The following is a 114,287-nucleotide window of genomic DNA, read 5'->3' as shown; positions in this document are numbered from 1 at the left end:
AAGAGGTCACCTCGGGCCCGCGATAAGAAAGAAATCTGGGTTTCGCTGAGGCGCACGCTGAAAGGCTCAGCGTTGCCATCGCGCCCATTCCAAATGCTCGACGATCCATAGTTTTCACTGCCTGATGCTCTTTTTTGCCAATTATTATGCCAGATTTGCGCGAAACTTAAATCACTTTTTGATGTACGACTGTTCCGTCAGGCGGCGTTCAATCGACTCGAGCCTTTCAAGAACCTCGTCACGATAGGCGTCTGTTTTGACCTCATCCTCGGCATGGTGGGCATCCTGCATCGAGTTCACGATCAGACCAACCAGAAGGTTAACCACCGCAAAGGTGGTCACCATGATGAAGGGAACAAAGAATAGCCAGGCGTAGGGATAGACCTCCATCACCGGGCGGACGATCCCCATGGACCAACTTTCCAGCGTCATGATCTGGAACAGCGTATAGGCAGACATGCCCAGATCACCGAACCAATCCGGAAAGCTGTATGAGAACAGTTTGGTCGAGATCACCGCGCCGATATAGAACAAGATCGCCATCAGCAGGAACACGCTGGCCATGCCCGGCAGCGCCGAGATGAAGCCTTCGACTACTCGGCGCAGGCGCGGCGCAACGGAGATGACGCGCAATACCCGCAAGATACGCAGCGCCCGAAGAACAGAAAGCGCCCCCGCGCTGGGGACAAGGGCGACACCCACAATCACAAAGTCAAAAATGTTCCAGCCGCTTGTGAAGAACCGACGCCCGGTCGCGATCAGTTTCACCACGATTTCGATGACGAAGATGGTGAGGCACAGTTTATCAAGCGTCACGATCAGCGGGCCTGCCGCCTCCATCAGCGTGGGTGATGTCTCCATCCCCAACAGGACCGCATTGAACAGGATCACGCCGGTGATGAACTTCCCGAAAGTCGGCGCTTCGATGATGGGCAGCAGTCGTTGGGCGATCACCATGCGGGTGGTCCTTATCTCAGGGTTAATTGTTCAAAATGAACCGAGCGGCAAGTTCGGTGTGTGACGACCATCGAAATTGGTCAACCACCTGCACCCATTCAAGGGTATATCCGGCGTTAACCAATATTTTTGCATCGCGGGCAAAGGTCACTGGATTGCATGAGACATATGCGAGCACTGGACGCTGGGCCTGCGCTAACTCGGTCACCTGCGCCTCGGCCCCTGCGCGCGGCGGGTCTAGCACGACAGCATCGAATTTCTTGAGCTCATCGGGCATGAGCGGGCGGCGAAACAGGTCTCGGGCCTCGGTTGTGACCTGTTTCAGGCCTTGCGCCTTGCGCCATCCCTGATCCAAGGCCTTCGTCATTTCGGCCTCGCCCTCGACCGCATGCACCTCGGCTGTCTGTGCCAGCGGTAGTGAGAAAGTTCCGCATCCCGCGAAAAGATCGACGATCCGCTTGGCCCCCAGCGTCGCATCGGAAACGGCCTGTAATAGAGCCTGTTCTCCATCCTTGGTGGCTTGCAAAAACGCTCCGGGCGGTGGGGTGACGCCAGCGTTTCCAAAGCGTTGGATCGGAGGCTCACGCATGGCGATAACTTCATCATCCCAACTGAGCCGGGCAAGGCCGTGGTGCTCGGTCGCTTGCGCGAGCGCCAGTTCCAATGGTCCATCCAGCGGTTTGCCGCCTTTAATCGCCACATCCAGACCGCCTTCGGACAGGGTCAGCATTACGGCCAACACGCCTTTGCGGCTGCCACCCAACACGGCCAAGGCCTCGGCCACCGGAATGGCGTCGATCAAGGTGGGATGCAGCAGGCGACAGTCCGGAATTTCGGTGATCGTTTCCGAAGCGCGTCCGTGGAACCCAGCCAGAGTACCCTTTTTGGTGCGCCGAACGGCGATGGTCGCACGGCGGCGCGATCGTTCGGGCGAGGTGTGAATGGGCCGCATCGGGGCATCGAGCCCCTGCGCGGCGAGCGCGTTGCGGACCACGTCGACCTTCCAGTTGGCGACAAAGTCGTCAGCTGCGTGCTGCAGCTGGCAACCCCCACAGGCCTTGTAATGACGGCATGGTGCTTTGACCCGCTGATCCGAGGGCGTTTCGACACGGATGTCACCCAGGAACTGCCCCAGCAGCGTGCCGCTGACCACCTCACCCGGCAGGGTGCGTGGCGCATAGATCGGACCATCGGCGATCCCGTCGCCCTGATGACCAAGGCGGTTTATGGTATAGTGCTGCGTCATGGGGGCCTGATACCGGGGGTTTGCGACCAACAAAACCCTTATTCTGCCGCTTCCGCCTGAATGAACCCACCCGACTGACGGTGCCAGAACCGGGCATAAAGCCCGCCACGTTCCAATAGCGCCTCATGTGTTCCGCTCTCGACGATATGCCCATGATCCAGAACGATGATCCGATCCATCTCGCTGAGCGTGGAGAGGCGGTGCGCGATCGCCAGAACGGTCTTGCCCTGCATAACGCGATGTAGCGCGGCCTGAATCGAAGCCTCGACTTCGGAATCCAGCGCCGAGGTCGCCTCGTCCAGAACCAATATTGGAGCGTCTTTCAGGATTGCACGAGCCAAAGCGATCCTCTGCCGTTGTCCGCCACTGAGTTTCACACCCCGCTCACCGAGATGCGCATCATAGCCCTTACGCCCCTGCGCATCCTCAAGCCCCAGGATGAATTCATGCGCCTCGGCCTTAGTCGCGGCCTCAATCATTTCAGCCTCGGGCGCGTCAGGACGGCCATAGAGGATGTTCTCGCGCGCCGAGCGGTTGAACATCGCAGTTTCCTGCGTGACCATCCCGATCTGTTGACGCAGACTGTCCTGTGTCACCTGAGAGACATCCTGCCCGTCAATTGAAATGACGCCATTTTCCCCGTCATAGAGCCTAAGCAGCAGTGAAACCAAAGTGGATTTCCCCGCACCCGAGGCCCCGACAATGCCCAGCTTCTCACCCGGAGCTGCGGTGAAATGCAGGTCAGACACGCCGCCCACATCGCGGCCATAGGCAAAACTGACATGGTCAAAGGCGATCTCACCTTCCGAGACCACTAGCGGAGTCGCATTCAGGGCATCTTCGACCCGGTCGCGCTTGGTCAGGGTATGCATCCCGTTCTCGATCTCGCCAACATTGGCGTATAGACCCATCAACGTGAAACTGACCCAGCCGGTCATTTGTGAGATACGGATCGCCACGGCACCAGCCGCTACAATATCCCCGGCAGACGCGCCGCCCACCCGCCAAAGCCACAGCGTCGCACCGATCAGCAGGACTGGCAGAACCCCGGCTAGCGTCATCAGGATGAACCGGAAACTGGCCGACAACTTGCCGAATTCCAGCGACCGTTCTCGCAGGTCGACCATAGAGTTGCGCGCAGCGTGGTCTTCGAATTCCGAATGAGCGAACAGTTTGACCGTTTTGATATTTGTAATCGTGTCGACCACTTGCCCCGACACCATCGCCCGTGCTCCAGCACGCGCGGCAGAGCGCACACGAATGCGTGGAAGATACCAGCGCACCAGCAGGAAGTAGACAACCAACCAAGCGGCGAACGGGACCATCACAAGCGGATGAATAGACCCTAACAACAGCAATGACCCCGCAAGCGAGGCCAAGGCGAACACAATCGCGCTGATGGTTTCGGACACCACCTGCGTCATCGCATTTGAGGTTTGCATCTGTTTTTGGGCAATCCGCCCGGCGAAATCATCGTCGAAATAGGTCACCGATTGACCCAGCGTCCAGCGGTTCAGCTTGGCTAATACCAGTGGTGTGATGTTGGGCATTACGATGTAGTTATTCGCTATCGATGACAGCCCAAACAGCGCGGGACGCAACAGCATGAAGAATGCGACAGCACCCAAAATGATCGCAAGATTGCCGCCGGTCAAAAACGCGTCGGGCCCGCTGGTTGTAGTCAGATCGATAACCCGCCCCAAGACCCAGGCGGTGCCGGCCTCCATAGCGCCTGCGATTGCCGAGAACGCAGCAGCGACGAATAGCATCGGCCAGGCGCCGGACAGGCTCCAGCGAATGAACGCCCCCAGCGTTTGCGGCGGGGGCGTTTCGATGTCTTTGAACGGTTGGATGAGGTCGGCAATCCTCATTCAGCGGCCTCCGGGTTCAGGAAGCCCCCAGATTGCCGCGCCCAGAACTGGGCGTAAAGCCCTCGTTGCGCCAGCAATTCGGAATGGCCGCCCTGTTCGACGATGCGACCACCATCCATCACCAGAATGCGATCCATCTGAGCAATCGTGCTGAGCCGGTGCGCGATGGCGATCACGGTCTTGCCTTGCATCATGCCGTAGAGTGTTTCCTGTATCGAGGCTTCGACTTCGGAATCTAGGGCAGATGTCGCCTCGTCCAATAGCAAAATCGGCGCGTCTTTCAGGATCACCCGCGCCAGCGTTACACGCTGCCGCTGACCGCCCGACAGTTTCACGCCCCGCTCGCCCACATGCGCATCATAGCCAGTGCGGCCCTCCGGGTCTTGCAGATCGAGGATGAACTCATGCGCTTCGGCCTGTTTGGCAGCGGCCACCATCTGCTCTTCGGTTGCATCAGGTCGGCCATACAGGATGTTGGCACGAACAGAGCGGTGCAACAGAGCGCTGTCTTGCTGGACCATCCCGATATGGCTGCGCAGGCTGTCCTGCGTAACCTTCGAGATGTCTTGACCATCGATCAGGATCGCGCCTTTCTCGACGTCGTAAAACCGCAGAAGTAGCTTTACTAGAGTCGATTTTCCGGCCCCCGACCGCCCGATCAGGCCAATCTTTTCGCCTGGCCGGATGGTCAGATTGACGTGATCTAAACCACCAGTTTCGCGCCCATAATGATGCGACAAGTCGCGGATTTCGATCTGGCCATTGCCCAGCCGCAAGGATTTCGCATCAGGCTCATCCAACAAGTCGATGGGCTGTGCAATGGTCTGCATCCCTTCGGCAACGATGCCCAGTTCCCGGAAGAAGCTGGTCAACGCCCACATGATCCATCCGGTCATGGCATTCAGCCGCAGCGTCAACGCAGTGGCTGCGGCCACCACACCAACCGTAGCGCTACCTTGCGCCCAAAGCAGGATCGCCCAACCGACGACTCCCACGATCAGCACACCGTTCAACGCAACCAGTGCGGCATCCATGATGGTGAAAATCCGCATCTCGATCTGGAATGTGCGGCGGGTTTCTGCAATCGCCTCGCGCGCATAATCCTGTTCCTGCGTGTCATGGGCAAACATCTTGATGGAGTGAATGTTGGTATAGCTGTCCACCACGCGCCCCGTTACGGTCGAACGCGCATCAGACGCGGCTTGCGACGCGGGTCCGACCCGCTTGACGGTCCACCGAACCAAAGCGCCATAAAACACCAGCCAAATCAATAAAGGCAGCAACAGGCGCGGATCAGCCGCCATCAGCAGAATGGCCGCGCCGATCATGTAGGCAATCGAGAAAGAGATCGCGTCAAAGACCTGAAACACAACCTCGCCCGCAGCGGGCGGGGTCTGAACAACCCGGTTGGCGATGCGGCCGGCAAAGTCATTCTCGAACCAACCCACCGATTGTCGCAGAACATGTTTGTGCGCCCGCCAACGGATCAGCGTGCCAAAGTTCGGCAGGATCGTGTTGTTGAGCAACAAGACGTCAACCAGCTGCAGAATGGGACGAATGAACAGAATCAGCGCGGCGACCACGATCAGCTCTGTCCCATGCGCCTGCCAAAATTCAGCGGGTGAACTTCCCAGCAGATCCACAACGCGGCCCATATAAAAGATCAGTCCGACCTCGACCGCAGCAACCATCACGGACATCAGTGCGGCCAGCACGAAAACGCGTTTGAAAGGCTGCGAATAGCCCAACATGAAAGGCCACAGCCGCGCAGGTGGGGTATCTACCTGTTCATAGGCGACAAAAGGGTCAATGAGGTTTTCGAAGTAGCGAAACATAGAGAGTGCTCCGATTGAGCAAAAAATAGGTCATGCGAAGAAAGATGGCGCCAGAACACCACCCCTACGGGTCAAAGTGTTCCGGGCTTTAGCCGAACCAGATCCCGTAATACATTCGCATTCCTCCCTCCATATGAGTCAGGCGCACCCTGCCAAATCAAATCGGGTTTGTCATCCCCTTTTGAGACTTCAATTTATTCCGCCAGCAATTCTTCGCGGCTGAGCGTAAAATCCGACGCGATCCACCGCGCCTCAAGCTCGGCCAGTTTTTTGCCCAGCGCGGGACCCGAGAAGGCTGGGATCAAATCCGACGCCTTAATCGGGAAACTGGCTGCGGCCCCATGTTGCAAGGCTTGGCTCAGGTCTTCTGACCATGGCTGTTCAAGAAATGCGTGGCGCAAAAGCGTCTCGTGCAAACCGCCTTCCGAGCCATAGCGGTAACCCAGTTCCGCGACGCTGGTCATCGCCATCGCTTCGTCGCGCATCCGGGTCAGTCTTTGCAGTTGCGCACGGCTGAGGCGCAGGGTTTTTGCGACTTCAGGCGGTGCAATTGCAGCCAAACGGCGAATCGCTTCGGACGCGGCGTGGGCGTCTTGTTCCAACTTGATAAGGATCGCCAAAGCCCGGTCATCCGCACCGGGTAGAAGCTGCGCCAGAACACCTGTGCTGCGCATGGCGGCAACCGACGGAGCGGGGTCAGGCGCAGCGAGAAGCTTCAGCATCTCGGCCCCAACCCTTTCGCGGGAAAGTGTCTCTAACCCGTCCAAATTCGCAGCAATCGCATCCAGCGCATCGGGGTCGAAGCCCTGGTCTGCATCACCGTACCAAGCGTGAAAGCGGAAGTATCTGAGCGATCGCAGGTAGTCTTCGCGGATGCGATCACTGGCCTCCCCGATGAACCGCACGCGACGCGCCTGTAGATCCGGCAAACCGTTCAGCGGATCAAGGATCGTGCCGTCAGGTTTGGCGTAAAGCGCGTTCATAGTGAAATCACGACGCGCAGCGTCTTCTTCGACCCTGTTGGAAAAGGCCACAACCGCACGTCGACCATCCGTTTCGACATCACGGCGGTACGTCGTGACTTCATGAGGAATACCCTTGCTGACGACGGTCACCGTGCCATGTTCGATCCCAGTCGGTATTGGTTTCAGCCCAGCCTTCTGCGCCAGTTCCATAATCCGCTCGGGCTTTGCATCCGTGGCAATATCGATGTCTGAAACCGGTGCGCACAGCAGAGCATTGCGCACACAACCACCGACGAACAGCGCCTGCGCCCCGCCGTTGGTCAAAGCAGTGCACACATCCTGTGTGGCTTGTTCGGTTAACCAGTCTTCGGTGATCCGCTTCATTCACTCATCCGCGCTGCCAGTCCCCGCAGCATCCGCGCCGTTGCACCCCAGATGTAATAGGGGCCATAGGGCACGGCATAGTAATACCGTCTTTGGCCACGCCAGCGGCGAGACTCGACGACATAATTCTCCGGGTTCAGGACATGCGCAAGCGGAACTGAGAAGACCTCATCCACTTCACCGGGTTCGGCGACAGTCTCGAAGCTGGTTTCAAGGATCGCAACAACGGGCGTGACCGAAAAAGAAGTCACGGTTTCATGAATGGGCAGATGGCCCAAAATGCGTGGCAATTCGGGTGGAAGGCCGATTTCTTCCCGCGCTTCACGTAGGGCGGTGGCCGCGACATCCGCGTCACCTTCATCTTGTTTTCCACCCGGAAAAGCGATTTGGCCTGGATGGTGTTTTAGCGCCGACGAGCGTTTTGTCAGGATCAGGCGCGGGACATCTTCGACCACAGAAACAGGCACTAACACACCCGCAGGACGCAATTTGCGCCCCGCAGGCAGAACAGTTTCCGGGTTCAGATCAAAGTCACTGGAGCCCGCGCCATCGCGGCCAAGCGCCACCGTCAGGTCTGTGATCAGATCACGCGCCATCCGGGCCTTCGGCCTCGAACCCGACGGTCGTTGGGTCCAGCACGTAATGCGCACCGCAGAATTGACAGTCTGCTGTGACGGTGCCTTCGTCCGTGGTCATTGTCGCAATATCCTGCGCCGAATAGATGGACAGGCTTTGGCGCACGCGATCTTCGGAACAGGTGCAGCCGAATTTTACCTGCTGCGCATCATAGACGCGAGGCTGTTCCTCATGAAACAGGCGCACCAGAAGGTCGGTTGGCGCAACGGACGGCCCGATCATCTCCAGATCATCTACAGTGTCGAGCAGGATGTTAACGCGATCCCAGTTCTCGCCCTCTTCACCATCCACCAGATCCGAGGCGGTCAGAATCTCTCCGCTGCCTTCCCCGGATGCGGCAAAGGGCGAAGCCTTGGGCATGTGCTGCAACATAATCCCGCCTGCGCGCCAGTGTTCCCCGACACCGGGCTCGGTCGATTTGCCGAAGCTCAGTGAAAACCTGGTTGGCAGCTGTTCAGACTGTGCAAAGTAAGCCTCGGCACAGGCGCTCAGCGATCCACCGGCCAATGGCGTGATGCCTTGATAGGGCTGCGTGCCTTCGCCCTGATCGATCATGATGGCGAAATAGCCCTCACCCACCTGGTCGAAGGGGGCGGCATCAGTCAGCCGGTCACGATCAAAGCTGGCATAGGCACGGATCTGCGCGGGCTCACCTTCTTGCTGCGGTGCGTAATAGTCTGTTGCGATCATCCGCACAGCACCCTTGGACTGCACCTGTAGGGACAGCTTCCAGCGCAGCGATACTGTCTGCCCGATCAATGCGGTCAGCAGGGCCATCTCGGCCACCAGCGCCTCAACCACCTCAGGGTAGTCGTGCTGTTTCAGGATGCCGTCCAACACACCGTCCAGCCGCGCCACGCGGCCACGCATGTCCGATACATCGAGTTGAAAGGGCAGGACCGTGTCGTCCCACGCGATTTTTGTTCCAATAGACATGGGGTTTCCTTAAGCGCCACAGGTTGGCATACCGCCACCATATAGGTTGAACAGTTTTGGTTGAAAGGGGCCTTACATGATCAGACGGTTCGGTGAAAGCCCCGAGGCCGGTCGTACCTATAAACGCCGCGTTGGTGTCTATGCCCTGCTACCACAGGGTAACCGTTTGTTGCTGACCTGTCAGCTGGAACCCGGCCCCGATCTTCAGCTGCCAGGCGGCGGCATCGATCCGGGGGAATCACCCATTACAGCGCTTCACCGTGAGGTTTACGAAGAAACCGGTTGGCTGATCGCCGCACCCCGGCGTATGGGTGCATTTCGTCGATACACCTACATGCCGGAATACGACCTGTGGGCCGAGAAAGTCTGCCTGATCTACCGCGCCCACCCCGTCCGTCGCTTAGGCCCTCCGACCGAAGACATTCACGAGGCCATTTGGATGGAGACCGCAGATGCCGTTCATCTGTTAGGCAATGAGGGCGACGCCCATTTCGCCCAGCGCCACCTGCATGGGCTCTAAGGTCCGTTATATTCGAAAAACACGGCAGAGACGTCATCGATCATGCCGCTGTCTGGCGACATCACCTGACTGAGTCGCCAGAACATATCCTCAAGGAATTCCGGCCCTCCGTTATCTTCAGCGCACTCGACAGCCATTGACCTAAGCCCGTCTTCGTCCAGCAAACTGCCATCGGCGAGTTGACATTCCGTAAACCCGTCTGAGTGCAACAGCAGCTTGTCGCCCGGCAGCATATAGGTTTCTGTTTGTTGAAACTGTGCATCCGGCAGCAGACCGATTGGCAACCCGCCTTCGCCCAGAAACTCGGTTTGGCCATCATGGCGCATCAGCAGCGGATGCGGGTGACCTGCCTGCACCATTTTCAGATGTCCGTTGCGAAGATCAACGATGGCATAAACCATCGTAAAATACTCTTCGATCCCGGTGTCGGCGATCAGACGGGAGTTGAGCAGAGACGCGACCTCTTCGGGCGGTAGCAAGGCGTAGAATTTGTTGAACCGGCGTTCCATCGCGATGTTCTGGTTGAAATGCGTGCTGGATAAATACCCGCCAAGTCGGGCCGTCATCATCGCAGAGGTGATCCCGTGGCCCGAGACATCAATACTATAGAACCCCAGCCGATTAACACCGGGTGAGAACATTCCAACAAGATCGCCGCCGATATGCCCACAGGGTTTCAAAAGCAGGCTGACCTGAGATTTACCGAAGGTTCCCTTCAACTCTGGCACCAGCGATTCCTGAATCTTTCGCGCCTGTATCAGGTCATTATCGATCGCGTCATGGGCGAGCTTCAGCTCGTTCAGCGCGGTTTCGATCAGCTGGTTTTTGCGCGACAGCTCGCGCTGCATGTCCAGAATACGCGCACCAGCCGAGATGCGCGCACGCAGTTCATCCGCCTCAAGAGGTTTGATCAGGAAATCGTCTGCGCCTGCGTCTAGCCCTTTTGCGACCTCCTGCTTTTCGCTTTTTGAGGTCAGAAGGATGAAATAGCTATATTGATCACTATCCAGCTCTCGGAAGGCGCGACAGAACTCCAGCCCGCCCATGCCGGGCATAACCCAATCGCTAAGCACCAGATCGGGTGTATCGGCTGCGCAATACTCAATCGCAGCCTCGCCGCTATCGGCCTCAAGAACCTCGAACCCCCACTTCTTCAGCGAGGCCACCAGAATGCGCCGCTGCAGACGGCTATCGTCTACAACAAGAACCTTACGGATCGCGCCAAAATCCAGCTCGACCCGGATCTCAACATGACTGGCATCCGGCACCATGAAGTCCCTGTACTTGCTCAACTCTCCAGTTGACAAAACGCTAAGGGCGTCAGCTTAACATCCGATGAAAGATCGAGCAGCCAAAGTTTAACTCCGCATTTACCCGCAGCAGGATACCAATATGCAACCGCAAGAGGTTGGCATGATTCAGTGGTCCAGAGTCAGACAGTTACGTGATGAAGTCGGCGCAGAAGAGTTCGATGAGGTTGTCGATATCTTTCTGGACGAGGTTCAGGAGTTCATCAAGAAGCTGCGCAATGATACGGCCCGGATTGAGATCGAGCAAAACCTGCATTTCCTGAAAGGCAGCGCATTAAGTCTTGGGTTCGACAGCTTCTCGAAGCTATGTCAGGACGGCGAGCGACGGGCCGCTGCCGGCGACGGCGCTGCAGTCGATCTGGGTGAAATCTGTACGGCTTATGACGCATCGAAAGCCTTGTTTCAGGCGGGTCTCGCCGAAAACCTGCTCTAAATTACAAACTGCGCCAGGGTCTCGTCCTCAGTGATATCTGTATACGTGAACCCTGCGTCATCCAGATGCGCGAACAGACGCATAAAATTCTCGGGTTTGCGGGTCTCTATTCCGATCAGAACAGAACCAAAGTTGCGCGCCGATTTTTTCATGTATTCAAATCGTGCAATATCGTCCTCTGGGCCAAGGATACCCAAGAACTCTTTCAACGCACCTGGACGCTGCGGCAGTCGTAGGATGAAGTATTTCTTCACGCCTGAATAGCGCTGCGCGCGCTCTTTCACTTCAGGCAGGCGCTCGAAATCAAAATTGCCTCCAGAAGTCACGCAGACCACTGTCTTGCCACGGATAAAGCTCTGGACATCGGCAACCGCCTCAATCGCCAAGGCACCAGCTGGCTCCAAAACGATGCCTTCGACATTCAGCATCTCGATCATGGTGGTACAAATCCGATCCTCGGACAGAACCAGAACATCTGACAAATGACGATCCTTCAGCAGCTCAAAGGGTTTCGCGCCAATTTTTCCGACCGCTGCGCCGTCTACAAAATTGTCCACGTGATCCAACGCCACCGGATGCCCTGCCGCCATTGCCGCATGCAAGCACGCGCCGCCCTTTGGCTCCACAAATAAACAATGTGTCCGGCCCCCAAACCACGTCGCGACCCCCGAAGACATTCCGCCACCGCCAACAGGCAGGATCACGTGATCAGGCACGCCGCCCAATTGCGCTTCGATCTCAACCGCCAGAGAGGCCTGTCCCTCGATCACATCCGCATCGTCGAACGGAGATAAGAAATGCCCACCCTGCTCTGCACACCAGGATTGAGCGGCGGACAGAGTATCGTCGAAATAGTCACCGGTCAGATGTATCTCGATATTGTCACCACCAAAGATACGGGTTTTCTGTATCTTCTGCTGCGGCGTTGTCACCGGCATGAAGATCACGCCCTTCACGCCCAGATGCTTGCACATATAGGCCACGCCCTGCGCGTGATTGCCTGCGCTGGCACAAACGAATAGCTCCTGCCCCTGCTGCTTGCGCATCGCATTGAATGCGCCGCGGATCTTGTAGGACCGCACCGGGCTGAGGTCTTCGCGCTTGAGCCAGATATCCGCGCCATAACGGTCGGACAGATGGGCATTCCGCTGTAGAGGCGTTGCTGGAAAAACAGAGCGCATCGCCTGTTCGGCAGCACGGGCACGGGTCATGAAATTGGTCATGTCGATTTCCCTGCCCGATCACCGCTAAAAGGGCAAGGAATACATATGTGTACGGGCTCAGGACAACTCGCGTTTCTCGATGAACACACCATAGATCGTCGTCAGGATGCTAACATTGATCAATGGGACGATCAGCATGCTCGCAAACAAGACAATGAAGATACCGATGATCGGGACGAACAGCAGCAGTGACGCTAGTAGCTGAAGCAACAATTGGAAGAGGATGGACAAGACGACCAGAAGTGCGATTGCTCCGCTTGCGCCAGAGGTCGCCTGCCAAGCCTCAGACAGCTTTAGGGGTTTTCCGATCGCTGCGGCGGGCAAAATCGGGGAGGCCCGATAGAATCCGATGGTGAGAAAGATAATCAAACCCAGCCAAACCAGAATTCCCAGCACTGCAGAGGCTTGCGCCATCATACTCATGATCAACGTCCCCGGTATCATGATGATAATAGCGATTAGGCCGAGCATCAGGAGACGCCCGAAATAGGCGAGAACACGGTCGAACCTGAAAGGCGGAACCAAACCGCTTGGATATTCCTCAAGAAGAACAAAGCGGTGCCACGACACGACAATCCAAAGCATGACCCCAAAGATAACGGCCATAAAGCAGAGCAGAAATCCGGTGAAGGATGCCGCCGTTACACCGTCAGGAAAGCCAGTGGTTTCACTGTTAAATTCTTCAAAAGGGATGCCGAACAGAAAGAACAAGCCGATTGCTAGGAAACCGCCAATCAACGCTGGTACAACAGAAATCTGCAATGCCTGTGTCAGATTCCTAAGAACCATTCTCACCGAATGCACGAATATCTCTAATCCCAGCATAAAAACCGCCCTCTCAACTATTCCTTGTTCTCTAACGGACCGTTTCACCTCAATTCCCGCCCTGCGTCAATCCACACAGCTTGCCCCCGCGTCCAAAACCCGCTAGGGGCCAGTCGTTCTACGCATAAAGGGAAGTCAGATGTCCGCGCCCAAGAAAGTTGTTCTGGCCTATTCCGGTGGCCTTGATACCTCAATCATTCTGAAATGGCTGCAGACCGAGTATGGCTGTGAGGTCGTGACCTTCACCGCCGACCTGGGTCAGGGTGAAGAGCTTGAGCCTGCCCGCAAAAAGGCAGAGTTGCTTGGGATCAAGCCCGAGAACATCTATATCGAGGACATCCGCGAAGAATTCGTCCGCGATTTCGTCTTCCCCATGTTCCGCGCCAACGCGGTTTATGAAGGTCTATACCTGCTCGGTACGTCCATCGCGCGACCTCTGATCTCGAAACGTCTGGTTGAGATTGCTGAGGCGACCGGTGCTGATGCCGTCGCCCATGGCGCGACCGGCAAGGGCAACGATCAGGTGCGGTTCGAACTGGCGGCTTACGCGCTGAACCCCGACATCAAGGTGATTGCCCCCTGGCGCGAGTGGGACCTGACCAGCCGCACCCGTCTGCTGGAATTTGCTGAGGCGAACCAGATCCCGATTGCCAAAGACAAGCGCGGCGAAGCGCCGTTTTCGGTCGACGCCAACCTGCTGCACACCTCGTCCGAAGGCAAGGTTCTGGAAGACCCCGCCGATATGGCCCCCGATTACGTCTACCAGCGCACCGTCCACCCCGAGGACGCGCCTAATGAGCCCGAGTTTATCGAGATCGGCTTTGAAAATGGTGACGCGGTCAGTATCAATGGTGAGGCGATGAGCCCCGCAACCATCCTGACCAAGCTGAACGAATATGGCGGCAAGCACGGTATTGGCCGTCTCGATCTGGTCGAAGGACGCTTCGTTGGCATGAAATCGCGCGGCATCTACGAAACTCCCGGTGGCACCATACTGTTGGAAGCGCACCGTGGCATCGAATCCATCACCATGGATCGCGGTGCGATGCATCTGAAAGACCAGTTGATGCCGCAATATGCTGAGCTGATCTATAACGGTTTTTGGTACAGCCCCGAGCGTGAGATGCTGCAGGCGGCCATCGACAAATCACAAGAGTACGTTACTGGCACCGTCCGCGTGAAACTGTACAAAGGTTTGGCCTCGACCGTGGGCCGCTGGTCGGATCATTCGCTCTATTCCGAAGCACACGTGACCTTTGAGGAAGACGCCGGCGCATACGATCAGAAAGACGCAGCAGGCTTCATCCAGCTGAACGCACTGCGCCTGAAACTCTTGGCGGCGCGTGACAAACGACTGAACAAGTAAGCAATCTGAATTCGAAAAACGGCCCCGGTGTCCGATAAGGCGCCGGGGTTTTTCTTTGCACGGTTCCCGTCAGGTCAGGCTTGCCCGGATCAGGCGTTTGTCTTTACGCATACGTCAACCAAAGAAGGACGGATCATGCTGCAAGACATCGCCGACGGAATTCAGAAAGGTCTGAATGGCAAGGGCTTTGACGGATCACTGAAATTCGATTGCGGTGAGGATGGCGTGATTGTCCTGGCCGACAACACTGCCTCAACCAAAGATCGCGAGACCGATTGCACCATCCGTATCTCGCGCGATAACCTGACCAAACTGCTGACCGGTAAGCTGAACCCGATGACCGGGGTGGCGCTGGGCAAGCTCAAGATCTCGGGCAATATGAATGTGGCGATGAAGCTGGGGCAGTTGCTGGGCTGATAAACTCGTCTCACCAGCGCGTGACAAATCATGTCAGCACATTGCACAAGCGCAATCCAGCGGGCAGCTTGGTTTCGGAAGGAGACCTGCCATGACCCGGACCACTTACCTTGATTGCCTGAAACCTTCGCTTCTGTTTGTGCTGATCCTGTTGGTCGCAATGCTGCGCGCCTTGCCAGCCCTTGCGGCGGGGACAGAAACGCTGACCGTAGCCGGGGGTTGTTTCTGGTGTGTCGAATCCGATTTCGAATCAGTGCCCGGGGTAATAGGTGCAGTTTCGGGTTATACGGGCGGTACGACCGAGAACCCAACCTATGATCAGGTCTCAAAAGGCGGAAGCGGGCATTACGAGGCGGTGCAGATCACCTTCGATCCCGCCCGCGTTTCCCGTGAAACCTTGCTGAACATGTTCTTCCGTTCGGTCGATCCAACGGACGCGGGAGGTCAGTTCTGCGATCGTGGTGAGAGTTATCGGACCGCCATTTTCGTCTCTAACACAGGGGAAAAGGCGTTGGCGCAGCAGGCCAAGAGCAGCGCGCAAAACGCGTTGGGTCAAACGGTGGTCACACCGATCCTGCAGGCCGGCACGTTTTATCCGGCGGAAGCCTATCATCAGGATTATTACAAGGGCGACAAGCTGGTCCTGACCCGGTTTGGCCCCAAGCGCCAAAAGAACGCGTACAAAGCATACCGCAAAGCCTGCGGTCGCGATGCGCGCGTCAAGCAATTGTGGGGAAGCGAAGCACCCTTTGCCGGTTCCTAATCCAGCTGCGCTTCGCGTAACTCTTTTAGATCAGGAATAACATCGGCTGTCCCGTGCCGCGTGACCATCAGGGCCGCGGCACGGTTTGCTTGTGCAATTGCCTGCTCCATTGGCATGCCCCGATCCATGCCCGCCAGCACATAGCCGGTAAAAGTGTCACCAGCACCCGTGGTATCCACGGCGTTGACCTTATGCGCCCGAAACGCTTGTGGTTTATGACCCCGCTGATAATATCGCGAACCTTTTGAGCCAAAGGTGACGATAACATGCTCGACCTGCAGGTCTGACGGGGCCAGGCCCGTTGCATCCTGCAATTGCTCAGCTTCGACTTCGTTGAGGATCAAAAAGTCCAGATACGGCAGAACCGCCTGTACCGCCTCGGCTTGAAATGGAGCGGCCGCATAGCACACGGTCAGCCCCATTTCGCAACCCAGTTTGGCGGCCTCAATTTGAGCATTGGTTTCGTTCTGCATCACCAGCAGGTCACCCGAAACGGCCGAGGACAACGCCTGTCCAAGTTGGTCGTTCGAAATGGCATGGTTTGCACCCTGAAACAAAACAATCAGGTTTTCGCCCTGCGCATCCACCGCAATGATAGCGTGACCCGTGGGTACTTCCACCTCAGCAATATGCCGCGTGTCCACGCCATATTCGGTCAGCCTGTCTCGCGCCCAAAGGCCATCTGACCCGACCGCGCCGATATGCGAAACCCGTGACCCTGCGCGGGCCGCAGCCACCGACATGTTGGCGCCCTTGCCGCCTAGAAACCTCTGCAACCCGCTGGCCGCAAGTGTCTCACCCGCTGCGGGCAAATGCGGCAGGGCGTAGACCATATCCGCGTTGATTGAGCCGAGGTTCCATATCGTCATGATTTACCCAATATCGCAGGAGGCCAGAATGGCCATGTTCAGAATGTCATTCGCGGTCGAAACTGTCGAACAGATCTGGATCGGCTTGTCGACTCCGGACAGGATTGGGCCGATCACGGTAGCTCCACCCATTTCCTGCATCAGCTTGGTCGAGATCGAGGCCGAGTGCCGCGCGGGAACAATCAGGATATTCGCTGGTCCGGTCAGGCGCTGGAACGGATAAGCTTCCTGCTGATCCACATTCAGGGCCACATCAACCGTCATCTCCCCTTCGTACTCGAAATCGACGCCGCGCTCGTCCAGCACTACCGGAGCACGGTGCATCTTCTCAGCACGTTCAGACACCGGGTAACCGAAGGTCGAGAAACTGACAAAGGCCACCCGAGGTTCCAGCCCCATATGACGCGCGACCGCAACCGCGCGTTCAGCGATATTGGCCAGATCATTCTCATCCGGCCATTCATGCACCAGCGTATCGCCAATCAGAACGATCCGCCCCTTGTGCAACAAGGCGGTAACCCCCGCCGCGCCATGGGCGGCATCGGCGTCAAACACATGGTTGATGCGGTCCAGAACATGCGCCGACTTGCGCGTTGCGCCGGTCACCAGGCCATCCGCATGACCATGCGCCAGCATCAGAGACGAAAAGACGTGTCGGTCCCGCGCAGCGAGGCGGTGAATGTCCTTGTGGTCAAACCCTTTGCGCTGCAGCCGTTGATAGAGAAAATCCTTATAGGCCTCGAGATGTAAGGTATTGGCCGCGTTCACCACCTCAATCTCGCGCACCGCGTCCCCAAGACCAGCGGCTTCGAGCTTTTCTTTGACATCGTCCGGTCGTCCTACAACCAGCGCCTTCCCAAAGCCCGAGCGTTGGTACATGACGGCTGCGCGCAACACGCGCGGATCGTCGCCCTCGGCAAAAATCATCCGGCTTTGCGCCTGACGCGCACGTGCGTTCAGGCCACGCAAGATGCTCGCCGTCGGGTCCATGCGGGATTTCAGGCTCAGCTCATAAGCGTCCATATCGATGATCGGACGTCGCGCCGCGCCGGTATCCATACCAGCCTTGGCAACCGCAGGCGGGATACGGTGGATCAGTCGCGGATCAAACGGGGTCGGGATGATGTAGTCGCGCCCAAAAGTAAGCGACTTGCCGTAGGCCATTGCTACTTCATCCGGCACATCTTCACGTGCCAATCGTGCCAGCGCATGGGCGCACGCAATTTTCATCTCGTCATTGATCGCACGGGCATGAATATCCAACGCGCCGCGGAATAGATAAGGAAAGCCCAGAACGTTATTCACCTGGTTCGGATAGTCGCTACGGCCCGTCGCAACGATCGCATCAACGCGGACCTCATGCGCCTCTTCCGGTGTGATTTCGGGATCGGGGTTCGCCATCGCAAAGATGACCGGATTGTCGGCCATGCTGGCCACCATATCCTGCGTCACAGCCCCTTTGACCGACACGCCAAGGAAGACATCCGCGCCCTTCATGGCATCTTCCAGAGTGCGTAGATCGGTCGAGATCGCGTGGGCTGATTTCCACTGGTTCATGCCCTCGGTCCGGCCCTGATAGATCACGCCCTTGGTATCGCAGACAATGCAGTTCTCATGCCGCGCGCCCATTGCCTTAAGCAGTTCGATACAGGCGATCCCAGCAGCACCTGCCCCGTTCAGTACAATTTTCACATCTTCAATCTTTTTGCCTGAGATGTGCAGTGCGTTCAGCAGGCCCGCTGCACAGATCACCGCTGTTCCGTGCTGGTCATCGTGGAAGACTGGGATATCCATCTCTTCCTTCAGGCGCTGTTCGATGATGAAACATTCAGGCGCTTTGATGTCCTCAAGGTTAATACCGCCGAAGGTCGGCCCCATCAGACGCACCGCGCGGCAGAATTCATCAGGGTCTTCGGTATCCAGTTCGATATCGATCGAGTTCACATCAGCGAACCGCTTGAACAGGACCGATTTGCCTTCCATCACCGGTTTTGAGCCCAGCGCGCCAAGATTCCCAAGGCCCAGAACGGCGGTGCCATTCGAGATCACAGCAACCAAATTGCCCTTGTTTGTATAATCATAGGCGGTCTCGGGCGCTTCAGCGATGGCTTCACATGGAACCGCAACGCCAGGGCTGTAGGCCAGCGACAGATCGCGCTGCGTGGTCATGGGAACGGTGGCCTGCACCTCCCACTTGCCAGGGGTCGGGTCGAGGTGAAAGGCCAACGCCTCTTCTTTGGTGATCTTCGCTTTGGGCATCTTACAGGTCGTTTCCATGACTTAAGGGCTTTTGCCTCATAGCGCAGGCAGAGCCGCGCCTCAACGGGAATGAGTTTTCGGCTTTTACAGAAGATGCGGGATTTGTAAGGTCGCGCCGGAACACGCAAGAAGGGGGCCGCCTTTGTCCACAGTCACGCCGATGATGGCGCAATATCTTGAGATCAAAGAGGCCCATCTAGACGCCCTGTTGTTTTATCGCATGGGCGACTTCTATGAGATGTTCTTTGAAGATGCCGTCAACGCGGCCGAAGCGCTGGACATCGCCTTAACCAAGCGCGGAAAGCATAACGGAACCGACATTCCGATGTGCGGCGTGCCAGTGCATTCTGCTGAAGGGTATCTTCTGACCTTGATCCGCAAGGGCTTTCGTGTTGCGGTCTGTGAGCAGATGGAAAGCCCAGCGGAGGCGAAGAAAAGAGGCTCTAAATCAGTTGTAAAGCGCGATGTTGTGCGCTTGGTTACTCCGGGAACACTGACCGAAGACGCGCTTCTGGAGGCGCGGCGTCATAACTTTCTGGCCGCCTACTCCCAGGTACGGGATGAGGCCGCGCTGGCGTGGGCTGATATTTCCACGGGTGCGTTTCATGTAATGCCATTGACCTCCGTACGCCTCAGCCCCGAACTGGCGCGGCTTGCCCCGTCCGAGTTAATCGTGGCCGACGGGACAGAACAGATGTTGCAAGAACCGGTGCGCGATCTGGGCATTTCGTTAACCCCGGTGGGACGTGCCAGCTTTGACAGCACTGCTGCTGAAAAGCGCATCTGCGGCTTGTTTCACGTCGGCGCGCTGGATGCATTCGGCAATTTTGGACGCGCCGAAATTTCGGCTATGGGCGCGCTGATCGACTATTTGGAGATCACGCAGAAAGGAAAACTACCCCTTCTGCAAACTCCACTGAAAGAGTCCGAGGACCGGGTAGTGCAAATAGATGCGGCCACACGTCGTAATCTTGAACTGACCCGATCCTTGTCCGGTGGTCGCTCGGGCTCTTTGCTTTCGGTGGTTGATCGTACAGTTACACCAGGTGGCGCGCGATTGCTGGAACAGCGCCTATCCAGTCCTTCGCGCAATCTGGACGTCATTAACGCCCGGTTGGACGCCGTGAGTTTCGCAGCCGAAGACAGTCTAATTGCTTCGGAACTACGCGAAGCCCTACGTAAAACACCAGATCTGGACCGCGCCCTTTCTCGTCTGTCACTGGAACGCGGTGGTCCCCGTGACCTGGCTGCCATTCGTAACGGGCTGACTCAGGCTGCTGCGATTGCCGGAATTTGCGAGGGCCAGGATCTGCCAATCCTGCTGGCAACCGCTCTGCAGAACCTCGTTGGATTCGATGACCTACTGAACCTACTCGACGAGGCATTGATTGCTGAACCACCCCTCCTGGCGCGCGACGGTGGATTTATCGCTCCGGGTTTTGACGCCGAGCTGGACGAGGCCCGCACGCTGCGCGATGAAGGCCGTTCTGTTATTGCGGGGTTTCAGCAGAAATATGCGAAACACACTGGCATCACTTCGTTGAAGATCAAGCACAACAACGTGCTGGGCTATTTCATCGAAACCACGGCCACCCATGCCGAGAAGATGCTGAGCCCTCAATTCTCTGAGACTTATATCCACCGCCAGACCACCGCCAATCAGGTGCGATTCACAACCGTGGAACTGTCCGAGATCGAAACCCGCATCCTGAACGCTGGAAATCTGGCGTTGGAGATTGAAAAGCGGCTCTATCAAAGGCTTTCTGACGAAATTCTGGACTGTGCCGTCCGACTGAATCAAGCGGCTCGAGGCCTGGCAGAACTAGATCTGACCACTTCTTTGGCTGATCTAGCGCGTGGGGAAAGCTGGTGTCGTCCGCAGGTCGACAGCTCGCGCAGCTTTGAGGTGGAAGGTGGACGTCATCCGGTTGTTGAACACGCGTTGCGCCAGCAAGGCGGCGATGCTTTCGTTGCGAATGACTGCGATCTTAGCGCTGTAGATGGCGCCGCCATCTGGTTGCTGACCGGGCCGAACATGGCCGGTAAGTCGACCTTCTTGAGGCAGAACGCGCTGATTGCCTTGCTTGCTCAGATGGGCAGTTATGTCCCTGCTGAGCAAGCGCATATCGGGGTGGTCAGCCAGCTCTTCAGCCGCGTCGGCGCCTCAGATGATCTTGCGCGCGGTCGATCAACTTTCATGGTCGAAATGGTTGAAACCGCAGCCATCCTCAACCAGGCCGACGACCGCGCGCTGGTCATTCTTGATGAAATCGGCCGTGGCACTGCCACCTATGATGGACTTTCGATCGCCTGGGCCACGCTGGAACACCTACACGCCGCCAATCAATGCCGCGCTCTTTTTGCAACGCATTACCATGAATTGGCGGCTCTAGCAGGAAGTCTGGAGGGCGTAGACAACGCCACAGTAGCCGTCAAGGAATGGGAGGGAGAGGTGATCTTCCTTCACGAGGTTCATAAAGGTGCCGCCGACCGATCCTATGGCGTCCAGGTTGCTCAACTTGCTGGCCTGCCCGCCTCAGTTGTCGAACGCGCGCGTGTTGTTCTGGACCAGTTGGAAAAAACTGAGCGCGAAGGAGGCAAGCAAAAAGCCTTGATCGACGATCTGCCCTTGTTTTCAGCCGCTCCACCGCCGCCACCTCCCGCCCCCAAGGCCACACCCGTTACGGATATACTCGACGAAATCCTGCCGGACGAATTGACCCCGCGCGAAGCCCTTGACCTGATATACAAACTAAAAGAGGCGGCCAAATCCTGACCCCCCCCCTTCATCTTTTCAAAAATACTCTCGCCGAAGGCTTGGCTTCTTTGAAGCCAATCAGCCCGCAGGCATCGACGAAACACCTACCTGCGCCGGGCGCAACAGACGGTCGTGTAGCATGAAACCTTCTGCCGAAACCTGAATGATGTCGCCTGCTTTGGTGCCAGGAACCGGTGCCTCAAACATCGCTTCATGAACGTTCGGATCAAACCGGTCGCCCACCTCAGGTGTAATTACTTCGATACCGTGCTTCTGGAAAACGTCCTTCAGCGCACGCATGGTGAGTTCGACGCCTTCCAACAAGCCGGCAGCAAGCTCTTTTTGCTCATCGGTTGCGGCCTCGAGCGCCCGCTTCATGTTGTCATAGACCGGCAACATGTCACGCGCCAGCTTGGATCCACCGTACTGCTCGGCATCCCGACGTGCCTTATCGCCACGCTTACGGGCGTTTTCAGCGTCGGCAAGCGCACGCATGAATTTGTCTTTGTAGTCGTCGCGCTCTGCGCGCAATTCGTCCAACTCCAGAGCTTCATCGCTGATCTCAGCAAATTCCTCGGCCAGCTCTTCTGCTTCTGCGGACATGATGTCGTCCAGAAAATCTTCGTTCTTGGGCTCTGCCATCTCTTACCCTCTAGCTCCGGTCGGAAATCAACTTCCCAACCAGTTGCGCCGTATAATCCACGATCGGCACGATCCGTCCGTAATTCAGACGTGTGGGCCCGATGACCCCAACCGCACCGATTATCTTACGATCAGCGTTCATATATGGAGACACCACCAAAGAGGAACCCGAAAGTGAGAAAAGTTTGTTCTCAGAGCCAATAAAAATGCGCACACCCTCACCTTCCTCGGTCAATTCCAGGAATTCAGCGATGTCACGTTTGCGCTCAAGGTCATCAAACAGGGTGCGGATTCGATCCAGCTCCTCAGCCTGACCCGGTTCATTCAGTAGATTCGCGCGTCCGCGTACGATCAATCGAGCCGAGTCGCTGCCATCCCCGTCCCATGCAGCAATGCCGCTTTCGACCATCTCACGCGCCAAAATATCGATTTCCTGCTTCCGCGCATCTATCTGCGACAGCATCTGGCGACGCACTTCGCTAAGCGTACGCCCTTCGATCAGCGCATTGAGGAAGTTCGCAGCCTCACGCATCGAACTTGGTGTTTGCCCGGGCGGAGGTGTGAACAGCCGGTTTTCGACCTGCCCGTCCGAGAAGACCAGAACCACCAAAGCGCGATCATGACCGAGCGAGACAAATTCAATATGCTTGATCTCAGCCTCATGTTTGGGTGTCAGAACCAGCGAAGCGCCTTGTGTCACGTGTGACAATGCCGATCCCACACGATCTAACATTCCGCCAACATCGCCCGCGTTAGAGCCTAATGTTTCGTCCAGCTTCTGCCGATCATCCGCGCCCAGATCGCCCATTTCAAGCAATCCGTCGACGAACATCCGCAGCCCCTGCTGCGTCGGAATCCGACCAGCACTGACATGCGGGCTGTCCAGCAGGCCCAGGAATTCCAGATCCTGCATCACGTTACGCACGGTCGCCGCGCTGACTTTTTCCGAAAGCGTGCGTGTCAGGGTGCGGCTGCCGACCGGCTCACCGCTGTCCAGATAGCTTTCGACGATCAGCCGGAACACCTCACGTGACCGGTCGTTCATCTCGCTCAGAATTTTGCTCGCTTCGCTCATCGGCAATCCTCTGCTGGATCGTCATTAAATAGCAGGCACAAGAAAGGTCAATCGGGGTTGCATCGTAACGCTGCAGAGCGGTATCCCCAACCCAGCAAACAAAGGATTTTCCATGCGACCCTCAGGACGTGATCTAAACGAAATGCGCGCCGTTTCAATTGAAACCGGCTTTACCAAACATGCCGAAGGTTCCTGCCTGATCAAGATGGGTGACACCCATGTACTGTGCACCGCCACGATCGAGGACCGCGTTCCACCATTTATAAAAGGCTCGGGCCTGGGTTGGGTCACCGCCGAATACGGCATGCTGCCCCGCGCGACGAATACGCGGATGCGGCGTGAAGCGGCAAGCGGCAAGCAAGGTGGCCGCACCGTAGAGATTCAACGCCTGATCGGCCGTGCTCTGCGTGCCGGTGTAGACCGAGTTGCATTGGGTGAACGCCAGATCACTGTCGACTGCGATGTAATTCAGGCCGATGGCGGCACACGTTGTGCATCGATCACTGGCGGTTGGGTGGCGTTGCGTCTGGCAGTGAATAAGCTGATGAAAACAGGCGATGTTATTTCGGATCCTTTGGTTGATCCCGTCGCCGCCGTGTCCTGCGGAATCTACGCGGGTCAGCCAGTTTTGGACCTCGACTATCCCGAGGACAGCGAGGCCGGCGTCGATGGCAACTTTATCATGACCGGCTCTAACAAACTAATCGAAGTGCAAATGAGTGCCGAGGGATCCGTCTTTAGCCGCGCACAGATGGACCAATTGATGGATCTGGCGGAAAAGGGCGTGGCTGAACTGGCTGCCGCACAGAAAGCCGCCACCGCATGACTCGTAAGTTCAACGGGGACAAGCTGCTTGTCGCCACACACAACAAAGGCAAGCTTGAGGAGATGGCACATCTCCTCGAACCCTTTGGTGTTGCCGTCGTGGGTGCTGGTGAATTGGCCCTGCCTGAACCAGAAGAGACAGAGGATACCTTCGTCGGCAACGCACGGATTAAGGCCCACGCCGCCACGCAAGCCACCGGCCTGCCCGCCCTGTCGGACGATTCCGGAATCACAATTGACGCGCTGGATGGCGCGCCAGGCGTCTACACCGCCGATTGGGCAGAAACCGGCAATGGCCGTGATTTCCTGATGGCGATGACCCGCGCACATAACGAGCTGGAAGCGAAGAACGCTGCCCACCCTCGCACAGCGCAATTCCGCTGTACGCTGGTTCTGGCCTGGCCTGACGGGCATGACGAAGTGTTCGAAGGCGTGGCCCCAGGCCATTTGACCTGGCCAATTCGTGGCAAGGATGGTTTTGGCTATGACCCTATGTTTGTCCCCGAAGGACACGACATTACATTTGCCGAGATGGATCGTTGGGAAAAGAACAAGATCAGCCATCGCGGCCGCGCGGTGGAAATGTTCGTGAAAGGCTGCTTTGGCGGATGATTGGCGCAACGGGGGCTTTGGCCTGTATGTGCATTGGCCCTTTTGCGAGGCCAAGTGTCCTTATTGTGACTTCAACAGCCATGTTTCCAGGAGTATTGATCAAAAACAGTGGCTTAATAGCTATCTGAATGAGCTAAAGCGCGCAGCCAGTGAAACGCAAGGTCGGGTACTTAACACGATCTTTTTTGGCGGTGGCACGCCTTCGCTGATGGCGCCAGACACCATCTCTGCCATCATCGACGAGGCCCGCACCCTTTGGCGCCCCGCCAACGATATGGAGATCACACTTGAAGCCAACCCCGGCTCGGTCGAGGCTGGTCGCTTTGCAGCCTATCGCGATGCAGGTGTGAACCGTATTTCAATGGGTGTGCAGGCCCTCAACGACGATGACCTGCGCCGCCTGGGTCGTATTCACACTGTGGCTGAAGCCCGCGCCGCTTTTGATATTGCCCGTAGCTGCTTTGACCGTATCAGTTTTGATCTGATCTATGCCCGACAACATCAAACTCTGGACGCGTGGCGCGCTGAGTTGGCTGAGGCCCTGTCGATGGCGATCGATCACCTGTCGCTTTATCAACTCACCATCGAAGAGGGTACGGCGTTCGGAGATCGCTATGCAGTTGGTAAGCTCCGCGGTCTGCCCGAGGATGACAGCGCGGCGGAGATGTATCTGGCCACGCAAGAGATATGCGAGGCCCATGGTTTACCCGCCTATGAGGTCTCAAACCACGCCCGATCCGGAGCGGAGTCTCAGCACAACCTGATCTATTGGCGCTATGGTGATTACGTGGGTATCGGGCCAGGCGCACACGGGCGGATCACCCTTGATGGCCACAAATTTGCGACCGAGACCTTTCTTTCGCCAACCAAATGGCTGGCCGCCGTTGAAAATGGAAGTGGAGAAAGCAACCGGTTCCAACTAACACAGCGTGAACAAGCGTTTGAATACCTTATGATGTGCCTTAGGATTACAGAGGGCCTAAATATAGATAGATACAAGCAACTCTCGGGCGAAGACCTGCCGCAGGAAAAACTTGATACGCTGGCCGATCTGGGCATGTTGACCCTGGAAGACGACCAGCTTCGCGCCACATCTCAGGGCCGCGCCGTTCTCAATGCCGTTATCCGAGAGCTATTGGAGTAACAAATGCGATATCTCTGGGCTGGTTTGGGGTTGGTCTGCGTCGCGCTCGCCATGGTTGGAGTGGTCTTACCCTTGCTTCCAACAGTGCCGTTTCTTCTGCTCGCGGCATTTTTCTTTGCGCGCTCTTCATCAAGGCTACATAATTGGCTGCTAACCCATCAGACCTTTGGTCCGCTAATTGTCGACTGGCAGAGCTCGGGCGTAATTAGGCCTGGCGCAAAAAAGGCGGCCACCCTGTCGGTTGCCGCCGTATTTGGCCTGTCGGTGTTGCTGTCCGTGCCTTCACACGTCCTGATCATTCAGGCCGTTGTGCTAAGCGGCGTCATGCTTTTTATCTGGACCCGCCCTAGCGGCTAAGCTTTGCGCAAAGATCATCCAGCTGATCAAGGTTTTCATAAGACAAAACCACCTGCCCCGTTTCTGATCCAGGTTTGTGGTTGATGGTGACCTTCATTGCCAGAATAGCTGACAAATCCTTTTCGAGGGCGCGCGTATCTGCATCTTTCCCAGCATTTAGATTTCTGGATTTCAGTGCTGGCTTATCCGGACCATCTTGTTGTTTTTTGACCAGCGCTTCAGTAGCCCGCACGGAAAGACCGTCACGCACTACTTGTTTGGCCAATTCCGAAGGATCTGCTGCTGTGATCAAGGCCCTTGCATGACCGGCAGACAATTTCCCCTCAATCACAAGTGTTTGCACATCCATTGGCAAAGACAGCAGACGCAACAGGTTGGCAATATGGCTTCGGCTTTTACCCAAAGCTTCGGCAAGTTTTTCCTGCGTGTGTCCAAAGCGATCCATCAACTGCTTGAATCCTGCCGCTTCCTCCACGGCATTCAGATCAGCACGCTGAATATTCTCGATAATCGCGACTTCGAGCACCTCGGTATCATCAAATTCGCGAATAATTACTGGAATATCATGGAGTTGCGCCATCTGAGCGGCGCGCCACCGGCGCTCACCGGCGACAATCTCATATTGGCCACCTGCTATACTTCGCACAATCAAAGGTTGAATAATGCCTTTTTCTTTGACTGATGCGGCAAGTTCATCCAGCTGCTCTTGCGCAAATCGACGTCTCGGCTGATCCGGGTTTGCCTGCAGCTTCTCAATCGGCACTGTAAGGTCGGGGCGGCGAGGTTCCGACGAGATACGACCATCTGCTTCTGGTGCAACATCAGCCATTAATGCCGACAATCCGCGACCTAGTCCTCGGGGTTTTCCTTTCCTGGCATTCATGTTGCCCTCCTGACGGCCACTTAGATGGCTACTTTGTTGTTCTTATACATGACTTCTCGCGCCAAATGCCGATATGCCATCGCCCCGAGTGAGCCCGAATCATATTGCAGTACTGGAAGCGCATATGATGGCGCCTCGCTGACCCGCACATTTCTTGGTATCTTGGTCTTAAATACCATCTGACCAAGATTGTCACGAGCGTCCTTTTCGACCTGACGGGACAAGTTGTTGCGGTTGTCATACATGGTCAACACAACACCTTCGATCCTGAGGTCAGGATTCGCGGTCTGACGTACTTCGCGGATAGTCAGCATCAACTGCGACAAGCCTTCGAGTGCAAAGAACTCGCTTTGCAAGGGCACAAGGACAGAATGAGCTGCTACCATGGCGTTTACAGTGAGCAAATTCAAAGATGGCGGACAATCGATCAGAACAAAATCCAGATCAAACGAGTCAATCGCCGTCTGGCGCAGCGCATCATGCAATAAATAGCTGCGTTTCTCATTCGAGATCAGCTCAATATCTGCTGAACTTAGGTCAACGGTGGCCGGAATTACAAAAAGATCTTTAATTTCTGTTTCCTGTACCACTGCTTCCAACGATGCGTCGTCCAATATTAGGTCATAGGTTGTCCAATCGCGATCTTCGACCCCCAATCCCGTTGAGGCATTGCCCTGGGGGTCAAGATCTACGACCAAAACCTTGCAACCTGCCTCGGCCAACCCAGCTGCCAGATTGATTGCAGTCGTGGTTTTCCCCACCCCGCCTTTTTGATTGGCAACCGCGATTATCCGAGGTCCGGCAGGACGAGACAGATCAACCACGCGCAACTCCTTTGATTTTCAGGATAACAGACTGAGGTTCTGTAAGACTTTTAATAGGATCGGCGTCGAAATTCCATTCCTTGCGTGCGTCTAAAAGCTCTTTTTTCCAGGTTGCGCCTTTTGGCAACAAAGCTACACCATTTTCACCTAAATGCCTGTCGCAAAAAGATAATAAGTTGGTCAAATCCGCCAATGCCCGAGCCGACAAGATATCCGCGCCCAAGGGATCAATTGCTTCGATTCTTCGTGCTAAGACCGTGCAATTCGCCCCGCATTCCCGGGCCACATTTCGAAGAAATGCGGATTTTCTCTGATCACTTTCAACCAACGTAAATCGGGTTTCTGGTGCGGACTCTAATGCCATAATAGCACAGACCATTCCGGGAAACCCGCCACCGCTGCCTAAATCAACCCAATGATCCACAGGCTTTGATGTTCTGAATACTTGAACTGAATCTTGAATATGACGAACCCAGATATCCTTCAGGCTGTTCCTTGAAACTAGATTGATTCTCGGATTCCAACGCTCAAGCAATGCAACATAGATCGCGAGACGTTCGAATGTTTCACGTGAAACATTCAGTTTCTCAGCGATGGCAACGCCTTGACCTTTCATGCGTTGCGAGCTTTCACGTCGCGCCGGAGCTTAGCCAGGACCAAAGTTAATGCAGCCGGGGTCACACCTTCAACGCGACCAGCTTGAGCAATATTGGCCGGTTTGGCTTGTGACAGCTTTTGCTTCATTTCCGACGATAATCCGTCCAGTCCAAAATAGTTGAAATCCCGAGGTATTTCATGGGTCTCGTCTCGCTTCATTGCTTCAACATCACGTTGCTGGCGCGCTATGTAGTTTGCATACAAGGCATCGCGTTCAACCTGACGGCGGATTTCCCTCTCTGTTCCTTCCAATTCAGGTTCAAGCAGGACAATATTTTCAAAAGACACGTCAGGAAAGGCGAGTACAGCCATCCCGTCGCGACGATTTCCATCCTGATTAACATTAATCCCAGCAGCCAAAATTTCTTTAGGAGTATACGTTCGCGCAGTTAGACTGGCCTTGGCAGCCGCTAGCTTTTCGAGCTTAGTCGCGAATAGGCCCCGGCGCTGCGCCCCAACACAGCCCAGTTCCTCCCCTATCGGGGTCAGTCTTTGATCTGCATTATCAGCACGGAGGGATAGCCGAAACTCAGCCCGTGACGTGAACATCCTATAAGGTTCAGCAACCCCGCGGGTGGTAAGATCATCAATCATCACCCCGATGTAGCTGTCTGAACGGGTAAAATAGAAGGGCGCTCGAGACTGCACCTCTAACGCAGCATTCAACCCGGCGACCAAGCCTTGTGCAGCCGCCTCCTCATATCCTGTAGTACCGTTGATCTGACCCGCAAGATATAGACCAGGCACATCAGGAACGGACAAAGACGCCGACAGGATACGCGGGTCAACATAATCGTATTCGATCGCATATCCTGGTTGCAGGATTTTTGCATGTTCTAGTCCAACAATCGATTGAACGTAGGCAGCCTGAACATCTTCCGGCAACGAGGTAGAAATACCATTTGGGTATACTGTATTATCCTGAACCCCTTCCGGTTCCAAGAATATCTGATGGGACTCCTTGTCCGCAAATCGAACGATCTTATCTTCAATGGACGGGCAATACCTTGGGCCGACACCATCGATATGCCCGCCATACATGGCAGAACGCGATATATTTTTTTCTATAATCTCATGCGTTTGTGCGTTCGTGTGAGTTATACCACATGCAATTTGTGGGGCTGTCACCGACCTAGACATGAATGAAAACAGGGTTGGCTCCGCGTCGCCATCCTGACGTTCTAATATATCCCAGTTTATGGTCCGGCCATCCAATCGGGGAGGCGTACCAGTCTTCAGGCGCGCCATGGGCAATGCAAACTCATCTAAGCGCTCTGCCAGCCGAATTGATGGGCGATCGCCCATACGACCTCCGGGACGAGACACGTCCCCAATATGGATTACTCCGCGTAAGAATGTTCCAGACGTCAAAATGACCGCCTGCGCCGGAACCTCAGATTCGTCTGCTAGCTTAACTCCGACAACACGATGACCGTCCATCAGGAATTCAATTACTTCTCCTGTGATAACCGATAAGTTGTATTGTTTCTCAGTTTCTTCTGCCATGGCAGCCCGGTAAAGGGCCCGGTCTGCTTGCGCCCTGGGGCCCTGAACAGCCGGGCCTTTGCGCCGGTTCAACAAACGAAACTGAATACCTGCACGATCCGCGACGCGCCCCATTACACCATCAAGTGCATCGATCTCTCGAACCAGATGTCCTTTACCTAGCCCTCCAATCGCCGGATTACACGACATGACGCCGATGTCCTGTTCAGACAGAGTCACCAAAGCAGTTTTAACGCCCATGCGCGCTGCTGCATGTGCGGCTTCGGTACCTGCGTGCCCGGCACCGATAACAAGGACATCAAATTTTGAATGTTTCACGTGAAACACTCCTCATTTACCTAAGCAGAAACTAGCGAAGATCTCATCCAGAAGGGTTTCGACATCTATTCGTCCAACCAGAGATTCAAGAGCGCGAATGGCTGTTCGCAGTTCCTCAGCTGCTATATCATACATATCTGGTCCCGATTCCAGAACTGTCTGTCCCGCAGCCAACGCTTCCGCTGCCTTTGTCATCGCAACCCGATGGCGCTCGCGGGTCGCAATACCATGGCTAGTAGCCCGATCACTTAAGATACACGATATATTGTCGATAAGGTAGTCAATTCCCTGCCCGGTTTTACCGGATATCCCACGCCCATCAGCTTCTCGTAAGTCAGATTTCGGCAAAACATGAATGTCATCTTCCTGCATCTGAATGCCTAAATCGTCAGGTGTATCCGTTAGGAATACACGCAAGTCAGCAGCATCGGCCCGTTTGCGGGCCAGCTCGATCCCTAGATTTTCGACATGATCTTCGGTTTCTCTCAAACCGGCTGTATCAAGCAGAGTAACTGGTAATCCTGCAAGATCCATACGAACTTCGATCACATCACGCGTTGTCCCGGCATATTCAGACGTAATAGCCGCCTCGCGTCCAGCTAAGGCATTCAACAAAGTCGATTTCCCCGCATTTGGAAGACCAACAATGGCAACTTCAAAGCCAGAGCGGATCCGCTCAGCGATGCGAACACCTTTCGCCTCTCGGGTCAGTTCGCCCATGACATCTGAAATCAATGTGCGGACTTCGGGCGTTACATCTGTGGGCACCTCTTCATCGGCAAAATCAATCACAGCCTCAAGCAAGGATGCCGCACGGATCAGATCGCGCCGCCACCCTTCAGCCAAGCTGCCCAAAGCACCTGCCAAAATTATTTGCGCCTGTTTCCGCTGCGCTTCGGTTTCTGCGTCAATCAGATCTGCAAGGCCTTCGACTTGCGCCAAATCCATCTTACTGTTTTCCAAAGCGCGCCGGGTAAACTCACCCGGCTCTGCCAGACGGAGATCATCCATATCCGACAAAGATGCCAATACGGCGTTAACCGAAGCCATGCTACCATGAATCTGAAGTTCGGCCACGTCCTCTCCCGTAAAGCTGGAGGGAGCCTTGAAGGTCAGGACCAAACCCTCATCCAACCGCGTCCCATCGGCGGCGCTAAGCGTCCGAACCGTCATCCCGCGTGATGGCAGGCCTCCACCGGCCAAAATGTTGGCCGCAGAATGCGCATGCGGGCCAGAGAGGCGGATGACCGCCACCCCTGCTTTGCCTTGCGCGCTGGCCAAGGCGAATATCGTATCCATTCGAAGGCCTCGCGTTGGTTAAGACCTGTGTCAGGTGTTCATCGAATCGAAGAACTCGCCGTTCGTCTTCGTCTGTTTCAACTTCGACAACAGGAACTCGATCGCATCGGTCGTACCCATCGGGTTAAGGATGCGGCGCAGAACGAAGGTCTTGGCCAAATCACCCTTATCGACCAGCAGGTCCTCTTTCCTTGTGCCGGACTTGAGGATGTCTATGGCCGGGAACACACGCTTGTCCGCGATCTTGCGATCCAGAACGATTTCCGAGTTGCCGGTGCCTTTGAATTCTTCAAAGATCACTTCGTCCATCCGGCTACCGGTATCGATCAGGGCGGTGGCGATGATGGTCAGCGAACCGCCCTCTTCGATATTCCGCGCCGCACCAAAGAATCGCTTAGGCCGTTGAAGGGCATTTGCGTCCACACCACCGGTCAGAACTTTACCCGAGGATGGCACCACGGTGTTAAACGCCCTACCAAGTCTTGTGATTGAATCGAGAAGAATAACAACATCTCGTTTATGTTCGACAAGACGCTTCGCTTTTTCGATCACCATCTCGGATACGGCCACGTGGCGCGTTGCAGGTTCATCGAAGGTCGAAGACACAACTTCCCCCTTCACCGAGCGCTGCATGTCGGTCACCTCTTCCGGGCGTTCGTCGATCAGCAGGACGATCAGATAACACTCCGGGTGGTTCTGCTCGATCGAATGCGCGATGTTCTGCAGGATCACCGTCTTACCGGTCCGCGGTGGCGCCACGATCAGCGAACGCTGACCTTTACCAATCGGTGAAACCAGATCGATCACGCGGGCCGATTTGTCCTTGATGGTCGGATCTTCGATTTCCATTTTCAGACGCTCATCTGGGTACAGAGGCGTCAGGTTGTCGAACAGGATCTTGTGCTTGGCTTTTTCCGGATTCTCAAAGTTGATCTTGGTGACGTTGGTCAGCGCAAAGTAACGCTCGTTTTCGTCAGGCGCTTTGATCTCACCTTCAACCGTATCTCCGGTGCGCAGCGAATGCTTACGGATCATGTCAGGCGAAACATAGATGTCATCTGGGCCCGGCAGGTAGTTCGCTTCAGGCGAGCGCAGGAAGCCAAAGCCGTCCTGCAGCACTTCCAGCACGCCATCGCCACCGATGGTCCATCCCTCATCCGCACGTTCGCGCAGAATCTGGAACATCATTTCGCCTTTGCGCATGGTCGAGGCGTTCTCGATCTCAAGCTCCTCGGCCATGGCGAGCAGGTCTTTGGGGCTTTTGGCCTTAAGGTCAGCCAGATTCAGGGATTCAGTTGTCATGATGATACGAACCTCGGCCGCTTGGACCGCGGCACCAGAGTGGAATTTCAGAACGGAAGATACCTCGCCCGGACGGGCGCGTTACGCGATAGATAAGCGCTTACTTAAGAAGAGTCAAACAGGCCCTTAGAACTTCAGAACGACCGCCAGAACGATCACAACCATCAGAATGGTCGGAACTTCATTCATCATGCGATACTGCCGCCCAGTGAGCTTATTTCGCCCCTCAGCAAGGTCCTTGCGCCGTGCAATCAACCAATGATGAAACCAGGTCATTCCGATCACAGCTGCACCTTTGACCCAAGGCCAGCTCCAATCCCATCCAACGATACCGGGCGTGAACACCATGATCAGCCCGCAGACCCAGGCAACGATCATTGCTGGACGCATGATCACGCGCATCAGCTTTTCTTCCATTTCGAAGAAAATTTCCTGCGCACCATTCACGGACTGCGCTTTTTCGACGTGATATACAAACAGTCTGGGCAAATAGAACAACCCGGCCATCCAAGAAATCACCGCCATGATGTGCAGTGATTTCACCCAAGGGTATATTTTAAAAAGAATGTCGGTCATTGGGCTTCCTGGATTTGCCTGAAACCCTCCTAATAAAAAAATATAGAAAGAAAAAGGAAGATGGTTTTGTAGGGAGATCAAATTCGGTGGATTACTTTTTTGTCCTGCATTTTTCCCCAGGTGGACAAAACAATTAGCTGCGCTGTAGAATCTATTGATATTTCTAAAAACAACATAATTACAGATACTTAATGTGATCACTTATAATATTATCTGTGGATAACCAATAGGGTATCTTGGGATAGCCTGCTTATCCGATCTTTTCGACTTATCCTTATCCCATCTGGACAGGATCCGGGCGACTCGGGGAAGTCTTGCTCCAAATTCCCGGGGTTGCGTGTCAACCGGAAAGCCATACAAACCGTTCAAGACTACTCAATGATTTGCACACGGGGTTTTCCACATGACTGTCCCCATAGTCCTTGCCTCGGGGTCCGAGATCCGCGCGCAGCTGCTAAAAAACGCAGGCGTCCCGTTTTCAGTTCAGATCGCGCGTGTGGATGAAGATACGGCCAAGCGTTCGCTATTGGCCGAGCGGGCATCGCCCCGCGATATCGCTGATGCACTGGCCGAGATGAAGGCGCGTAAAATTAGTGACAAGGTTCCGGGTGCCATGGTCGTGGGCTGTGATCAGGTTCTGGACTTCGATGGTCAGCTTCTGTCGAAACCGGAAACGCCGGAAGAAGCACTGGCGCAGCTAAAAGCAATGCGCGGCAAGCGGCATATGTTGCTGTCCGCCGCGGTGATCTATCAGGATGGTGAACCGATCTGGCGGCATGTCGGTCAGGTGCGCTTGCGGATGCGGGCCAGCTCGGATGCCTATCTGCGCGATTATGTGGCGCGCAACTGGGAAAGCATTCGTCATGCGGTGGGGGCCTATAAGCTGGAAGAAGAAGGTGCACGTCTGTTCGCTACCATTGACGGCGACTATTTTAACGTCTTGGGTATGCCCCTGTTGGAGCTGCTTAATTTGCTGGCCGTGAAGGGAGTGATCGATCAATGACGGACCATCGAATTCCTCTGGCCGGAGTGATTGGGCATCCGGTTGCGCATTCCCGGTCACCAAAGCTGCACGGTCATTGGCTGAAAACCTATGGGTTGGCAGGGCATTATATCCCGATGGATGTCGCGCCGGCCGATCTGGAAACTGTTCTGCACACGCTGCCCAAAGCCGGGTTTGTTGGGGCCAATGTGACTGTGCCGCACAAGGAAGCGGCTTTGCGTTTGGCAGATCACGTCTCGGACCGGGCCTCGGTCATCGGGGCGGCAAATACACTTGTATTTCGCGAGGATGGCTCGATTCATGCGGACAATACGGATGGGTACGGCTTCATGGCAAATCTGCGCGCGGGTGCGCCGGATTGGAACCCGGCGGATGGTCCGGCGGTTGTATTTGGTGCAGGTGGTGCCGCCCGTGCTGTTTTGCAGGCTTTGGCAGAGGCTGGCGTGCCAGAAATCTTGCTGACAAACCGCACGCGCACGCGCGCCGATCATTTGAAAGAAGAATTCGGCCAGCGGATCACAGTCGTGGATTGGGTGCAGGCAGGAAACGTGATCGAGAATGCCGAACTGGTCGTCAATACGACTTCGTTGGGTATGCAGGGGCAGCCGGAACTGCGCGTTCCGCTGGACGGATTGCAACCCGGCGCTGTTGTCACCGACCTGGTTTATGCACCGCTTCAAACGCGTCTCTTGCAACAGGCGGAAGAGGCGGGATGTACCACTGTCGACGGGTTGGGAATGCTACTGCATCAGGCTGTTCCCGGATTTGAACGCTGGTTCGGTGTCCGTCCTGAAGTTGATCCCGAAACGCGCGCGGCGGCCTTGGCATGAGTTTTGCACTCGGGCTCACCGGATCAATCGGGATGGGCAAAAGCACAACCGCTCAGATGTTCGCAGATGAAGGGTGCGCGCTTTGGGATGCGGATGCGGCGGTCCATCGGCTTTATGCAAAGGGTGGTTCTGCAGTTGAGCCCATGCGCAACGCGTTTCCATCTGCGATTGTGAAGGAAGCCGTTAGCCGCGAAGCTCTAAAAAAGATCATTTCGAATGATTCTAATGCATTGAAAATAATTGAGAATATCGTACACCCTTTGGTTGCCGAGGATCGCGCGGCGTTTCGTGCAGCGACCTCAGCCGATATCCTGGTGTTTGACATTCCATTGTTGTTTGAAACCGGCGGTGAAACTGTAATGGACGCCGTGGTCTGTGTCCGGGTTCCGGCTGATGAACAAAAACGACGCGTCATGGCGCGTGGTACGATGACTGAGGAACAGTTTGAGCAGATCCGTGCCAAACAGATGACTAATGACGAGAAATGTGCCCGGTCTGATTTTGTGATTGAAACGGATAGTCTGGACCATGCCCGCGTGCAGGTGCAGGATGTGATCAGGCAGATACGGGCGGGGATGGTAGATGCGTGAGATTGTACTCGATACCGAGACCACCGGGTTTGATCCTGAAAGCGGTGACCGGATTGTCGAGATCGGCGCAGTGGAGCTGTGGAACCACGTGGCCACGGGAGAGACCTATCATGTCTATATCAACCCGGAACGCTCAATGCCTGATGAGGCGTTCGGGATTCACGGAATCGGCCCCGACTTGCTGGAGAATCCACGCCCGCCGGAAAAAGGCGAAGTGACGCTTAAGGACAAGCCTGTCTTTGCCAAAGTTGGGCAAGGACTTCGCGATTTTGTGGGCGACGCCAAGCTGGTGATCCACAACGCCTCGTTCGACATGAAGTTTCTGAATGCCGAGTTGAGGTGGATGGGCGCGTCACTGATTCCCATGGATCAGGCAATCGACACACTGGCCATAGCGCGTAAACGGTTCCCGGGCTCGCCCGCCTCGCTGGATGCGTTGTGTCGTCGGTTTGGTATCGATAATTCGAACCGGGTGTTACACGGGGCGCTTCTGGACTCGGAGATCCTTGCCGAAGTGTATCTGGAGCTGATCGGAGGACGTCAGCCTGATTTCGGCCTGTCGGCAACTACAACCGCGATGGCCGGAGGCGGAGAAGAATGGCGCCCAACGGCACGACCCAATGCATTGCCACCCCGGATTACCGAGGATGAACGCGCAGCACATCAGGAATTTGTGGAAAAACTGGGCGACAATGCCCTGTGGACCCGCGCCTGACCATAGCCAGCCGCGGGTCAATGTCTTAAGCGTCGGTTTTTTGCGCTTGTGCGGCCTGACGGCGTGCCAGTTCGTTGCGATAAAGTGCCACGAAATCAATGTTATCCAGATTGACCGGTGGGAACCCACCGTCGCGGGTGATATCGCTGACGATGCGACGCAGGAAGGGGAACAGCATGCGAGGGCATTCGATCATAAGGAACGGATGCACCTGATCCTCGGGCACGCCCTCCACGTGGAACAACCCGCAATAGTCGATCTCACACAGGAACAATACGTCTTCCAGGCCTTTGGCTTTAGAAGTCAGCTTCAGCTTGATCGAAACTTCGAATTGATGCTCGGTCGGGCGCTTCTTGGCATCCAGATTCACCTGAACCGAAATCTCTGGCTGTACATCGCCTGAGACGCCTTTCTGCGCCATCACGTTCTCAAAAGACATATCACGAATGAATTGCCCCAGGACGCGCATTTGAACCTGTGGTGCGGCTTGTGCCGCTGTGTTTTCTTTGGCGTCTTCTTCGGCCATTTACTTACTCCGGAATTGAAATTCGACACTGCTTATCAATTTGGGCGCGGTACCTCAATGCTGGTGCGGACCTTCCACCCATTTAGAGGGCTTTCCGGGTTCGTTACGCGGCCGGACTTCAGTGAATTCACCATCAATCACGTCGTCCTGATTGAACGGGTCAGGACCTGTTCGAAACTGCGCGCCGGTGCCCATTTGGAATTGGGTGATGGTCGCCTTGGATTTCAGATAGCGGAACACAGCAACGCGGATGCCCGGAACCAGCAATGCAAAACCAACCGCATCGGTGAAAAATCCGGGGGTCAACAACAATACACCCGACAAAAGGATCATAGCCCCATGTGCAAGCGGTTCGGTCGGGTCGTCCAATTCGGCAAAGGATCGCTGTAGATTGGCCAATGCCGTGCGACCTTGTGTCCGGACCAATACAGTGCCCAGAACGGCAGTCAGGACTACGATCGCAAGCGTTGGCCATAGTCCGATCAGCCCGCCAACTTGTATGAACAGGGCGATCTCAATGATCGGAACTAATAAAAAAGCCAAGAACAGGTACATTTGCGGTATCCTTTAGCATGTGCCGGGCTGTGGACTTGCGCCCAACTGTCACCTACATAGTGGCTTGAGGCCGGGTTCACAAAGTCCTGGCGCTGAAAAGAGTATGAAATGAGCGACAACCCTATGATCCAGTTGCTGGTCCTGGCCGGAATTGCCGTTTTCCTGATCCTGCGTCTGAAAAGCGTATTGGGCACACGCGAAGGGTTTGAAAAACCACCCCTTCAACAACAGCCAGATACCAATGGTACGCGCCGTGATTTCGAGGTCATCGATGGCGGGCCGGATCACGATATTACCGACCACGTAGCCGAAGACAGTGAGCAAGCGCAAACTCTTGCCGCGATGAAGCGGGTTGAGCCCAGTTTTTCCGTAAGCGAATTTGTTCAGGGTGCACGCGGTGCCTATGAAATGATCGTGATGGGGTTCGAAAAAGGCAATCTGGACGAGATTCAACCTTTCTTGTCCGAAGAGGTTTTTGACAGTTTTGTCTCGGTGGTCGCTGATCGTGAAGACAAGGGCCTGACCATCGAAGCCGAATTTGTCGGCGTACGTGAAACTACTCTGGCAGATGTTTCGTTCGACAAGGACAGCAATCAGGCCGAGATCACCATGCGCTTTATCGGTGAGCTGACCTCGGTCGTGCGTGATCGCGGAGGGGATATCATCGAAGGCAACCCCAATACGGTTAAACGCCAAAAGGACAGCTGGACCTTTGCTCGTGTAATGGGCGCGGACGATCCGAACTGGCTACTTGTTGCCACGGACGCATGATTGCAGCGATTCGGTCGCTTTTACTGGGGGTCGTCATGACCACTGCCAGCGCCGCCGGAGCCGAGGCGACGCGATCCATCCTGTCATTTGATGACCTTGATGGATGGGCTGCCGACGATCACGGGGCAGCCCTTTCAGTTTTTCTGAACACCTGCGGCGATCTGAAGGATCCGGATTGGCAGGCACTGTGTAGCGTTGCTCGGACCTATGAACCTCAGGCCGCACGGTCGTTTTTTGAGCTGTTTTTCCGACCGGTTTTGGTTGAAGACGGCGATGACGCGTTGTTCACAGGGTATTTTGAGCCCGAACTGGACGGCTCTAAATATCCAACCAGCAAATACCGCTATCCGCTCTACCGGATGCCTCCCGAGGCGCGAGGCGCTGATCGGTGGCTTAGTCGCCGCGAATTGCTGACCGGAGACGCGATGACGGGCCGCGGGCTTGAGATCGCATGGGTCGATGACCCGGTCGAGTTGTTCTTTCTGCAAATTCAGGGTTCCGGTCGTATTCGCTTGCCCGATGGCAGCGCGCTACGCGTGGGATATGGCGGAGCGAACGGGCACCCTTATCGTTCAATCGGAGCCGAATTGATCCGACGTGGCGCGCTGGGCGCGCACGAGGTCAGTGCGCAGATGATCCGGGCCTGGGTGCGCAAGAACCCCGAAGCCGGTGCCGAGTTGTTGTTTCACAACCCCTCTTATGTGTTCTTTCGTGAAGTGAACCGAGTTGCCCCAGAACTCGGACCTCTGGGGGCCATGAATCGCTCGGTCACCACGATGCGTAGCATCGCAGCGGACCCGGCATATACGCCCCTCGGGGCACCGGTTTGGGTTGAGAAGGATGGCAAGACCCCGTTACGGCGATTAATGATCGCGCAGGATACCGGTTCAGCCATTAAGGGTGCCCAGCGGGCGGACATTTTCTTTGGTACTGGGGATGAGGCGGGGCAAGCTGCTGGCCGTCTGAAAGACCCTGGCCGTATGGTCGTGCTTTTGCCGATTCAGCGAGCCTATGCCCTGTTACCGGATGAATTCTGATGGCACGGCGCAAACTGACGTCAGAAGAGATCGAGCTGTGGCGCAAGGTCACCAAACAAGCTGAACGATTGCACCCCGAAATACCGCAGACCATCCACCCCACGACGTTGCCAAAACCCAAACCGACCAAGACCCCAAAGGCGCGCATCGAAGCGTTTGAGTTGGGCCAGACAGCGCAATCCAAACCCACGCGGAATAATCTCAAACCCTCAATCACCGAAGGATTGCGGGCAAATCCTGTACAAATGGATACTAAGGCATTTGCGCGCATGAAACGTGGCAAGCTAAAGCCTGAGGGCAAGCTGGACCTGCATGGGATGCGTATGAGCGCGGCCCATCCTACTTTGGTGCGTTTTATCCTGACGGCGCAGGCGCAAGGCAAGCGGTTGGTGCTGGTTATCACTGGCAAGGGAAAGGATCGCGACGAGCCCGGGCCAATTCCGACCCCGCGCGGTGTTTTGCGCAATCAAGTGCCACACTGGCTTTCTATTCCACCCTTAACGCAGGCGGTGATGCAGGTGACGCCCGCACATATCAGTCACGGTGGCGATGGGGCTTACTACGTGTACCTCAGGCGGGTTCGCTAACCCGATTGAAGTGCGCGGGCTATGCCGATCCGAACCAAGCCGCAGACGCACAAGAAGAATGCTGCGATCCAGAAGAATTGAGTGTTCAGTGAAACGCCTTTATCGATCAACATACCGGTCAAAGCCGGTCCGATTGCTGAACCCAGAACCATCACTGCAGCGGCCATGGCCTTGATTGCTCCTATGTGGCGCGTGCCATAGAACTCGGCCCAAAAGGCGCTGGGCAATGGATTATGCGCACCAGCTGTCAGGGCGAGGAAAACCATTCCAATCAATGCCCCGCCAATCGAAGTTGAGACCGACAGGATGGCAAATCCGACGGCCATCGGTAATTGATAGTAGGGCATCATCCGGGCCGTGCCCCATTTGTCCAACGCCCAGCCCGCTGCAAACATCGACAGGATCGAAACCCCTGTGAAGACCGGGAACAGAGCGACCAGTTGTATGTGGGACCAGCCTTTGATTTCGGCAATATGCACCTGATGAAAAAAGAAGGCGGTGATAAAGGCCGAAGGCGCAAGGATTGCGGGTGTCATAAACCAGAACAACGGGTTCAACAGTGCCTCGCGACGCGTCCATTGGCGACCCTGCATGCCGACAGACGAGGCCTTGGTCGCCAAGCTTTGCGGTGTTCGTTCCTGACGCAGCAACCGGATCAGTACGGGAATACCCAAAAGGGTTATGCAAGCTGCAAGCCCCCATAACCAGCGCCAATCCAGAAACGCCAGAGCGGCAACGAATGTCAGGGGCAAAAGCGCCTCTCCGATTGCATACCCCAATGTTGCGATCGACAAAGCCTTGCCTCGTGTCGCTGTAAACCAGCGCGCCATCGCGACGGCCGCAAGATGGCTGCTCATCCCCTGACCGAGAAGTCTGAGAAAGAAGACCACAACGGGCAACAGAATAAGCCAAATATTCAGTGCCATTGCCAACGCGGCCAATGCCAGGCCGGTCAAAACCGCAGGGCCCAGCACACGTACGCGAAAGATATCAGTAAGACCTCCGGCCCAGATCATCACCAAAGCGGAAACGGTTGTGCCAAGCGAATAGAGCCCACCCCAGGCTCCGTGGCTTAGCTCAAATTCCGCCCGAATTTCTCCTGCGAAGATCGAGATGAAAAAGGTCTGTCCAAAGCTGGAGAGAAAGGTCAGCAGAACTCCCGCGCCCAGCCAGTTTGCATTCTGGATCAGAAAGCGACGAAGGCCGGATCGTGTCACGGGGTGCTGACCTGCGCCTGCCCGGTTTCGGTCAGAATGATTTCTGTCGCGCCATCCGTATTGCGTTCGCTGGGAGGGACGAGCACATCTATGCCGGGCCGGTCAGGACCGAATGTATTGCTGACCCTGCGGACCGAGCTGAGAATCGCCAGAAGTGCGGGCGAGGTTGCAGCCACGAAATGGGACGACCCTGCATCGCTGTTGAATGCGGTCGTGTCGATCACGTTTATCGGGTATTCGGCCAATGCGTCGGCCGAACTGATATTGCCCAGTCTCTTACTGTCCGCAGTACCGCGCAACCGCGCCGACAGGTTTAGGATCTTATCTTTCCTGGATACCATCACCACAAACGGATCTGGCGGGTTTTTGATACTGTTCATCTGTGACCTAAACAGATCGACATCCAGATCGGGCGAGATCAGGATAACCCCCTCCAGATTGCGGTTTGACCAGCCGGGTTCACGCAGTTCGGCTTGCCGCATCATTTCCATCGACAATGCACTGCCCATCGAATGCGCGATTAGGATAACCCGTTTGACGCCCATTGATTTGAGCAGCCGGATCGTCTGCTCCAACCCATCGCGGGCAAACAGCATACTGTCCAGATCATAGGCATATCCTGTTCCGCGTGCCTGGCTGGGCCAGGAATAGATCAGAGTAGTTCCGGGAATACCGATATCATGGCTTAGCTGGGCTGCACGAAAGGCAGTTTCGGTTTGCGTTGCGTTATAGCCGTGGACAAAGATCACCACGTCATCCACACCACGCAACCGGGTCATCAGATCTTGCGGACCTGAAAACTCGGTAACATCCGCTACAACAAATTGTTTGTTCGGATTCGGGTTCGCGTAGGAGAAATTTAGGTCACCCGGCGTGTGCGACGGCGGGATCGAGACAGTCATCTCAAGATACCGCAAAGCCTCGGCGCGTTTTGCGCCATAACTACCATCCATGTCGCGCGCGCGGGTTGTTGCTGCAAAGACCGTTGCAGGGGTACCGACCTTCAGCGCTTCGGGCGTGATCTCGGTTATCGAGCGGTCCGCGCAGGCGGCCAGCAGGCACAGGTTCGCGATGATGATCAAATAGCGCAGCACGGTCTGTCCCTACACGGTTACAGCACTACGCTATCGCATTCCCACCGCGCGTCTAGACCGAGGGCACGAGCAACAGGCAAAAACCGGCTCGCTGCTGTTACAAAACGTAACGGCTGAGGTCGGTCGATTTTGTCAGTTCACCTAGATTGGCGTCCACAAACCCCGCATCAACCGTAATCTCAGCACCTGCCTGATCTGGCGCGGTGAATGAAAGCTCTTCGAACACGCGCTCCATCACTGTGTACAACCGCCTCGCACCGATATTTTCAATGCTCTGATTCACATCAGCGGCGATCCGGGCCAAGGCTGCGATTCCGTCTTCGGTGAAGCTGACCGTGACCTCTTCGGTACCCATCAGGGCGGTGTACTGGAGGGTCAGCGCATTATCGGTTTCGGTCAGAATGCGCACGAAGTCTTCTTCGGTCAGCGCTCGCAGTTCCACGCGGATCGGCAGTCGACCCTGAAGTTCCGGCAACAGGTCGGAAGGCTTGGCGATATGGAACGCGCCGGATGCAATGAACAGGATATGGTCGGTTTTCACCGGGCCATGTTTGGTGCTGACTGTGGTTCCTTCAATCAGCGGCAGCAGGTCGCGCTGAACCCCTTCCCGGCTGACATCGCCACCGCGCGCGTCCGAGCGGGCGCAGACCTTGTCGATCTCATCCAGAAACACGATGCCGTTCTGTTCGACGGACTCCAACGCCACGCGGGTGACGGTTTCGTCGTCCAGCAGCTTGTCGGCTTCTTCCCCGATCAGGGCATCGTAGCTTTCGGCGACGGTCATGCGCTTCTTGACCATGCGACCACCGAAGGCTTTGCCGAATATATCGCCCAGATTCATCATCCCCATCTGACTGCCGGGTTGGCCCGGAACGTCGAACATCGGCATCGGGCTTGAGGTATCGGACAGCTCCAATTCGATCTCGGTATCGTCAAGCTCGCCGGCCTTAAGCTTCTTGCGGAACATCTCACGCGTGGCTTCGCGGGCGTCGGTGCCTGCAATCGCTTCGATCACGCGATCTTCAGCCGCCTGATGGGCGCGGGCTTTGACATCTTCCCGCATGAATTCGCGGGTTTGCAGGATCGCAGCATCGGCCAGATCGCGCACGATCTGTTCAACATCACGACCGACATAGCCAACCTCGGTGAATTTGGTGGCTTCAACCTTAATAAACGGCGCGCGGGCCAGCTTGGCCAAACGGCGACTGATTTCTGTTTTGCCAACGCCGGTGGGACCGATCATCAGGATGTTTTTCGGATAGACCTCGTCGCGGATATCATCCGGCAACTGTTTGCGCCGCCAGCGGTTGCGCAGCGCCACGGCGACGGCGCGCTTTGCGTCTTTCTGCCCGATGATAAAGCGGTCCAGTTCCGAGACAATCTCGCGCGGGGTCAGGTCGGTCATAAGTGTTCTATCCGTATGTTTCGCTGCGGAACCTAATCATACGGCGCGAAAACACAAGCCGATCACGGAAAGATCACGGCAACTCACAGACAGCACACGGAAATTCGTGGCGATGTGAATCGTCAATCATGCGGCAACTGCGTCATAACCCTTTGCGACGAACGCCCCAGTTCGCATAATTTTACGGAGATACCTCATCATGATGACTCGTCGTTCACTTTTTGTGAAAGCTGCAGCTACAGGCGCGGCCCTGACCCTGGCCGGCACAACTTCTGCTCTGGCAGGTGGCGCCAAAAAGAAAGGCACATTCGAAGGTCGCTCGAACCACATCACCACCGGTTCGGTGAAGCTGGTCAAAGACGGTGAACGTTACATCGTTGAACTGGGTCAGGACTTTTCGCTGGATGGCGGCCCGGACCCACGCGTTGCATTTGGCAAAGACGGCACATACGCCCCCGACAGCAAGCTGGGCGCGCTGCTGCACCTGACCGGCAAGCAATCCTATGCCGTTCCGCCAACCATGGATGTCTCGGCCTATAACGAAGTCTACATCTGGTGCGAGGTTGCTGGTGTCCCGCTGGGCGTCGCTTCGCTGAAGTAATCACGACTGTCAGAGGTCGGAGTTTCCGGCCTCTGACACGCCGTTAGGTAACAGCGCGACAGTCTGTTACACTCGCCCCAAGATATTGGAACTGGGGGCGTTTTTATGACTAAGATTGCCAAGATTACCTTGCTGTTTGTGGTCTTTGTCGACCTGATCGGGCAAGGGCTGGTGTTTCCGATCATCAACTCTCTGATCATGGAAACAAAGTCGGGCTTTCTGCCGGAAAGCACGGCCATGGGCACAAGGCATTTCTATTATGGTCTGGTGATCGGCTGCTTCTTTCTGTCTTGGTTTCTGGGGGTGGTCTATGTCTCGAAAGTCTCAGATTCCATCGGGCGCAAGAATGCCCTTCTGGTTTGCCTGACCGGAGCGCTGGTCGGCTACGCCCTGACCATTGCTGCGCTTTATATGAACAGCTTGCTTTTACTGATCATTGGCCGGTCGATCACCGGATTTACCGCTGGCAATCAGCCGATTGCGCAGGCTGCAATGATTGACGGCAGCACGGATGCAGCTGACCGAGATCGCAACATGGGCTACATCGTGACCGGCGTCAGCTTTGGCCTTGTGGGTGGCCCGATTATCGGCGCGGTCCTGTCGGATGCCGCCTTGCTGGGCAGTGCAGCGACGTTAAAGACACCTTTCTACGGGGCGTTTGTTCTGGTCCTGATCGCGATCTTCCTCGTGACCACATTCTTCAAGGATACCAGGACCGAGCGCGAACCCTTTGTCTTCCGTCCCCGTGACATCACCGATAGTCTCATAGCTGTCCGTGAGCACCCGCTGGTTCTGAAAATCATGCCCGTCTATGCGCTGTTCATGGTTGCCAACGTCACTTTCTATGTGTTCGTCGACAACTTCTTGACCAGCGCGTGGGGCTATGGCGTGATCGGAGGTAGCATGGCGATGGTGGTGATTGGCGTTGCGCTAGCCTTCTCCAGCACCTTCCTTGTGAAGCCTGCACAGGAACGATTCAGCAAGCACCAGATCATCTATACGTCATTGGTGGTTATGGTGATCTGCGGCTTTGGCTTTGCCTTCAGCCCAAGCGGTGTGCTGAGCTTTATCCCGGTCTTCTTCTTCTATTTCTTCTTCGGTGTATCTTATCCGACGCTGCTGGGCTTGTTCTCATCCAGCGTTTCCGAAACGGATCAAGGCTGGGTTATGGGCGTAACCACAGCCGTGTTCTGCCTGGCAGGCGGCATCATGTCCCTGATCGGAGGCGGATTGATGAGCATCGACATCCGCGTGCCCTACTACATCGTCATCGTTACCGCGCTTATGGGCCTGATCGGGATGCATCTGAGGTGGAAGGGCAAAGAGATCAAAGCGCTGTTAGCCTGAGTCGTTTGCGTTTGATTTGAATCGAAATACGCAGCCTCTCCCTTCGGTCGAACGCGCATTTTGATCCATTGCTTCTGGTTAAAACGCAGAACGTCTTAAATTGTCTCAACCGTCAGATTGCCATTGGTATAGACGCAGATATCCGCAGCAATTGCCATGGCTTCACGCGCCACATCCTCGGCCGGTTTATCGCTGTCCATCATCGCACGGGCTGCTGCGAGGGCAAAATTGCCCCCTGATCCGATGGCGGCGACGTTGTGTTCGGGCTCAAGCACATCCCCTGCCCCTGTGATCACGAGCAGATCCTTACCATCGGTAACGATCAGCATCGCCTCTAGCTTTTGCAGGTATTTGTCGGTGCGCCAGTCCTTGGCCAGCTCGACCGAAGCGCGCGCCAGTTGGCCGGGTGTTGCCTCAAGCTTTGCTTCCAGCCGTTCCAAAAGAGTGAACGCATCCGCCGTAGATCCGGCAAACCCGGCGACCACTTCGAATCCGCCCGGTGTCAGGCGACGTACTTTTCGCGCGGTGCCCTTGATCACGGTTTGGCCCAGGCTGACCTGCCCGTCCCCGGCGATGACAACCTGCCCGCCCTTCTTGACGCCGATGATGGTCGTGCCGTGCCATCCGGGAAAATCGCTGTCTGCCATGAATGCCTCCGTTATCTGTGCTGCCATATATGGGCCGGGTACGGGTTCTGCGCAACCGGTTCTAAAACCGCCCAAAAGATATGCAGAAAATGCAAACCGGGACTGTTGAGTCAGCATTTGTGAGACTCAGCCGGTGACGTTACATGAGGCTCACAACCGACAACAGGTCGGCTGTTTCTGTTGAAAAGGACTACGCACATGGCAAACGCTGTCGCAAAAACCCATGCGCCGCTCGGAGCAGTCACCATCCTGCACGCAGTGGACGTATTCTCCCACTCATTCGAAAATGTTGTCGAATGGTATCAATCTCGCAAGACCCGCAATGAACTGGCGCGTCTGAGCGATGAGCAACTGGATGATATCGGCCTGAACCGTGCCGACATCGCCAAGTTCTGATCTAGGATCAGAATTAGACGTAAGATGAGCCGCTCAGACGAGCGGCTTTTTCTTTTTCAGCTTTTGACGAATTTACCCACCAGATCAGGCAGATATGCCTCAACCGCCGCGGTGGCGACTACATGAAGCGTGCCCGCCCCGGCGTCCTCGACATCCAGCCCGCCTTTGACGGCACGGACCGAAGCGCGCCCCCGCGGAAGATCAGATGCGACAAGATCACAATTAACCGCTTCGGGCCGCTGCACTCCAATCGTGACCTCAACGCGCATCTCTTCGTGGCTGATGCCCAGCTTAGAGAACAATGTGATTGACGAGTGGTGCAGTGCGTCCTGAACAGCGCGGCGCGCGGCCTTGGTATAGTCTTGACCATAAAGGTCATTGCCGGTTCCCATCTCCAGAATGATGCGTTTCTCGGTCATTGCGCGGGCTCCATGTCAAAAGACACAATGATCGCCGCATTGGCGATCACCGTGCGGCCTTCGATGTGGGGCTTTTCAATATCCAAGCCGCCTTGCGTTACCGTGATTATCGGTTGGCCGTATGGAAATACAGCTTTCAGCGGTTCGGTATCTACTTGGTCTGGTTGTTGGACGCCAATCTCGGCATCAATAATCATGGCTTCTTTCGGAAACCCGAACAGCTCTGCCATGTTCACCGAGTTATGCCAGAGTGCATCTTTGACGGCGCGCAACGCCGCCTCGGTATAGTCCTCACGCCGCAACGACGTGCCCATTCCGAATTCTACCAGAACTCGTGTTTTTGCCATTTCTTGTTCCCGTCAGATCAGCACATCCGTGCGGTCAAACAAAAAAGGCGTCCCGCATGAGACGCCTTTGATGCAATTGGTTCACACCGGCTCAGATCGACTCGTCGATCCAGCTTTGCAATGCCGCTTTGGGTGCAGCGCCCGCACGGTTTGAAACGACCTGCCCATCTTTGAAGATGAACAGCGCCGGGATGCCGCGTACGCCCATGGCAGCCGCCGCGTTCGGGTTGCTGTCAACGTCCACTTTGGCAATCTTCACCTTGCCGCCATATTCACTGGCTAGCTCTTCCAGAGCGGGGCCGATCTGCTTGCAGGGGCCGCACCACTCGGCCCAGAAATCCACCACAACGGGGATATCGGAATTCTTGACTTCGGCGTCAAAGGTATCGTCGGTTACGGCAACGGTCGACATGTCTGTCTCCTGAATGGGAATGCTTGGGCTGAGAACGTAGGTGCCGTTCGGGAGGAGGTCAAGATATAGCGCTACGCCTCAGGGCTTCTGTCACTATATCGTGTGGCAGCCACATGAGATGTGCAGTGCGGGTCCATAGTATTGCGGTGTGGATCTGGTGCTTGGGAAATATTTGCGACAGGGCATTTGCATAGGCCCCCATCTGGCGCAACAACCCCTCGGGGCAGGTTTCAGGGCTGTTCGGAACAGTCGCATTTGATTTGAAATCAATCACTTGAACTTCTGTATCGGTAACGATCAATCGGTCGATCACCCCATGCATTCGAGCGCCGTTCAAATCGGCGGTGACCGGTACCTCGGCCAGTGCATCCGGCGCAAATACCAGTTTCAGATGATCGGCGGCCAGAACGGCCTCGGCTTCGTTCAGCAACTCCTGGCGTTCCACATCCTGCATATCGGCCAACAGTCGTGTGCAAAGATGCGACCATTGCTCCTGAACAACAGCGGGTAGATGTTCCAGCAATAGGTGCAGCCGCGTTCCACGGAGTTTCGCCGCCTCTTCATCCTTCCCGGCATCTCCGGGCAAAGCCTTGGGACCCCCAAGATCGGAAGGGCTTAATGTTTCTACCGGCGTTGGTGCTGGCAGTGCTGACTGATCGAAAAATTCCGGCAGGTTTTGTTCGATATTCTGGACGCTGTCATTTTCAACAACAGGCAATGCGTCCCAGTCTCCATGCGCCAGCCGGAGTGTCTCGGAACCAGGTATCAGAGTGGCCCCTGCACGCGCCATCGCGGCCTCGACCATTTGATACCAGCTGCTGCCATCTTTACCCACATCTCCGGCTGCGGCGACTATCAACCACTTTTCCGCCCGTGTTAGAGCCACATACAGAAGACGCAGCCGTTCATTCTCCTCGCGTCTTCGAGCTTCTTCACGCGCCGTAGCAATCAGTGCGGGTGAGGTATCAGAGGGTACTTTCCACAAGGGAGTATCCCCTGCCATCATGATCTCGGCATCGCGCGGCGGCTGCCGTTTGCCAGTGTCTGGCAAAATCACGATCGGTGCTTCCAGCCCTTTCGAGCCATGAACGGTCATCACTCGGATCATGTTGCCGACACCGCTCATCTGGCGCTTGATCTCAAGGTCATCGGTTTGCATCCAGACCAGAAAGCCGGTGAGGCTGGGAATATCCGTCCGTTCATAGGCCAGCGCCTGTGACAGTAGTGCGTTGATACCGTCCTCGGCCTCGGCCCCTAGCCGACCCAGCAGTTTGCGACGCCCGTCATGACGCGTCAGAATACGCTCGATCAGGTCATAAGGGCGCAGAAAGTCGGTCTGCCCACGCAGATCGTTCAAAACGGCCAGCGTAGCCGGGAATTCTTCGGCCCGATTACGCAGAGCGGCCCAAAGATAGGGCTCTTCTCTTCGATGGGCCAGATCGAACAATTGCTGTTCGGACCAGCCGAACAATGGGGACTTAAGGACCGTGGCCAGTGACAAGCTGTCCTCGGGTGTGGCCAGAAAACTTAGCAACGCGGCGAGATCTTTGACCGCCAGCTCCGCGCCCACTTTTAAGCGGTCAGCGCCCGCAATGGGCAGATCAGCAGCTTTGCAGGCACGAATGATCTCGGCAAATAGGGCCGAACGGCGCTGGACCAGAATCAGAAAGTCGCCGGGCTGGACCTTGCGGCGAATATAGGTGCCTTGAGTTTCTCCATCGTCGGGAATTGTCGCGCCGCCATCGATCATGTTCCGGATCGACCGGGCCACCTGCTCTGCCAGAATAACCGTATGATGCCGTGCGCCAGGTCGGTCGACCGGGTCGGTCCAATCGGTATCCTTCTCCTCCTCGACCTTTTCGACCACAGGCCACAGGTCAACACGACCGGGTAGATCGGCCTTGAAGGCACGGTGCAGCGAGTCTTTGTGGAACCCGGCCTCGGCGCGGTTTTCGAACAGGATATCGACCAGTCCTAGGATCGCACTGGATGAACGGAACGAATATTCTAGCGTTGAATCCCACAATTTAGAGCCTGATTCTTGCAGCTTTCGCCCAAATTCGGCCTGCATCCGGTCAAAGGCCTGCGGGTCGGCACCCTGAAAGGAATAGATCGATTGCTTTTTGTCCCCGACAACAAAGATTGTGCGCTCGACACCGGAACGGGCCCCCTCCCCGCTGGTGAATTCCTGCGCCAGTTTCTCGATCACATCCCACTGATCTGGGCTGGTGTCCTGCGCCTCGTCCACCAGAATGTGATCGATGCCGCCATCAAGCCGGTACAGCACCCATTCCGCCACCGCCGGGTCGTTCAGTACTTGGCGCGCGCGTAGAATCAGATCATCAAAGTCCAGCCAACCCCGCAGCTGTTTTCGCCGATCGTATTCAGGCAGGAAAGCGGCAGCAAAACGATGTAAAACGTGGGTTTTCTGCGCAGCCATCAACGCCAGCCTCTGTTCCCGCGCGGCCTCTACCCGCAACATGAGGGCCTCAAGCTGGGGCATCCGGTCGGCCAACACCTCTTCGCGTAACGCCTTGGTGGGGAAACTGTTGATCTTAGCTGTAAACGGTTCTTTTGCGGCCTTACCTGTAAGCAATACGTTTTCCAGCACCGCTAGGTCGCTTAGCCGCGCATCGACAAAGCCCATAAGCTTCTCGGCAGCTTTGGCGTTGTTTCCGCCGCGCTCTTTCAGGGCAGGTAAGATGGACTGGATTAGATCAACTTCTCCACCCAGAAATACGCTTTGCAGCAAGGCTTTTTCATCAAATCCTTGTGGCAGATCATAACGTTGCAATAAGTCCGGCCAGTGCAGTACTTCCTCAAACTGGTTCCGCCTTTGCGCCACGGCGGCAGTTAGTTTGTCAAAGCCGGTATCTGTGACAAAGCGGGCAACATCCTCGATCAGTGCGGCCTGATGACCTTCGGCAAAATCCTCAATGATCTCTTCGCGCAGCAGGGCGGCGGCCCGATCTTCCATTTCGGCGAACTGCGGGCTGACCCCAGCCTCAAGCGGGAAGCGTCGAAGCAAAGAGGCGCAGAATGAGTGGATCGTTTGAATCTTCAAGCCGCCAGGTGTTTCGATGGCGCGGGCAAACAAGGTGCGCGCCTGCGCCAAACGGTTGGGATCGATCACACCCGGAACACCGAGTTCAACCAGTTCTTCCTGAAGGGCGCTGTTGCCCAGCATCGCCCATTTGCCAAGACGCTTGAACAACCGGTTCTGCATCTCACTTGCAGCGGCCTTGGTATAGGTCAGGCACAGGATATGCTGCGGCTGCACGCCATCCAGCAACAGCCGCGCCACCCGGTCGGTCAGCACCCGGGTCTTGCCCGAGCCCGCATTGGCCGCCAACCAGGTCGACGCGTCGGGGCGCGCGGCCTGAACTTGCCGTTCGGTGGCATCATTGCGGGCGCTCATGTCAGGTCCTCCGGGGCGGTTTCTGCCGACCGATCCCACTCTCCGAACCGGGCGAGATGATCATAATCTCCGACATCTGTGTCCTTGTGCAGCATTCGGCGTGACGAAAACCCCTGATCAGGCTCTAAATAGGCAGAAATGAGCTCTTTGAGTTCGGCCAGCACCTTTTCGGTCGGCTCTTTCTGCAAGGGCGCGAGTACCTCTTTGTAGGTGCCGCCCATACCGATGAAAATCGCCTGCGCAACGGGAAGCGGATCGAATCCTTCGATACCGCCTTGCTCGGCCATTGCGGCTTCGATCAGCAGTTGTTTGTCGAATTTTGCCTGCTGGCTTTCCGTTGGCGGGGTGCCGGTTTTGTAGTCGATGATCCGCAAAGTCCCTTGCCCGCTTCGATCGATCCGATCGGCGCGTCCGGCAATGGTGAAGTCCAACGGGGCCAGCGCTAGACGCATTCCAACTTCAAAGGCCACCGGCCCACCATCGGTGCGGCGGTGAATCTCGGCGGATAGAAAACTGTCGGTGATCCGCTCTAGCCGTGCCAACCACAGCTTTCGCGCTGTTGGCCATGCAACGTGTTGCAGCAGCAGGGCTTCGGCCCGTTTCAGGAAGTTTTCACGGCTCAGCAACGCCGGATCCAGAACACTGTCGCGCACGAACTTTTCCAGTACCTCGTGGATGACGATGCCACGTAACAGAGCGTCCGGGGCCTGCACTAACGGGTCCAGAGGCTTCAGGCGCAAAACATGTCGGGCGTAGATGGCGTAAGGATCGCGGATCAGACGCTTGATCTCGGTCACCGATAACCGTCGCGGACGTGCTGCGACGGGCGGACGTGGTGACGGTCGGTGAGCCGCTGCAATTTGGGGCGCATGTTCCAGTGTTTCTGCCCAATCCAACCATTTTTGGCCACGCGCACGCATTGCCGCCAAGGCATCGGTTCCACCTTGTTCGGGCAAGCCCTGCAAAAGGTTGGTCATGCGGTTCAGCCAGCGAGAGGGTACGGTTTCCGCGTCATCCGAGCGGGTCGCGCGGGTCAGAACCACCTCCGGTGCACCTATGGCTTGTTGGAAGTCATGCGCAGATAAACCGATCCGGCGCTCGGGCAGCAAAAGACCCGCTTCGTTGCGCATCTGTCGGTTCAACCAGGGATCGGGTGCCGCAGACTCAGGCCAGCTGCCTTCGTTCAGGCCGCCCAGTATCAAAAGATCTGCGCCCTGTACGCGCGCTTCAAGTGTGCCCCAGATCATCAGATGCGGGTGGGGCGCATCGCGGTCGCGGACCTCCTCACCTGCCAATAACGCGCCCAGAAGGTCAGCGAAATCATGGGCGGTCATCGCGCCGCCATGGTGGGCCTCGCGCTCCAGTGCTGCCATTACCGCAAGCGCCTTTTGGCCGGCATTCTTGTCCCACAATGTACCCGGTTCACCGGTGGTACCCGCCGAGATTGTTTCGGCCAGTGTGCGAAGTTGCGCGACCCAATCTGACAGTGGTTGCTCCTGTGGCCGGTAATGATCGCAGAATGCATCGATCACCCAGCGAACCCAGTCTTCGGGCGCTTCGTTGCGAATAGCAAAGGCTGTCAGGCTCACACTGTCGGGAAAGGGCGGGCCGTGGCGGCGCAGGTCGAGTTCCAGATCGCGGGTGTGTAGCAGATGGGCGCCCCGGTCGCCGCCATCATGGCAAAGTGGATGCTTGAGCAGTGTCAGCAATGCCTCACCATCCAGACGGCGCGCGAACAACCCAGCGACATGGCGTAAAAACCGACCGGGTGGAGACAATTGTAGCGGTAAGCCCGCGCTGTCATCGGGCAGGATATTCCACCGGTCCAACGCGGCGCTGACCTGACGTGTCAACATCCGGTCAGGCGTTATGAGCGCGGCGGTTTGCCCGGTTTCGGCGGCCCGACGAAGGCGCAGAGCAATGGCTAATGCCTCAGCCCGAGGAGAAGACGCTTCGATCAGTGTGACATCCTTGGTTGCACCATTCAGATCAGCTAGATGAGGACCCTCGGTCATCCAGGCGTCAGTCACCGGGGCAGGGCGCAAGGCAAGTGAGATCAGCTTGTTACGCGCAGGTGAGGGCACCTGATCCGGGGTCCAAGGCTGAATCTGATCGGGACCAAGCCCTAGCCCGAGCATCAGCTTGCGGAAGCGATATTGCGGATGATCCTCGGAGGTCAGGGCGTCATCCAGATTGTGCCAGACATGCTCGGGCTGGTCGAAATCATAGCCTGGCAACACCAGCGCCCCTTGCGGCAGGCGCGCGACGGCCTGCATCAGCATTAAGGTGGTTCCGCGTGATCCTGTAGAGCCCGCCAATATAACCGGATGTTCAGGCGGCGAGATCTGCCAGCACGCGATCAGGTTTTCGACCACGCGGCGCTGCCGGGCCTGCGCGTCAAGTGTATCTGCGCCAGACTCCATGAACTGATCTGCGATGCCGATAAATGCTTGTGCCCGGGCCCAATGGCCGGACATGTCGCTGACGTCCAGTTGCCTAATCGCCTCGGGTGAGACGCCCTCGCCCTGCATCTCGTCAATCAGCGCGGCAAGGCTGTCGGACAGATCAAAAAGCGAAGAACGCGCGGCCAGATCGGGTTGTTGATCCAGCAATTTGGCAATCAGCTGCGTCAATTCCAGCCTGCGACGCAAGGGTGGAATTGCGGGCGGGATCTGCGCGAGATCCGCGCTTTCGCCCAGGTCGGTAACCAAAGATAACCGCGGGAGTAAGCAGGGCGGTCCTTGATCAAACAGATCGCGCACCCGGCGTGCCATGCGGCGGGTGTTGATCACCAGTTGAACCCGGGCCAGCGCTTCGGGCGGCAGCCCCTCAAATCGCTCATGCAGCCCGTCGACCAGCACCTTGGGGAAATCCGCTCCCGGAGGGACCGCGAAGACCCGGGGCAGGGCGCTGGGCTCAAACATCGGCAATCAGCCCCTCGGCCAGATCAATACCTTCGGGATGCCCCACATCGCACCAACGACCGGGGTAGGACAGTGCAAATAGGCGATTATGCCGCAGCATTTGATCCCACAACAGGTTCAAGGAAAACACGTCCTCATTGATGTCACGCAGCCCGTCGGTTTTGATTATCTGAGCCCCGCCATATATCAGACCTGCGCCTCGGGTGATCCACCCGGTGCTGTCCTGAGTAAAATCACCCGGACCGGCATGACCAAGGGCCTGTCCGACCGGAATGCACATTAGAAGCGCATCCATTTCATTTGGATCCCAGTGATCCCTGAGCAATTTCAGCGGGTTTGGTCCGGCCCAGATCGCATCGCTATTCAGGGTGAAGACCGGCTCGGGACCAAGCAGCGGCAACGCTGCGCGCAACCCGCCACCGGTGTCCAGAATGCGCGGCTCTTCGAGCGACAGCGCCACGTCGTGGCCCGTCAGATGATCGGCAATCTGGTCGGCGCGATAATGCAGGTTGGCGACAACACGTAATGGTCTCAGCGCATCGACCAAATCCAACGCATGGTCGATCAAAGGTCGCCCGGAGACCTTAATCAATGGCTTTGGTCGGTCTTTGGTCAAGGCCCCCATACGGGTGCCGAAACCGGCAGCAAACAGCATTGCAGCTTGGGGTGTAGCGGTCATTGCGACCTCAGCTTTGCAAGGTTCTCCGGGCTTGGTTCGGGCAGGGCGCTGCGCAAAAGATCCGCCACGGGAACCAGCGCCGGATGCTCCAGATCGCGCCTCAAATGGGCCCAGGCAGCGGGGATCAGGTCGACGTAATGTGGTTTACCATAATCTATTGCCAGCCGCGCAAATCCACCCAGAATACGCAGGTTGCGCTGTGCGCCCAGAACCGCATAAGCGGTACGGAAATCGTGCCCGTCAACACCGGTTGCAGTGATATAACGGTCGATCATCCGCATCTCGATGCCGACAGGGACCGTGCGACGCACATCCTGCAGCAGCGACATCAAATCATAGGCGGGATGCCCTAACATCGCGCTTTGGAAATCCAGCAGCCCTACACGCGCCAGACCGTCTCGATCAGGCAGCCAGATCAGATTTTCTGCGTGATAATCGCGTTGTACAACAACCCGTGTCCCGCCGGTTTCGCGGTGCAGGATATCGGCAAAGCGAAGCTCGAACCGGGTGCGAGCTTCTTCATCATGCGACCCTTGAATGCCTTGAGCGTATTTGGTGAAAGAAAGCGCCGCAAGCTCAGTCATCAGAGCAGGATCATAGCTGTCGAGCGAAAGAGTGTGGGCCGCGTGAAGATGAACCAGAACATCGGTTGCCACGTCATACAGGGTGCGTTCAAGCGTTGGATCGTCTCGCAAGACGCGGGCAAACAGAGCGTCGCCCAAATCTTCGAGCAGAAGAAATCCGTATTCGCTGTCCTCTGCATAGATTTCTGGCGCACTCAGCCCGATTGAACGCAAATACTCCGACATGCGTACGAAAGGTTCGACCGACTCCCCTTTGTCGGGTGGGGCGTCCATTAGAACCGCTGTGCGGCCAGTGGCGGGATCGGTCAAGCGCTCGTACCGGCGGTTCGAGGCATCGCCGGCCAAGGGTGCATGTTGTGCACCGCTCCATGGGGTCTGCGCGATCAATGCTTCTGCCAAAATGGCCCGGTTTGTCATTGGATCATCTCCAGCCTGGTGCTCCATTTTGGGTCCGACCATGTAAGTGAAACTTGCCGGGTGTCCTGATCGTCGGGGTCGGTTGCGAAATGAACAAGCAAGGCCGATTGTGGGGACAACGGACCCAGTTTTTCGGGCCACTCGATCAGGCAGATGCTGGTGTCAAATGCGTCGACCAACCCCAACTCTTCAATCTCTTCCACGGATGCAAGCCGATAGAGATCAGAGTGCCAAATTTCCCCGATCCGCGTCTCATAGACCTGAACCAGTGTGTAAGTTGGTGAGGGTACATCCTCAGGCTTGATCAATGTCGACTGGATCAGAGCGCGTGCGAAATGGGTTTTGCCGCTGCCGATCGAACCTTCAAGCAGGATGGTGTCGCCCGGTTGCAATGCACCCCCCAATCGGGTGGCGATTTCCGCAGTGTCCTGAGGGGATTTTAGAGTCAATTTCAGCGGCGCATTCATGACGCCACAATGGACCTACGTCGGGTTGGCCGCAACCGGTTCAGGCGCTGATTTTTTGCTGCTGCGCGATGTTTTCAACGGCACTGGCTGAGGTGAAGCGAACGATGGTTGCCCCGTTTTGCATGGGACTGACTGTGCAGGTCATTGTACTGCCCGACTTTAGGGTCAGTTCGCCTGACCATTCGGCCCGGTTCTCGCGCGTGGTTACAAATTCCCGGATCTCGCCAAGGATTGGAGTGGCGGCGCAATGTTCCTGCCACTGGCGGGTGATTTCAAGAACAGTAGTAGGCTCAAACCCGACCTCGCCGCTGTCACCCCACATCAACTGGTAGGCATAGTTCGTCGTTGCCAGCGTCCCGTCATCCGAAAAGACAGCGATCGCATCAGCAAGCTTGTCCAGAATGGACTGCATCAAATCCATCTCAGCGCGGAACCTGCGCGTCAACGTAATTTCGGCGGTGATATCTTCGAACAGAAAGGCCACAGCACCATCCGGGTGCGGTCGTCCACTGACGGAATAGACCGAGCCTGAAGGTAATGACCAAGTTTCCTGGTAGTTCCCATCCTGGGCCGCCTCCAGTAGATCATTCATCTGACGCCGCCAGCTGCGGTAATTTTTGGGTTCTGGCATCATATGCTGATCGCGCAACCGGTCAAAAAAGCTGGACAGACTGGGGCGAAGGCTCAGAAAATCCGGGGGCAGTGAGGTCAGATCAATCAGTGCAGGATTAAACAAAGCCAACTGGCTGTTACGGTCAAAAATAGCCAGGCCAATTGAGAGTTGGGCAAAGGTTTTGGTCATTGTCTGAACGAATTTGCGCTGTACGGTTTCCGCCTCAACAATCGCGTTGATATCGACGGCATAACACAATTGACCCTGGTCTTGGGCAACACGGGTCAGATCAAACCACAATCTGGATTCACTGTCTTTGATCTGAACTGAGACACGGGATTTCCGGCCCAGTTGCGCCTCGTCTGAAAGCAGTGGAAAAACCGGTTTGGTCAAATCCGCATCCGGCCCCGAGATTTTCCGAGCCAGAGAAACATAGGCCGCGTTACACCAACGCACCGTGTTGCATTCGCCCGACAGCCATACCGGGTAAGGTGCTTGATCCATCGCTAAACGGGTCGGGTCATTCGGGTCGGCGCGCTTTGCCGATACAGTGTCCTTCAGATCGCGCAACTGGACGCGGATCACTCCATCTATCCATTCACATGAGACTTCGCGGTCAACTGTGCAATCAATTGCGGATACAACCAGATGGCCCCGAGCCCGAACGAGCTCGGGTGTTTCCGGGAAAGAGGGATAGTCACGCTGAAGCAGCCTGTGCAGATCGGACCAGTTGGTGACAGATTCATATCCGGCCAATGCGATATCAGAGTGGCTGATCAACCTGTCCCCATCGAAAAGGAAGACCACATCAAATAGCGATCCGGGCGACGACAGCGCGTAATCTACAAACGATTTCTGGTGCCGAGGCAACAACCACAATATGGCAAAACAGGCCGATACCATGCTGATAGCGGCCAGAATGATCCAGTCGGCCATTATTCAACGTCCCTGTCAAATCAACACGAGCCTGTATGAAGGGCAATAGTTAACGGGGTCTTAACTTAGATCTGGAAGGGTTGGTTTGCGCCCGAGGGGACTGGTGTGTCGCCTGTTTGTGCATCAATCAGTTTGCGCGGCCAGATAACCTTGACGATTGCCCCTTTGCGTTCCTGCTGATCTGTCAATGTCTGGTACGGGTCTGCGCCATTGGCAAAGTAAAGCTCGGCTCCGCTGCGCTCGAGCAGGGTTTTGGCAATGAACAATCCAAGCCCCATGCCTTCATATTCGGGCCGGCTGCTGCGGTCGGCCCGACGGCGGCGCATGAACGGATCGCCAATTCGTCCGATAATGTGTGAGGGGTATCCGCGACCGTCATCCATTATCGAGACGCTGATCTGATCCGAGGTCCATTCAGCCTCGATCCACACATTTGCCCGTGCAAAATCCACAGCATTCTGGATTAAATTGCGCAATCCGTGAATGATCTCGGGCTTGCGCAGAATTGAGGGTTGCTGAACATCGCCGTCGGCAACCGGCTTCTCTTCGAAATGCACTTGCTTGCCCCGGTTGATATGCGGTTCTGCGGATTCGTGGATCACCGTCGACAAAGGGGCCTGCCGGAGGTGAAGGTCATCTTTTCCGGCCCGTCCCATGTCACGCAATATATCGCGGCAACGGTCGGCCTGCTCACGGATCAAAGCCGCGTCTTCTTTCAGTTCGGGGCGATCGTCCAGTTCTTCGATCAATTCAGAACTGGCCAGCTTGATTGTGGCCAAAGGTGTGCCCAGCTCATGCGCAGCGGCCGCGACGACACCGCCAAGATCGGTGAGCTTTTGTTCGCGCGCCAGTGCCATATGCGTAGCCGACAGCGCTTCGGACATCGACTGCACTTCTGAGCTGATACGATGGGAATAGGCGCCGATGAATACAATGGCGATGATGATTGCGGCCCAATTTCCGAACAACAATATGTCGGGGATATCCAAAACAAGGCCCAGATTGGTACGCAGCGGCAGATGAAACTGCGCCAGCAATGTTGTCAGGATCACCGCAACGCTGCCGATGATCAGGGTCGAGCGGGTGCTCATCACATTGGCTGAAATCGTCACCGGCCCGATCAACAGTAGCGCAAAAGGATTGTTAAGCCCGCCAGTCAGATAGAGCAGTATCGACAGTTGCAGCAGGTCGAACAGCACCATCAGAAAGTTCTCGAACTCGGACAGGCGCTTGTTTTCGGGGAAAAGCAGGATCGCTGTCAGATTGCCCATGACGGAGACGCCGATGGCAAAGTAACACAGGCCAAGCTCGAGCTGCACATGATAGTATTGTTGTGCGACTGTGATCGCCGTGAACTGGCCAATGATGGCCACCCATCGCAATAGGATCAGTGTCCGCAACCTGATCCAGGTGCTGCGTTCTTGCCCGCGCCAAAGGCTGGTGTTGGAATCCGTCATCTGTCGATTATGTCCTATTGCGTCGGCCCACAACGTTGATAGGAGTGCCGACCGAACCGATCAACAACCTTCGTCTCAGGATAGCCGTCATGCTCCGTCTTTATGCCATACTCGCAACTGTAGTTCTGGCCGTTGGTCTGGGTGCAATGTGGCTGCTGACACGCGGTGGTTCGGATGACAAGTTTGCCCAGTGCCGTTCAAGCCAGATCGCGGGCGGCAGCGCCGCGATTGGTGGACCGTTCGAGCTGGTCAACAGCAAGGGAGCAACGGTGACAGACTCGGATGTGATCACCGAACCAACGTTGATCTATTTCGGATATACGTTCTGCCCCGATGTCTGCCCTTTCGACATGTCCCGCAATGCCGAAGCGATTGACCTGCTTGCCGAACGCGGACAGTCGGTGACGCCCTTGTTTATTTCAATTGACCCTGACCGTGATACGCCCGAAGTATTGGATGATTACGCGTTCAACCTGCATGAACGTATGATCGCCTTGACTGGCTCACCCGAACAGGTCAAAGCCGCGAGCAAGGCCTACAAAACCTACTACAAAGCGCATGACAAAAGCGATGAGTACTACTTGGTCGATCACTCGACTTTCACATACTTGGTCACGCCCGAGGACGGTTTCCTTGAATTCTTCAAGCGTGATGATACCGCCGAACAGATGGCGGATAAGGTTGGTTGTTTCCTTGACAAGATCTAACGCGCAACAGTCGGTTTGACCTTTGGAATGGCGCTGCTATTACTCATGTTAAAGCCAAAAAGCGTGAAATAGCGGAAAGACCCACATATGGCAGACAGTTCCCAGCTTGAAATCGGCCCCGATAAATCGCTGCTTCTGGTAGATGATGACGAGCCGTTTCTGAGACGTCTGGCCAAAGCCATGGAAAAACGTGGATTCGACGTTGAGACCGCAGGCTCTGTCGCAGCGGGTCGCGCCATATCGACCGCACGACCACCCGCATATGCTGTGGTTGATCTGCGGCTTGAGGATGGCAACGGGCTTGATGTGGTCGAAGTTCTGCGTGAAAAGCGCCCGGACAGCCGGGTTGTGGTTCTGACTGGGTACGGAGCCATCGCCACTGCAGTCGCAGCGGTCAAGATTGGCGCGACCGATTATCTGTCCAAACCCGCCGACGCGACTGATATCACCAACGCATTGTTGGCAAAGGGTGACGAAATGCCCCCGCCGCCGGAAAACCCCATGAGTGCCGACCGTGTTCGATGGGAACATATCCAGCGTGTGTATGAGCTGTGTGATCGCAATGTCTCGGAAACAGCGCGCCGCCTGAACATGCACCGCAGGACGTTGCAGCGGATTTTGGCGAAGCGCAGCCCACGATAGTTCTTCTCATAGGTAAATTTGCAAATCCTGAGGTATATCGCAGAGCAACTGCGTTTCTCGGAAGCTCCAGGTATCTTTCAGTAGTTGAAACTAACTAGGTCGAAAACTCGGTGTAAGGGAATATCTTGATGAAATCGAACGCGCTCAGTGCCTCAGATATTCTCAAAAACTACCACCATCAAAGGCATTTTTTGCAAACCGTTCATATGCCGACGTTTGATCCGCCGGTGCGTACATTTCTGTATATGAAAAATCATAAATGCGCCTGTTCAACGGTTATTGCCACTTTGCTGCACAGGTTGAATGCGCAGGCAGGTGGTTCAATGCAGATTGATATGAAAAGCATACACAATCCGCCAAAATCGCTGATCAAGACTGGAAGGAAGGCGTTGGATGTCCCGTCAGCAATTGAAGCGCTAGAAGAAAGAACGCGGTTTTGCTTCTCGGTCGTTCGTCACCCGACCGCGCGCACTCTCAGTGCTTTTTTTGGATATCTATTAAAAACTCCAGGTCAAAAAGAGAAGTTTCTGCGGCATGTTGGTAGAGAACCAGATGGCGATCTCGGATTGTCAGACTTTCTCGACATCATTGCGCATGACGAAACTGCACGTGACTTGAACCGTCACTGGCGTCCGCAACGCAAAGAAATCAGTTTTGATTTCATCGATTTCGATTTTATTGGTTGCGTTGACGATCTGAATACGGCGCTGGAGCATATCTCTTATGAGATTTTTGGAAACCAAACTGAGATGCAGGATACCCGCAGCACATTAGGACACTCTTCTTCTTCCAAAGACGCCATACAGAGCTTGACGAGAACTGATCATATGAACCTTGAATCTGCGTTCTCAATGGATTTTGAGATGTTCGAAAACGTAAAAACACGGTTTAGCTGACGCTAAGAGATATTGGCCGTTTGATCCAAATTCGCTGTAAAAAGTAAATTTTACTAAGCTCTAAGTTGCCTTGGAGACCAAGAGTTGTTTTTTGTTCGAACGATACTCAGGGTGTGTGTATCGGATGTGGGCACATATGTTTCGGAAGGGGTCCGCTACCTGAACATGCATCGTAGGAAATTGAAGCGATATTTGACAAACACAGCCCGTAAAAACTATGAAATTAATTTAATCGTTTAGTCTGGATTAAGCCGCATGCACCTCGCGGCAAAAGCATTGTTGACCTATGTTGAACAAAGTTAACACAGCATGAACAATGTGTTCAAACCGTGTTTAGATTCTCTGTGGCATCATCACTGTGCTGCAGTTGCAACAATGCCGTCAAGTAAGAGGCAGGTCAGGCAAACCGTACAGAGGATCAAGCGATATGAAACCGGACATGAGACCAAACCCTTCGCTGAAAGCGATCGAGAAGCTCTCCGAATTAGGCATCGATTTTCCCGAAGTGGGACCACCCGCAGATGCCGGTATGCCCGAGCTTCCTGAGCATGTGTTCCCCATTGAAGCGCCGGATTTGCCGGATCTTACTCTTCCTGAGGAAGCAATGGCTGATATTGAGATTCCTGCAGCCATTTTGCCAACAGATATCTTCGACTTAGGCTAAGTGGTCGATCGAGGCTACAGACTTTGGTAAAGGGTGTATGTTTGTCCGCCGAAGGTGATGCCATCCGGCGGGCAACAGAGCAATTCTACATCTGTAACGATAATTGCCGATGCCGTTCTTAAAGATCGTTGCGTAGTCGAGCCAGCGGTCAAAACCGGCCCCAAATCCCCAACAGGCGCAATACTAGATCGCCCACCCATAACTATGGTTTCAAATTCGGAGACCTTGTAGTCTTGGGTGCCTCAATTCGAGAACTGATTTTTTTTCGAGTAAGTTACCCGATCACTCAGGCTATGTTGGAATTTTCCGATCTTTATGCCGCTTTGCAAATCAAGGCGTGGGAAGTTGTTATCGCTCCAGGATACTCTGCGCATAAACCTTGAGACAATGTGAGTGCGCGTGCGAGACATTGGGAATTGCCAATAACGCGTCCACTTTCGCTTGCAGCTTTTCGCCCATCGCTAGCATTCTGTCATCCACGATACTGTTTTGATTGTATTTCTTCCAATACTGTTCACGAAACCGGCTGTACCGGTCAGGTGCATCAATTGGTTTAGTGCCCTGACCCCGTAGGCGCTTTAGCTCGAAACTGTCGCGTGTTTTCACCGGGTAGTGAAAAACGGCTGCCCAATCGTGCGAGATCAGATTTTTGGGCGCGGCCCCAAATGCGTGTCGCCGACGCACGCCAGAGCGATAAATATCGTCATGCATGGGATGCCCGGATGCATTGACGAATTGCCCCCCGTCTTGCTGAAACCCTTTAAATAAATGGGGTCGATGAATACCGAACCCGCGTATCTTTTCGGAGGTCTGAAACAGCGTCTTATAGCGTTGATGCAGGCGATGGCCATTCTCGGCGCGTCTCAGAAAGCGCTGGGTGATCAGTCCGGACTCCCAGGTCGCATGATGCCCGTCTCCGAAAATCAGCCAGTTCACCGCGATACCTTCCGCTATTTCATGACAGCGACTGATCAGATCTGTGACTTGATTGTTAGGACCTGAACAGTAGAGGAATTCGTCACTATCGAGCCACATCAACCAATCGGCATAAATGAGCGATGGATGCAAATAGGCTTTGTCAGCGGCCTCATGTTGGGGGATATCGCCCGGATTCAGATCTTGTAAAACATGAGAAACAACCCCGTTTTTATCAAGTATATCAAGCAGTTCGGTCGTACCGTCGGTTGAATCGTTGCTGTAGATCAGGATCGGATCGAACCCGATCAGCAGATGATAAGCGACCCACTCAAGAATGAATGGCCCTTCATTCTTTGCACAGGAAAACAACCCAACATTCATGCCGGTTTGACCCTAAGCTTGTTTATGGTCGGTGATCCTTGATGCACAGCCTACCTTCTGAAGATGATATTACGCTGGGTTTGAAAGGCATTTTCATATCCACGAGCTGCCAGAGCAGCAAACAGGCTTTTCGCACCTGTACCGAGATTGGCAGTTTCCAGTTGTAAATAGCACGGGAGCGCGACGTCGTCGGCAGCCGCAAGGAAGGGCGTGAGGATGCGCGGCTCGTGCCCTTCAACATCCAGCTTAATAAAGTCCGCTCCATATAGATGTTTTAACTCCAACAGTGTTCGGGTTTGCACTTGAATGAGTTGGTATTTTGACTTGTCCACGCGTGCCATGTCATTCGTCAATCGCCCTTCACCCAGATTGGTGGCCGTATCGCCGCGAAGCTCTATCGAAAGCGCAGCGTTGCCAGATTCGTCCGAGATGGCGAACGTGTTCAGATCGACGTTGCCGAAACCGTTCAACGCACAGTTCATAGACAAGCGATCCGCCAGCGCAGGGTTTGGCTCGAATGCAAAAATCTGAGAGTCTGGGCCGAGGATTGACGCAAAGAACAACGAGTAGAGACCAAAATTAGCGCCAATATCCAAGACCTTGAGTGTTTTCCCCTCAAAAGTCTCTCTCAGCCAATTCAACTCAAGCTCTTCCGGAGATCGACCTTTTCGCCAGAGTACAAACTCACTGAAATTGTCATAGGGATGCAGATGGATGTTCAAGTTTCGGTAGGTGACCATCTGTGGCAGTAGTGATTTTCGGATCAGATTGCGCACCCGTCCGCGGCCTGTGAGGTTGTAGGCCTCACGTAAGCAGGCGTTGGCATAATCCAATCGTGCCTTCGGTACCGATACCTGACTGTCTGCATCGCTCATTAGAACCTGTGCCCGGCTATAGCCTTGTTTTGATGGCAAATTAGCACAGGCCGCAACTCCAATCTATCGGTGACTTAGAGGCTGTCCAGCAACTCCTGATGCCGTGTGGTATATGCTTCTCTTACCTCGATGGGAGGGCGCAGCTTGATCTGCAGCCCCTCCAGAATCGCTTTGTCAGGGCGACCGAAGAATTTTGTCGCCTCAGCATCTGAAAAGCCCGCGATTTGTGTCGCTTCCATCCAGGCGCTGATCTTGTCGGCTTTCTTAATCTGGCGCTTAACCGTTTGCGGCACCGCGGCAGGCAACCCGAAACGGATATGGATTGCAGCTGCCAACCGGTCGTCAAGCGCACCATAATCCGGGCCGACCGCAGATTTGACCGGGGAAATCATGTCTCCGATCACATATTCGGGCGCGTCGTGTAACAGTGCCGCTAACCGCCATTTTGTTGGTGCATTTGGTGCGATGCGGCCAAAAAGCTGCTCCACCAGCAAGGAATGTTCGGCCACGGAATAGGCGAAATCCCCGTTGGTCTGACCGTTCCAGCGTGCTACGAAGGCCAGCCCGTGCGCGATATCTTCGATCTCGATATCAACCGGGGTCGGGTCCAGCAGATCCAGCCTGCGGCCCGACAGCATTCTTTGCCACGCTCTGGGTTGTGTTGCCATTTTGCCATGCCTTGTGAACTGGGACACGTTCAATTCGCGTTCTTGTGGTATGATGTATCTGTCTGGATCACATGCTGCCAACATTTTCTTGAGCATTCGTGCTTTGAATCTGCGCGATACGATCCCGACATAAAGGACTGAGGGGGGTGCTGACTCCTCCCAGTTGCGCCCTCTCGAAACGAAACACGTATCGAAAGGAGCTTGTTATGTTCAAGCGTTTACTTGCAACCGCCCTGACCTTTGGAATGGCCGCCACTGCACCGCCCGCTTTTGCCCAAAATTGTGCAGAACGCGAGCACGTGATTACCAAGCTGCAAGATAATTACGCCGAGGAATTAGCCTTTGGCGGCTTGCAGAAATCACGTGGAGGGCAGACGGTCATGGAGGTTTGGACCTCAAAGGAAACGGGAAGTTATACCGTTCTGGTGACCCAGGCGAACGGCATGAGTTGTATTGTCGCCGTTGGCACTGATTTTTTTGAAGCGATCCCCAAAATCAAAGTCGAGGGTACGCCAAGCTGATATTTTGTCACCAGACTTCCCGTTTCCGGCCATCCACATTGCCACCTGTCCCAAGGAATGCTAGGGGCAGCCCGGATCAAGATTTACCGGAATGGAGCACCTGATGGCCGGGGACTATATCGTCAAAGACATTTCGCTGGCCGGATTTGGCCGCAAGGAACTGGATATCGCTGAAACGGAAATGCCGGGGCTGATGTCCCTGCGCGCCGAATATGGCGAAAGCAAGCCGCTGAAAGGCGCGCGGATCGTCGGTTCGCTGCATATGACCATCCAAACCGCCGTTCTGATCGAAACGCTGGTGGCGTTGGGTGCGGATGTACGCTGGGCGTCGTGCAACATCTTCTCGACGCAGGATCACGCGGCGGCAGCGATTGCCGAAGCCGGCATTCCCGTCTTCGCGATCAAAGGCCAGACGCTGGAAGAGCATTGGGATTATCTGGACAAATCCTTCCTGTTCGAAGACGGCCCGAACATGATCCTGGATGATGGCGGCGACGCGACATTGTACATCCTGCTGGGCGCCCGCGCCGAGGCAGGCGAAGACATCATCCCTGTTCCAGGATCGGAAGAAGAAGAGGTCATCAAGAAGCAGATCGCCAAACGTATGGCGGCCAGCCCTGGCTGGTTCACCAAGATGCGCGATCAGATTCAAGGCGTGTCCGAGGAAACCACCACCGGTGTGAACCGCCTGTATCAGCTGGTGAAAGATGGCCACCTGCCGTTCCCGGCAATCAACGTGAACGACAGCGTTACCAAGTCGAAATTCGACAACAAATATGGCTGCAAGGAATCGCTGGTCGATGGCATCCGCCGCGCCACCGACACCATGATGGCCGGTAAGGTTGCCGTTGTCTGTGGCTATGGCGACGTGGGCAAAGGCTCGGCGGCTTCGTTGCGTGGTGCAGGTGCCCGTGTGAAGGTGACCGAAGTCGACCCGATATGTGCTCTGCAGGCTGCAATGGACGGGTTTGAAGTCACCCTGCTGGAAGACGAAGTTGCCAGCGCGGATATCTTCATCACCACCACCGGCAACAAGGACGTGATCCGCATCGAGCATATGCGCGCGATGAAGGACATGGCCATCGTCGGCAACATCGGCCACTTCGACAATGAAATTCAGGTGGCCAGCCTCAAGAATCACAAATGGACCAACATCAAGGAACAGGTTGATATGATCGAGATGCCTTCGGGCAACCGCATCATCCTGCTGTCCGAAGGCCGCTTGCTGAACCTCGGCAATGCCACCGGGCACCCCTCTTTCGTGATGTCGGCTTCGTTCACCAACCAGGTTCTGGCGCAAATCGAACTGTTCACCAAGGGCGATGAGTACAAGAACGAAGTCTACATCCTGCCCAAGCATTTGGATGAAAAAGTCGCTCGTCTGCATCTGGACCGCATCGGCGTGAAGCTGACCCAGATGGATAGCGATCAGGCGGCCTATATCGGGGTGAAACCCGAAGGCCCCTACAAGCCGGAACACTACCGCTACTAAGTACGAAAGAGGCATGACCAAGCTTTCCAGACGCCGCCGAATCCTGCTTTCGGCGGCGTCTTTTCTTTTTGGCCTCTTAACTCTGTTGATCGTGTTGGGCGGAGGCGTTTGGTGGCTGCTTGCCCATCCCGATACGCCTGTACCCCCGCACTGGAACCCTCTGCGTGATCTGACCGTGACGGCCCCGGTCACCCCGGTGACAGCCTATCAACTGAACCGAGCACTGGCGGATGACGTCATGTGCAGCGCCGCTCTGGCTGAGGCTGGGGTACAGTTTGAACCGATGGAAGATCTGGTCGTGGACGAGAACTGTGGGATTGCGGGGCGGGGCCGATTGACCAACTTGGTGAAAGCACGGATCGCGGCGATTGAGACCCGGTGCGCCACCACCTTACGGCTTGCCATGTGGGAGCATCATGTGGTGCAGCCTGCCGCAGAGAAGGTATTAGGTACCGCAGTCAGCCGATTGCGCCAGATTGGCAGCTATAATTGCCGCCGGATGCGCACCGCGCAAGGACAAGACAATGGTTGGAGCAGCCACGCCACTGCAGACGCGATCGATATCGTCGGGCTGGACCTCTCGGATGGGCGCAGCTTGAACCTGCTGTCTGACTGGGGCACTGACGGCCCCGAGGCCGATTTCCTGCGTCAGATCGGGCGCGGAGCCTGTGATTGGTTCCGCGTGGTCCTTGGCCCTGACTACAACCGCTTGCATGCCGATCACTTTCACCTGCAGGGGCCTGGCTGGGGCTACTGCCGATAGTACCTCAGCGCAATGAAGGAATGAAATCTCCGCGGCCCTGTGGTGTGAAATCCAACACATTCCACAAAGGCCACGCTGCATCCACATGCCGGGGATGCCAGTCGCTGGGTTCAAAGAACAGCTCGGAACTCCAGAAGTGATGAATGCCATCAGGGAGCCGTTGAAAGACATTCAGGATGGGAAGCTGATCGCCCCCTTCGGTCTGGGCCAGATAGTCGCTCTGGTAATTCGTCCCCAGTGCAGAAAAGAGCGGCAGCGCATTCCAACCCATCTCATCCTTGAGCGCCGAGAGTTTTTCAGGCGTGTTCTGCGCCACCACGGCAACCGAGGCGTTCTGTATGAGATGGTGGATCTGAGAGTTTAGTCCATCCAGAAAAGCAGAACACATAGGGCAGGGGCGTTCCGCATCAGGTCCGTACATCAGTGAATAAATGATCAGCGTTTCTTTGTCGCCAAACAGCGAGGACATCGGTGCGCCTTTGCCTGCCAGATCTCGGAACGCATAATCACCAGGGATTTTGCCCCCGGTTGGAAGAGAGCGGCGCAAGGCCGCGACCTCTTCAACCTTGGCTCTCAGGTCTCGTTCGGCAGAAAGGAGTGCGTTACGTGCGGATCGGTATTCGGTGGTTTCGTTGGGCAGAGAAACGGGCATGAGGACCTCCGGGAATCATAATTAACAAAAATGTTAAATAATAAATCTGGAAAAATCAAATCGAGTAGTCCTGCAAAGTTCAGCCTAGGGGGAAACCTTGTGATTTTTCCCTTTTGGGAATTCCGCCGACGAGGCTAGTCTCTTCCGCATCGGCAAAAAATTCCGTGACAATGGATTAAGGAGACTGGGACATGGGCAAACGCGACGAATTGATCGCCAAATACGCTGAAGATCTGAAAGGCAAATGCGGGATGGACCCCGATATGGACCTGCTGACCAAGGTCACCATCGGTTGCGGTCCGGCGATCTATGACGCGGATGCGTCGACAGTGGCAGCCAGCCAGGAAGGTGAGCTTGAGACGGTCAAGAACAACTTCCTGATCAAAAAGCTGGGCCTGTCGGATGGTCCCGAGCTGATGGAAGCGATCAACAAGGCCATGGAAACCTATGGCATGTCCGAGCGCAATAAATACCGCGCTGTGGTTTATTACATGCTGACCAAGCATTTCAGCAAAGAATCGGTTTATAGCTGATCTAGCCTGAAACCAGCTTAGCACCCGTCGGTCCTGCCGACGGGTGTTCTGTATTTGAATGAAACTCTAAACACTTGGCGTTTGAAGCGTAGTTCTGAAATCGGCTAAGGTCAGGTCATGACCAGGACGGTCAGAACCAATAGATTTCCATATGCGTGTGGTGAGTTTGGGAGCACGCGGGGTAGGGAAGGTTCTGCATCCGTCAGGACCTTCCCTTTCCATTCAATCCGCCTTGGTCTGGCCCAATCCGCAGATCACCTGCCATTCTGCATCGCTGACCGGCTGCACCGACAGGCGCGAGTTCTTGACCAGAACCATTTCAGCCAGACGTTCATCTGCCTTGATCTGATCCAGCGTGACAGGGGTGGCAAATGGCCGGACGGCCTTGATATCCACGCATTCCCAGCGCTCATCATCGGTGGTGCTGTCGGAATGGGCCTCGGCGCAGACCTCGACAATGCCAACAATCGCCTTGTCCTTTTGCGAATGGTAGAAGAACCCCCGATCACCGATCTGCATCTGACGCATGAAATTACGGGCCTGATAATTGCGGACCCCGTCCCATTCCTCGCCTGCATTTCCTTTGGCGACTTGCTGATCCCAGCTCCAGGTCGAGGGTTCGGATTTGAACAGCCAATACGCCATCAGCCGATCACCTTTTTCCACGGGATCAACTCGACCGAGTCGAACAGCCCGGCCAGCGCATAGGGATCATTTGCGGCCCAGGCCTCAGCTGCGGCCAGGTCATCGACATCCAGAATGACCAGCGATCCGATCATCGCATCGCCTTCCAGCAACGGCCCGGCCTGCGCCACCACACCAGTGTCATCGATATAGGCCAAATGTGCCGCGCGGTTGTCCAGCCGGGCTTGCAGGGCTCCGGCTTTGTCACGGGCGATCAGGGCGATGAGCATATTATTCCTCCTTGAGTGGGCGACCCAGCAGCGCCTGAATCGCGTCGGTGACACTGTATGCACCGCTGCTGAGTTTCGCCACCGTTGCGCTGATCGGCATATCCAGTCCTTCACTTGCGGCGATCTCAGACATGGCCAGCGCGGTGGCGACGCCTTCGACAGTTGTTGTGCTGTCAAACGGTTTCTTTTGACCCAAACACAGGCCAAAACGATAATTTCGAGATAATTCGGACGAGCAGGTCAATACCAGATCGCCCAACCCTGACAGCCCCATAAGCGTATCCGGTTGGGCCCCGCGCAGCGCGGCAAAGCGCTGCATCTCGGCAAATCCGCGCGTGATCAATGCAGCGCGGGCGCTGTCGCCAAGGCCTGCCCCAATGGCCGCGCCGCAACCAATAGCCATCACATTCTTTAGCGCGCCACCCAGTTCTGCCCCGACGGCATCGGCGGTTCGATAAAGACGCAGGTTGGTGGTTTTCAGCTCTTGCTGAAGCGCCTCACCCAGTTCGGCATCCGCACAAGCCAGGGTTAGCGCCGTGGGCAAACCGCGCGCGATGTCGTCGGCAAAACTGGGCCCGGTCAGCAGGGCCGGTTGGGCGTCCGGCACTGTTTGACGGATGACGGCGACAGGACCCAAACCCGTGGACAATTCGATCCCCTTACAACAGGCAATCAGAACCTTCCCGCTCAGCCGTGCTGCGTGAAGATTCAGGGCATCACGTAGTTTTTGCATTGGCACCGCAAGCAGCAGTACATCGGACCGCACCGCCTGTTCAATCTCGGCAGTCACCGTGATGTTGGCTGGCAGCGTGACGCCCGGCAGGCGATCGACATTCTCTCGCGATTGCTGCATTTGGCTTGCCTGATCGGGGTTCCGCGACCAAAGCGTAACGGGGCCGTTTCCCGCCAATGATATGGCTAAAGCGGTTCCAAAGGCACCTGATCCAAGAACTGAAACGCTCATGCTTTGGCTCCTTTCTTGCCGCCACCTAGCATCGATGGGCTGGTTTGATCCAAGGGCCAGCGGGGTCGTGCCATCAGGTCCAAGCCATCCCGCGCACCGGTGCGGAATCTTTCTATTCCTGCATAGGCAATCATGGCGGCATTGTCGGTGCATAAAGCCATGGGAGGGGCGGTAAATCGGGCGCCCGTTTCCGCAGAAACAGTCTCTAATGCAGCACGAATGGCAGTATTTGCAGCAACCCCACCGGCAGCGGCAATAACCGGTTCCGACGGAGAAGCCTCAAGATACAGCGCAATTGCGCGGCGGGTCTTCTCGGCCAGAGTATCGACGATCGCCTGCTGAAATCCGGCGCACAGATCGGCGCGATCCTGTCGCGTCAGACCGCCTTTTTCGGCCACGATCTGATCCCGCATCCGCATCAGCGCAGTCTTGAGCCCCGAGAACGACAGGTCACATCCGGGGCGATCCAGCAGCGGGCGCGGAAAGCGGAAACGTTTGGGATCGCCCGTACAGGCCTCGGCCTCGACCGAGGGGCCGCCGGGCTGCGGCAGACCCAGCAGACGGGCGGACTTGTCAAAGGCTTCTCCGGGGGCATCATCGATTGTGCCGCCGAGACGGGTGAAATGCTCGGGTCCATGCGCGATCAGGTATTGGCAGTGGCCGCCTGAGACCAGCAGCATCAGGTAGGGAAAGGCAATTCCGTCGGTCAGGCGTGGCGTCAGCGCGTGTCCGGCCAGATGGTTCACCCCGATCAGCGGCAACCCGGTCGCCGCACTCAGACCCTTTGCGCACATCACGCCGGACATCACGCCGCCGATCAGGCCCGGCCCGGCTGTCACGGCGATTGCATCCAGATCACGCAAGCCAACTTCGGCCTGTGTTAGAGCCTGTTTGACGCAAATATCCAGCTTCTCGGCATGCGCGCGCGCTGCGATCTCGGGCACAACACCGCCATAGGCGCTGTGCAACTCGGTCTGGCCATGTACCACGGATGACAGGATCTCGGCGCGCGCGCCTGTGCCCTGCCGCACCACGGCGGCAGCGGTATCGTCGCAGCTGCTTTCCAGTCCGAGGACGGTAAGTGTTTGCACCATAGGCCTGATCCGTTGCATCATGATTGCCAAGCGGGGTATCACCCCGCGCGGATGCAAACAATCCCAAGGCCGAAGGCGCCGACCGTTGTATTTGTTGATGACCCGCCCTCGCGCCGCCTCGGACAGGTTCGTTGCGCAACTGCCGGACCACATTCGGTCGCAAGTCGCGGTTATCCATTCACCCTTGTTAAGGATCGAACCGTTGGAGGTCGCGGTTGAGTTCGGTGATACTGCTGGGCTGATCTTTTCCTCGGCAAATGGTGTGAACGCCGCTGCCCTATTAAATGTGGATCGCAGCCTGCCCGCCTATTGCGTCGGTCCGGCGACCACGCAGGCCGCGCAGAACGCGGGATGGGACGCGCAGATGCTGGGTGCGACGGCCGAAGCGCTGGTGGCCAATCTACTGAAACTCAAGCCACGCAGCCCACTGCTTCATCTGCGCGGAGAACACAGCCGTGGCAACGTGGCCGGGCGTCTAACTGAATCCGGCTTGACCACCCGAGAACAACCGATTTACCGGCAACAGCTTTTGCCGCTGAGTGATGAGGCGTCACGGGCCGCCGAGGGTGATCAGCCCATCATCGCCCCGATATTTTCGCCCCGCACAGCGCGACAATTTGCCGATGTCTGGGCCGGATCTGCGCCTCTGTGGCTGGCCGCGATTAGCGAAGCCACGGCGGAACCCCTTAAAACACTGAGTTTCGAGCGGCTGAAGATCGCGGATGAACCGACCCCGGACAAAATGCAGAAAGCCGTGAAAAAACTCGTGAAACACGTGATGCGGGTTGAGAGCGCGCCGGGTGCAGATTAACTTGGGTTAGTCTGTTGTTCATGTGTTTTGGGAATCGATAAGGGGATTAACGCGGTGGCTGATAAGAAGAAACCCGATCAGGAGCCGGTCGAAGACCCCAGCGTCGAAGAGGTGGCAGAACCCGCCGAGACCAAAAGTGATGCCGTCTCGGATCAGAAATCCGTTGACGCGGACGACGCTGCAGACGAGCTGACTTCCGAAGCCGAAGCCGAAGCCGAAGCCGAAGCCGAAGCCGAAGCCGAAGCCGAAGCCGAAGCCGAAGCCGAAGCCGAAGCCGAAGCCGAAGCCGCTTCTGAGCTTGTCGAAGAAGTTGCACCTGCAGAAGAGAAAGTAATCGAACGCACCGTCGAAAAGCGTGGCGGTTTCGTTCCGGCGCTGCTGGGTGGCGTTGTTGCCGCTGGAATCGGGTTTGCCGTGGGCAGTGGCGGGTTTTTGTCTGGTGGGGCAGATAGCTCGGACGCGATTTCCGCGCTTGAGAAGAAGTTGACGGAACAATCCGATCAGATTGCCCAACTGACCAAATCTCTGGCTGACGGGCCGGATGTCTCGGGCCTGTCGGATCAGATCAAGGCTTTGTCAGACAAGCTATCGCCGGTCGAAAGTGATTTGAACTCAGTAAAGACCAGTGTCGAAGGCCTGACTGGTAAGTTCAACCCGCTAGAGGAACGCCTGACAGCGCTTGAGAAACAACCGCTTGAGGCAAATGTCTCGCCCGAGGCGACGGCAGCCTTTGAGGCCGAGTTGAAGAAACTGCAGGACTCCTTGGCCGCGCAGCGCAGCGAAGTGGAAAAGATGGTCTCGGACGCGCAGGCGCTTGAGGCGAAGGCCTCAGCCGAGGCACGCGCGGCGACCAATGCTGCAATCCTGTCGCGTCTGCATGGTCAACTGGACGCTGGTCAGCCCTATGAAGAACTGGTTGCTGAGTTGAAGGCCGGTGGGGTCGATGTACCCGATGCCTTAGCTGCGTCAGCGACGGACGGGGTTGAGACGCTCTCAGCCTTGCGCTCGACGTTTGCCCCTGCTGCGCGCACTGCGCTCGCCGATGCACGCGATGCCAACAAGGGGACCGGCTTGGTTGCCTTCCTGCAGCGCCAGACGGGCGCGCGGTCGGTGACACCGCAAGAGGGGGACGACCCGGACGCAGTCCTGTCGCGCGCTCAGGCGGCGTTGGCGGATGGTGATGTCTCAAAGGCGCTGACCGAACTGAAATCACTGCCCGAAGCGGCGCAGACCGCATTGGCGGACTGGGAGCAGGCGGCGCAGACGCGGGTCTCTGCCGTCGAGGCCGCAAATACGCTTGCTTCAAGCCTGAACTCGAACTGAAGGACCTGCCATGCTGTGGTCATTGTTAAAGATCCTTGTTTTTGTTGCGATTATCGGCCTGCTGGCCATGGGTGCAGGGTTCCTGATGGAATCATCCGGCGGGGTGCAGATCACCGTCGCGGGCACGGAATACACGCTTGGTCCGCTGCAATCGGTGATCGCGCTGGGTGTGCTGGTGTTTGCGGTCTGGTTGTTCTTCAAACTGCTGACGCTACTGATCGCGACGTTGAAATTCCTCAACGGTGATGAAACCGCCCTGTCGCGGTATTTCGACCGCAGTCGGGAAAAGCGCGGATATCAGGCGCTGGCGGACGGGCTGATGGCGCTGGCCTCGGGTGAGGGGCGCGTGGCGATGACCAAGGCCAACAAGGCCGAGAAGCTGCTGAACAAGCCGGAACTGACCAATCTGCTGGTGGCACAGGCCGCTGAGATGACCGGCGATACCAAGAAAGCATCCGAGACCTACAAGAAGCTGGTCACCAACAACGCCACACGATTTGTCGGCGTGCGCGGGATCATGAAGCAGAAACTGGCTGAAGGTGACGATGAAACCGCACGCAAGCTGGCCGAGAAGGCTCTGGCCTTGAAGCCCCGGCACGAAGAGACGCAGGATGTGCTGCTGAACCTGCAGACCAGGGCGCAAGATTGGGCAGGCGCGCGCTCCACGCTGACGTCAAAGCTGAAGGCCGGGTATTTGCCGCGTGATGTGTTCAAGCGGCGCGATGCGGTTTTGGCCTTATCCGAGGCCAAGGTGCTGCTGGATGATACGGCAACGGTCGAACAGCAGGAACACGCGATTGAGGCAAACCGCCTGTCGCCCGATCTGGTCCCGGCAGCTGCTATGGCCGCGCGGGCCTATATCAAAAAGGGCAAACCACGCGCGGCAACCAAAATAATCAAAAAGGCATGGGAGGTTCAGCCTCATCCCGATCTGGCCCATGCCTTTGCTGAGATTGCGCCGGATGAAACCCCCGATCAACGCGTCAAGCGGTTCACGGCGCTGACTCGGATTCACCCGGAGAACATGGAGACCCGCTTGATCCTGGCCGAGCTCAACATCGTAGCCGAAGACTTCCCCGAAGCGCGCCGCGCGCTGGGCGATGTGGTTGAAAAGCAGGGGGATGCCAGGGCCTATACGCTGATGGCTGCGATTGAACGGGGCGAAGGTGCCTCGGACGCAGTGGTTCAGGGTTGGCTGGCCAAGGCGTTGAACGCACCGCGCGGGCCGCAATGGGTCTGCGACAATTGCCACGATATTCAGCCCGAATGGGCCCCGGTCTGCCAGAACTGCGGCAGCTTCGACACACTCAGTTGGCAGACACCGCAGACGCCTGAAATCGCCAGTGCGACAGGAGTGCACATGTTGCCGCTGATCGTCGGAGCGCTTGAGGATCAATCGGAAGCCGAGGAAGAACCAGAAGTCGACGATCCAGAGGTGGAAGAAGTGATTGAAGTAAACGCCGAGCCCGTCGAAATCGAGCAAGAGAAACGGGCCTAATGGTTCGATAATTCGTTAGAGCTGTTTATTAGCAAGCTCTGAGCTGTAATCAGGCGTGGCGGATTCTTTGCTACTACGTACTATCAGTCATTTCTGCGACGCCAACAGTCCCAACCAGGCTTTCAATCGTTTGGCAGCTCAGCCGATCGGCACGGGTTCCATGGCAATACAGGCCGCCTACCCCGATCGGTGACGTCATTCATATGATCCCTTCTTGTTTTAGTGCGTCGATTTCTGCGTCAGATAAGCCAAGCTCGGTCCAGATCGCAGCGTTATCGGCACCAAGGGTAGGCGGGGCCGTTTGGGGAGTTCTCCGTTCGCCATCCATGACTATCGGACTGCCTGCGAGGCGCATGTTTTCACCGTGAACTGACAGGCTCGCTATCAATCCCCTCCCATCCAGTTGTTTGTCTGACAAAGTCTCAGGCACTGTAAAAACTTGCCCCGTCGGTACGCCGAGCGCATTCAATTCGCGAACCCAATCTTCGGCCGGACGGGTACTCAACACACGTTCGAGTTCTTGCCGAAGGGCATGCCGGTTTTGTTTGCGGTCCTCACGGGTCTGATAGTTGGGGTGGGTCAGCAAATCGTCTCGGTTTAGATGTTTTGCCAGGGCCTGCCATTGCTCATCCCGATTGGCCGCGATGTTGATCGGACCGTCGGACGTGGCGAATGTACCGGACGGGGCCGAGGTGGTGTTTTCGTTGCCATGGGCACCTGGCTGCACGCCCCCCAAGAGATAGTTCGACACGACCCAACCCATTGTCGAGACAACGGCCTCGGTCATTGCAACGTCCAGAAATGCGCCGCGCGGACTGGCGTTCAAGGCCGCGCTGATAGCAAAGGCTGCGGTCAATCCACCCACAGTATCTGCCAGAGGATAGCCGACCCGGTAAGGTGCCGTATCGGGAGCGCCCGTGATCGACATGACACCGCTGATACCCTGAACAATCTGGTCATATGCGGGATCGTCACGCCTCGGTCCGTCCTGACCGAATCCGCTGATCGCGCAATAGATCAGGTCGGGATTTTCGTTGCGCAGAACCTCATAACCCAACCCCAGTCGATCCATGACACCTGGGCGGAAATTCTCAACTAGAACGTCGGCGGTTTGAACCAGCCTTTTGAGTAGCGCCTTACCCTGCTCGGCCTTCATGTCCAGCGTAACAGACTTTTTATCGGCGTTTTGAGCCAGAAAGCTGATGCCCATTCCGGCCTTGTTGCGTTCAGGATCCGCGCCCAGCACGCGGGCCAGGTCCCCGCTGCCGGGGCGTTCAACTTTGATGACTTCGGCGCCCATCAGGGCAAGTTGATAGCAACAATAGGGGCCTGCAAGAACATTGGTCAGGTCAAGGACGCGGACCCCTGAGAGTGGCTCAGTCGCCATCGGCGATCCCTGCTGCCCGTGCCCGTGCTCGGCGGGCGCGGTAGCTGGGCAGCAGCACCAACAGCACGGCGACGACCAGTAGCGCCAGCGTCATCGGGCGCTCCCAGATAAACCCGATACCATCGTAAAGCTGCATGGAGCGTGCGAAGTTGTCCTCCATCATTCCACCAAGGATAAAGCCAATCAGCAGGGGAGCGAGTGGATAATCCGCGAACTTAAGAGCTGTCGCGCAGACCCCGAAACCGACCAATATCAACAGTTCGGTGGCGTTGTTCTGGCCGATATATGCACCCATCAAGGTGAAGAACAGAATGAACGGGATCAGATAGTTGCGCGGAACGGCCAGCACTTTGGCGATATAGGGGATCAGTGGCAGGTTCAGGATCAGCAGGACGAGGTTACCGATGAACATCGACATTATAACCGCCCAGAAGATCTGCGGCTCGTCGATCATCAGACGCGGGCCGGGTGTGACGTTCAGCGCGATCAGCGCGCCTAGCAGAATTGCGGTCGTGCCCGATCCGGGAATGCCCAATGTCAGCAGCGGCACAAACGAACCGGTACAGGCCGCGTTGTTTGCCGCCTCAGGTGCCGCAAGCCCTTTAATAGAGCCTTTTCCAAACTCTTCCTGCTCATTTTTTGGCGCGATGTTGCGCTCGACCGCATAGCCAAGGAAGCTCGCAATAGTCGCACCCGCGCCCGGCAGGACCCCGATGAAAAAGCCCTGAGTCGATTGGCGTCCAATAACCGGCGCGATGGCTTTTGCCTCGTCTTTGGTGATGCGCAGATCTTTGATTTCACCATCATCGCCTTGCAGATTCTTGGGCTTGAGGACGAGGAAAAGCGCCTCGGGCAAGGCAAACATCGCCATGGCCAGCGTGATGAAGCCAAAGCCGGATTGCAGGTCCATGATGCCCATGGTGAAGCGCGGCAGGTTGAACAGCGCACCCTCTCCAACGGTGGCCATGATCAGGCCGAGAATGGTCATGATCAGCGCCTTTGCCACCTGACCTGAACCGGCAAATGCCGCAATGGCTGACAAGCCAACGACCATCAGCGCAAAATATTCGGCGGAATGAAACAACAGCGCGACGGAAGACAGCGCCGGGGCGAATACCATCAACAAGATTGCCCCGATCGTACCTCCTGCGAAACTTGCGATCGCAGCAATGGTCAGCGCTTTACCGGCTTTGCCTTGTCGCGCCATAGGATAGCCATCAAAGCTTGACGCCACTGTGCCCGCGACCCCCGGCGCGTTCAGCAGGATGGATGAAGTTGAGCCACCGAAAATCGCGCCATAGTAGACGCCCGCGAGAAGGATCAGAGCAGCGGATGGGTCTCCCATCGAAATTGCGACCGGGATCATGATCGCGATGATCGACATTGGCCCCAACCCGGGCAACATGCCGATGAATGTACCGATCAGGCACCCCGCGATGACCATCAGTAGGTTTTGAAGCGAAAAGGCCGTTTGCAGACCGATCAGAAGTCCTTCAAGCATGTCAGCCTCCGAAAACGCCGGGCAGTGGGCGCATGTAAATTCCAAGTACTTCCTGAACCAGATACCAGACCGATCCGGTTGCGATCAGGGCCACAGGCACCATGATATGCCATTTGCGTTCACCCAGAATGTACGAACCAATAATCAAAAAGCCCGATGTCGCGATCAGAAATCCGACGGGGCGCAGACATAGGGCGTAGACGACCATCAGAACCAGCAGCGAAATCGCCTGCCCAAGGTGGTATTCGCCAAGGCGGCGGTAGTCGATATCCGCCTCTTTTATTTCACTTTTCTCAAAGCCCAGAAGGATGATTGTGCAAGCGATTATCCCCAGTATGGACAGGACCTTGGGGAAGGTGCTGGGCCATATCGGGTTCCTTTGCATGAAAGGGGGCAGGCTGCCGTCCATCGTGAACCAGGCTGCATAGCCATAGGTTAGACAAATCCCCAGCAGAACAAGCGCGATCCAGCGATCCAGCGCCATGGTGTCCCCTCCCGTATTATTGTTGTGAGTTTGGGGGCAGAGCGGAGGACCGCTCTGCCGAAGCCGCCTTTAGAGGAAGCCCAGTTTCTTCATCAGATCGCTGATCTGCTTTTCTTGATCTTCAAGGAAAGCCGAGAAGTCGTCGCCCGAGTTGTGGATGTTCACCCAACCGTTGCGCGCGCGTACTTCTTCCCATTCAGGTGTGTCATACATTTTTGTGATGGCGTCCTGATAGGCTGCCAGCTTGTCTTCGGGCAGTCCGGGTGCCGCAAAGAAACCACGCCAGTTGACGAAGGTGGTATCGATGCCCTGTTCTTTCATCGTCTGGGCATCGGGTGCCGCGTCTACGCGCTCCTCAGAGGTAACGCCGATGATCTTCACCTCACCCTGATTGGCCAGATCGACAGCTTCCGAGAAGCCAGTCGACAAGGCTGCGATTTCGCCAGACAGCAGTGCCGCCATGGCCTTACCGCCTGCATCGTAAGGGATGTATTTGACGCCCAGCGCATCTTTGCCGGCTGCTTCCATCACCATGGCTGCCACCAGATGGTCCATGCCGCCCGGAACCGAGCCGCCGCCAATGGCGGTGGCACCTGGATCGGCGTCATAGGCTGCCAGTAGGTCTGCCATAGAGTTGATCGGGCTGTCCTTGCCAACAACGATTGCCGCATAGTCACCGATGGTGCCCGATACCAAAGTCAAGTCGCGGAAGTTATGCGGGAACACGCCCGTCAGAGACCGGATTACGATGGGTGTCGAATTGACCATCAGCGTTCCGTGATTGCTTTCGGCATTTTCGATCAGATAACCGATGGCTTTACCGCCACCGCCGCCTGACATGTTCTCGTAGGACGCCGTGCCCACAAGACCTGCATTGGTCAGGGCCTCGCCAGTTCCGCGTGCGGTTCCGTCCCAACCGCCGCCGGCGCCACCGGGGATCAGAAAGTGGATGCTGTCCACGACCTGGTCTTGCGCCAATGCAGGTCCGGTTAGACCAACGGCAGCAACGGCTGCGATCAGGGCACGACGGCCCAGTTTGAATGTTGTCATGATGTCCTCCCATTTGACATCCGGCCGCGGGGCGGCTCAGATTATTCTGAAGTTTAACCACACGAACCTGACATCAACCTGTCACGCGTTAGGAAGCGCCCCAGCCCTCATGAAATTCCTTCTGGTCGAAGATAATCTGGATCTTGCAAATGCGATGTGTGCCCGCATGCGCCTGGATGGTCATGTCGTTGATCATGCAGAGAAATTGGACGATGCAACGGCCTATGCTGAGATCGAGGAATATGATCTGATCCTGCTGGATATCATGCTGCCCGATGGAGATGGCCGGGACTTCTTGCAGCGTCATCGGGCCCGTGATCCGGATACGCCAGTTATCGTTTTGACCGCGCGCAGTCAGGTTTCGGATCGAATCGGATCGCTCGATCTGGGGGCGGATGACTATGTAACCAAGCCCTTTGATCACGCCGAGCTAGAAGCCCGTTGCCGGGCCGTCTTGCGGCGCAAATCAGGGATTGCCAAATCAAGGATCGAGGTCGGCGGGATCGTGTTTGACCCTGTCGCAGGCCATTTGAGCGTGCGGGGAGAAACGATATCCTTGCGCAATCGCGAGCTGCGGATGATGGAGCTGTTCATAAACGCGCCAGGTCAGGTTTTTTCGAAACAGAAGCTGGCCGACAGGTTGTTTTCTTACGACGACAACATCTCGGACAACGCGATTGAGGTCTATGTGGGTCGACTGCGCAAGCACCTTGAGAAATCCGAGCTGAAAATCACCACGTTGCGCGGGCTGGGCTACAGGCTGGACCATGACGGTTAGTCCGGCTGTTTATGGATCGCTCAGAAATCGGCTTGTGCTGGCGCTGATCAGCGGCGCGGCATTATTGGCCGTTCTACTGTTCTTCGCGGTCCGAAATTATGCAGCGCAAGTGGCGCAGCAGGGGCAGGACAACATCCTTGGCGCGTCGGCGGCCTCGATCCTGGATGCGGCTGCGCTGCGTGATGGGCAGCTCGAGATCGATATTCCCTATGCCGCGTTTTCTATGCTGGCGACCCCGTCGGATGACCGAGTGTTCTATGCAATCTATCAGGATGGTGCATTCATATCGGGCTATGACGATCTTCAGCTTGCCCAAGATGCGGGTGATGGCAATTGGACCTTCGGTGCAGGTGAGCTTCGAGGTGAGCGCATTCGGCAGGTCAACGCCAGCCGCACATTGGTTGGTCTGGGCCGTCAGACCGAAATCGAGGTCGCGCTTGCGCAGACGCAGGATGCATTGGCCGAAACGCTGGATCAGATTTCACGCAATGCGGCCTTTTTGGGGATCGGGTTTTTTGTGCTGACAGCGGCGCTGTCTTTTTGGGTTACAACAGCAACCATCGGACAGCTGAACAAGCTGACCACCTCGGTGACCCGTCGCGGACCGCAGGACCTCAGCCCGTTCCGAAAACCGGTGCCCAAGGAAATGGCCCCTCTGGTGTCTTCGCTGAATTCCCTGATGGGGCGGCTGGATCAATCTCTCAGCCAGTCCGAGGATTTCATCGCAGAGGCGGCGCATCGGGTGCGTACTCCGTTGGCGACCGTCCGGTCCTATGCCGAGGCGACCTTGCAACGTGTCGAACGCAAGGAAAACCGCGAAGCTTTGCGTGCGATGGTAAGGGCTATCGACGAAAGCTCTCGGGCGGCGGGGCAATTGCTGGATCATGCCATGATCACATTCCGGGCCGATCATCTGGAACGAGAAGACCTCGATCTTGTTGCTTTGACCCATGAGCTAGTGCAGCGCCTGACGCCCATCGCCGAAATGAAAGACCTTTCGTTGTCTCTTACGGGTGACGCTTCGGTTCAGTATTCAGGTGATCCGATCCTGTTGCAGAACGCTGTGCGTAACATGGTCGACAACGCTCTGAAATACGCACCCCCTGACAGCACCGTTGAAATCAACGTCACCGCAACGCCTCAGATCCAGATCAGCGTCAAAGATTCTGGCCCGGGGTTTCCACCTGATGAGATTGACACGTTGACCCGCAGGTTTGAGAGAGGCCAGAACGCCACAGGGACCATTGGTTCGGGCTTGGGGCTGACCATTGTACAGGACGTGGCAACAGCCCACGGCGGCACGCTGGTTCTGACCAATCAATCAGAGGGCGGCGCATGCGTTATTTTATCGCTCTGATATTTTTGCTGCTTCCGCATGTTGGAACCGCGGACGACTGGGAAGATCGCCGGTTGTTCAACGATGGCGCGGAGGGCACGCCCTTGCGTGTCATATCGAGCACCGACACCGTTCTGTTCGCACCGTTCATCGAAGAGTTTGTTGCAAGAAACCCTCAGATTAGTGTCGAATATTTGGTGTCAGGGACTGCCGATATCTATGAGCGCGTTCGGGCAACACCTGATGCATTTGACGTTGTCATCTCAAGTGCCATGGACCTGCAATTGAAACTCGCCAATGACGGGTTTGCACTGCCTCTGGACGGTATGCCCATTCCTGCTTGGGCGCAGTGGCACGACAGTCTGTTTGCCTTTACCTCCGAGCCCGCCACCATTGTGGTCAACCGCGCAGCTTTCGAAGGCCAAACCATCCCGCAAACGCGTCAGGGCCTGATCGAAGCGCTACGAGAACGGCCCGAGGTGTTTCGAGGCAAGGTTGGAACTTATGACGTACGGCAATCCGGGCTGGGCTATCTGTTCGCCACGCAGGATGCGCGTGCGTCGGAAACCTATTGGCGCCTGATGGAGGTGATGGGCGGTCTGGGCGTCCGGCTATATTGCTGCTCCGGCGATATGATCCGCGATCTGGCCGACGGGAAAGTTCTGGTCGCCTATAACGTGCTCGGCAGCTACGCGGCGGCTCAGACTGAAGGTGAGGGTGCTCTTGAAATCATATTGCCGTCTGATTTCCAGACTACGATGATGCGAACGGTCATGGTTTCTAAGGCGACACAAAAACCTGAGGTTGCTGAAGCATTTGTGCGTTATCTGATTAACGGTACGGCACAAAGTCCTGAGCGATCGCCTCTGCCGGTCTTGTCTGCATCCACCGATAGCGCACAGGAGGCAATCGGACTAAACCCTGCGCTGCTGACCTATCTGGACGTATTGAAACGCAGAAAGTTCATCTCGGCCTGGGAAAACGCTGTTATCCAATAGTGATGCAGGGGCCGATTGGACCAATCGGTTCCGTTTGCCAATGTTGCCGTCGCATTGGGCGGGCCGGTATCGAAGATGCCAATATGATCTGCAAGACGCAATTCGCAAGCCAAACAGCATCTGCCTTTCGACTTTTGCCGACCTCGCAGGATAACGCATCTAAGCACAGGCGCTCGATGAATAATTGCTACACATCCGCAGAGGATGCCTAGGACCAAGGCTCAGTATTACTGCTGCGCCAAATCAAGTTGTGGGCGTGTACGTCGTAACACTTGCCATCAGTGCGTCTGCCCAAATAGCTCATACAGCTCGATGGTCGTTTTCACACCAACCTTCTGTTGGATGCGTCCCCGATGAATTTCCACCGTGCGAGGGCTTATTCCCAGTGCAGTGGCAATCTCTTTGCTAGATGTCCGCGAGGGGTGGGTCAGAATATGCTGCAGCACCTGTTCCTCGCGCTCGGTCAAAAGTCTGCGCTTATCTGCAAGCATCTGACGCCTTGTTTTATCGGTGCGCAGTTTTGTGCCAAGTTCGAAAGCGGCCTGAATTCGTTCAACCAGCACCTGCAGGTCGAAAGGTTTCTCCAGAAAGTCAATTGCGCCTGCCTTTGTGGCGCGGACCGATTCCGGAATGCCCCCATGGCCTGAGATGAATATGACCGGGAGGGTCGAGTCGCGCCGGTTCAGATGATCCTGCAGTTCCAGCCCGTCCATCCCCGGCATTCCGTAATCAAGGATCAGACATCCTTTTGCATCTTCATGCACTTGGTTCAGAAAGGCCTGTGCATCCGGAAAGTGTTCGACCTGCATCCCACGTTTGCTGAGGGAGCGCGACAGGGCAATACGCACATCTTCGTCGTCATCGACGATGTATACAACCTGCGGATCAAAGATCATTCCTGATTTTCCTCGGATAAGTCACTGCGGCGCAGGGTGAAACAAAAGCATGCGCCTGTTGTTTCGGTGGGTTCATACCAAATCGTTCCGCCGTTGGCTTTGACAATGGTTCTGCAAATGGACAGGCCCAGGCCCATTCCGTCGGTCTTTTGCGTGTCGAATGTATTGAACAAAGTGACATCATCACTGACGCCAGGACCGTTGTCCTGCACATGGACTTCGACCATTTCATCTGTGGTTCGGGTCATAATGTTGATCTGGCCTTTCGCGACCGGATCACGCGCCAGAGCATCAATTGCATTGCGCAACAGATTGACCAGCACCTGCGCGATCTGTGTCCGGTTTCCGATCACCGGGGGAAGGCCGGATTCCTCAAAATGCAACTTGATCTCATGCAGTTTCGCCTCGGCCTCCATCAGACTGACGGTTTGCCGGATCAGCCCGCTCAGCTCAAACGGGGTTTGACGTCCGCGATCCTTTCGCACCACTTCGCGCAGGGCGCGTATGATGTCGCCTGCGCGGCGAGACTGGCGGTCGATATCCGAAAGGATCTCGGTCAGTTCAGGATCGGGATCGCCGATTTCATCCAACGTGATCTTCGCAGCGTCAACGTTATATGAGATCGCGCTAAGTGGCTGGTTCAGTTCATGCGCCAGCCCGGATGCCATCTCACCCATCAAGTTGACCCGCGCCACATGGGACAGATCGCGGCTAAGGCGGCCGGCCTCATCCTCGGCCTGCTTCCGATCACTCACATCATCGATAATGGCAACTGCGTGATCGGGTATGCCACTTTCATCGCGGATCAGGATTGCGTTGACCCGCAGCCAGATCGGTGATCCGTCTTTGCGGATAAACTGGTTCTCGATTATGAACTCGGAATCCTGCAGCAGGGTTTCGCGGAACTTGACCGCAATCTGATGACCGTCTTCGGGCAGAATGTCGGCCAGCGTCATCTTCTCCAGTTCTTCCGGCTTGTACCCCATGATGTCGCACAGCTGTTCGTTGGTCCGTAGAAACCGCCCCGTCTCGGGCGAGATCTGGGCCATCCCCCGCGAGGCCAGATCGAAGGTGCGGCCATAGGCGGTTTCGAACCGTTGACGTTGTTTGACCTCTTGCGTCAGAGCCACACCGGTATCTTCCAGCTCACGATAAGGGCTGTGCAAACCTTCTTCGGGCGTGATCTCTCCACTGAACAATTGCTGGCTCTGACTGGCAAAAGTGCGCACCGGGGCATAGATCCGGTCGGCCATGGCAAGCCCGATTGCGCCGGTCAGAATGGCGATGGCCAGCGCGATCCAGACGCCTTGTGTCCGGTTTTTCTTGATCTCGCCAATAAAGTTGTCCTCGGCCGCATAAAGGCCGATTAGCCAACGCAGCCCCGGCTCGGACACCTCGATCAGCATCGCCACATAGTCTTGACCGTTTAGCTGGAAATCCGTGTGTAAAGGGCCCTCGGTGTTGCTCAGATCGGTTTGCACCACATCTCCGAACGCCATTTGCGCGATGGGGTCCGCGATCTGATCCACCCGGGTCAACTCAGGCGCTTCCATATGGGCTTCCTGCCGGATCAACACGAGCGTTGGGTGTGCCAGAACCGCACCATCTTCGTTCAGAACCAGCGCGGCGCCTCGTCGTTCAGACCAGATATCCAGCAGGAATCCCGACAGGGCGTCGATCTGGATATCGACACCCAAAATGGCGCGGATGTTTCTATCCTCGTCCAAGATCGGCACGCTATAGGTGATCCCCGGCTGGCGCGTCGTGAAGAAGATATAGGGTTCTGTCCAGATCGGCGCTTTGGTCTCAGAGACCATTCGGAACCAAGGCCTACTGCGCGCCTCATAGGTATCGGTGTCGGTGACCGCCCTCTCAAGCAGAGTAAACTGATCGTTGCGCCATTTGAAATCGGCGGGATGCTCGGTGGTGCCCTCAAGAAATGGCGGAACGTACTTGGTGCGATAGCGCCCGGCCTCTTCTGCGCGCATCACATAGACAAACCTGCCCGTATTATCGGCCAAATACATCCCAGCAAGCTGTGGTGCGACCTGAAGCTGCTGGAAGAAATGGCTTTCCAAAACGGTGGCATCGCTGATGTCCAGAACGTCATTTTCGGCAAGACGCCTCGTAGCATCTAATGCTTGCCGGGCTGGGTTCAGGAAACTTTTGACCTGCCCGATGACGTTGACGCTAACCTCGTTCAGAGAATTGCGCGATTGCCGCAAAAGCGCGTTTTCCGAGCTGACAAAGGTCGACAGGATGACGGAAAGGATCGCGAGAAACTGCAACCCACCCAGGCACAGTGCAAGCGTTGCACGCAGCGACCTGCGCCTGCGCGCGGGTTCGGCATGATCTGGACGAAGTTCTTGATGTCCTGCGTGGTCCAAATTCTGTCCAAACGACCTTATACAAGTATCGGTACCTAAGACGCGACCTGCGGCCGATTACCCTCATTCCCCTATCTTCGAATCCAAGCCTATACGTAATCAACCGTATAGACACCTGCTGTTTGGTTTCGCTTTCCTCTTATTCATCGGGGGGCCTGATTCCAGTGCGATTTTTTGTGTTGTGTTCTGAAAGGTTTCAGGCACCCCAACAGATTAAAAAAGACTGACAACAGGAGTGTCAAAGTGTTCAAGAAATCCTCAATCACCGCATTTGCCGCGGCGGCCCTGATGGCACCAGCGGCATATGCAGAAGAATTCATCACGATCGGAACTGGCGGCGTTACGGGTGTCTATTACCCGACGGGTGGCGCGATCTGCCGTCTGGTCAACAAGGGCCGGAAAGAGCACGGGGTCCGGTGTTCGGTGGAGTCGACTGGGGGGTCGGTTTACAACATCAACACCATTCGCGAAGGCGAGCTTGAGTTTGGTGTGGCACAGTCGGACTGGCAGTACCACGCGTATAATGGCAGCTCGAAATTCGAAGAAGCCGGCCCGTTTGAGAACCTGCGTGCCGTGTTCTCGGTACACCCAGAGCCGTTTACGGTTGTGGCGCGTGCCGACGCGGGTATCTCGAATTTCGAAGACCTGAAGGGCAAGCGCGTCAATATCGGCAACCCCGGTTCCGGTCAGCGCGGCACCATGGAAGTTCTGCTGGGCGAAATGGGCTGGTCCACCGATGATTTCGAACTGGCGACCGAGCTAAAGGCGGCTGAACAGTCCGCAGCTCTGTGTGATAACCAGATTGACGCAATGGTATACACTGTTGGTCACCCGTCCGGTTCGATCCAGGAAGCAACCACCGCGTGCGACTCGGTTCTGGTGAATGTCAGTGGCGATGCGGTTGACAAGCTGGTGGGTGACAACTCGTTCTACCGTACCGCTACCATCCCCGGTGGTATGTACCGTGGTTCGGACGGCGACACATCGACCTTTGGTGTTGGTGCGACTTTTGTGACCTCGGCAGACGTTTCCGAAGATGCGGTTTATGCGGTTGTCAGCTCAGTCTTCGAGAACTTCGATGACTTCAAAAAGCTGCACCCGGCATTTGCCAACCTGAAACCGGAAGAGATGATTGCGGATGGCCTGTCGGCACCGCTGCATCCAGGTGCTGAGAAGTACTATAAAGAAAAAGGCTGGATTCAGTAACCAGACCTGACGCGGGGCGCCTTTCGGGGCGCCCCGGCTCATATCCGGGCTAAACCGGAGACAAGACGGCCGCAAAAACCAAGGCCGAAGGACAGGGAGATACCAACATGAGTTCCGACACACAGGGCAATCGCCCCCTTTCCGAAGAAGAGCTTCAGGAACTGGTTGCCTCATCAGATGCAGGCGCGCGTGATCCGGCGGGAAATGTCGGGCTGTTTCTAGCGATCGTTGCGGTCTTGTGGTCGGTATTTCAGGTCGTTCTGGCCTCTCCCTTGTCGAATTATCTGCTGCCGGGCAGCGTGGTGAACAACTCGCGCCAGATTCATCTGGCCTTTGCGATGTTTCTGGCCTTCTCGGCCTATCCGGCGCTGAAATCCAGCCCGCGGAATTACATCCCGATTCAAGATTGGATCATGGGGATCGCGGGCGCGTTTCTGGCGCTGTACGGTTATTTCTTCTACCAAAAAATCGTTGATGCGGGCGGTCTCGCAGACGACACCGACAAATGGTTCGCCCTTGTTGGCCTACTGCTGCTGTTTGAGGCCGCGCGGCGTGCGCTTGGCCCTGCGATGGCTATCATTGCCACGATCTTTCTCGCCTACGTCTTCTTCGGTTCCTCCGAATGGGTACCCGAGGTGATCCGCTGGAAAGGCGCCAGCCTGCAAAAGGCGATGAGCCATATGTGGATCACGTCCGAAGGTGTCTTTGGCATCGCGCTGGGCGTTTCAACCAAGTTTGTCTTCCTGTTCGTGCTGTTCGGCGCGCTGCTGGATAAGGCGGGCGCGGGCAACTACTTTATCAAGATGGCCTTTGGCGCGCTGGGGCACCTGCGCGGCGGCCCGGCCAAAGCGGCGGTTGTTGGTTCAGCAGCGACCGGCCTGATCTCGGGGTCATCCATCGCAAACGTTGTGACCACCGGTACGTTCACCATCCCGCTAATGAAACGTGTAGGCTTTTCCAGTGAACAGGCGGGCTCGGTCGAGGTCGCCTCATCCGTGAACGGCCAGATCATGCCACCTGTGATGGGCGCTGCTGCCTTCCTGATGGTGGAATATGTGGGCATCTCATACGTTGAGGTGATCACCCACGCCTTCCTGCCTGCTGCGATCTCCTACATCGCGCTTGTCTACATTGTGCACCTTGAAGCGGTGAAGCGGAAGATGCCGACATTGGGTGATCGCGTTGTTTCGATGGGTCGCACGATTGGCGGCATGGCGCTGTTCTTCGTGGGCTTTGCCGGGCTGTGTTACGGCATCCAATACCCGATCAAGGCCATTGTTGCGCTCATGCCCGATGCGTCGGGGCTGGTCCTGTCGGCGCTGATCTTGCTGGCCTATCTGATCCTGCTTTGGCTGGCTTCCGGAGTAGAGGACTTGGTTCCGGATGACCCCAACGCCAAAGAGGTCGAACTGCCGGTGATCGCCGAGATCTACAAGGCCGGTCTGCATTACCTGCTGCCGATCATCGTGCTGGTCTACTTCCTGATGATCGAACAGAAATCGCCCGGCCTGTCGGCCTTCTGGGCAACCTCTCTGTTGTTCGTGATCCTGCTCACGCAGAAGCCGCTCAAGTCGATCTTCCGGGGTGAGAGTGATACCGCGAATGCCTTTATGGCCGGTGTTACCGACCTGTGGAACGGTCTGATTGACGGCGCGCGTAACATGATCGGTATTGCGCTGGCCACCGCCACCGCAGGTGTGATCGTGGGCACCGTAACGCTGACCGGTGTGGGTCAGGTGATGGCCGATCTGGTCGAGTTCCTGTCAGGCGGTAACCTGATCGCCATGCTGGCGCTGGTCGGTCTGCTTAGCCTGATCCTTGGGATGGGTCTGCCGACCACGGCGAACTACATCGTCGTCAGCTCGCTGATGGCGGGCGTGGTTGTCGAACTTGGCGCGCAGGACGGTCTGATCGTGCCGCTGATCGCGGTGCACCTGTTCGTGTTCTACTTCGGCATCATGGCTGATGTGACACCGCCGGTTGGTCTGGCGAGCTTTGCCGCCGCCGCCGTCTCGGGCGGGGATGCGATCAAGACCGGCTTCACGGCCTTCTTCTACAGCTTGCGCACCGTGGCACTGCCGTTTGTGTTTATCTTCAACACTGACCTGTTGCTGATCGATGTGGGCTGGGTACAGGGTATCCTGGTGGCCGTCTCTGCGACCATCGCGATCCTGATCTTCACCGCCGGCACCATGGGCTGGTTCCTGACCAAGAACCGCATCTATGAAAGCGTTGCACTAATCCTGATCGCCTTTGCGCTGTTCCGTCCGGATTTCTTCATGAACCGCATCGCACCGCCTTTTGCGCAGATCGAACCGGCACAGCTCACACAGGCCGTGGGTGAGGCCGCACCGGGCAGCACCATGCGGATCGAGGTTGCAGGTCCTGACTTTGACACCGGCAATATGACCGAAACCACCGTGGTTCTGGACATTCCGGAAGGGGCCGACGGCACAGCACGCGTTGACGCCTTGGGCCTGATGACGCTGGAAGAGGATGGTCTGGTCAAGCTCGACGAGCCGATGTTCGGCACGCCGGTCGCGGATGAGCTGGATATGTTCGACTATTATGCTGACGATGCCGTTCGCATCACCAGCATTCAGGCTCCGCAAAGCCAGCCCGCGAAAGAGCTGATCTTTATCCCGGCGCTGATCCTGTTGGGTCTTGTCGCCTTCCTCCAGAGCGGCCGTGCCGCAAAACAGGGAGAACCCGCATGACCCAAGCAATTCTGTGCGCCGTGGATATCAGCAATGGCGATCTTGATGTTGCTGTCCTTGAACGCGCCGCAGCGCTGGCCGAAATGGATGGTGCGCGGCTGGATGTCGTGACCGTGACACCTGACTATGGCGAAGGTTTCGTCAGCAGTTTTTTTGAGCCCCACCACCACGAAAAGGTGATTGAAGAGGCTCATGAAAAGCTGGTCGCCCTCTGCGCCGCCACGCTGGGGGAAGAGCGCAACGCCAAGGTCCGTCATGTGGTGGCCACCGGCAGCGCCTATCAAGAGATTCTCAAAACCGCGGAAGGTGCAGGCTCGGACTTGATCGTGATCGGTGCGCATAAGCCTGATTTTAAGGATTATCTGCTTGGTCCAAATGCTGCACGGGTCGTTCGGCACTCGAATACCTCGGTTTACGTCGTGCGCTAGCTCAAGCGGACCGAAGGGGGCCGGGAAGTTGAGATTGGTTGCTTTCGACGGGGCAGCCAGTTCACTCATCAAAGGTATGGCTGCGGGTGAGTTTGACCTGATTGAAAACGGTTGCCCGACAAGTGAAAAGTTCTGCCCTTTCCTCTTGCTTTAGCCGCGTACCCGTCCGATAGGGCGATATGTTCAAAAGCCGAGCCATAACCTTCATTCTGATCACGCTGATGATCGACGCCATCGGTATCGGCATCGTGTTCCCCATCATGCCCGACCTGATGGATCGCGTTGGTGCTGGGGACACCGGGCAGGGCGCCTTTTGGGGCGGGCTGCTGATGGCGGCCTATGCCGGAGCGCTGTTCCTGTGCGGCCCCATTGTAGGCAGCATTTCGGACGCCATCGGACGCAGGCCGATCCTGATAGCCGCCTTGGTCATGCTCGCGCTGGATTACGTGATCATGGCATTGGCTGACAGCTTCTGGTTGCTTCTTCTGGGGCGCACGCTCGCAGGTTTGGCCGGGGCAACCTACATCACCGCGACGGCTTACATTGCCGACATATCCTCGCCCACTGAAAAGGCTGCAAATTTCGGTCTGATTGGAGCGGCCTTCGGGATCGGGTTTGTACTTGGGCCAGCCATCGGAGGCATTGCAGCCGAGATCAGTATCACCGCGCCGTTCTGGATCGCTGCGGTTTTATCCGCGGCGAACGCCCTGTTCGGAGTATTCGTACTTCCCGAAAGTCTGACACCCGAAAAACGCCGCCCTTTTGGCAAGCGCGATCTGAATCCGTTCAAATCGATCTTTGATGCTTTCCGGTTTCCAGGCCTGGCGATACCGCTGCTGTGCATTTTCATTTTTGAATTTGCCAACATGGTCTACCCGACCCTTTGGGCGTTCTGGACGCGTGAAGTTTTCGACTGGCCGACTCTCTACATCGGGTTGTCGCTTGCTGCTTACGGCGTGTTGCTGGCGATTGTGCAAGGGGGATTAATGCCCCTTTTTATCAAGTGGATTGGAGATTACCGCACATTGATGCTGGGGATGATATCCGCGCTGATTGGAATGATCGGATTTGGTTTCACAGCGACGATCACCGCCCTAGTGGTCTTTCTTTTGCTGGCCGCCTTATCTGATCTTGTGCCCGCATTGATGACGGCAATGGCCTCGAACCAGGCCGACGAAGACCGTCAAGGTGTGGTGCAGGGGGTCATCGCGTCGCTATCATCAGTTGCTGCTGTCTTGTCGCCCCTGGTGATGACTGGTCTGTTTCAGGCTTCAGTCGATGCTGAAGGCGTCTACCTTCCGGGCGCACCCTTCTTTTTCTCGGCCGTTTTGGTGTTGGCGATGATGCCTTTGGTGGTTCGTTTGCGCGGGCACGCTTCAGTCTGAAAAAAACGCACCCGCAGCGACCCGCGAGTGCGTTGGCTTTCGACGACTTGAATGCGCTTACTGGATTTCACCCATACAGAGATACTTCATCTCAAGGAAATCTTCGGTTCCGTATTTCGAACCCTCGCGGCCCAGACCGGACTGCTTGACACCGCCAAACGGTGCGACTTCGGTCGAGATCAGGCCGGTATTAACGCCCACCATGCCCGATTCAAGCGCCTCGGCAACGCGCCAGACCCGCGCCAGATCGCGGCTGTAGAAATACGAAGCCAGGCCGAACTCACTGTCATTGGCCATGGCAACGACGTCGTCTTCCTCTTCGAACTTGAACAGAGGGGCAACGGGGCCGAAGGTTTCATCCTTCGCGACCACCATTTCGCGGGTTACGCCGGTCAGAACGGTGGGTTCAAAGAACGTCCCACCCAGATCCGAGCGTTTGCCACCCATCGTGACCGTCGCGCCTTTGGATACCGCGTCCGAGATGTGCTCTTCGACCTTGGCGACCGCTGCGTCGTTGATCAACGGGCCCGTGGTGATGCCGTCGCCAAAGCCATTGCCCACATTCAGATCTTTGGTTTTCTCGGCCAGCTTGGCGGCGAATTCATCGTAGACACCTGCCTGCACATAGATCCGGTTGGCGCAGACGCAGGTCTGACCGTTGTTGCGGAACTTGGCGATCATCGCGCCGTCCACAGCCGCATCCACATCGGCGTCGTCGAACACGATGAATGGCGCGTTGCCGCCCAGTTCCAGCGACATCTTCTTGATGGTGCCTGCCGCCTGACGCATCAGGATCTGACCAACACGGGTCGAGCCGGTAAAGGTGATCTTGGCAACCTTGTCGTTGGTGCACAGCTCGTTACCTACACCCGAGCTATCGGTACCGGGGATCACGTTCAGCACGCCCGCCGGGATACCCGCACGTTCGCCCAGTACTGCCATCGCCAGCGCTGAAAGCGGTGTAAGCGTTGCAGGACGTGCCACAAACGTACAACCCACGGCCAGCGCCGGGCCGACCTTGCGCGCGATCATCGCGTTGGGGAAGTTCCACGGTGTGATCGATCCCACCACGCCCACGGGCTGCTTTAGCACCACGATGCGCTTGTCACGCTGGTGGCCGGGGATCACGTCGCCGTAGATACGCTTTGCCTCTTCCGCGAACCACTCAATGAAGGACGCACCATACAGAATTTCTCCGCGCGCTTCAGCCCAGGGTTTTCCCATCTCAGCGGTCAGGATGGTTGCCAGATCATCAGCGTTTTCGACCATCAGATCGAACCACTTGCGCAGGATCGCGCCGCGTTCCTTACCGGTTTGCGCGGCCCATTCCTTTTTCGCTGCATAAGCCACATCAATGGTCTGCCTGGTGCCTTCGATGTCGATATCCGTCACATTGGCGATCAGATCGCCGGTGGCAGGGTTGTGAACCGGAAAGGTCGCCTCACCCTCAACCCATGCGCCGTTGATATAGGCGCGGGTTTCCAGAAGGCTGGGATCCTTCAGCTCCAGTTTCGTCACTTTGGTGTCCAGCATGATCAGGCTCCTTTAGTAGCGTCGACCGAGGCTTCGAGGATTTACATGGCCTTGGCGAAGATTTTGTCCTGTACCGTTAGTGGTGCGAGGAATCGGATTACGTTCCCATATACGCCACATGTCAGCAGGATCAATCCACGCCTCATGGCTTTCGTATACACAATCTCACCATTTCTGTGTTTGGGTCCTGTCTCCGGGCAGAGATCAAGGTCGCCACTATTGTGAGTATCCGCGTATCTGTTCAATGGCTCGGGCAGCGAAACTCCCCGACAAGGATTTGTCAACGCTTGCTTCCAATGCGGGCAACGCAGATGAGGCACTTTCTCCAATTTCGCCCAAAGCAATGGCTGCTTCTTTTCTGACAAAAACCGACGGGCTGTCGAGCAGCTTGATCAACTCAGGAACTGCTGGTGCTGCTTTGGCACCAAACAGCGCCAATCTTTGAGCTGCTTCACGCTGTTCCTTGGCATCCCCGCGTGACAAATCGGCTTTGAGGCTTGCTATCGTTGTACTCGGTGCAAGCGCGGCCAATCGAAGGCCTTTTTTCAAGCGATTGTTCAAATATTGCTGCGCGCCAATCCAGCGCACGATAAAGAAGTACTCGCGAACAACTTCGTTCAGAACCCGCTCATGCTTTCCCTTCTGCCATCGATCGATCATTGCCCGCGCAGAGCTCCGATCGCCATTTAAGGCCAAAACCGAGGCCGCAAATGGCATCAATTCAATTGCCTGAGGGTTCCGATCCAGTTCATGCAATATGGCCGTCTCTGCGCCGTTCAGATCATCCATTGCAAAAAGCGCAGCACCTTCAAACAACGCGTAGTGGCTGGGATACGCAGGGTCGAGACGCATTGCAGCCTGTACAAAGGCCAGTCCTTCCTCAGGTTCACCGCCCGCTATCAGGGCCCATCCCATTGTCAAATGCGCCTCTGGATCGCTGGGCTGCAGGGCAATGGCTTTTGCAGCCTCTTGCCTGGCTTCATCCGTTCCCCGACTTACGCCCTGGGCACTGTCCCAATCCGGAAGGTTAAGACCGACTATCGCCCGAACGACGTGGATCAATGAGGTGTCCTGCTCCGTCAGTTCGCGGAAGTACTTATAGAACAGACCAATATGCATCTGTTCGTCAGCGCCTGCGAAGCCTGTCCAATGGTGGAAAATGTGCGGTCGTAAATGTGCCAGAGCAAGAGTCGCCCAGGCACGCCCATAATCAGGGTCCAACTCGACTGCGCGTTCGAAATGCGGAATTGCAGCCAGATTGTCGCGTTCATTGAAACGCGAATAAAGCTCCCAACCGCGCTGGAATGCTTCGCGTGCTTCGATGGTTTCTGTTTCTACGTTTTCGATTGCGATTCGACTTTGAGAATCGAGAGGAACATCAAGCTCCTGCGCAATCGCCAGCACAATGTTGTTTTGCAGGTCAAAAATCTCGTCAATTTCACCATCGAAACGTTCGGCCCAAATCAATCTACCGTTTACCGTGTCGGTCAGGCGGATATTGACCCGAAAACCTTCATCGGTGCGTCTAAGACTTCCATCGACGACGTAACGAACACCCAATTTTTCGGCAAAGCCTGGAACATCAATGTCGCGGTCCTGAAAAGCGAAAGAGGTATTTCCCGCGATGACAAATAAACCGGAAATGCGGGATAAATCCGTAATCAGGTCCTCGGAAACGCCGTCGATCAGCATCTTGTTGGACGGGTCGCTGGTAAAATTTGTCAACGGAAGCACGGCAATTGATGGCAAGTCTGGTAGCGGGTAGGCCAATTGCGCTTCTGAAGCGCGCAGTTGCCCCTTTTTCCAGGTCATTGCCCCGAAATAACCCATGAATATCAGCACAGCCATAACCGCAGCCAACTTAAGAAACCGTGGCGCATTCGTCGCTTTCGGCTTTGAAAGAAATGGTGCCGCATCAGTTTCTATTCGGAAAGCCTCAACAGGTTCTGCGATGTTCTTGACTGATTGCGGACCAATTGACTCAAACCTGAAAGGAACCTTGTTGCGGGCATACTCAACGATCGACTGCGACGCGATAATTCCACCCGGTTCCGCCAATGCCTCAAGCCGCGCGGCCACGTTGACGCCGTCGCCCAATATGTCATTCGCGTTCGAGACGACATCACCGACATTCAATCCGATCCGAAAAACGATGGCGCGGTCAGGTTCGATATCTGAGTTTCTTTTCAAAAGTTCCGATTGTATCTCGACCGCCGCACGCACCGCATCGACCGCGCTGTGGAATTCGATCAGAAAGCTGTCACCCGCCGTGTTCGCAATGCGCCCCGAATGCCCTGAGACCAATGGCTCTATGACTTCGGCACGGATCAAACGCAGCTTGTCTATGGTGCCTTCTTCGTCCAAGCCGATCAGTCTTGAATAGCCTGCGATATCGGCGGCTAAAATAGCTGCTAATCGACGATTTGGTCGGCTTTCCATAATTTCTCAGCCTATCATTTGGGCATTTTTCTGGGAAATGGTTTTCACGGCAGAGCATTTTACGCTCACATTTGAATGCTGCGCGCCAGCTATTTGGATTGAGATGAAGGTCTCAGGCCGTTGAATTTGAGCAATAGATACCGCCGAAGAAGTGTTAAGCTGAACGTCAACTCTGCCCGCCAATCGATCGATGGTCGTTGCGGGTTTTTATCAGCAACGGGCGTCGGCAGTCCTGCGGGCTGACGCCCCATTTGTCCTCAAAAAAGAAAAACCCCGCTGACGGCGCAGCGGGGTTTAATCGACTTTCGAAATTGTGCAGCCTCAGCCCTTTTTCAGAACCTCACGGCCCAGCAATTCTGCAATCTGAACTGCGTTCAACGCTGCGCCTTTGCGCAGATTGTCGGACACGCACCACAGGTTAAGACCGTTCTCGATGGTCGAGTCCTGGCGGATACGGCTGATGAAGGTGGCGAAGTCACCCGCGCATTCGATGGGCGAGACGTAGCCGCCCGCTTCACGCTTGTCGATCACCATGATGCCCGGCGCTTCGCGTAGGATGTCGCGGGCTTCGTCTTCGTCCAGGAATTCCTCGAACTCGATATTTACGGCCTCAGAGTGGCCAACAAAGACCGGAACGCGGACGCAGGTTGCGGTGATCTTGATCGACGGGTCGACGATCTTTTTGGTCTCGACAACCATCTTCCACTCTTCCTTGGTCGAGCCGTCTTCCATGAAGACGTCGATCTGTGGAATGACGTTGAACGCGATCTGTTTTTGGAATTTCTTCGGCTCAACCTCCGTGGTGGGGTTGTAGATGGCCTTGGTCTGATCCCAAAGCTCGTCCATGCCTTCCTTACCGGCACCCGAGACCGACTGATAGGTCGAGACGACAACGCGCTTGATCTTGGCACGGTCATGCAGCGGCTTCAGCGCGACAACCATCTGCGCGGTCGAGCAGTTGGGGTTGGCGATGATGTTCTTGTTCTTGTAGTCGTGGATCGCCTGCGGGTTACATTCCGGCACGATCAGCGGAATGTCCGGGTCATAGCGATAGAGCGACGAGTTATCGATCACCACGCAGCCAGCTGCCGCCGCCTTGGGGGCGTAAACTTTGGTGGCCTCGGACCCCACAGCGAACAGCGCCATGTCCCAGCCGGTGAAATCGAATGTGTCCAGATCCTTGGTCGTGAGGGTCTTGTCGCCAAATGTCACCTCAGTCCCCAGCGAACGACGGCTTGCCAGTGCGGCAAGTTCATCGACGGGGAACTGGCGTTCTGCCAGGATGTTCAGCATTTCGCGGCCCACATTTCCTGTGGCGCCGACGACTACGACGCGATAGCCCATTTCATGTCTCCAAAGTTAAGGACGCGCGTTCATAGCCGCGTTGCGGCAAAGAAAAAAGAGGCGTTTCGGCTTATTTCACCCCGGCACACCGATTTGACACAGTTCAATACCGTTCAGGGTTGTTTCAGCAAGGATCGACAAACCTCGACAATTGCCTGCGCTTCGCCTTCGATTCGAAACTCTGTTCGACATGGGTGCACGCGGCGTGTCCCGCGGTGGTTAATGCGGCGCGGTCATGCAGCATACCTTCCGGCGCACTGGCCAGCGCCTCAAGCGGGGTCAGGCCAAATCCTTCTTGCCGCGCGGAGTCACAAACAGATCGAGCGCGCGATAGGTCTCGACAATCTCATCCCAGGGGTATTCGCCCAGAAAATGAACGCGGTCTACAAGCCCGGCGTCCTGCAGTCTTTGTTCCTGCTAGGCTTGGAACGCTTCGGTGGTGCGGATGCCGATCTTCTTTTCAAGTATCGGCAGCAGCCGGATCACATTAGTCGTCACGCCCGAAAGGGAATGCTTCAGATTGGGCGCAACCACCTCGATGTCCTGCACGGGTGGCCTCCAGTTTCAGTCCACGCTGTCCCGACTGAATAGATAGATCACGCAGCCAATGGCAAGGGTGGCGGCGAAAAAGCCGAAGATCGCTGTATAGGGCGCCGAGGGGCTGATCGTGGCGCTGGCCGCATGGATGCGCCCGGTGGCAAATTGTGCCAACCCGACACCGCCGATGCCGAAGAGGTTCAGCAGGGTAACACCACGCCCGACCAGATGCGCTGGAATGAAGGCGCGACCATGCGCCATGATGACCGGAAAACTGGCGCCCAGAAAGCCGATGACCGCAAGCAGCAAGACCGAGAGCCAGACGCCCCCGTCGATCCAAAGGCACAGCAGTCCTAAAGTGGCTGCGCCCAGGGCGTTGCCACCGAAGATCACCCATTTGCGGGTCTTAAGGATGCGGTCCAAAGGCCCATATGCAAAGGTGCCCGCAATCATCGCGGCACCCATGATCAGCGTTGCCTGCCCGATCTGAGTAGTGCTGAGGTCAAATACATCGCGCAGATAAGGCCCTGCCCAGAGACCGCGCAACGCCGCAGAGGGCGCATAGGCCACCAGCATAAGTGGCAGGATGGTCCAGAGGGCGGGCTCTTTTAGCAGGTCCAGAACCGATCCTTTGTGTTCGGTCTCGACCTTATTGGGATCATGCACCGTCAGCCAGATCCCTGCAGCCACCACGCCCGAAATGATCGCTAAACCACCCAATGTCGCCCGCCACCCCATAAGCTCAACCGCCAGAGCCGTTGGGTAAGAGGCCACCAGATTGCCGACTGACCCAACGCCCAGCATTACTGCGGCGAGCGTGGCGAATTTGGCAGGTGGAAATTCTCTGGCAAAGATATAATAGGACGCCATCAGGACAGGGGAACAGCCAACCCCGATCAGCGCCATGGCCAGCGCAACATGAAACGGAGTGGTTGCAATGGCGAACAGGCCAGCCCCGCCTGCGCCGCCAATCAGCAACAGCATCGCAGAGCTGCGCCTTGGGCCGACACGATCCAGAGCCCAGCCCACCGGGATTTGCATTGCGGCAAAAACCAGAAACCAAAGCCCCGACGCAAATGCCAGGTCTTCGGGCGTGGCCCCGATGTCTCTCCCCAGATCGGTAGTCAGCACGGCCAGGAATGCGCGAAAAAACTGGCTGAGGACATAAGCCAGACATAAAACTATCAAGCCTGCCTGCATCTGCTGCCTCTTTTGCCCGTATACCCTGCCGAGATGCTTTGCACGTTGTGCAGGCTTGCACAAGCGCTCGGGGTAGCGCTAAAGGGGCAGACATCCTTCACATTTGGGCTATCTTGAAAGCAGTTTTGGGAATTTCAGAGAGTGTTATGCCCCCTTCAGACTCTTTATTTTATGACTCAGTCCCTATTTCAGACAGCTTCCTGCGACTGAGCGATCCGGTGCAGTTTACACCTTTGCCTGATACGTGGGTTTTGGGAGTCGCGGATATCGTGGACTCGACCGGAGAGATCGAGCGTGGCCGTTACAAAACCGTTAACATGGTTGGTGCTGCGGTTATTTCAGGCATGATCAACGCGCTGGGTAGTCGCGTATTTCCCTATGTCTTTGGCGGCGATGGGGCCGGCTTTGCAGTGCCGGGCGAAGATGCCGAGATCGCGCGCGAAACGTTGGCGGCTTTGCAGAGTTGGGCCGAAACAGAATTTGCCATCACTTTGCGCGCAGGGCTGGTTTCGGTGGCTGACATCCGAGCAGCTGGGCGTGATCTGCGTGTCGCCCGCTATGCGCCCTCTACTGGTGTTGACTATGCGATGTTTACAGGCGGCGGATTGGCCTGGGCCGAGGCGCAGATGAAATCCGGAAACCTCACCATTCCTTCGGCTGGGCCTGACGCGCAGCCTGACCTGACGGGCCTGTCTTGCCGCTGGTCCAACAGTCCGGCCCGCCACGGCCAGATCGTATCTCTGGTAATTCAGCCAACATTAGAGTCTAGCGAGGCCGATTTCGCGGCTTTGAGCCAATCCGTTTTATCGATCGCCGAAGGGTTGGACCGGGCCGGTCATCCGGTTCCCCAAAAGGGACCGCCGATGAGCTTTCCTCCACCAGGTGTTGATATCGATGCCCATGTCTCACGCGCTGGGCGCAATCTGCTGGTTCAGAAGATACGGCTGCTGATCGGGAACATGCTGATCGGCTTGTTGTTCAAAACTGGTGTAAGATTGGGGCAGTTCGAACCCAATCACTATAAAGAAATGGTCAGCCGCAACGCGGATTTTCGCAAGTTCGATGACGGATTGAAAATGACATTGGATTGCGACCCATCCACGTTGGAGCAGATCACCCGGATGCTGGAAGACGCCCAGGCGCGCGGAAAGATCCGATACGGCCTGCATGCTCAGCAAGAGGCTATGATGACCTGCTTTGTGCCCTCTGCAATGAGCGATGACCATGTGCACTTTGTTGACGGTGCCTCAGGCGGCTACGCGCAGGCCGCAGCTGTGATGCGGGCCTAAAGGCTGCGCGCGATTTCTGTAATCACGTCATATGCCATCAAAACATCGCTCTCGGTGGTTTCGAACTGCCCAGCCTGAAAGCGGATGACCAAATCACCGTCAACGCGGGTCTGGGTCAGATAAATCCGCCCGTCATCATTAATCGCATTCACCAGCCGCAAGTTCAGGTCGTCCAGGTCGATGGCGCCCTGCGGCTCATATCGGAAGGTCCACAGCGACCACATTGGCGGTGTGACGATCCGAAAGTCCGGCTCAGCTGCCAGTCGATCATGCAGCGCGACCGACCAGTTGACATGATTGCGCAGCCGTTCACGCAGCCCCTCTAGCCCGTAGGTTCGGATGACAAACCACAGCTTTAATGCCCTGAACCGACGGCCCAGTGGTACCGACCATTCCGAGTAGTTGATGATTCCGTCTTTCCCATGGGTTTTTAGGTACTCTGGGCTGATCGCTAACGTGCGGACCAAATCATCGGGGTTCTTCAAGAAATGTGCGCAGCAATCGAACTGGACACCTAGCCATTTATGCGGATTGAAGACGATGCTGTCAGCTTGTTCGATGCCCGGCCAGTATTTGCGATATTCGGGACAGATCATAGCAGAGCCGGCCCAGGCAGCGTCGACGTGCGAATAGAGCCCGTATTTACGCGCAATCTCAAGGCAGCGATCCACCGGATCAGTCGCCCCGGTTCCTGTTCCACCAACGCAAAGGATCACACCAGCCGGCTGTAAACCAGAGTCTAAATCAGCCTGAATCGCTGCTTCAAGCGCGTTTGGATCCATCCCACGCCAATCACCTTGAACAGGAATGCGCACAAGATTGTCTTGTCCGATCCCCGAAACCCAAATGGCGCGGTCGATTGAGGTATGTACTTCGGACGAGCAATAAACACGCAGTGGTTTTTGGCCAAAAAGACCCTGGCTGTTTCCTTGCCAGTTCATTGCCTTTTCGCGCATGGTCAACACAGCTGCCAGCGTCGCCGAAGAGGCGGAATCCTGTATGACCCCGGCAAATCCTTCAGGCAGGTCCAGTGCCTCGCTCAGCCAATCCATCATCCGCGTTTCCATCTCGGTCGCGGCTGGAGAGGTCTGCCACAGCATACATTGCGGCGCGATGGCACTGGCCAGGAATTCAGCAAGCACCGACGGCGCAGACGCGTTCGAGTTGAAATAGGCGAAGAATCGGGGGTGCTGCCAATGGGTGATACCAGGCATCACGATCTGTTCAAAATCGCGAAAAATACTCTCGATTGCTTCACCATGCTCGGGCGGATGGGCGGGTAGGGCGTTCAGAATATCGCCAGGCTCAGTCCTTGCACGTACGGGTTTGTCGCCAACGGTCAGGTGATAGTCTTGTGTCCAATCAGCGATTTTTTTGCCCCATACGGAAAATTCGTCCCAATTCATTGCGGTCTCCTTGCGGCCAATCTGATCTGCCTGCTGAATAATCACTTCGACTCACTATTAATGAACAAGTTAATTAAAATCCAGCCCTGCAAGTTTGCGTGAACTTAGCAACCTATTGCGAAACAAAGGGAGTCGCGTCAAAATTAACCATGACGAATAGTTTGCCGTTGACGTCTCGATCACTGCCGATTGCCTTGTTGCGTGCGCGTGAAAGGGTGATGGGGCCGATACGTGGTGTTTTAGCTGACGCTGGGGTAACTGAACAACAATGGCGCGTTCTGCGCGTCTTGCAAGAAGAAGGTCCGCAAGAACCCACGCAGATCTCAGAACGCGCTTGTTTGTTGCTTCCCAGCCTGACTCGGATTCTGAAAAAGCTGGAAGATAAAAAGTTGATCAAACGGCAGGCTGTCGAAAAAGATCGTCGTCGCCAGATCGTCGAAATCACCAAAGAAGGAATGCAGATCATTCACGCCAACTTGCCGGAAATGTTGCGGTTGGCGGCACAAACGCGCGAATTGATGGGGGCTGAGCAACACGAAACACTGCTGAATCTTTTGAGCGAACTACACGACTTAAAAAGCTAATTACTCAAGCTGAATAGACTCTAAACAATGGACTTTTATTTATTTTTGGGCAGCAATTCCTGCATCGGTTCCTGAGCTTGTACAATATCGATTGCCCGCGTCGTTCTAGCGTCGTAGCTTTAGGGTCACTTGGAACAAACGGTCTGACAAAGATGGATGGGCCCAAGCCGCAAAATCCGGCACAGCCTAAAGAATTCGCCACGCAGGATTTGAGCGAGCGCGTTGGAGCGCGTGTGCGGAAGGCCAGGCAAATGCGCGGCATTCCGCGCCGGGTTTTGTCGGAAAGCTCGGGTGTTTCGCCCCGGTATCTGGCACAACTCGAAGCTGGTGAGGGTAATATCTCGATCGGAGTATTGCATCGGATTGCGCAGGCGCTGGATTACAAGGCCGAATGGCTGATCGGCGAAGAAGATCCCTGGGATTCGGATGGTTTGCAGATGCTCGAACTGTTCCGGCAGGCCAGCGATGACATCAAAGACAACGTCATGAGGGCACTGCGTCCCGATCCTGCTGAGAATACCCGGGAACAGCGGGTTTGTCTGATCGGTTTACGTGGCGCGGGGAAATCGACGCTGGGTGCTTTGCTTGGCGCTGCACTCAAGCTGCCCTTTGTGGAACTGACGGCTCAGATTGAAGAAATGTCGGGGATGCCACTGGCTGAAGTCATGGCCTTCTACGGGCAAGAGGGATATCGCAACCTCGAAGCGCAAGCGTTGGACCGAGTCATTGCCGCCGATGATCGAATGGTTCTTGCTGTCGCTGGTGGGATCGTTTCAGAGCCTTCGACCTATACGACATTGCTGAGCCGGTTTCACACCGTCTGGCTACGGGCGACACCCACCGAGCATATGGAAAGGGTGCGCGCGCAAGGCGACGAACGTCCCATGGCAGGAAATCCAAAAGCAATGGAGCAGCTCAAGTGCATACTCGCGAGTCGCGAGGCATTGTACGGGCGTGCGAACGCTCAGCTGGATACATCTGGGCGAACCGAGAATGAGTCGATCAGAGATCTGATGGAGCTTGTCGAAGAACATGGGTTCTTGAGGTAATACAGGCTCTATTTAGGGTCTTTCAGCCAGTTTCTAGCGAATTCTATGGTGTCTAGATCAGCGAATCGTCGAACCCGGTCAAGTTCTGCTTCCAGCCGTCGGGTTCTTGCATCGGACCAGCGGACGGATTGCTCGGGCCACATTGCCCGAACATGCAGATTGCCTTGACTACGGTGTGCCTTCATGTCGATACGGCCGATCATGCGGTTCCCCTCCATCAAGGGGAAGACGTAGTATCCGTAAATGCGCTTGGGCTCGGGGACGAACACTTCGATGCGATAATGAAACCCAAATAGGCGTTCCGCGCGTTTACGATCGCGCAACATGGGATCAAAAGGACTAAGAACCCTGATCCGACCGGGCGCTTCTGGCAGCGCTGCCACCTGTTCGGATATTTCGGGCCGTGCAAAGACTTTGCGGTCATTCCCATCCGCACACTCTACGAATACTTCTGCGATTATTCCCTTTGTCAGAGCCTGATCACACCACGCCTTTGCCTCGCCGGCGCTGACGGTATCCCAAAATGCAGCCAGCTCTCCTGACGTGGCAAAGCCCAGCCGGTCGAGTGCCGCGTTACAAAGCCAATCCACGGTTGCATCTACGTCGCACGCTATGCTGCCGGGGCAAAGTTGGGTGTCGATAACCCGCTCCGTCAGATCATAGCGTTTCTGAAACCCCTCACGACCGATTACAGTCAGCGCCCCGGATCGCCAAAGGTATTCCAGCGCTGTTTTTGACGGATGCCAATCCCACCAACCGCCAGACCCCTTTTTTTCATCCTTGCCCACATCAGATGATCCGACGGGACCATGATCGCGAATGTGCTGAAGAACAGATTCGAATCTCTGTTCAAAGCCATCACGTCGCCAGTTCTTCCATCGGGCTTTCAGCATGTCGGCATCGCGAAGGAACCGCAGGTGCCAATGGCGATAGAAATCCATCGGGATAACGGCAGCGTCATGGGTCCAGTGTTCGAACAGCGCCCGATCACGCTCGTAAAGTCGCTTGAGATTGCGCGGGCGATAGCTTGGTCGCCGCGCATACAGGATCATATCATGGGCGCGTGCGACCGTGTTGATGCTGTCGAGCTGCACAAAACCCAGGCGGTGGATCAATCGCAACAGATCCTCACCTTTAGAACCGCCTGCCGGTTGCTCCAGCAACGCGTGGCGATCCATGAACATTGTCCGCGCTTGGCGGTTGTTCAGGCGTTGCAGGGTCATGGGATCCTAGCGTCGTTTTAGCGTGTCACCAAAGCTGATCTTAGGGGTCAAGGTGACACGGGTATCAACCTCTGACTCTGGATCGGCCAGCTTTGCCGCGATGATTTCTGCAGCGGTGCGCCCGATCTCGGTTCGGCAGGCATCCATCGTCGCCAGCTTACGCGGTAATCCTTGTAACAGCTCGACGTTGTTGAACCCGGCGAGGCCAATCTGACCCGGCACGTCTATCCCCTGATCCAGCAAATAAAGCAGCCCACCCGCGCCAATCATATCGTTGGAATAATAAAGAAAATCTAACTCAGGCGAACGTTCCAGCATGGCATGCGTCATCTCTCGGCCCTTGGCCAGCGCTGAGCCGCCCGAATAAAACTCGCGATCTTCGATCTCGATCCCGTGCTTGCCCAGCACCTCGGTAAAGCCTTCGAACCGTTTGCGGGCCCGATGGTCCAACGGCATCTTGGTGCCCATAAAGCCGATATGTTCATAACCCGCCTTCAGAATAGCCTGGGCCATCTCGCGCCCGGCGCGGCGGTGGGAAATGCCCACCATGGCATCGACCGGCTTGCCATCGGTATCCATGATCTCGACCACCGGAATGCCCGCCGAATCCAGCATGGCGCGGGCCGCCTCGGTATGTTCCAGACCGGCGATGATCACGCCCGATGGCCGCCACGAGAGCATCTCGTACAGAACCTTTTCTTCCTTTTCAGGCAGATAGTCCGTGACACCGACCACCGGCTGAAGTTCAGTATCTTCCAGTACCTGATTGATGCCTGTCAGAACCTCGGGGAAAACCATGTTCGACAGCGATGGAATGATCACTGCCACAAGGTTCACCCGGCTTGATGCCAAGGCACCGGCAATCTTGTTGGGCACATATCCCAATTCCTTTGCAGCAGCCAGAACGCGGGTACGGGTGGCGTCCGATACATCTCCGCGATTGCGTAGCACCCGGCTGACTGTCATCTCCGACACTCCGGACGCTTCCGAAACATCACGAAGGGTAAGCGGGCGTTTTGTTTCTATTGTCACCGGGGATACCTGCATTGTTTGTTTCCGCGATGGTAGCGTGAACAGGGTGATCTATTCAACTGTTGTGCAAAGTCGATGACAATCCGAATAAACCCGGTTACAGAAAGCGAAACGCGGCCCCGTGGCTCAACTGGATAGAGCAGCCCCCTCCTAAGGGGCAGGTTGCAGGTTCGAATCCTGCCGGGGTCGCCAAAACCACCTGAAAAATATGGCTTATTTACAGGACGTTGTGCGGAAGACTGCAAAAAGTCCCGTCAGCTTTCGGGCCGTAATCGACTGAAACGACCGATTTCTCGTACAAAACCTGTACAAAATTCGCACGTTTGTGCGTATTTCGGGGGCCAATCATGAGCCGCCATAGCTTTGATCCCGAAATCGCGGGACGTGTTGGCCTGAACGCGGCGGTGATTTTCCAGAACATCACCTTCTGGATCGAGAAGAACCAAGCCAATCGCCGCAACCATCGAGACGGGCGGTATTGGACTTACAATTCGATCTCGGCCTTTAGTGAGTTGTTCCCCTATCTGAGCGAAAAGCAGATCCGAACAGCGCTCGAAAAGCTGGTCAGTGCAGAGCTGATCATCAAGGGCAATTTCAGCGATGATCGCTATGACCGGACCTGTTGGTATGCCCTGGGCAACTCCATTTGCCCAAATGGGCAAATCGATCCGACCGAAAGGGAAAATGATGCATTTGCCCCTGAGGGCAAGCCATCTGCCCCAGAGGGCAAATCCTATAAGAACAGATATAAACCATATCAAAAACCAAATCCTTCGCACGCGAAGGTAGCGGTGGAGGATGAGGTTTCAGAAAAGATTTTGTCCGCCTATCCCGAGGATCGCGTTCGCGGCAAAGCGGTTTGTAACTCGCAGATCCGCCAAGCGCTGGCCGACGGAGTGGACGCCAAAGACCTCGAGGACGCCGTGCGGACCTATGCGACCGAGAGCGAAGGCTTCACCCGCTCCAAGGTGTGCTTCTCCGACAATTGGTTCTCCTCTGGCCGTTGGTTGAAATACCTTCAGGAGGTTGAGGAGGCGCGAGAAGCGGGCAAAGCCAAAGAGGTGGAATTGCTGAAAGGTTTGGCCGACTGGGTCACGGACAAGCATCCCCTTTGCCGCCACATAACACCCGGCCAAGTGACCGCTTTGCTAGCCGCGAACCTAGTCAGCTCAGCTGAAATCGAAGCGGCGGGGCTCAGAGCATGAGTGCGACAGACCCCCACAAAGAGCAGAGAGCAAGGTTACCCACCGATTACATCGGCGGGTCTTGTGAGGGGCGGCAAGCCTCCCCTTCAAACCCCAACCAGACGCACGCAAGCGGCGTCAAAGAGGGCCTTTCCGAGAGCGTGATCTTTCGATGCACACCGTCGGAAAAGGCAGCGCTTGTGGCCAAGGCGCGCGCGGCTGGCCTGCCCAATGCCACGCTGATGCGTGAGGCCTTGGGGCTAACCGAGGCACGTCGGCGCAAGCCCGTCCCGCGAGTTGACCCGAAGCTGACTTTTGCGATTGCCCGCGTCGGCGGCAACCTCAATCAGCTCTCCCGCTGGATCAACGGCGCGGTCAAATCCGGCCGCGCGAGCCAGATCGACGCGCTCAAGGTCGCGGTGCAGCTAGTGGCCATCGAACGGCAGATGGCGCAGATCGTGGCGGCACACACGGGCGGTGGCGAATGATCATCTCGTTCTTTTCCACCGGCACAGGCGGCGGAGCCGCACCCGTCGACTACCTGACAGCGCGTGAAGTTCTTGCCTATGACGAGAACCGCCACCTCATCCGCGACGACACCAGTAAACCGCAAACCAAGATCCGCGACCCGTTGCCTGAGGTGCTGCACGGTAACCCCGACCAAACCCGCGACCTTATCGATGCGAGCTCCAACAAATGGAGCTACACGGCAGGTGTGATCAGCTTTGCCGACAGCGACGATCCCAGTCCCGCCGCCCAGCAAGAGGCCATTGAGCTATTTGAGGCTCTGGCCTTTGCTGGGCTGGACAGGGATCAATACGATTGTCTCTGGGTGCGCCACTCGCATGAAGGCAATGTCGAGCTGCACTTCTGCACGCCACGCCTTGAGCTGAGCACGGGCAAGGCGTTGAACATCGCACCGCCAGGCCATGAAAACGCCTTTTCCAGCCTGCGTGATTTGATGAACAAGACGCACGGTTGGGCAGACCCTTTGGAGCCAGATCGCACTCGCGAAGTGAGGGCGACGATTGAAGCGCCGACGCGCGCGCAAGGTCGCGAAGCGCTGCACGATTGGATCCTCGATCAGATCAGCGTCGGCACCATCACCGACCGCGCCAGCATGATCGATGCTTTGGCCGATGCAGGCTTTGATATCCCCCGTGCCAGCAAGAATTACATCACCGCCAAAGACCCTGACACCGGCGAGCGCTGGCGTTTGAAAGGAGAGATTTTCCATGACGACTGGCAAGCCGAACCGCCTCGCCGAGAAATTGAACGCGGACCTGGAGACAGTACGCAGCGACCACGCCGCCTTGATGGCATCTCAACTGGAGAGCTTCAGGAGCGATTTCAGCAGCATTGCGACCAGCGCGCTGCATACAATCGAGACCGATATCAGGTTCTTTCTGAGCGACAGCAGGAGCGAGTTGGAGAGGCGGAGCGAGACGATCAGGCGCTGGTTGACGATCTCACCCTGGGTGATCGTGGTGATGGTCTCATCCTGGATCGCGACAGTGCTGATCGCGAGTTGGTTTTGGACGGGTTTGATCACGCGCTCGGAGATGACGAGGCTTGGCCTGACACGGATCGAACAGGCTGGGCAGACATGGGTGACGCTGGACCCCGACCGGACCGAATTGAAGACCTGCACCATGGCCGGGACGCCGGTCATCTGTATCGAGATCAAGGAACCCTAGATGACACAGACCCTGACAGCATTGGAACGCGAATTGCTCGCATCCGTCGAGCGGTTGGTGACGGCCTGCGAGAGTTCAGCCAAGGAATTGCACGCCTTGGAGAAGCGCTCGACCAGCAGGATCGAAAGCAAGGTGAATGGCTTGGCGCATTGCGTGGCGCTATTGATGAAATCACATCTCACGTCCGTCACCACATTGGCCGACTTGCTGCGCGAGGAGCAGAATTACGCGACGCTGCAGGCGGGGTTAGAGACCAGCTGGAAACTAGCGAAAGACGCCGAGAAGCGGTTGACCGAGAGCTAGACGCGAGAGATAGCCACCGCAGCGCCGGACATTCGCTTTGATCTAACTGCAAATGTTGGCGTGGTTCGAGGGTCTGCAGTGGGAATCTTAGATTCGTTCTGCAGCAATTCACCACACGTCTGCGATTTCTTTGCTGGGTGCGTATGCGGATAAACCGGAACTTCATGTAGAATGCAGCGAAGAGCTCGAAAGAGCCTAGTACGACAGATGCTGCAATTTGCACAAATGGCAGGAATTGCTGAATAGCCGGCTTCGGGCAGCATGTCTGGCAGTGGTTAGATAGAGCTGATGAAACGACCCGCGAACATCCTTTTGCGCTTTATAGCTGAGAAGAAATGAACAGATTTTTCTTCTCTAAGCTGGCTCAGTTTCCCTTGACCCTCGAATACTGACTCGGCGTGATGCCGGTTTGATTTTTGAAAGCACGGGAAAAATTCTGAGGGTTTTCGTACCCGAGCTCAAAGGCGGCTTCTTGAACGGTGAACTGTTTGGTAGCCAGTATTTCTTTCGCTCGGTCAACTTTGGCTCGGTTCACCACCGACCGAAAGCTCTCCCCCTCGGCAAGCAGCCGGCGTTGTAGAGTGCGAGGTCCTATGTCGAGCGCCAGTGCCGTGCGGTCCAGCGACACTTTTTGGGAATCGAGATGCTGCCTCAAAACGGCAATGACAACGTCCGCGTAGCTTTTAGGCGCAATTGGTGCGATTTCGCGATGTAGATCGTAAACTGTGATCGGTTTCCCCGGACACGGCCCTGAAGATGTCGCCATGTCAACTTTTGGGAAGCAGATTTCCAGACGTCCTGTGTTCCAGCTCACCTGGCAGCCGAATGTGATTTCTGCATCATCGGCAACTCTCGGTTTCGGAAAATCGCATTTGATTGCACTCGGAGTCCACTTACGCCCAAGATAGTGGCGAAAGATGCTGAGCATGGAACCAAGTGCTGAATAAGCAATCTCTGGATACACGTGATGCTGGCGCAGACCAAACCTGTACCCATAGCAAGCAAGGTTTCCATTATACCGAAGTGTGGTTCGGTCGGCAGAAGAGTGCAGCGGCATTATCGAACCTGCCCGTTGTAATGCTTGTCCTAAAGTCGGTGCCGAGAGGACGTATTCGCCCCATAAGCCATAGTCCCGAACGGTTAGGTTGGGTGCCCACATCAGACCAACATTCTTGCCGCCAACTTCCTGACAGATCCTGGCAACAAAGTTCGCGAAGGACATTTCCGGCAGATAGCCCTTCTTGTGATCAATTAACTCTTGGGTAAGGGCAGAGGCAGCAAGGGCCTTTCCAAGAGTGCGCGCGCCAAATTGCTCCAGAACAAAGTCTGGCATGGGGCCAAGAGCTTTGGCGGCGATCATGGGCGGCAGTGACAAATCGAGCTCCTGCGAAACCTGTCGTGAAATGACACTCGCATTCAGCATGAATGCGCTATCAACTACAAGGTGGGCGAACTTTAACTGCGCAACGTAGCGCGCGTGAACCATCAGGAGGAAAAGTCATGTTGCGGTTCTGGTTAATAACTCTTTCGATGACCATTACGGCACCTGCTCTTGCACAGGAGGCGCCCAAGCTCATACTTCAGCTTACGGTTGACCAGCTTCGCGGTGATCTGATTCAACGCTACAGCAAGGGTATGGGCGAAGATGGCTTCTTTCGGCTGATTAACGAGGGCGTTCACTATGCAGATGCCCATCATCGCCACGCGAACACGGAAACCATCGTCGGCCACACGACACTCGCAACCGGGGCGGACCCCTCGGTGCATGGTATGGTGGCCAATCTTTGGTTTGATCGGGTGACCGGGCAGCAATTCTATAACGTGCAGGATGCCGATTACCCGCTTGTTGGTGCCAGTGGCGTTGACAAGGACAGCGAGATCGACCCGACGCAACGTGCAGCCACCACCGATGGCCGGTCGCCGCGCTCGATTATTACCTCGACCATCAGCGACGAAATCGCGCTGCATTACGGGCCAGAGGCCAAGATCTTTGGTGTGTCGGTCAAGGACCGCGGCGCGATTTCGATGGCAGGGCATGCGGGGCAGGCCTATTGGTTTTCGAAATCTGACTATGGCTTTGTAACCTCCACCTACTACCGGGAAGATTATCCTGATTGGGTCGAAGAGTGGAACGATTCCGGGAAGGTCCGCTCTTATGAGTTCCGCGACTGGAACCTGCTGTTGCCAGAAGAAAACTATCTCTTTGCGAACCGGGACAATCAGGAATGGGAAACCATCATGGGCGAGTTCGGCCGTGTTTTCCCCCATTCGTTTGGACCGGCTGACGGAGATTATTACACAACATTGCTGACAATCAGCCCAGCGGGGGACGCGCTGACGTTGGACTTTGCCAAGGCCCTGATCGAAGCGGAAGACATCGGTCAGGATGATGTGCCCGACTATCTGGCAGTCAGCCTGTCTTCGACGGATTACGTGGGCCATATCTTTGGCCCCTCCAGCCTTGAATCCGAGGACAATCTGAAACATCTCGACAAGGAACTGGGCGCTTTCCTGACCTATGTTGATGAGACGATTGGTCTGGATAATGTGCTGATCGTTTTGTCTGCGGATCACGGCGCGTCGGAAACTCCGGGTTCCTTGGCCGAAATCGGGATTGAAGCGGAGTATTTCGATTTTAACGCAATTGATAGAGAACCGGGCTTTAACCGGCTGAAGGAACAATTTGGTGTTTCCAAGGAACTGATCGCAAACTTCTCACAGCCTTATCTGTACCTGAACAAGGAACTGATCAGAGAGCGCGGGTTGAATGAGCTGGAAGTTGAGCGTGCTGTTGCCGAAGAGCTGGTAAAGATCCGAGGGATTGCCTTTGCTGTCGGCGCAACCGAACTGCGCAACGGACTGGTCGGCGATACACTTGTAAACCGGGCGGTCGAGGCGAATTTCCACCCTGATCGGTCCGGCGATATCTATATCGTTTTTGAACCGCACTGGTTCGTTGCCGATCTGGATGGACTGATTGTCGCCGGCTCGCACGGTGCGCCCTGGCCGTATGACTCTTATGTGCCCATCATCGTTTCTGGCCCAAACATCGAAGCTCAGCGTGTGGTTCGCCGCGTCGAAACCGTCGATCTTGCCCCTACCATTGCTGCATATCTGGGGATCAAGGCCCCGACGGGGGCTGGTGGTAAGATTTTGCTCGAGGTGTTCGAAAACTAATTCGACAATATGAGAATCCACCTGGCAATCCCTATCGGAAAGGAATGCCGGTGATACCCAATTCTTTTGGGGTTCTGCGCCCCCTAATCTGAGGAGACACAACCGTGTTCAAGCCAATAAAAACCTTTGTACGTTCTGCGGCCCTTGCCGGTCTACTGGGCTCTGGCGCCGTGGTCCCGAGTGTCAACGCTCAACAGACATTTGATGATACAGGTGATATTCTTGCGAGATCTGCACAGGTCGAAGATATCGAATATCAGATCATGGTTCAGCGTGCGACGCAGACTGCCCTTTGGGGAATGCCAGCGGCGGGTATGATTGACTTCCTGAAAGGGATCAGGCGCGACCTCGGCGGCGATTACAATGATGTTGTCTATTTGAACAAACCATTTGATTCCAGACATGGTTTCTTAACCGCCAACGACGTGACGGCCTATTCATGGGCTTCAATGACGTCCGCGCCCGGTCCGCTGGTGATCGAGGTTCCTGCAGCCAACGACAAGGTCGACTATTTCGGGTCTATCGTAAATGCATGGGATCAGCCTATTGCTGATGTTGGGCCAGATGGGTTCGACAAGGGTAAGGGCGGCAAATACTTGCTGCTGCCCCCGGGATATAACGAGAAGTCCTTGGAAGAGCTGGAAGCTGCTGGCTACTTCCCGTTTGAGACGGACACCTTTGAATCCGGCTTCTCCTTTCGTCCACGCCTTTACAACGGGGCCACGGATCTTGATGCGGCGGAATATGCCCAGACCATCAAAATCTACTACCTGTCCGAGGCCGACAACCCGCCTCCGACTACTTATCACGAGGCATCTGAAGTGCCTTATGACTCACTGCCCTATTACAACGAGACCTACTTTCAGGATCTGAACGACTATGTTCAGAACAACCCGATCCGTCCGCAGGACAAGATCATGATCAATTTCCTGAAGGATCTGGGCATCGAAAAGGGCAAGCCGTTCGAGCCGACGGAGCGTCAGATGAAGGCGATGAACGAAGGTTTGGTTCTGGCCTATGCCTCTATGCAGCGGTATTTTGTCGAGCCTGGCCTTGCAACTATCCCGTTGTGGAAGAACGAGGATGGCTCGCTCAAGAACCAGTGGTTGGTCTGGGATTTTGCAGAAGGGCAACCACAGGCAGGTTTCCCGTATGAGACAGACACCGAGGTTTTGGTCGATGACCGGGCTGGTGGTACCTATTTCTGGATCACATACCTGCCCAAACAACTGGGTGGCGGAACCTTCTACCTTACGGGTCTGCGCGACAGCGACGGCGAGATGTACGACCATAACAAGACCTACAAGCTGAACGTTCCTGCGGATACGCCTGCGGACAACCTGTGGTCAGTCATTGTTTACTCAATGGAGACGAAGAGCTTTATCCGCAATGTTGATCCTGTCGGTTTGTCGTCGCGAAATGAAGACACGATGCAGGTCAATGATGATGGTTCTTATGACATCTATTTCGGCCCCGAAGCGCCGGAGGGCAAAGAAAGCAACTGGATCCCGACGACAGAAAGCTACTTCCTGCTCTTCCGTCTTTACAGCCCGACGCCGGGCTGGATGGAAACTGGCTGGATGCTTGGAGATGTGGAGAATATTTCCGACTGATAATTTGGCTTGGGCGCCGGGCGAAATGGGCATCTGGCGTCATTTTTTTCTGTGTTAGCAAAAAAGTGTTTTCAATGAAGTCTCTGAGAGCAGCCATGCACCAAAACTGTACGTAGGTCAGCTTTGTCCGGAGGCTGTGTGAAAACTCCCGCTGTTGCCGGAGAGATGGTATGCTTTCGGCATTGGATGTGGAGGCATTCCATGGGGCAGTTTATCGAAGG

107 protein-coding genes and 1 tRNA gene (1 of these 108 running past the window's edge) are annotated in these 114,287 nt (G+C 56.0%); 47 read left to right on the top strand and 61 right to left on the bottom strand.

Features of this window, described 5'->3' with window-relative positions:
• The 8 genes from ACR0JR_RS15925 to hslO all read right to left on the bottom strand — a co-directional run.
• Positions 1-109: the 5' end (the start) of a L,D-transpeptidase family protein gene (locus tag ACR0JR_RS15925; RefSeq protein WP_170542577.1), read on the bottom strand. 410 nt of this gene lie to the left of the window's left edge; only the first 109 of its 519 coding nucleotides appear in the window; its start codon is at positions 107-109; its stop codon lies beyond the left edge, outside the window.
• A 62-nt stretch (positions 110-171) separates the two neighbouring features.
• Complete coding sequence (locus tag ACR0JR_RS15920; protein ID WP_170471057.1) at positions 172-957, bottom strand: ion transporter; 786 nt, start codon at positions 955-957, stop codon at positions 172-174.
• Positions 958-979: 22 nt separating this feature from the next.
• Complete coding sequence (locus tag ACR0JR_RS15915; RefSeq protein WP_480456984.1) at positions 980-2,203, bottom strand: class I SAM-dependent RNA methyltransferase; 1,224 nt, start codon at positions 2,201-2,203, stop codon at positions 980-982.
• A 38-nt stretch (positions 2,204-2,241) separates the two neighbouring features.
• Positions 2,242-4,074 (bottom strand): ABC transporter ATP-binding protein, encoded by a 1,833-nt coding sequence (locus ACR0JR_RS15910; protein ID WP_480456983.1) that lies wholly within the window; start codon positions 4,072-4,074, stop codon positions 2,242-2,244.
• Positions 4,071-5,909: an ABC transporter ATP-binding protein gene (locus ACR0JR_RS15905; protein WP_480456982.1), complete on the bottom strand. Its 1,839-nt coding sequence runs from the start codon at positions 5,907-5,909 to the stop codon at positions 4,071-4,073. Before ACR0JR_RS15905 ends, ACR0JR_RS15910 begins: the two co-directional genes overlap by 4 nt.
• A 194-nt stretch (positions 5,910-6,103) precedes the next feature.
• Complete coding sequence (locus ACR0JR_RS15900) at positions 6,104-7,258, bottom strand: CCA tRNA nucleotidyltransferase (RefSeq protein ID WP_480456981.1); 1,155 nt, start codon at positions 7,256-7,258, stop codon at positions 6,104-6,106.
• Complete coding sequence (locus ACR0JR_RS15895) at positions 7,255-7,854, bottom strand: CoA pyrophosphatase (protein ID WP_480456980.1); 600 nt, start codon at positions 7,852-7,854, stop codon at positions 7,255-7,257. The genes ACR0JR_RS15900 and ACR0JR_RS15895 overlap by 4 nt, the downstream gene beginning before the upstream one ends.
• Positions 7,844-8,830 (bottom strand): Hsp33 family molecular chaperone HslO, encoded by a 987-nt coding sequence (hslO, locus tag ACR0JR_RS15890; RefSeq protein WP_170780059.1) that lies wholly within the window; start codon positions 8,828-8,830, stop codon positions 7,844-7,846. Before hslO ends, ACR0JR_RS15895 begins: the two co-directional genes overlap by 11 nt.
• A 76-nt stretch (positions 8,831-8,906) precedes the next feature.
• On the opposite strand from hslO, the gene ACR0JR_RS15885 reads away from it, so the two are divergent.
• The gene (locus tag ACR0JR_RS15885) at positions 8,907-9,350 is read left to right on the top strand and encodes an NUDIX hydrolase (protein ID WP_480456978.1); all 444 of its coding nucleotides are present in this window, start codon (positions 8,907-8,909) and stop codon (positions 9,348-9,350) included.
• Here the strand turns inward: ACR0JR_RS15885 and ACR0JR_RS15880 are convergent.
• A complete protein-coding gene (locus tag ACR0JR_RS15880; protein WP_480457025.1) occupies positions 9,347-10,621 on the bottom strand; it encodes a PP2C family protein-serine/threonine phosphatase in 1,275 nt (424 codons plus the stop codon). The genes ACR0JR_RS15885 and ACR0JR_RS15880 overlap by 4 nt on opposite strands.
• A gap of 121 nt (positions 10,622-10,742) precedes the next feature.
• On the opposite strand from ACR0JR_RS15880, the gene ACR0JR_RS15875 reads away from it, so the two are divergent.
• Entirely contained in the window at positions 10,743-11,093 is a 351-nt protein-coding gene (locus ACR0JR_RS15875; protein WP_480456977.1) for an Hpt domain-containing protein, read from the top strand.
• Here ACR0JR_RS15875 and ilvA read toward each other — a convergent pair.
• Positions 11,090-12,316, bottom strand: a complete 1,227-nt coding sequence (gene ilvA / locus ACR0JR_RS15870; RefSeq protein ID WP_480456976.1) for a threonine ammonia-lyase IlvA — start codon at positions 12,314-12,316, stop codon at positions 11,090-11,092. The genes ACR0JR_RS15875 and ilvA overlap by 4 nt on opposite strands.
• A gap of 57 nt (positions 12,317-12,373) precedes the next feature.
• Entirely contained in the window at positions 12,374-13,141 is a 768-nt protein-coding gene (locus tag ACR0JR_RS15865; RefSeq protein ID WP_480456974.1) for a hypothetical protein, read from the bottom strand.
• Between the two features lie 139 nt (positions 13,142-13,280).
• Here ACR0JR_RS15865 and ACR0JR_RS15860 point away from each other — a divergent pair, with 139 nt between their 5' ends.
• The 3 genes from ACR0JR_RS15860 to msrA all read left to right on the top strand — a co-directional run bounded on the left by ACR0JR_RS15860 (position 13,281) and on the right by msrA (position 15,687).
• Positions 13,281-14,507: an argininosuccinate synthase gene (locus ACR0JR_RS15860; protein WP_480456973.1), complete on the top strand. Its 1,227-nt coding sequence runs from the start codon at positions 13,281-13,283 to the stop codon at positions 14,505-14,507.
• Between the two features lie 135 nt (positions 14,508-14,642).
• Positions 14,643-14,924 (top strand): SCP2 sterol-binding domain-containing protein, encoded by a 282-nt coding sequence (locus ACR0JR_RS15855; RefSeq protein WP_480457024.1) that lies wholly within the window; start codon positions 14,643-14,645, stop codon positions 14,922-14,924.
• Between the two features lie 91 nt (positions 14,925-15,015).
• Entirely contained in the window at positions 15,016-15,687 is a 672-nt protein-coding gene (msrA, locus tag ACR0JR_RS15850; RefSeq protein WP_170780064.1) for a peptide-methionine (S)-S-oxide reductase MsrA, read from the top strand.
• Here msrA and ACR0JR_RS15845 read toward each other — a convergent pair.
• Positions 15,684-16,556: a ribokinase gene (locus ACR0JR_RS15845; RefSeq protein WP_480456972.1), complete on the bottom strand. Its 873-nt coding sequence runs from the start codon at positions 16,554-16,556 to the stop codon at positions 15,684-15,686. The two genes, msrA and ACR0JR_RS15845, sit on opposite strands and share 4 nt — an antisense overlap.
• 3 nt (positions 16,557-16,559) lie before the next feature.
• The gene (locus ACR0JR_RS15840) at positions 16,560-18,815 is read right to left on the bottom strand and encodes an NADP-dependent malic enzyme (protein WP_480456971.1); all 2,256 of its coding nucleotides are present in this window, start codon (positions 18,813-18,815) and stop codon (positions 16,560-16,562) included.
• A 160-nt stretch (positions 18,816-18,975) separates the two neighbouring features.
• On the opposite strand from ACR0JR_RS15840, the gene mutS reads away from it, so the two are divergent.
• Positions 18,976-21,591, top strand: coding sequence for a DNA mismatch repair protein MutS (gene mutS, locus ACR0JR_RS15835; RefSeq protein WP_480457023.1), 2,616 nt, complete (start codon positions 18,976-18,978; stop codon positions 21,589-21,591).
• A gap of 60 nt (positions 21,592-21,651) precedes the next feature.
• On the opposite strand, the gene ACR0JR_RS15830 is transcribed toward mutS, so the two are convergent.
• Both ACR0JR_RS15830 and hrcA read right to left on the bottom strand, forming a co-directional pair.
• Positions 21,652-22,215 carry a nucleotide exchange factor GrpE gene (locus tag ACR0JR_RS15830; protein WP_010442968.1) on the bottom strand — a complete coding sequence of 188 codons (564 nt, stop codon included), beginning with the start codon at positions 22,213-22,215 and terminating at the stop codon, positions 21,652-21,654.
• Between the two features lie 10 nt (positions 22,216-22,225).
• Positions 22,226-23,290: a heat-inducible transcriptional repressor HrcA gene (gene hrcA, locus ACR0JR_RS15825; protein WP_010442969.1), complete on the bottom strand. Its 1,065-nt coding sequence runs from the start codon at positions 23,288-23,290 to the stop codon at positions 22,226-22,228.
• Between the two features lie 112 nt (positions 23,291-23,402).
• On the opposite strand from hrcA, the gene rph reads away from it, so the two are divergent.
• From rph to ACR0JR_RS15805, 4 genes are read left to right on the top strand one after another with little or no spacing between them, the layout of a single operon-like run.
• On the top strand, positions 23,403-24,116 hold the full coding sequence (gene rph / locus ACR0JR_RS15820; protein WP_480456970.1) for a ribonuclease PH: 714 nt from the start codon (positions 23,403-23,405) through the stop codon (positions 24,114-24,116).
• A complete protein-coding gene (gene rdgB / locus ACR0JR_RS15815; protein ID WP_480456969.1) occupies positions 24,113-24,727 on the top strand; it encodes an RdgB/HAM1 family non-canonical purine NTP pyrophosphatase in 615 nt (204 codons plus the stop codon). Before rph ends, rdgB begins: the two co-directional genes overlap by 4 nt.
• The gene (gene hemW / locus ACR0JR_RS15810) at positions 24,717-25,871 is read left to right on the top strand and encodes a radical SAM family heme chaperone HemW (protein ID WP_480456968.1); all 1,155 of its coding nucleotides are present in this window, start codon (positions 24,717-24,719) and stop codon (positions 25,869-25,871) included. The genes rdgB and hemW overlap by 11 nt, the downstream gene beginning before the upstream one ends.
• 3 nt (positions 25,872-25,874) lie before the next feature.
• The gene (locus ACR0JR_RS15805) at positions 25,875-26,228 is read left to right on the top strand and encodes a YbaN family protein (RefSeq protein WP_480456967.1); all 354 of its coding nucleotides are present in this window, start codon (positions 25,875-25,877) and stop codon (positions 26,226-26,228) included.
• Here ACR0JR_RS15805 and ACR0JR_RS15800 read toward each other — a convergent pair.
• The 7 genes from ACR0JR_RS15800 to ACR0JR_RS15770 all read right to left on the bottom strand — a co-directional run bounded on the left by ACR0JR_RS15800 (position 26,218) and on the right by ACR0JR_RS15770 (position 33,593).
• On the bottom strand, positions 26,218-27,111 hold the full coding sequence (locus ACR0JR_RS15800; protein ID WP_480456966.1) for a ParB/RepB/Spo0J family partition protein: 894 nt from the start codon (positions 27,109-27,111) through the stop codon (positions 26,218-26,220). The two genes, ACR0JR_RS15805 and ACR0JR_RS15800, sit on opposite strands and share 11 nt — an antisense overlap.
• 20 nt (positions 27,112-27,131) lie before the next feature.
• Positions 27,132-27,935: a ParA family protein gene (locus ACR0JR_RS15795; protein ID WP_480456965.1), complete on the bottom strand. Its 804-nt coding sequence runs from the start codon at positions 27,933-27,935 to the stop codon at positions 27,132-27,134.
• Entirely contained in the window at positions 27,928-28,551 is a 624-nt protein-coding gene (gene rsmG / locus ACR0JR_RS15790) for a 16S rRNA (guanine(527)-N(7))-methyltransferase RsmG (protein WP_480456964.1), read from the bottom strand. The genes ACR0JR_RS15795 and rsmG overlap by 8 nt, the downstream gene beginning before the upstream one ends.
• The gene (gene mnmG / locus ACR0JR_RS15785) at positions 28,548-30,416 is read right to left on the bottom strand and encodes a tRNA uridine-5-carboxymethylaminomethyl(34) synthesis enzyme MnmG (RefSeq protein WP_480456963.1); all 1,869 of its coding nucleotides are present in this window, start codon (positions 30,414-30,416) and stop codon (positions 28,548-28,550) included. The genes rsmG and mnmG overlap by 4 nt, the downstream gene beginning before the upstream one ends.
• A 12-nt stretch (positions 30,417-30,428) precedes the next feature.
• Complete coding sequence (gene mnmE / locus ACR0JR_RS15780) at positions 30,429-31,715, bottom strand: tRNA uridine-5-carboxymethylaminomethyl(34) synthesis GTPase MnmE (protein ID WP_480456962.1); 1,287 nt, start codon at positions 31,713-31,715, stop codon at positions 30,429-30,431.
• Positions 31,716-31,745: 30 nt separating this feature from the next.
• The gene (rho, locus tag ACR0JR_RS15775; protein WP_010442979.1) at positions 31,746-33,017 is read right to left on the bottom strand and encodes a transcription termination factor Rho; all 1,272 of its coding nucleotides are present in this window, start codon (positions 33,015-33,017) and stop codon (positions 31,746-31,748) included.
• Between the two features lie 126 nt (positions 33,018-33,143).
• Positions 33,144-33,593, bottom strand: coding sequence for a CopD family protein (locus ACR0JR_RS15770; protein ID WP_480456961.1), 450 nt, complete (start codon positions 33,591-33,593; stop codon positions 33,144-33,146).
• A 403-nt stretch (positions 33,594-33,996) separates the two neighbouring features.
• On the opposite strand from ACR0JR_RS15770, the gene ACR0JR_RS15765 reads away from it, so the two are divergent.
• From ACR0JR_RS15765 to dnaQ, 4 genes are read left to right on the top strand one after another with little or no spacing between them, the layout of a single operon-like run.
• Complete coding sequence (locus tag ACR0JR_RS15765; protein ID WP_480456960.1) at positions 33,997-34,596, top strand: Maf family protein; 600 nt, start codon at positions 33,997-33,999, stop codon at positions 34,594-34,596.
• Positions 34,593-35,426 (top strand): shikimate dehydrogenase, encoded by an 834-nt coding sequence (locus ACR0JR_RS15760; protein ID WP_170773574.1) that lies wholly within the window; start codon positions 34,593-34,595, stop codon positions 35,424-35,426. Before ACR0JR_RS15765 ends, ACR0JR_RS15760 begins: the two co-directional genes overlap by 4 nt.
• The gene (gene coaE / locus ACR0JR_RS15755) at positions 35,423-36,016 is read left to right on the top strand and encodes a dephospho-CoA kinase (protein WP_480456959.1); all 594 of its coding nucleotides are present in this window, start codon (positions 35,423-35,425) and stop codon (positions 36,014-36,016) included. Before ACR0JR_RS15760 ends, coaE begins: the two co-directional genes overlap by 4 nt.
• Entirely contained in the window at positions 36,009-36,731 is a 723-nt protein-coding gene (gene dnaQ / locus ACR0JR_RS15750; protein WP_480456958.1) for a DNA polymerase III subunit epsilon, read from the top strand. The genes coaE and dnaQ overlap by 8 nt, the downstream gene beginning before the upstream one ends.
• 25 nt (positions 36,732-36,756) lie before the next feature.
• Here the strand turns inward: dnaQ and secB are convergent, their stop codons facing one another.
• On the bottom strand, positions 36,757-37,257 hold the full coding sequence (gene secB / locus ACR0JR_RS15745; RefSeq protein WP_010442985.1) for a protein-export chaperone SecB: 501 nt from the start codon (positions 37,255-37,257) through the stop codon (positions 36,757-36,759).
• A 54-nt stretch (positions 37,258-37,311) separates the two neighbouring features.
• The gene (locus ACR0JR_RS15740) at positions 37,312-37,812 is read right to left on the bottom strand and encodes an FxsA family protein (RefSeq protein WP_480456957.1); all 501 of its coding nucleotides are present in this window, start codon (positions 37,810-37,812) and stop codon (positions 37,312-37,314) included.
• A 108-nt stretch (positions 37,813-37,920) separates the two neighbouring features.
• On the opposite strand from ACR0JR_RS15740, the gene ACR0JR_RS15735 reads away from it, so the two are divergent.
• The 3 genes from ACR0JR_RS15735 to ACR0JR_RS15725 are packed head-to-tail and all read left to right on the top strand — an operon-like array spanning position 37,921 to position 40,207.
• Complete coding sequence (locus tag ACR0JR_RS15735) at positions 37,921-38,583, top strand: Tim44/TimA family putative adaptor protein (RefSeq protein WP_010442987.1); 663 nt, start codon at positions 37,921-37,923, stop codon at positions 38,581-38,583.
• Positions 38,580-39,620, top strand: a complete 1,041-nt coding sequence (gene mltA, locus ACR0JR_RS15730) for a murein transglycosylase A (protein ID WP_480456956.1) — start codon at positions 38,580-38,582, stop codon at positions 39,618-39,620. The genes ACR0JR_RS15735 and mltA overlap by 4 nt, the downstream gene beginning before the upstream one ends.
• On the top strand, positions 39,620-40,207 hold the full coding sequence (locus tag ACR0JR_RS15725; RefSeq protein WP_480456955.1) for a Smr/MutS family protein: 588 nt from the start codon (positions 39,620-39,622) through the stop codon (positions 40,205-40,207). Before mltA ends, ACR0JR_RS15725 begins: the two co-directional genes overlap by 1 nt.
• On the opposite strand, the gene ACR0JR_RS15720 is transcribed toward ACR0JR_RS15725, so the two are convergent.
• The 3 genes from ACR0JR_RS15720 to hslU all read right to left on the bottom strand — a co-directional run bounded on the left by ACR0JR_RS15720 (position 40,204) and on the right by hslU (position 43,923).
• Positions 40,204-41,424: an MFS transporter gene (locus ACR0JR_RS15720; RefSeq protein ID WP_480456954.1), complete on the bottom strand. Its 1,221-nt coding sequence runs from the start codon at positions 41,422-41,424 to the stop codon at positions 40,204-40,206. The genes ACR0JR_RS15725 and ACR0JR_RS15720 overlap by 4 nt on opposite strands.
• Positions 41,421-42,518, bottom strand: coding sequence for an alpha/beta hydrolase (locus tag ACR0JR_RS15715; protein ID WP_480456953.1), 1,098 nt, complete (start codon positions 42,516-42,518; stop codon positions 41,421-41,423). The genes ACR0JR_RS15720 and ACR0JR_RS15715 overlap by 4 nt, the downstream gene beginning before the upstream one ends.
• 97 nt (positions 42,519-42,615) lie before the next feature.
• A complete protein-coding gene (hslU, locus tag ACR0JR_RS15710) occupies positions 42,616-43,923 on the bottom strand; it encodes an ATP-dependent protease ATPase subunit HslU (protein WP_319545811.1) in 1,308 nt (435 codons plus the stop codon).
• A 199-nt stretch (positions 43,924-44,122) separates the two neighbouring features.
• On the opposite strand from hslU, the gene ACR0JR_RS15705 reads away from it, so the two are divergent.
• Together ACR0JR_RS15705 and ACR0JR_RS15700 are read left to right on the top strand one after the other, a co-directional pair.
• Complete coding sequence (locus ACR0JR_RS15705; RefSeq protein ID WP_170542507.1) at positions 44,123-44,524, top strand: DM13 domain-containing protein; 402 nt, start codon at positions 44,123-44,125, stop codon at positions 44,522-44,524.
• A gap of 105 nt (positions 44,525-44,629) precedes the next feature.
• Positions 44,630-45,871 carry an MFS transporter gene (locus ACR0JR_RS15700; protein ID WP_480456952.1) on the top strand — a complete coding sequence of 414 codons (1,242 nt, stop codon included), beginning with the start codon at positions 44,630-44,632 and terminating at the stop codon, positions 45,869-45,871.
• Positions 45,872-45,966: 95 nt separating this feature from the next.
• Here the strand turns inward: ACR0JR_RS15700 and hslV are convergent, their stop codons facing one another.
• Complete coding sequence (hslV, locus tag ACR0JR_RS15695) at positions 45,967-46,518, bottom strand: ATP-dependent protease subunit HslV (protein ID WP_010442995.1); 552 nt, start codon at positions 46,516-46,518, stop codon at positions 45,967-45,969.
• Positions 46,519-46,716: 198 nt separating this feature from the next.
• Between hslV and ACR0JR_RS15690 the strand changes: the two genes are divergently transcribed.
• Positions 46,717-46,914: a DUF1127 domain-containing protein gene (locus ACR0JR_RS15690; protein WP_170542499.1), complete on the top strand. Its 198-nt coding sequence runs from the start codon at positions 46,717-46,719 to the stop codon at positions 46,912-46,914.
• 56 nt (positions 46,915-46,970) lie between these two features.
• Here ACR0JR_RS15690 and ACR0JR_RS15685 read toward each other — a convergent pair whose 3' ends face one another.
• From ACR0JR_RS15685 to regB, 10 genes are all read right to left on the bottom strand, one after another.
• Entirely contained in the window at positions 46,971-47,333 is a 363-nt protein-coding gene (locus ACR0JR_RS15685) for a Lin0512 family protein (protein ID WP_480456951.1), read from the bottom strand.
• A complete protein-coding gene (locus ACR0JR_RS15680) occupies positions 47,330-47,680 on the bottom strand; it encodes a Lin0512 family protein (protein ID WP_480456950.1) in 351 nt (116 codons plus the stop codon). Before ACR0JR_RS15680 ends, ACR0JR_RS15685 begins: the two co-directional genes overlap by 4 nt.
• Before the next feature lie 91 nt (positions 47,681-47,771).
• A complete protein-coding gene (gene trxA / locus ACR0JR_RS15675; protein WP_010442999.1) occupies positions 47,772-48,092 on the bottom strand; it encodes a thioredoxin in 321 nt (106 codons plus the stop codon).
• 58 nt (positions 48,093-48,150) lie between these two features.
• Positions 48,151-51,510: a double-strand break repair helicase AddA gene (gene addA / locus ACR0JR_RS15670; RefSeq protein WP_480456949.1), complete on the bottom strand. Its 3,360-nt coding sequence runs from the start codon at positions 51,508-51,510 to the stop codon at positions 48,151-48,153.
• The gene (gene addB, locus ACR0JR_RS15665; RefSeq protein WP_480456948.1) at positions 51,507-54,434 is read right to left on the bottom strand and encodes a double-strand break repair protein AddB; all 2,928 of its coding nucleotides are present in this window, start codon (positions 54,432-54,434) and stop codon (positions 51,507-51,509) included. The genes addA and addB overlap by 4 nt, the downstream gene beginning before the upstream one ends.
• Complete coding sequence (locus ACR0JR_RS15660; protein ID WP_480456947.1) at positions 54,427-55,113, bottom strand: nucleotidyltransferase family protein; 687 nt, start codon at positions 55,111-55,113, stop codon at positions 54,427-54,429. Before ACR0JR_RS15660 ends, addB begins: the two co-directional genes overlap by 8 nt.
• Complete coding sequence (locus ACR0JR_RS15655) at positions 55,110-56,114, bottom strand: aminoglycoside phosphotransferase family protein (protein WP_010443003.1); 1,005 nt, start codon at positions 56,112-56,114, stop codon at positions 55,110-55,112. The genes ACR0JR_RS15660 and ACR0JR_RS15655 overlap by 4 nt, the downstream gene beginning before the upstream one ends.
• On the bottom strand, positions 56,111-56,581 hold the full coding sequence (gene tsaE, locus ACR0JR_RS15650; protein WP_010443004.1) for a tRNA (adenosine(37)-N6)-threonylcarbamoyltransferase complex ATPase subunit type 1 TsaE: 471 nt from the start codon (positions 56,579-56,581) through the stop codon (positions 56,111-56,113). The genes ACR0JR_RS15655 and tsaE overlap by 4 nt, the downstream gene beginning before the upstream one ends.
• A gap of 40 nt (positions 56,582-56,621) precedes the next feature.
• Entirely contained in the window at positions 56,622-58,130 is a 1,509-nt protein-coding gene (locus ACR0JR_RS15645; protein WP_480456946.1) for a PAS-domain containing protein, read from the bottom strand.
• Positions 58,131-58,195: 65 nt separating this feature from the next.
• The gene (gene regB / locus ACR0JR_RS15640) at positions 58,196-59,587 is read right to left on the bottom strand and encodes a sensor histidine kinase RegB (RefSeq protein ID WP_480456945.1); all 1,392 of its coding nucleotides are present in this window, start codon (positions 59,585-59,587) and stop codon (positions 58,196-58,198) included.
• Positions 59,588-59,676: 89 nt separating this feature from the next.
• Between regB and ACR0JR_RS15635 the strand changes: the two genes are divergently transcribed.
• From ACR0JR_RS15635 to ACR0JR_RS15620, 4 genes are all read left to right on the top strand, one after another.
• Positions 59,677-60,294, top strand: a complete 618-nt coding sequence (locus tag ACR0JR_RS15635; protein ID WP_480456944.1) for an SCO family protein — start codon at positions 59,677-59,679, stop codon at positions 60,292-60,294.
• An 87-nt stretch (positions 60,295-60,381) separates the two neighbouring features.
• Entirely contained in the window at positions 60,382-60,936 is a 555-nt protein-coding gene (locus ACR0JR_RS15630; RefSeq protein ID WP_480456943.1) for an ActR/PrrA/RegA family redox response regulator transcription factor, read from the top strand.
• 128 nt (positions 60,937-61,064) lie between these two features.
• A complete protein-coding gene (locus ACR0JR_RS15625; RefSeq protein ID WP_480456942.1) occupies positions 61,065-61,832 on the top strand; it encodes a sulfotransferase family 2 domain-containing protein in 768 nt (255 codons plus the stop codon).
• Between the two features lie 427 nt (positions 61,833-62,259).
• On the top strand, positions 62,260-62,496 hold the full coding sequence (locus ACR0JR_RS15620) for a hypothetical protein (RefSeq protein WP_480456941.1): 237 nt from the start codon (positions 62,260-62,262) through the stop codon (positions 62,494-62,496).
• Positions 62,497-62,844: 348 nt separating this feature from the next.
• On the opposite strand, the gene ACR0JR_RS15615 is transcribed toward ACR0JR_RS15620, so the two are convergent.
• The 3 genes from ACR0JR_RS15615 to ACR0JR_RS15605 all read right to left on the bottom strand — a co-directional run bounded on the left by ACR0JR_RS15615 (position 62,845) and on the right by ACR0JR_RS15605 (position 65,338).
• The gene (locus ACR0JR_RS15615) at positions 62,845-63,795 is read right to left on the bottom strand and encodes a glycosyltransferase family 2 protein (RefSeq protein ID WP_480456940.1); all 951 of its coding nucleotides are present in this window, start codon (positions 63,793-63,795) and stop codon (positions 62,845-62,847) included.
• A gap of 50 nt (positions 63,796-63,845) precedes the next feature.
• Positions 63,846-64,517: an FkbM family methyltransferase gene (locus ACR0JR_RS15610; RefSeq protein ID WP_480456939.1), complete on the bottom strand. Its 672-nt coding sequence runs from the start codon at positions 64,515-64,517 to the stop codon at positions 63,846-63,848.
• Between the two features lie 227 nt (positions 64,518-64,744).
• Positions 64,745-65,338 (bottom strand): HD domain-containing protein, encoded by a 594-nt coding sequence (locus ACR0JR_RS15605; RefSeq protein WP_480456938.1) that lies wholly within the window; start codon positions 65,336-65,338, stop codon positions 64,745-64,747.
• Between the two features lie 206 nt (positions 65,339-65,544).
• On the opposite strand from ACR0JR_RS15605, the gene ACR0JR_RS15600 reads away from it, so the two are divergent.
• From ACR0JR_RS15600 to ACR0JR_RS15590, 3 genes are all read left to right on the top strand, one after another.
• Positions 65,545-65,859: a hypothetical protein gene (locus tag ACR0JR_RS15600; RefSeq protein ID WP_480456937.1), complete on the top strand. Its 315-nt coding sequence runs from the start codon at positions 65,545-65,547 to the stop codon at positions 65,857-65,859.
• A gap of 103 nt (positions 65,860-65,962) precedes the next feature.
• Positions 65,963-67,351: an adenosylhomocysteinase gene (gene ahcY / locus ACR0JR_RS15595; RefSeq protein ID WP_480456936.1), complete on the top strand. Its 1,389-nt coding sequence runs from the start codon at positions 65,963-65,965 to the stop codon at positions 67,349-67,351.
• A gap of 13 nt (positions 67,352-67,364) precedes the next feature.
• Positions 67,365-68,114 (top strand): extensin-like domain-containing protein, encoded by a 750-nt coding sequence (locus tag ACR0JR_RS15590; protein ID WP_480456935.1) that lies wholly within the window; start codon positions 67,365-67,367, stop codon positions 68,112-68,114.
• A gap of 4 nt (positions 68,115-68,118) precedes the next feature.
• Here ACR0JR_RS15590 and ACR0JR_RS15585 read toward each other — a convergent pair whose 3' ends face one another.
• On the bottom strand, positions 68,119-68,766 hold the full coding sequence (locus tag ACR0JR_RS15585) for a DUF899 family protein (RefSeq protein ID WP_010443018.1): 648 nt from the start codon (positions 68,764-68,766) through the stop codon (positions 68,119-68,121).
• Between the two features lie 191 nt (positions 68,767-68,957).
• Here ACR0JR_RS15585 and ACR0JR_RS15580 point away from each other — a divergent pair, with 191 nt between their 5' ends.
• Positions 68,958-69,299, top strand: coding sequence for a DUF2853 family protein (locus ACR0JR_RS15580; RefSeq protein ID WP_480456934.1), 342 nt, complete (start codon positions 68,958-68,960; stop codon positions 69,297-69,299).
• A gap of 222 nt (positions 69,300-69,521) precedes the next feature.
• On the opposite strand, the gene ACR0JR_RS15575 is transcribed toward ACR0JR_RS15580, so the two are convergent.
• From ACR0JR_RS15575 to tsaD, 4 genes are read right to left on the bottom strand one after another with little or no spacing between them, the layout of a single operon-like run.
• On the bottom strand, positions 69,522-69,944 hold the full coding sequence (locus ACR0JR_RS15575; RefSeq protein ID WP_480456933.1) for an EVE domain-containing protein: 423 nt from the start codon (positions 69,942-69,944) through the stop codon (positions 69,522-69,524).
• Positions 69,944-70,213, bottom strand: a complete 270-nt coding sequence (locus ACR0JR_RS15570; RefSeq protein ID WP_480456932.1) for a YciI family protein — start codon at positions 70,211-70,213, stop codon at positions 69,944-69,946. The genes ACR0JR_RS15575 and ACR0JR_RS15570 overlap by 1 nt, the downstream gene beginning before the upstream one ends.
• 1 nt (position 70,214) lies before the next feature.
• Positions 70,215-71,177, bottom strand: coding sequence for an NAD(P)H-dependent glycerol-3-phosphate dehydrogenase (locus ACR0JR_RS15565; RefSeq protein ID WP_170780110.1), 963 nt, complete (start codon positions 71,175-71,177; stop codon positions 70,215-70,217).
• The gene (gene tsaD / locus ACR0JR_RS15560; protein WP_480456931.1) at positions 71,174-72,271 is read right to left on the bottom strand and encodes a tRNA (adenosine(37)-N6)-threonylcarbamoyltransferase complex transferase subunit TsaD; all 1,098 of its coding nucleotides are present in this window, start codon (positions 72,269-72,271) and stop codon (positions 71,174-71,176) included. Before tsaD ends, ACR0JR_RS15565 begins: the two co-directional genes overlap by 4 nt.
• A gap of 97 nt (positions 72,272-72,368) precedes the next feature.
• On the opposite strand from tsaD, the gene ACR0JR_RS15555 reads away from it, so the two are divergent.
• Genes ACR0JR_RS15555 through ACR0JR_RS15545 form a run of 3 tightly spaced genes read left to right on the top strand, consistent with a single transcriptional unit; the run spans position 72,369 to position 75,903 of the window.
• Positions 72,369-73,082: a uroporphyrinogen-III synthase gene (locus tag ACR0JR_RS15555; protein ID WP_480456930.1), complete on the top strand. Its 714-nt coding sequence runs from the start codon at positions 72,369-72,371 to the stop codon at positions 73,080-73,082.
• Between the two features lie 54 nt (positions 73,083-73,136).
• Positions 73,137-74,405: a COG4223 family protein gene (locus ACR0JR_RS15550; RefSeq protein ID WP_480456929.1), complete on the top strand. Its 1,269-nt coding sequence runs from the start codon at positions 73,137-73,139 to the stop codon at positions 74,403-74,405.
• A 10-nt stretch (positions 74,406-74,415) separates the two neighbouring features.
• Positions 74,416-75,903 carry a heme biosynthesis HemY N-terminal domain-containing protein gene (locus tag ACR0JR_RS15545; protein WP_480456928.1) on the top strand — a complete coding sequence of 496 codons (1,488 nt, stop codon included), beginning with the start codon at positions 74,416-74,418 and terminating at the stop codon, positions 75,901-75,903.
• A gap of 199 nt (positions 75,904-76,102) precedes the next feature.
• On the opposite strand, the gene ACR0JR_RS15540 is transcribed toward ACR0JR_RS15545, so the two are convergent.
• The 4 genes from ACR0JR_RS15540 to ACR0JR_RS15525 all read right to left on the bottom strand — a co-directional run bounded on the left by ACR0JR_RS15540 (position 76,103) and on the right by ACR0JR_RS15525 (position 80,325).
• Positions 76,103-77,290 (bottom strand): CoA transferase, encoded by a 1,188-nt coding sequence (locus tag ACR0JR_RS15540; RefSeq protein ID WP_170780115.1) that lies wholly within the window; start codon positions 77,288-77,290, stop codon positions 76,103-76,105.
• A complete protein-coding gene (locus ACR0JR_RS15535) occupies positions 77,280-78,791 on the bottom strand; it encodes a tripartite tricarboxylate transporter permease (RefSeq protein WP_170471192.1) in 1,512 nt (503 codons plus the stop codon). The genes ACR0JR_RS15540 and ACR0JR_RS15535 overlap by 11 nt, the downstream gene beginning before the upstream one ends.
• Before the next feature lies 1 nt (position 78,792).
• Positions 78,793-79,275 (bottom strand): tripartite tricarboxylate transporter TctB family protein, encoded by a 483-nt coding sequence (locus ACR0JR_RS15530; RefSeq protein WP_170471194.1) that lies wholly within the window; start codon positions 79,273-79,275, stop codon positions 78,793-78,795.
• Positions 79,276-79,344: 69 nt separating this feature from the next.
• Positions 79,345-80,325 (bottom strand): Bug family tripartite tricarboxylate transporter substrate binding protein, encoded by a 981-nt coding sequence (locus ACR0JR_RS15525; RefSeq protein WP_170542439.1) that lies wholly within the window; start codon positions 80,323-80,325, stop codon positions 79,345-79,347.
• A 109-nt stretch (positions 80,326-80,434) separates the two neighbouring features.
• Between ACR0JR_RS15525 and ACR0JR_RS15520 the strand changes: the two genes are divergently transcribed.
• Genes ACR0JR_RS15520 through ACR0JR_RS15510 form a run of 3 tightly spaced genes read left to right on the top strand, consistent with a single transcriptional unit; the run spans position 80,435 to position 83,437 of the window.
• Entirely contained in the window at positions 80,435-81,103 is a 669-nt protein-coding gene (locus ACR0JR_RS15520) for a response regulator transcription factor (protein WP_170542436.1), read from the top strand.
• A complete protein-coding gene (locus ACR0JR_RS15515) occupies positions 81,093-82,460 on the top strand; it encodes a sensor histidine kinase (RefSeq protein ID WP_010443032.1) in 1,368 nt (455 codons plus the stop codon). Before ACR0JR_RS15520 ends, ACR0JR_RS15515 begins: the two co-directional genes overlap by 11 nt.
• Positions 82,439-83,437 (top strand): ABC transporter substrate-binding protein, encoded by a 999-nt coding sequence (locus ACR0JR_RS15510; protein WP_480456927.1) that lies wholly within the window; start codon positions 82,439-82,441, stop codon positions 83,435-83,437. The genes ACR0JR_RS15515 and ACR0JR_RS15510 overlap by 22 nt, the downstream gene beginning before the upstream one ends.
• Before the next feature lie 278 nt (positions 83,438-83,715).
• Here ACR0JR_RS15510 and ACR0JR_RS15505 read toward each other — a convergent pair whose 3' ends face one another.
• Both ACR0JR_RS15505 and ACR0JR_RS15500 read right to left on the bottom strand, forming a co-directional pair.
• A complete protein-coding gene (locus tag ACR0JR_RS15505; protein WP_170471203.1) occupies positions 83,716-84,333 on the bottom strand; it encodes a response regulator transcription factor in 618 nt (205 codons plus the stop codon).
• On the bottom strand, positions 84,330-86,720 hold the full coding sequence (locus tag ACR0JR_RS15500) for an ATP-binding protein (RefSeq protein WP_480456926.1): 2,391 nt from the start codon (positions 86,718-86,720) through the stop codon (positions 84,330-84,332). The genes ACR0JR_RS15505 and ACR0JR_RS15500 overlap by 4 nt, the downstream gene beginning before the upstream one ends.
• Positions 86,721-86,963: 243 nt before the next feature.
• Here ACR0JR_RS15500 and ACR0JR_RS15495 point away from each other — a divergent pair, with 243 nt between their 5' ends.
• The 4 genes from ACR0JR_RS15495 (at position 86,964) to ACR0JR_RS15480 (ending at position 92,456) form a co-directional block, all read left to right on the top strand.
• On the top strand, positions 86,964-87,926 hold the full coding sequence (locus ACR0JR_RS15495; protein ID WP_170471207.1) for a TAXI family TRAP transporter solute-binding subunit: 963 nt from the start codon (positions 86,964-86,966) through the stop codon (positions 87,924-87,926).
• 107 nt (positions 87,927-88,033) lie between these two features.
• Positions 88,034-90,643: a TRAP transporter permease gene (locus tag ACR0JR_RS15490; RefSeq protein ID WP_480456925.1), complete on the top strand. Its 2,610-nt coding sequence runs from the start codon at positions 88,034-88,036 to the stop codon at positions 90,641-90,643.
• Positions 90,640-91,071: a universal stress protein gene (locus ACR0JR_RS15485; protein WP_480456924.1), complete on the top strand. Its 432-nt coding sequence runs from the start codon at positions 90,640-90,642 to the stop codon at positions 91,069-91,071. The genes ACR0JR_RS15490 and ACR0JR_RS15485 overlap by 4 nt, the downstream gene beginning before the upstream one ends.
• A gap of 179 nt (positions 91,072-91,250) precedes the next feature.
• Positions 91,251-92,456: an MFS transporter gene (locus ACR0JR_RS15480; protein ID WP_170471213.1), complete on the top strand. Its 1,206-nt coding sequence runs from the start codon at positions 91,251-91,253 to the stop codon at positions 92,454-92,456.
• Positions 92,457-92,513: 57 nt separating this feature from the next.
• Here ACR0JR_RS15480 and ACR0JR_RS15475 read toward each other — a convergent pair whose 3' ends face one another.
• From ACR0JR_RS15475 to ACR0JR_RS15455, 5 genes are all read right to left on the bottom strand, one after another.
• Positions 92,514-93,989 (bottom strand): NAD-dependent succinate-semialdehyde dehydrogenase, encoded by a 1,476-nt coding sequence (locus ACR0JR_RS15475; protein ID WP_480456923.1) that lies wholly within the window; start codon positions 93,987-93,989, stop codon positions 92,514-92,516.
• 216 nt (positions 93,990-94,205) lie between these two features.
• Positions 94,206-96,428 (bottom strand): adenylate/guanylate cyclase domain-containing protein, encoded by a 2,223-nt coding sequence (locus ACR0JR_RS15470; RefSeq protein WP_480456922.1) that lies wholly within the window; start codon positions 96,426-96,428, stop codon positions 94,206-94,208.
• A gap of 321 nt (positions 96,429-96,749) precedes the next feature.
• Complete coding sequence (locus ACR0JR_RS15465; protein WP_480456921.1) at positions 96,750-97,772, bottom strand: aspartate-semialdehyde dehydrogenase; 1,023 nt, start codon at positions 97,770-97,772, stop codon at positions 96,750-96,752.
• Positions 97,773-98,189: 417 nt separating this feature from the next.
• Complete coding sequence (locus ACR0JR_RS15460) at positions 98,190-98,321, bottom strand: hypothetical protein (protein WP_480456920.1); 132 nt, start codon at positions 98,319-98,321, stop codon at positions 98,190-98,192.
• 15 nt (positions 98,322-98,336) lie between these two features.
• Positions 98,337-99,509: an MFS transporter gene (locus ACR0JR_RS15455; RefSeq protein ID WP_480456919.1), complete on the bottom strand. Its 1,173-nt coding sequence runs from the start codon at positions 99,507-99,509 to the stop codon at positions 98,337-98,339.
• A gap of 146 nt (positions 99,510-99,655) precedes the next feature.
• On the opposite strand from ACR0JR_RS15455, the gene ACR0JR_RS15450 reads away from it, so the two are divergent.
• Positions 99,656-100,798 carry a DUF3095 domain-containing protein gene (locus ACR0JR_RS15450; protein WP_480456918.1) on the top strand — a complete coding sequence of 381 codons (1,143 nt, stop codon included), beginning with the start codon at positions 99,656-99,658 and terminating at the stop codon, positions 100,796-100,798.
• Here ACR0JR_RS15450 and ACR0JR_RS15445 read toward each other — a convergent pair.
• Positions 100,795-102,204, bottom strand: coding sequence for a pyridoxal phosphate-dependent decarboxylase family protein (locus tag ACR0JR_RS15445; protein WP_480456917.1), 1,410 nt, complete (start codon positions 102,202-102,204; stop codon positions 100,795-100,797). The two genes, ACR0JR_RS15450 and ACR0JR_RS15445, sit on opposite strands and share 4 nt — an antisense overlap.
• Before the next feature lie 149 nt (positions 102,205-102,353).
• On the opposite strand from ACR0JR_RS15445, the gene hpaR reads away from it, so the two are divergent.
• Positions 102,354-102,788, top strand: a complete 435-nt coding sequence (gene hpaR, locus ACR0JR_RS15440) for a homoprotocatechuate degradation operon regulator HpaR (protein WP_480457022.1) — start codon at positions 102,354-102,356, stop codon at positions 102,786-102,788.
• 152 nt (positions 102,789-102,940) lie between these two features.
• Positions 102,941-103,837 carry a helix-turn-helix transcriptional regulator gene (locus tag ACR0JR_RS15435; protein ID WP_170780126.1) on the top strand — a complete coding sequence of 299 codons (897 nt, stop codon included), beginning with the start codon at positions 102,941-102,943 and terminating at the stop codon, positions 103,835-103,837.
• An 8-nt stretch (positions 103,838-103,845) separates the two neighbouring features.
• On the opposite strand, the gene ACR0JR_RS15430 is transcribed toward ACR0JR_RS15435, so the two are convergent.
• Together ACR0JR_RS15430 and ACR0JR_RS15425 are read right to left on the bottom strand one after the other, a co-directional pair.
• On the bottom strand, positions 103,846-105,060 hold the full coding sequence (locus tag ACR0JR_RS15430; protein WP_480456916.1) for a winged helix-turn-helix domain-containing protein: 1,215 nt from the start codon (positions 105,058-105,060) through the stop codon (positions 103,846-103,848).
• Positions 105,061-105,066: 6 nt separating this feature from the next.
• Entirely contained in the window at positions 105,067-106,092 is a 1,026-nt protein-coding gene (locus tag ACR0JR_RS15425; RefSeq protein ID WP_311201791.1) for a LacI family DNA-binding transcriptional regulator, read from the bottom strand.
• A 115-nt stretch (positions 106,093-106,207) separates the two neighbouring features.
• On the opposite strand from ACR0JR_RS15425, the gene ACR0JR_RS15420 reads away from it, so the two are divergent.
• From ACR0JR_RS15420 to ACR0JR_RS15405, 4 genes are all read left to right on the top strand, one after another.
• A tRNA-Arg gene (locus tag ACR0JR_RS15420) sits at positions 106,208-106,284 on the top strand.
• Between the two features lie 155 nt (positions 106,285-106,439).
• Positions 106,440-107,297 (top strand): hypothetical protein, encoded by an 858-nt coding sequence (locus ACR0JR_RS15415; protein ID WP_170361218.1) that lies wholly within the window; start codon positions 106,440-106,442, stop codon positions 107,295-107,297.
• The gene (locus ACR0JR_RS15410) at positions 107,294-107,764 is read left to right on the top strand and encodes a plasmid mobilization protein (RefSeq protein ID WP_226689051.1); all 471 of its coding nucleotides are present in this window, start codon (positions 107,294-107,296) and stop codon (positions 107,762-107,764) included. Before ACR0JR_RS15415 ends, ACR0JR_RS15410 begins: the two co-directional genes overlap by 4 nt.
• Complete coding sequence (locus ACR0JR_RS15405; protein WP_170361220.1) at positions 107,761-109,317, top strand: relaxase family protein; 1,557 nt, start codon at positions 107,761-107,763, stop codon at positions 109,315-109,317. Before ACR0JR_RS15410 ends, ACR0JR_RS15405 begins: the two co-directional genes overlap by 4 nt.
• Positions 109,318-109,640: 323 nt before the next feature.
• On the opposite strand, the gene ACR0JR_RS15400 is transcribed toward ACR0JR_RS15405, so the two are convergent.
• Positions 109,641-110,762 (bottom strand): helix-turn-helix transcriptional regulator, encoded by a 1,122-nt coding sequence (locus tag ACR0JR_RS15400; protein WP_170361222.1) that lies wholly within the window; start codon positions 110,760-110,762, stop codon positions 109,641-109,643.
• 14 nt (positions 110,763-110,776) lie between these two features.
• Here ACR0JR_RS15400 and ACR0JR_RS15395 point away from each other — a divergent pair, with 14 nt between their 5' ends.
• Positions 110,777-112,453: an alkaline phosphatase family protein gene (locus tag ACR0JR_RS15395; protein ID WP_170361224.1), complete on the top strand. Its 1,677-nt coding sequence runs from the start codon at positions 110,777-110,779 to the stop codon at positions 112,451-112,453.
• 104 nt (positions 112,454-112,557) lie between these two features.
• A complete protein-coding gene (locus ACR0JR_RS15390) occupies positions 112,558-114,066 on the top strand; it encodes a DUF1214 domain-containing protein (RefSeq protein ID WP_216602361.1) in 1,509 nt (502 codons plus the stop codon).
• Positions 114,067-114,287 lie beyond the last annotated feature (221 nt).

Source organism: Ruegeria sp. AA3, assembly GCF_056542905.1.
The sequence above is the reverse complement of the archived record's forward strand: the minus strand, read 5'-3'. Positions and strand labels throughout refer to the sequence as shown.

Bases quoted from the DNA above. Each gene is read 5' to 3' on its own strand.
- ACR0JR_RS15590 (WP_480456935.1), top strand. From the start codon at position 67,365: ATGACCAAGCTTTCCAGACGCCGCCGAATCCTGCTTTCGGCGGCGTCT.
- rho (WP_010442979.1), bottom strand. From the start codon at position 33,017: ATGACAACTGAATCCCTGAATCTGGCTGACCTTAAGGCCAAAAGCCCC.
- tsaE (WP_010443004.1), bottom strand. From the start codon at position 56,581: ATGAATGCGCCGCTGAAATTGACTCTAAAATCCCCTCAGGACACTGCG.
- regB (WP_480456945.1), bottom strand. From the start codon at position 59,587: ATGACGGATTCCAACACCAGCCTTTGGCGCGGGCAAGAACGCAGCACC.
- trxA (WP_010442999.1), bottom strand. From the start codon at position 48,092: ATGTCGACCGTTGCCGTAACCGACGATACCTTTGACGCCGAAGTCAAG.
- ACR0JR_RS15430 (WP_480456916.1), bottom strand. From the start codon at position 105,060: ATGACCCTGCAACGCCTGAACAACCGCCAAGCGCGGACAATGTTCATG.
- msrA (WP_170780064.1), top strand. From the start codon at position 15,016: ATGACCCGGACCACTTACCTTGATTGCCTGAAACCTTCGCTTCTGTTT.
- ACR0JR_RS15470 (WP_480456922.1), bottom strand. From the start codon at position 96,428: ATGGAAAGCCGACCAAATCGTCGATTAGCAGCTATTTTAGCCGCCGAT.
- ACR0JR_RS15770 (WP_480456961.1), bottom strand. From the start codon at position 33,593: ATGACCGACATTCTTTTTAAAATATACCCTTGGGTGAAATCACTGCAC.
- ACR0JR_RS15540 (WP_170780115.1), bottom strand. From the start codon at position 77,290: ATGGCGACTGAGCCACTCTCAGGGGTCCGCGTCCTTGACCTGACCAAT.
- ACR0JR_RS15920 (WP_170471057.1), bottom strand. From the start codon at position 957: ATGGTGATCGCCCAACGACTGCTGCCCATCATCGAAGCGCCGACTTTC.
- ACR0JR_RS15880 (WP_480457025.1), bottom strand. From the start codon at position 10,621: ATGGTGCCGGATGCCAGTCATGTTGAGATCCGGGTCGAGCTGGATTTT.
- ACR0JR_RS15760 (WP_170773574.1), top strand. From the start codon at position 34,593: ATGACGGACCATCGAATTCCTCTGGCCGGAGTGATTGGGCATCCGGTT.
- ACR0JR_RS15900 (WP_480456981.1), bottom strand. From the start codon at position 7,258: ATGAAGCGGATCACCGAAGACTGGTTAACCGAACAAGCCACACAGGAT.
- ACR0JR_RS15600 (WP_480456937.1), top strand. From the start codon at position 65,545: ATGTTCAAGCGTTTACTTGCAACCGCCCTGACCTTTGGAATGGCCGCC.
- ACR0JR_RS15585 (WP_010443018.1), bottom strand. From the start codon at position 68,766: ATGCCCGTTTCTCTGCCCAACGAAACCACCGAATACCGATCCGCACGT.
- ACR0JR_RS15860 (WP_480456973.1), top strand. From the start codon at position 13,281: ATGTCCGCGCCCAAGAAAGTTGTTCTGGCCTATTCCGGTGGCCTTGAT.
- addA (WP_480456949.1), bottom strand. From the start codon at position 51,510: ATGAGCGCCCGCAATGATGCCACCGAACGGCAAGTTCAGGCCGCGCGC.
- ACR0JR_RS15400 (WP_170361222.1), bottom strand. From the start codon at position 110,762: ATGGTTCACGCGCGCTACGTTGCGCAGTTAAAGTTCGCCCACCTTGTA.
- ACR0JR_RS15515 (WP_010443032.1), top strand. From the start codon at position 81,093: ATGACGGTTAGTCCGGCTGTTTATGGATCGCTCAGAAATCGGCTTGTG.
- rdgB (WP_480456969.1), top strand. From the start codon at position 24,113: ATGACTCGTAAGTTCAACGGGGACAAGCTGCTTGTCGCCACACACAAC.
- ACR0JR_RS15740 (WP_480456957.1), bottom strand. From the start codon at position 37,812: ATGTACCTGTTCTTGGCTTTTTTATTAGTTCCGATCATTGAGATCGCC.
- ACR0JR_RS15625 (WP_480456942.1), top strand. From the start codon at position 61,065: ATGAAATCGAACGCGCTCAGTGCCTCAGATATTCTCAAAAACTACCAC.
- ACR0JR_RS15895 (WP_480456980.1), bottom strand. From the start codon at position 7,854: ATGGCGCGTGATCTGATCACAGACCTGACGGTGGCGCTTGGCCGCGAT.
- ACR0JR_RS15660 (WP_480456947.1), bottom strand. From the start codon at position 55,113: ATGACCGCTACACCCCAAGCTGCAATGCTGTTTGCTGCCGGTTTCGGC.
- ACR0JR_RS15510 (WP_480456927.1), top strand. From the start codon at position 82,439: ATGCGTTATTTTATCGCTCTGATATTTTTGCTGCTTCCGCATGTTGGA.
- ACR0JR_RS15865 (WP_480456974.1), bottom strand. From the start codon at position 13,141: ATGCTGGGATTAGAGATATTCGTGCATTCGGTGAGAATGGTTCTTAGG.
- ACR0JR_RS15555 (WP_480456930.1), top strand. From the start codon at position 72,369: ATGACCCGCCCTCGCGCCGCCTCGGACAGGTTCGTTGCGCAACTGCCG.
- ACR0JR_RS15455 (WP_480456919.1), bottom strand. From the start codon at position 99,509: ATGCAGGCAGGCTTGATAGTTTTATGTCTGGCTTATGTCCTCAGCCAG.
- mnmE (WP_480456962.1), bottom strand. From the start codon at position 31,715: ATGGATACGATATTCGCCTTGGCCAGCGCGCAAGGCAAAGCAGGGGTG.
- ACR0JR_RS15735 (WP_010442987.1), top strand. From the start codon at position 37,921: ATGAGCGACAACCCTATGATCCAGTTGCTGGTCCTGGCCGGAATTGCC.
- ACR0JR_RS15905 (WP_480456982.1), bottom strand. From the start codon at position 5,909: ATGTTTCGCTACTTCGAAAACCTCATTGACCCTTTTGTCGCCTATGAA.
- mutS (WP_480457023.1), top strand. From the start codon at position 18,976: ATGATGGCGCAATATCTTGAGATCAAAGAGGCCCATCTAGACGCCCTG.
- ACR0JR_RS15725 (WP_480456955.1), top strand. From the start codon at position 39,620: ATGGCACGGCGCAAACTGACGTCAGAAGAGATCGAGCTGTGGCGCAAG.
- ACR0JR_RS15465 (WP_480456921.1), bottom strand. From the start codon at position 97,772: ATGGGCTATCGCGTCGTAGTCGTCGGCGCCACAGGAAATGTGGGCCGC.
- ACR0JR_RS15605 (WP_480456938.1), bottom strand. From the start codon at position 65,338: ATGGCAACACAACCCAGAGCGTGGCAAAGAATGCTGTCGGGCCGCAGG.
- ACR0JR_RS15545 (WP_480456928.1), top strand. From the start codon at position 74,416: ATGCTGTGGTCATTGTTAAAGATCCTTGTTTTTGTTGCGATTATCGGC.
- ACR0JR_RS15475 (WP_480456923.1), bottom strand. From the start codon at position 93,989: ATGCTGGACACCAAAGTGACGAAACTGGAGCTGAAGGATCCCAGCCTT.
- ACR0JR_RS15875 (WP_480456977.1), top strand. From the start codon at position 10,743: ATGCAACCGCAAGAGGTTGGCATGATTCAGTGGTCCAGAGTCAGACAG.
- ACR0JR_RS15520 (WP_170542436.1), top strand. From the start codon at position 80,435: ATGAAATTCCTTCTGGTCGAAGATAATCTGGATCTTGCAAATGCGATG.
- ACR0JR_RS15705 (WP_170542507.1), top strand. From the start codon at position 44,123: ATGATGACTCGTCGTTCACTTTTTGTGAAAGCTGCAGCTACAGGCGCG.
- ACR0JR_RS15525 (WP_170542439.1), bottom strand. From the start codon at position 80,325: ATGACAACATTCAAACTGGGCCGTCGTGCCCTGATCGCAGCCGTTGCT.
- ACR0JR_RS15915 (WP_480456984.1), bottom strand. From the start codon at position 2,203: ATGACGCAGCACTATACCATAAACCGCCTTGGTCATCAGGGCGACGGG.
- ACR0JR_RS15700 (WP_480456952.1), top strand. From the start codon at position 44,630: ATGACTAAGATTGCCAAGATTACCTTGCTGTTTGTGGTCTTTGTCGAC.
- hslV (WP_010442995.1), bottom strand. From the start codon at position 46,518: ATGGCAGACAGCGATTTTCCCGGATGGCACGGCACGACCATCATCGGC.
- ACR0JR_RS15685 (WP_480456951.1), bottom strand. From the start codon at position 47,333: ATGACCGAGAAACGCATCATTCTGGAGATGGGAACCGGCAATGACCTT.
- ACR0JR_RS15630 (WP_480456943.1), top strand. From the start codon at position 60,382: ATGGCAGACAGTTCCCAGCTTGAAATCGGCCCCGATAAATCGCTGCTT.
- ACR0JR_RS15800 (WP_480456966.1), bottom strand. From the start codon at position 27,111: ATGAATGCCAGGAAAGGAAAACCCCGAGGACTAGGTCGCGGATTGTCG.
- ACR0JR_RS15485 (WP_480456924.1), top strand. From the start codon at position 90,640: ATGACCCAAGCAATTCTGTGCGCCGTGGATATCAGCAATGGCGATCTT.
- coaE (WP_480456959.1), top strand. From the start codon at position 35,423: ATGAGTTTTGCACTCGGGCTCACCGGATCAATCGGGATGGGCAAAAGC.
- ACR0JR_RS15910 (WP_480456983.1), bottom strand. From the start codon at position 4,074: ATGAGGATTGCCGACCTCATCCAACCGTTCAAAGACATCGAAACGCCC.
- ACR0JR_RS15570 (WP_480456932.1), bottom strand. From the start codon at position 70,213: ATGCTCATCGCCCTGATCGCCCGTGACAAAGCCGGAGCCCTGCAAGCC.
- mltA (WP_480456956.1), top strand. From the start codon at position 38,580: ATGATTGCAGCGATTCGGTCGCTTTTACTGGGGGTCGTCATGACCACT.
- ACR0JR_RS15415 (WP_170361218.1), top strand. From the start codon at position 106,440: ATGAGCCGCCATAGCTTTGATCCCGAAATCGCGGGACGTGTTGGCCTG.
- ACR0JR_RS15480 (WP_170471213.1), top strand. From the start codon at position 91,251: ATGTTCAAAAGCCGAGCCATAACCTTCATTCTGATCACGCTGATGATC.
- ACR0JR_RS15395 (WP_170361224.1), top strand. From the start codon at position 110,777: ATGTTGCGGTTCTGGTTAATAACTCTTTCGATGACCATTACGGCACCT.
- ACR0JR_RS15855 (WP_480457024.1), top strand. From the start codon at position 14,643: ATGCTGCAAGACATCGCCGACGGAATTCAGAAAGGTCTGAATGGCAAG.
- ACR0JR_RS15620 (WP_480456941.1), top strand. From the start codon at position 62,260: ATGAAACCGGACATGAGACCAAACCCTTCGCTGAAAGCGATCGAGAAG.
- hrcA (WP_010442969.1), bottom strand. From the start codon at position 23,290: ATGAGCGAAGCGAGCAAAATTCTGAGCGAGATGAACGACCGGTCACGT.
- hpaR (WP_480457022.1), top strand. From the start codon at position 102,354: ATGACGAATAGTTTGCCGTTGACGTCTCGATCACTGCCGATTGCCTTG.
- ACR0JR_RS15805 (WP_480456967.1), top strand. From the start codon at position 25,875: ATGCGATATCTCTGGGCTGGTTTGGGGTTGGTCTGCGTCGCGCTCGCC.
- dnaQ (WP_480456958.1), top strand. From the start codon at position 36,009: ATGCGTGAGATTGTACTCGATACCGAGACCACCGGGTTTGATCCTGAA.
- rph (WP_480456970.1), top strand. From the start codon at position 23,403: ATGCGACCCTCAGGACGTGATCTAAACGAAATGCGCGCCGTTTCAATT.
- tsaD (WP_480456931.1), bottom strand. From the start codon at position 72,271: ATGGTGCAAACACTTACCGTCCTCGGACTGGAAAGCAGCTGCGACGAT.
- ACR0JR_RS15580 (WP_480456934.1), top strand. From the start codon at position 68,958: ATGGGCAAACGCGACGAATTGATCGCCAAATACGCTGAAGATCTGAAA.
- hslU (WP_319545811.1), bottom strand. From the start codon at position 43,923: ATGACCGACCTGACCCCGCGCGAGATTGTCTCGGAACTGGACCGCTTT.
- secB (WP_010442985.1), bottom strand. From the start codon at position 37,257: ATGGCCGAAGAAGACGCCAAAGAAAACACAGCGGCACAAGCCGCACCA.
- ACR0JR_RS15435 (WP_170780126.1), top strand. From the start codon at position 102,941: ATGGATGGGCCCAAGCCGCAAAATCCGGCACAGCCTAAAGAATTCGCC.
- ACR0JR_RS15885 (WP_480456978.1), top strand. From the start codon at position 8,907: ATGATCAGACGGTTCGGTGAAAGCCCCGAGGCCGGTCGTACCTATAAA.
- ACR0JR_RS15655 (WP_010443003.1), bottom strand. From the start codon at position 56,114: ATGACAAACCGGGCCATTTTGGCAGAAGCATTGATCGCGCAGACCCCA.
- ACR0JR_RS15490 (WP_480456925.1), top strand. From the start codon at position 88,034: ATGAGTTCCGACACACAGGGCAATCGCCCCCTTTCCGAAGAAGAGCTT.
- ilvA (WP_480456976.1), bottom strand. From the start codon at position 12,316: ATGACCAATTTCATGACCCGTGCCCGTGCTGCCGAACAGGCGATGCGC.
- ACR0JR_RS15530 (WP_170471194.1), bottom strand. From the start codon at position 79,275: ATGGCGCTGGATCGCTGGATCGCGCTTGTTCTGCTGGGGATTTGTCTA.
- ACR0JR_RS15680 (WP_480456950.1), bottom strand. From the start codon at position 47,680: ATGGCAAAAACACGAGTTCTGGTAGAATTCGGAATGGGCACGTCGTTG.
- ACR0JR_RS15535 (WP_170471192.1), bottom strand. From the start codon at position 78,791: ATGCTTGAAGGACTTCTGATCGGTCTGCAAACGGCCTTTTCGCTTCAA.
- ACR0JR_RS15845 (WP_480456972.1), bottom strand. From the start codon at position 16,556: ATGACGATATGGAACCTCGGCTCAATCAACGCGGATATGGTCTACGCC.
- ACR0JR_RS15410 (WP_226689051.1), top strand. From the start codon at position 107,294: ATGAGTGCGACAGACCCCCACAAAGAGCAGAGAGCAAGGTTACCCACC.
- ACR0JR_RS15450 (WP_480456918.1), top strand. From the start codon at position 99,656: ATGCCCCCTTCAGACTCTTTATTTTATGACTCAGTCCCTATTTCAGAC.
- ACR0JR_RS15645 (WP_480456946.1), bottom strand. From the start codon at position 58,130: ATGGCCGACTGGATCATTCTGGCCGCTATCAGCATGGTATCGGCCTGT.
- ACR0JR_RS15405 (WP_170361220.1), top strand. From the start codon at position 107,761: ATGATCATCTCGTTCTTTTCCACCGGCACAGGCGGCGGAGCCGCACCC.
- ACR0JR_RS15565 (WP_170780110.1), bottom strand. From the start codon at position 71,177: ATGAGCGTTTCAGTTCTTGGATCAGGTGCCTTTGGAACCGCTTTAGCC.
- rsmG (WP_480456964.1), bottom strand. From the start codon at position 28,551: ATGAAAGGTCAAGGCGTTGCCATCGCTGAGAAACTGAATGTTTCACGT.
- addB (WP_480456948.1), bottom strand. From the start codon at position 54,434: ATGTTTGAGCCCAGCGCCCTGCCCCGGGTCTTCGCGGTCCCTCCGGGA.
- ACR0JR_RS15445 (WP_480456917.1), bottom strand. From the start codon at position 102,204: ATGAATTGGGACGAATTTTCCGTATGGGGCAAAAAAATCGCTGATTGG.
- ACR0JR_RS15615 (WP_480456940.1), bottom strand. From the start codon at position 63,795: ATGAATGTTGGGTTGTTTTCCTGTGCAAAGAATGAAGGGCCATTCATT.
- ACR0JR_RS15505 (WP_170471203.1), bottom strand. From the start codon at position 84,333: ATGATCTTTGATCCGCAGGTTGTATACATCGTCGATGACGACGAAGAT.
- ACR0JR_RS15635 (WP_480456944.1), top strand. From the start codon at position 59,677: ATGCTCCGTCTTTATGCCATACTCGCAACTGTAGTTCTGGCCGTTGGT.
- ahcY (WP_480456936.1), top strand. From the start codon at position 65,963: ATGGCCGGGGACTATATCGTCAAAGACATTTCGCTGGCCGGATTTGGC.
- ACR0JR_RS15830 (WP_010442968.1), bottom strand. From the start codon at position 22,215: ATGGCAGAGCCCAAGAACGAAGATTTTCTGGACGACATCATGTCCGCA.
- ACR0JR_RS15575 (WP_480456933.1), bottom strand. From the start codon at position 69,944: ATGGCGTATTGGCTGTTCAAATCCGAACCCTCGACCTGGAGCTGGGAT.
- ACR0JR_RS15765 (WP_480456960.1), top strand. From the start codon at position 33,997: ATGACTGTCCCCATAGTCCTTGCCTCGGGGTCCGAGATCCGCGCGCAG.
- ACR0JR_RS15690 (WP_170542499.1), top strand. From the start codon at position 46,717: ATGGCAAACGCTGTCGCAAAAACCCATGCGCCGCTCGGAGCAGTCACC.
- hslO (WP_170780059.1), bottom strand. From the start codon at position 8,830: ATGTCTATTGGAACAAAAATCGCGTGGGACGACACGGTCCTGCCCTTT.
- ACR0JR_RS15840 (WP_480456971.1), bottom strand. From the start codon at position 18,815: ATGCCCAAAGCGAAGATCACCAAAGAAGAGGCGTTGGCCTTTCACCTC.